This is a genomic window from Billgrantia zhangzhouensis, from assembly GCF_021404465.1.
Taxonomy (GTDB): domain Bacteria; phylum Pseudomonadota; class Gammaproteobacteria; order Pseudomonadales; family Halomonadaceae; genus Halomonas; species Halomonas zhangzhouensis.
Genome location: NZ_JABFTT010000005.1, coordinates 54767 through 168958 on the forward strand (window position 1 = coordinate 54767; position 114192 = coordinate 168958).

Annotated in this window: 107 protein-coding genes (2 of these 107 only partly in view); 41 read left to right on the plus strand and 66 right to left on the minus strand. The window is 63.7% G+C overall.

Annotated features, from left to right (window positions below; genetic code table 11):
* Together HOP51_RS07540 and HOP51_RS07545 are read left to right on the plus strand one after the other, a co-directional pair.
* Window positions 1-432: the final stretch of a C45 family autoproteolytic acyltransferase/hydolase gene (locus HOP51_RS07540; protein ID WP_234273333.1), read on the plus strand. The gene continues 624 nt to the left of window position 1, outside the view; 432 of the gene's 1056 nt are visible here — the last part of the coding sequence; its start codon lies off the left edge, out of view; the stop codon is at window positions 430-432.
* A complete protein-coding gene (locus HOP51_RS07545; RefSeq protein ID WP_234273334.1) occupies window positions 401-1321 on the plus strand; it encodes a MurR/RpiR family transcriptional regulator in 921 nt (306 codons plus the stop codon). The genes HOP51_RS07540 and HOP51_RS07545 overlap by 32 nt, the downstream gene beginning before the upstream one ends.
* Before the next feature lie 43 nt (window positions 1322-1364).
* Here the strand turns inward: HOP51_RS07545 and HOP51_RS07550 are convergent, their stop codons facing one another.
* The 4 genes from HOP51_RS07550 to HOP51_RS07565 form a co-directional block, all read right to left on the minus strand.
* Window positions 1365-1562, minus strand: coding sequence for a hypothetical protein (locus HOP51_RS07550; RefSeq protein WP_234273335.1), 198 nt, complete (start codon window positions 1560-1562; stop codon window positions 1365-1367).
* Between the two features lie 40 nt (window positions 1563-1602).
* On the minus strand, window positions 1603-2814 hold the full coding sequence (locus tag HOP51_RS07555) for a methyltransferase (protein ID WP_234273336.1): 1212 nt from the start codon (window positions 2812-2814) through the stop codon (window positions 1603-1605).
* The gene (locus tag HOP51_RS07560; protein WP_234273337.1) at window positions 2786-3322 is read right to left on the minus strand and encodes a hypothetical protein; all 537 of its coding nucleotides are present in this window, start codon (window positions 3320-3322) and stop codon (window positions 2786-2788) included. Before HOP51_RS07560 ends, HOP51_RS07555 begins: the two co-directional genes overlap by 29 nt.
* A gap of 67 nt (window positions 3323-3389) precedes the next feature.
* Complete coding sequence (locus HOP51_RS07565) at window positions 3390-3860, minus strand: GFA family protein (protein WP_234273338.1); 471 nt, start codon at window positions 3858-3860, stop codon at window positions 3390-3392.
* A gap of 180 nt (window positions 3861-4040) precedes the next feature.
* Here HOP51_RS07565 and HOP51_RS07570 point away from each other — a divergent pair, with 180 nt between their 5' ends.
* From HOP51_RS07570 to yejK, 8 genes are all read left to right on the plus strand, one after another.
* Window positions 4041-4208, plus strand: a complete 168-nt coding sequence (locus tag HOP51_RS07570; protein ID WP_407061785.1) for a glutathione S-transferase N-terminal domain-containing protein — start codon at window positions 4041-4043, stop codon at window positions 4206-4208.
* Entirely contained in the window at window positions 4205-5089 is an 885-nt protein-coding gene (locus HOP51_RS07575) for an SDR family oxidoreductase (protein ID WP_234273339.1), read from the plus strand. Before HOP51_RS07570 ends, HOP51_RS07575 begins: the two co-directional genes overlap by 4 nt.
* Before the next feature lie 30 nt (window positions 5090-5119).
* Window positions 5120-5440, plus strand: a complete 321-nt coding sequence (locus tag HOP51_RS07580; protein ID WP_234273340.1) for a hypothetical protein — start codon at window positions 5120-5122, stop codon at window positions 5438-5440.
* 82 nt (window positions 5441-5522) lie between these two features.
* Entirely contained in the window at window positions 5523-5801 is a 279-nt protein-coding gene (locus HOP51_RS07585; protein WP_234273341.1) for a peptidylprolyl isomerase, read from the plus strand.
* Between the two features lie 219 nt (window positions 5802-6020).
* Window positions 6021-6944: an ABC transporter ATP-binding protein gene (locus HOP51_RS07590; RefSeq protein ID WP_407061789.1), complete on the plus strand. Its 924-nt coding sequence runs from the start codon at window positions 6021-6023 to the stop codon at window positions 6942-6944.
* Window positions 6941-7702, plus strand: a complete 762-nt coding sequence (locus HOP51_RS07595) for an ABC transporter permease (RefSeq protein WP_234273342.1) — start codon at window positions 6941-6943, stop codon at window positions 7700-7702. The genes HOP51_RS07590 and HOP51_RS07595 overlap by 4 nt, the downstream gene beginning before the upstream one ends.
* A gap of 346 nt (window positions 7703-8048) precedes the next feature.
* Complete coding sequence (locus HOP51_RS07600; RefSeq protein ID WP_234273343.1) at window positions 8049-9275, plus strand: GGDEF domain-containing protein; 1227 nt, start codon at window positions 8049-8051, stop codon at window positions 9273-9275.
* Between the two features lie 135 nt (window positions 9276-9410).
* Window positions 9411-10427 carry a nucleoid-associated protein YejK gene (gene yejK / locus HOP51_RS07605; protein WP_234273344.1) on the plus strand — a complete coding sequence of 339 codons (1017 nt, stop codon included), beginning with the start codon at window positions 9411-9413 and terminating at the stop codon, window positions 10425-10427.
* A gap of 27 nt (window positions 10428-10454) precedes the next feature.
* Here the strand turns inward: yejK and HOP51_RS07610 are convergent, their stop codons facing one another.
* Entirely contained in the window at window positions 10455-11180 is a 726-nt protein-coding gene (locus HOP51_RS07610; RefSeq protein WP_234273345.1) for a glutamine amidotransferase, read from the minus strand.
* Between the two features lie 194 nt (window positions 11181-11374).
* Between HOP51_RS07610 and HOP51_RS07615 the strand changes: the two genes are divergently transcribed.
* The 4 genes from HOP51_RS07615 (at window position 11375) to HOP51_RS07630 (ending at window position 17858) form a co-directional block, all read left to right on the plus strand.
* Complete coding sequence (locus HOP51_RS07615) at window positions 11375-13849, plus strand: NAD-dependent epimerase/dehydratase family protein (protein ID WP_234273346.1); 2475 nt, start codon at window positions 11375-11377, stop codon at window positions 13847-13849.
* Between the two features lie 123 nt (window positions 13850-13972).
* A complete protein-coding gene (locus HOP51_RS07620) occupies window positions 13973-15748 on the plus strand; it encodes an ABC transporter transmembrane domain-containing protein (RefSeq protein WP_234273561.1) in 1776 nt (591 codons plus the stop codon).
* A gap of 411 nt (window positions 15749-16159) precedes the next feature.
* Window positions 16160-16585 carry a con-10 family general stress protein gene (locus HOP51_RS07625; protein WP_234273347.1) on the plus strand — a complete coding sequence of 142 codons (426 nt, stop codon included), beginning with the start codon at window positions 16160-16162 and terminating at the stop codon, window positions 16583-16585.
* A gap of 796 nt (window positions 16586-17381) precedes the next feature.
* On the plus strand, window positions 17382-17858 hold the full coding sequence (locus HOP51_RS07630; protein WP_234273348.1) for a phosphatidylglycerophosphatase A family protein: 477 nt from the start codon (window positions 17382-17384) through the stop codon (window positions 17856-17858).
* Between the two features lie 2 nt (window positions 17859-17860).
* Here the strand turns inward: HOP51_RS07630 and HOP51_RS07635 are convergent, their stop codons facing one another.
* Window positions 17861-18622 (minus strand): metallophosphoesterase, encoded by a 762-nt coding sequence (locus HOP51_RS07635; protein WP_234273349.1) that lies wholly within the window; start codon window positions 18620-18622, stop codon window positions 17861-17863.
* 168 nt (window positions 18623-18790) lie between these two features.
* On the opposite strand from HOP51_RS07635, the gene HOP51_RS07640 reads away from it, so the two are divergent.
* Window positions 18791-19366, plus strand: coding sequence for a hemerythrin domain-containing protein (locus HOP51_RS07640; protein WP_234273350.1), 576 nt, complete (start codon window positions 18791-18793; stop codon window positions 19364-19366).
* Between the two features lie 102 nt (window positions 19367-19468).
* On the opposite strand, the gene HOP51_RS07645 is transcribed toward HOP51_RS07640, so the two are convergent.
* Window positions 19469-19888 carry a VOC family protein gene (locus HOP51_RS07645; protein ID WP_234273351.1) on the minus strand — a complete coding sequence of 140 codons (420 nt, stop codon included), beginning with the start codon at window positions 19886-19888 and terminating at the stop codon, window positions 19469-19471.
* Window positions 19889-20044: 156 nt separating this feature from the next.
* Here HOP51_RS07645 and HOP51_RS07650 point away from each other — a divergent pair, with 156 nt between their 5' ends.
* A complete protein-coding gene (locus HOP51_RS07650; protein ID WP_234273352.1) occupies window positions 20045-20929 on the plus strand; it encodes an NAD(P)-dependent oxidoreductase in 885 nt (294 codons plus the stop codon).
* Here HOP51_RS07650 and HOP51_RS07655 read toward each other — a convergent pair.
* Window positions 20926-21771, minus strand: a complete 846-nt coding sequence (locus HOP51_RS07655) for a sterol desaturase family protein (RefSeq protein WP_234273353.1) — start codon at window positions 21769-21771, stop codon at window positions 20926-20928. The two genes, HOP51_RS07650 and HOP51_RS07655, sit on opposite strands and share 4 nt — an antisense overlap.
* A 123-nt stretch (window positions 21772-21894) precedes the next feature.
* Between HOP51_RS07655 and HOP51_RS07660 the strand changes: the two genes are divergently transcribed.
* The 5 genes from HOP51_RS07660 (at window position 21895) to HOP51_RS07680 (ending at window position 26528) form a co-directional block, all read left to right on the plus strand.
* Window positions 21895-22749: an AAA family ATPase gene (locus tag HOP51_RS07660; RefSeq protein ID WP_234273354.1), complete on the plus strand. Its 855-nt coding sequence runs from the start codon at window positions 21895-21897 to the stop codon at window positions 22747-22749.
* A gap of 3 nt (window positions 22750-22752) precedes the next feature.
* Window positions 22753-23931, plus strand: a complete 1179-nt coding sequence (locus tag HOP51_RS07665) for a vWA domain-containing protein (protein ID WP_234273355.1) — start codon at window positions 22753-22755, stop codon at window positions 23929-23931.
* Window positions 23932-24202: 271 nt separating this feature from the next.
* On the plus strand, window positions 24203-24844 hold the full coding sequence (locus tag HOP51_RS07670) for a helix-turn-helix domain-containing protein (RefSeq protein ID WP_234273356.1): 642 nt from the start codon (window positions 24203-24205) through the stop codon (window positions 24842-24844).
* Window positions 24841-25599 (plus strand): DUF3307 domain-containing protein, encoded by a 759-nt coding sequence (locus tag HOP51_RS07675; RefSeq protein ID WP_234273357.1) that lies wholly within the window; start codon window positions 24841-24843, stop codon window positions 25597-25599. Before HOP51_RS07670 ends, HOP51_RS07675 begins: the two co-directional genes overlap by 4 nt.
* A 2-nt stretch (window positions 25600-25601) precedes the next feature.
* Window positions 25602-26528 (plus strand): N-acetylmuramoyl-L-alanine amidase, encoded by a 927-nt coding sequence (locus HOP51_RS07680; protein WP_234273358.1) that lies wholly within the window; start codon window positions 25602-25604, stop codon window positions 26526-26528.
* A 54-nt stretch (window positions 26529-26582) separates the two neighbouring features.
* Here HOP51_RS07680 and HOP51_RS07685 read toward each other — a convergent pair whose 3' ends face one another.
* Entirely contained in the window at window positions 26583-27020 is a 438-nt protein-coding gene (locus HOP51_RS07685) for a hypothetical protein (protein ID WP_234273359.1), read from the minus strand.
* A gap of 132 nt (window positions 27021-27152) precedes the next feature.
* Here HOP51_RS07685 and HOP51_RS07690 point away from each other — a divergent pair, with 132 nt between their 5' ends.
* Together HOP51_RS07690 and HOP51_RS07695 are read left to right on the plus strand one after the other, a co-directional pair.
* A complete protein-coding gene (locus HOP51_RS07690; RefSeq protein ID WP_234273360.1) occupies window positions 27153-27746 on the plus strand; it encodes a GNAT family N-acetyltransferase in 594 nt (197 codons plus the stop codon).
* A 268-nt stretch (window positions 27747-28014) separates the two neighbouring features.
* A complete protein-coding gene (locus tag HOP51_RS07695) occupies window positions 28015-29736 on the plus strand; it encodes a proline--tRNA ligase (protein WP_234273361.1) in 1722 nt (573 codons plus the stop codon).
* A gap of 130 nt (window positions 29737-29866) precedes the next feature.
* Here HOP51_RS07695 and HOP51_RS07700 read toward each other — a convergent pair whose 3' ends face one another.
* From HOP51_RS07700 to rfaH, 7 genes are all read right to left on the minus strand, one after another.
* Entirely contained in the window at window positions 29867-30298 is a 432-nt protein-coding gene (locus HOP51_RS07700; protein WP_234273362.1) for a hypothetical protein, read from the minus strand.
* Window positions 30295-31251, minus strand: coding sequence for an alpha/beta fold hydrolase (locus tag HOP51_RS07705; RefSeq protein ID WP_234273363.1), 957 nt, complete (start codon window positions 31249-31251; stop codon window positions 30295-30297). The genes HOP51_RS07700 and HOP51_RS07705 overlap by 4 nt, the downstream gene beginning before the upstream one ends.
* Window positions 31252-31349: 98 nt before the next feature.
* Window positions 31350-32459, minus strand: a complete 1110-nt coding sequence (locus tag HOP51_RS07710) for a GGDEF domain-containing protein (RefSeq protein WP_234273364.1) — start codon at window positions 32457-32459, stop codon at window positions 31350-31352.
* A 14-nt stretch (window positions 32460-32473) separates the two neighbouring features.
* A complete protein-coding gene (locus HOP51_RS07715) occupies window positions 32474-32926 on the minus strand; it encodes a hypothetical protein (RefSeq protein WP_407061791.1) in 453 nt (150 codons plus the stop codon).
* 172 nt (window positions 32927-33098) lie between these two features.
* Entirely contained in the window at window positions 33099-33215 is a 117-nt protein-coding gene (gene ccoM, locus HOP51_RS20960; protein ID WP_276574346.1) for a cytochrome c oxidase subunit CcoM, read from the minus strand.
* Window positions 33216-33372: 157 nt separating this feature from the next.
* Window positions 33373-33879 (minus strand): FKBP-type peptidyl-prolyl cis-trans isomerase, encoded by a 507-nt coding sequence (locus tag HOP51_RS07720; RefSeq protein WP_234273366.1) that lies wholly within the window; start codon window positions 33877-33879, stop codon window positions 33373-33375.
* Between the two features lie 36 nt (window positions 33880-33915).
* Window positions 33916-34458 carry a transcription/translation regulatory transformer protein RfaH gene (rfaH, locus tag HOP51_RS07725; RefSeq protein WP_234273367.1) on the minus strand — a complete coding sequence of 181 codons (543 nt, stop codon included), beginning with the start codon at window positions 34456-34458 and terminating at the stop codon, window positions 33916-33918.
* Window positions 34459-34636: 178 nt separating this feature from the next.
* Between rfaH and HOP51_RS07730 the strand changes: the two genes are divergently transcribed.
* Window positions 34637-36004 (plus strand): AmpG family muropeptide MFS transporter, encoded by a 1368-nt coding sequence (locus HOP51_RS07730; protein ID WP_234273368.1) that lies wholly within the window; start codon window positions 34637-34639, stop codon window positions 36002-36004.
* A gap of 26 nt (window positions 36005-36030) precedes the next feature.
* Here HOP51_RS07730 and HOP51_RS07735 read toward each other — a convergent pair whose 3' ends face one another.
* Together HOP51_RS07735 and HOP51_RS07740 are read right to left on the minus strand one after the other, a co-directional pair.
* On the minus strand, window positions 36031-37845 hold the full coding sequence (locus HOP51_RS07735) for an SEC-C domain-containing protein (protein WP_234273369.1): 1815 nt from the start codon (window positions 37843-37845) through the stop codon (window positions 36031-36033).
* A gap of 91 nt (window positions 37846-37936) precedes the next feature.
* Window positions 37937-39181 carry an ABC1 kinase family protein gene (locus HOP51_RS07740; RefSeq protein WP_234273370.1) on the minus strand — a complete coding sequence of 415 codons (1245 nt, stop codon included), beginning with the start codon at window positions 39179-39181 and terminating at the stop codon, window positions 37937-37939.
* 143 nt (window positions 39182-39324) lie between these two features.
* Between HOP51_RS07740 and HOP51_RS07745 the strand changes: the two genes are divergently transcribed.
* From HOP51_RS07745 to HOP51_RS07760, 4 genes are all read left to right on the plus strand, one after another.
* Window positions 39325-41253 (plus strand): DNA topoisomerase III, encoded by a 1929-nt coding sequence (locus HOP51_RS07745; RefSeq protein ID WP_234273371.1) that lies wholly within the window; start codon window positions 39325-39327, stop codon window positions 41251-41253.
* Window positions 41254-41316: 63 nt separating this feature from the next.
* Window positions 41317-42222: a ketopantoate reductase family protein gene (locus tag HOP51_RS07750; RefSeq protein WP_234273372.1), complete on the plus strand. Its 906-nt coding sequence runs from the start codon at window positions 41317-41319 to the stop codon at window positions 42220-42222.
* Between the two features lie 152 nt (window positions 42223-42374).
* Window positions 42375-43001 (plus strand): hypothetical protein, encoded by a 627-nt coding sequence (locus HOP51_RS07755; RefSeq protein WP_234273373.1) that lies wholly within the window; start codon window positions 42375-42377, stop codon window positions 42999-43001.
* 139 nt (window positions 43002-43140) lie between these two features.
* Entirely contained in the window at window positions 43141-43800 is a 660-nt protein-coding gene (locus HOP51_RS07760) for a peroxiredoxin (RefSeq protein ID WP_234273374.1), read from the plus strand.
* 86 nt (window positions 43801-43886) lie between these two features.
* On the opposite strand, the gene ppc is transcribed toward HOP51_RS07760, so the two are convergent.
* From ppc to cysM, 5 genes are read right to left on the minus strand one after another with little or no spacing between them, the layout of a single operon-like run.
* Window positions 43887-46535, minus strand: coding sequence for a phosphoenolpyruvate carboxylase (gene ppc / locus HOP51_RS07765; protein ID WP_234273375.1), 2649 nt, complete (start codon window positions 46533-46535; stop codon window positions 43887-43889).
* The gene (gene mazG / locus HOP51_RS07770) at window positions 46532-47419 is read right to left on the minus strand and encodes a nucleoside triphosphate pyrophosphohydrolase (protein WP_234273376.1); all 888 of its coding nucleotides are present in this window, start codon (window positions 47417-47419) and stop codon (window positions 46532-46534) included. The genes ppc and mazG overlap by 4 nt, the downstream gene beginning before the upstream one ends.
* Window positions 47416-49692, minus strand: a complete 2277-nt coding sequence (gene relA / locus HOP51_RS07775; RefSeq protein WP_234273377.1) for a GTP diphosphokinase — start codon at window positions 49690-49692, stop codon at window positions 47416-47418. The genes mazG and relA overlap by 4 nt, the downstream gene beginning before the upstream one ends.
* A 4-nt stretch (window positions 49693-49696) precedes the next feature.
* Window positions 49697-51130 (minus strand): TRAM domain-containing protein, encoded by a 1434-nt coding sequence (locus HOP51_RS07780; protein ID WP_234273378.1) that lies wholly within the window; start codon window positions 51128-51130, stop codon window positions 49697-49699.
* Window position 51131: 1 nt separating this feature from the next.
* The gene (cysM, locus tag HOP51_RS07785) at window positions 51132-52028 is read right to left on the minus strand and encodes a cysteine synthase CysM (RefSeq protein ID WP_234273379.1); all 897 of its coding nucleotides are present in this window, start codon (window positions 52026-52028) and stop codon (window positions 51132-51134) included.
* A 116-nt stretch (window positions 52029-52144) separates the two neighbouring features.
* Between cysM and HOP51_RS07790 the strand changes: the two genes are divergently transcribed.
* Complete coding sequence (locus HOP51_RS07790; RefSeq protein WP_234273380.1) at window positions 52145-54874, plus strand: ATP-binding protein; 2730 nt, start codon at window positions 52145-52147, stop codon at window positions 54872-54874.
* A gap of 58 nt (window positions 54875-54932) precedes the next feature.
* On the opposite strand, the gene pdxJ is transcribed toward HOP51_RS07790, so the two are convergent.
* The 10 genes from pdxJ to rpoE all read right to left on the minus strand — a co-directional run bounded on the left by pdxJ (window position 54933) and on the right by rpoE (window position 64966).
* Complete coding sequence (pdxJ, locus tag HOP51_RS07795) at window positions 54933-55724, minus strand: pyridoxine 5'-phosphate synthase (protein ID WP_234273381.1); 792 nt, start codon at window positions 55722-55724, stop codon at window positions 54933-54935.
* Between the two features lie 34 nt (window positions 55725-55758).
* Window positions 55759-56460, minus strand: a complete 702-nt coding sequence (gene recO, locus HOP51_RS07800; RefSeq protein WP_234273382.1) for a DNA repair protein RecO — start codon at window positions 56458-56460, stop codon at window positions 55759-55761.
* Between the two features lie 31 nt (window positions 56461-56491).
* The gene (era, locus tag HOP51_RS07805; protein ID WP_234273383.1) at window positions 56492-57391 is read right to left on the minus strand and encodes a GTPase Era; all 900 of its coding nucleotides are present in this window, start codon (window positions 57389-57391) and stop codon (window positions 56492-56494) included.
* Window positions 57388-58080 carry a ribonuclease III gene (gene rnc, locus HOP51_RS07810; protein WP_234273384.1) on the minus strand — a complete coding sequence of 231 codons (693 nt, stop codon included), beginning with the start codon at window positions 58078-58080 and terminating at the stop codon, window positions 57388-57390. The genes era and rnc overlap by 4 nt, the downstream gene beginning before the upstream one ends.
* Before the next feature lie 24 nt (window positions 58081-58104).
* Window positions 58105-58908 (minus strand): signal peptidase I, encoded by an 804-nt coding sequence (gene lepB / locus HOP51_RS07815; protein ID WP_234273385.1) that lies wholly within the window; start codon window positions 58906-58908, stop codon window positions 58105-58107.
* A 14-nt stretch (window positions 58909-58922) separates the two neighbouring features.
* Window positions 58923-60740 carry a translation elongation factor 4 gene (lepA, locus tag HOP51_RS07820; RefSeq protein WP_234273386.1) on the minus strand — a complete coding sequence of 606 codons (1818 nt, stop codon included), beginning with the start codon at window positions 60738-60740 and terminating at the stop codon, window positions 58923-58925.
* A gap of 195 nt (window positions 60741-60935) precedes the next feature.
* A complete protein-coding gene (locus tag HOP51_RS07825; RefSeq protein WP_234273387.1) occupies window positions 60936-62363 on the minus strand; it encodes a DegQ family serine endoprotease in 1428 nt (475 codons plus the stop codon).
* A gap of 125 nt (window positions 62364-62488) precedes the next feature.
* Window positions 62489-63469: a MucB/RseB C-terminal domain-containing protein gene (locus tag HOP51_RS07830; RefSeq protein WP_234273388.1), complete on the minus strand. Its 981-nt coding sequence runs from the start codon at window positions 63467-63469 to the stop codon at window positions 62489-62491.
* The gene (locus HOP51_RS07835) at window positions 63469-64179 is read right to left on the minus strand and encodes a sigma-E factor negative regulatory protein (protein ID WP_234273389.1); all 711 of its coding nucleotides are present in this window, start codon (window positions 64177-64179) and stop codon (window positions 63469-63471) included. Before HOP51_RS07835 ends, HOP51_RS07830 begins: the two co-directional genes overlap by 1 nt.
* Before the next feature lie 181 nt (window positions 64180-64360).
* Entirely contained in the window at window positions 64361-64966 is a 606-nt protein-coding gene (gene rpoE / locus HOP51_RS07840) for an RNA polymerase sigma factor RpoE (RefSeq protein WP_234273390.1), read from the minus strand.
* 297 nt (window positions 64967-65263) lie between these two features.
* Here rpoE and HOP51_RS07845 point away from each other — a divergent pair, with 297 nt between their 5' ends.
* Window positions 65264-66340, plus strand: a complete 1077-nt coding sequence (locus HOP51_RS07845; protein ID WP_234273391.1) for a 3-deoxy-7-phosphoheptulonate synthase — start codon at window positions 65264-65266, stop codon at window positions 66338-66340.
* Window positions 66341-66406: 66 nt separating this feature from the next.
* On the opposite strand, the gene dinG is transcribed toward HOP51_RS07845, so the two are convergent.
* Together dinG and rhlB are read right to left on the minus strand one after the other, a co-directional pair.
* Window positions 66407-68542: an ATP-dependent DNA helicase DinG gene (dinG, locus tag HOP51_RS07850; RefSeq protein WP_234273392.1), complete on the minus strand. Its 2136-nt coding sequence runs from the start codon at window positions 68540-68542 to the stop codon at window positions 66407-66409.
* 209 nt (window positions 68543-68751) lie between these two features.
* Window positions 68752-70026 carry an ATP-dependent RNA helicase RhlB gene (rhlB, locus tag HOP51_RS07855; protein ID WP_234273393.1) on the minus strand — a complete coding sequence of 425 codons (1275 nt, stop codon included), beginning with the start codon at window positions 70024-70026 and terminating at the stop codon, window positions 68752-68754.
* Window positions 70027-70217: 191 nt separating this feature from the next.
* On the opposite strand from rhlB, the gene HOP51_RS07860 reads away from it, so the two are divergent.
* Together HOP51_RS07860 and xthA are read left to right on the plus strand one after the other, a co-directional pair.
* Window positions 70218-70466, plus strand: coding sequence for a hypothetical protein (locus HOP51_RS07860; protein WP_159551215.1), 249 nt, complete (start codon window positions 70218-70220; stop codon window positions 70464-70466).
* A complete protein-coding gene (xthA, locus tag HOP51_RS07865) occupies window positions 70466-71296 on the plus strand; it encodes an exodeoxyribonuclease III (RefSeq protein ID WP_234273562.1) in 831 nt (276 codons plus the stop codon). The genes HOP51_RS07860 and xthA overlap by 1 nt, the downstream gene beginning before the upstream one ends.
* Before the next feature lie 34 nt (window positions 71297-71330).
* Here xthA and HOP51_RS07870 read toward each other — a convergent pair whose 3' ends face one another.
* From HOP51_RS07870 to HOP51_RS07895, 6 genes are read right to left on the minus strand one after another with little or no spacing between them, the layout of a single operon-like run.
* The gene (locus tag HOP51_RS07870; RefSeq protein ID WP_234273394.1) at window positions 71331-72419 is read right to left on the minus strand and encodes a tetratricopeptide repeat protein; all 1089 of its coding nucleotides are present in this window, start codon (window positions 72417-72419) and stop codon (window positions 71331-71333) included.
* Window positions 72420-72428: 9 nt separating this feature from the next.
* Entirely contained in the window at window positions 72429-73169 is a 741-nt protein-coding gene (locus HOP51_RS07875) for an energy transducer TonB (RefSeq protein ID WP_234273395.1), read from the minus strand.
* Window positions 73166-73573: an ExbD/TolR family protein gene (locus HOP51_RS07880; protein WP_159551211.1), complete on the minus strand. Its 408-nt coding sequence runs from the start codon at window positions 73571-73573 to the stop codon at window positions 73166-73168. The genes HOP51_RS07875 and HOP51_RS07880 overlap by 4 nt, the downstream gene beginning before the upstream one ends.
* Complete coding sequence (locus HOP51_RS07885) at window positions 73566-74099, minus strand: MotA/TolQ/ExbB proton channel family protein (RefSeq protein ID WP_234273396.1); 534 nt, start codon at window positions 74097-74099, stop codon at window positions 73566-73568. The genes HOP51_RS07880 and HOP51_RS07885 overlap by 8 nt, the downstream gene beginning before the upstream one ends.
* Window positions 74083-75411, minus strand: coding sequence for a MotA/TolQ/ExbB proton channel family protein (locus tag HOP51_RS07890; protein WP_234273397.1), 1329 nt, complete (start codon window positions 75409-75411; stop codon window positions 74083-74085). Before HOP51_RS07890 ends, HOP51_RS07885 begins: the two co-directional genes overlap by 17 nt.
* A 47-nt stretch (window positions 75412-75458) precedes the next feature.
* Window positions 75459-76232 carry a DUF3450 domain-containing protein gene (locus HOP51_RS07895; protein WP_234273398.1) on the minus strand — a complete coding sequence of 258 codons (774 nt, stop codon included), beginning with the start codon at window positions 76230-76232 and terminating at the stop codon, window positions 75459-75461.
* Window positions 76233-76536: 304 nt separating this feature from the next.
* Here HOP51_RS07895 and HOP51_RS07900 point away from each other — a divergent pair, with 304 nt between their 5' ends.
* Window positions 76537-77472, plus strand: coding sequence for a helix-turn-helix transcriptional regulator (locus HOP51_RS07900; RefSeq protein WP_234273399.1), 936 nt, complete (start codon window positions 76537-76539; stop codon window positions 77470-77472).
* Window positions 77473-77573: 101 nt separating this feature from the next.
* The gene (locus HOP51_RS07905; RefSeq protein ID WP_234273400.1) at window positions 77574-79673 is read left to right on the plus strand and encodes a TonB-dependent siderophore receptor; all 2100 of its coding nucleotides are present in this window, start codon (window positions 77574-77576) and stop codon (window positions 79671-79673) included.
* A 72-nt stretch (window positions 79674-79745) separates the two neighbouring features.
* Here HOP51_RS07905 and HOP51_RS07910 read toward each other — a convergent pair whose 3' ends face one another.
* Entirely contained in the window at window positions 79746-81818 is a 2073-nt protein-coding gene (locus HOP51_RS07910) for a TonB-dependent siderophore receptor (protein WP_407061786.1), read from the minus strand.
* 224 nt (window positions 81819-82042) lie between these two features.
* Between HOP51_RS07910 and HOP51_RS07915 the strand changes: the two genes are divergently transcribed.
* Window positions 82043-84187 carry a TonB-dependent receptor gene (locus HOP51_RS07915; RefSeq protein WP_234273401.1) on the plus strand — a complete coding sequence of 715 codons (2145 nt, stop codon included), beginning with the start codon at window positions 82043-82045 and terminating at the stop codon, window positions 84185-84187.
* Window positions 84188-84262: 75 nt separating this feature from the next.
* On the opposite strand, the gene HOP51_RS07920 is transcribed toward HOP51_RS07915, so the two are convergent.
* From HOP51_RS07920 to HOP51_RS07935, 4 genes are read right to left on the minus strand one after another with little or no spacing between them, the layout of a single operon-like run.
* Window positions 84263-84886, minus strand: a complete 624-nt coding sequence (locus HOP51_RS07920; RefSeq protein WP_234273402.1) for an RraA family protein — start codon at window positions 84884-84886, stop codon at window positions 84263-84265.
* 32 nt (window positions 84887-84918) lie between these two features.
* Entirely contained in the window at window positions 84919-85953 is a 1035-nt protein-coding gene (locus HOP51_RS07925) for a FecCD family ABC transporter permease (protein ID WP_234273403.1), read from the minus strand.
* Complete coding sequence (locus HOP51_RS07930; protein ID WP_234273404.1) at window positions 85950-86954, minus strand: FecCD family ABC transporter permease; 1005 nt, start codon at window positions 86952-86954, stop codon at window positions 85950-85952. The genes HOP51_RS07925 and HOP51_RS07930 overlap by 4 nt, the downstream gene beginning before the upstream one ends.
* Window positions 86948-87871, minus strand: a complete 924-nt coding sequence (locus tag HOP51_RS07935; protein WP_234273405.1) for an ABC transporter substrate-binding protein — start codon at window positions 87869-87871, stop codon at window positions 86948-86950. The genes HOP51_RS07930 and HOP51_RS07935 overlap by 7 nt, the downstream gene beginning before the upstream one ends.
* A 93-nt stretch (window positions 87872-87964) precedes the next feature.
* Here HOP51_RS07935 and HOP51_RS07940 point away from each other — a divergent pair, with 93 nt between their 5' ends.
* From HOP51_RS07940 to HOP51_RS07950, 3 genes are read left to right on the plus strand one after another with little or no spacing between them, the layout of a single operon-like run.
* Window positions 87965-88795 (plus strand): ABC transporter ATP-binding protein, encoded by an 831-nt coding sequence (locus HOP51_RS07940; protein ID WP_234273406.1) that lies wholly within the window; start codon window positions 87965-87967, stop codon window positions 88793-88795.
* Window positions 88792-89730, plus strand: a complete 939-nt coding sequence (locus HOP51_RS07945) for a sucrase ferredoxin (protein WP_234273407.1) — start codon at window positions 88792-88794, stop codon at window positions 89728-89730. The genes HOP51_RS07940 and HOP51_RS07945 overlap by 4 nt, the downstream gene beginning before the upstream one ends.
* Before the next feature lie 17 nt (window positions 89731-89747).
* The gene (locus HOP51_RS07950; protein WP_234273408.1) at window positions 89748-90626 is read left to right on the plus strand and encodes an ABC transporter substrate-binding protein; all 879 of its coding nucleotides are present in this window, start codon (window positions 89748-89750) and stop codon (window positions 90624-90626) included.
* Between the two features lie 34 nt (window positions 90627-90660).
* Here HOP51_RS07950 and HOP51_RS07955 read toward each other — a convergent pair whose 3' ends face one another.
* Genes HOP51_RS07955 through fhuB form a run of 3 tightly spaced genes read right to left on the minus strand, consistent with a single transcriptional unit; the run spans window position 90661 to window position 95171 of the window.
* Window positions 90661-92331 (minus strand): multidrug ABC transporter permease/ATP-binding protein, encoded by a 1671-nt coding sequence (locus HOP51_RS07955; RefSeq protein WP_234273409.1) that lies wholly within the window; start codon window positions 92329-92331, stop codon window positions 90661-90663.
* 30 nt (window positions 92332-92361) lie between these two features.
* Window positions 92362-93141: a siderophore-iron reductase FhuF gene (fhuF, locus tag HOP51_RS07960; RefSeq protein ID WP_234273410.1), complete on the minus strand. Its 780-nt coding sequence runs from the start codon at window positions 93139-93141 to the stop codon at window positions 92362-92364.
* Window positions 93142-93185: 44 nt separating this feature from the next.
* Complete coding sequence (gene fhuB, locus HOP51_RS07965; RefSeq protein ID WP_234273411.1) at window positions 93186-95171, minus strand: Fe(3+)-hydroxamate ABC transporter permease FhuB; 1986 nt, start codon at window positions 95169-95171, stop codon at window positions 93186-93188.
* 211 nt (window positions 95172-95382) lie between these two features.
* On the opposite strand from fhuB, the gene HOP51_RS07970 reads away from it, so the two are divergent.
* The gene (locus HOP51_RS07970; protein WP_234273412.1) at window positions 95383-95787 is read left to right on the plus strand and encodes a hypothetical protein; all 405 of its coding nucleotides are present in this window, start codon (window positions 95383-95385) and stop codon (window positions 95785-95787) included.
* 78 nt (window positions 95788-95865) lie between these two features.
* Window positions 95866-96633, plus strand: coding sequence for an ATP-binding cassette domain-containing protein (locus HOP51_RS07975; RefSeq protein WP_234273413.1), 768 nt, complete (start codon window positions 95866-95868; stop codon window positions 96631-96633).
* A 129-nt stretch (window positions 96634-96762) separates the two neighbouring features.
* Here HOP51_RS07975 and HOP51_RS07980 read toward each other — a convergent pair whose 3' ends face one another.
* The 3 genes from HOP51_RS07980 to HOP51_RS07990 all read right to left on the minus strand — a co-directional run bounded on the left by HOP51_RS07980 (window position 96763) and on the right by HOP51_RS07990 (window position 99285).
* Window positions 96763-97374 carry a superoxide dismutase gene (locus tag HOP51_RS07980; RefSeq protein ID WP_234273414.1) on the minus strand — a complete coding sequence of 204 codons (612 nt, stop codon included), beginning with the start codon at window positions 97372-97374 and terminating at the stop codon, window positions 96763-96765.
* Between the two features lie 208 nt (window positions 97375-97582).
* Window positions 97583-98521 (minus strand): electron transfer flavoprotein subunit alpha/FixB family protein, encoded by a 939-nt coding sequence (locus tag HOP51_RS07985; protein ID WP_234273415.1) that lies wholly within the window; start codon window positions 98519-98521, stop codon window positions 97583-97585.
* A 14-nt stretch (window positions 98522-98535) separates the two neighbouring features.
* The gene (locus HOP51_RS07990; RefSeq protein ID WP_234273416.1) at window positions 98536-99285 is read right to left on the minus strand and encodes an electron transfer flavoprotein subunit beta/FixA family protein; all 750 of its coding nucleotides are present in this window, start codon (window positions 99283-99285) and stop codon (window positions 98536-98538) included.
* 347 nt (window positions 99286-99632) lie between these two features.
* On the opposite strand from HOP51_RS07990, the gene HOP51_RS07995 reads away from it, so the two are divergent.
* The gene (locus HOP51_RS07995; protein WP_234273417.1) at window positions 99633-101303 is read left to right on the plus strand and encodes an electron transfer flavoprotein-ubiquinone oxidoreductase; all 1671 of its coding nucleotides are present in this window, start codon (window positions 99633-99635) and stop codon (window positions 101301-101303) included.
* A gap of 49 nt (window positions 101304-101352) precedes the next feature.
* Here HOP51_RS07995 and HOP51_RS08000 read toward each other — a convergent pair whose 3' ends face one another.
* The 14 genes from HOP51_RS08000 to fabG all read right to left on the minus strand — a co-directional run.
* A complete protein-coding gene (locus HOP51_RS08000) occupies window positions 101353-102450 on the minus strand; it encodes a DegT/DnrJ/EryC1/StrS family aminotransferase (RefSeq protein WP_234273418.1) in 1098 nt (365 codons plus the stop codon).
* A gap of 13 nt (window positions 102451-102463) precedes the next feature.
* A complete protein-coding gene (locus HOP51_RS08005; RefSeq protein ID WP_234273419.1) occupies window positions 102464-103441 on the minus strand; it encodes a Gfo/Idh/MocA family oxidoreductase in 978 nt (325 codons plus the stop codon).
* A 78-nt stretch (window positions 103442-103519) separates the two neighbouring features.
* Window positions 103520-104353, minus strand: coding sequence for a sulfurtransferase (locus HOP51_RS08010; protein ID WP_234273420.1), 834 nt, complete (start codon window positions 104351-104353; stop codon window positions 103520-103522).
* On the minus strand, window positions 104350-106575 hold the full coding sequence (locus tag HOP51_RS08015) for an ATP-dependent helicase (protein ID WP_234273421.1): 2226 nt from the start codon (window positions 106573-106575) through the stop codon (window positions 104350-104352). Before HOP51_RS08015 ends, HOP51_RS08010 begins: the two co-directional genes overlap by 4 nt.
* Window positions 106572-107129, minus strand: a complete 558-nt coding sequence (locus HOP51_RS08020) for a DUF1285 domain-containing protein (protein ID WP_234273422.1) — start codon at window positions 107127-107129, stop codon at window positions 106572-106574. Before HOP51_RS08020 ends, HOP51_RS08015 begins: the two co-directional genes overlap by 4 nt.
* Before the next feature lie 34 nt (window positions 107130-107163).
* On the minus strand, window positions 107164-108009 hold the full coding sequence (locus HOP51_RS08025; RefSeq protein ID WP_234273423.1) for a TatD family hydrolase: 846 nt from the start codon (window positions 108007-108009) through the stop codon (window positions 107164-107166).
* A gap of 51 nt (window positions 108010-108060) precedes the next feature.
* Window positions 108061-108396 carry a PilZ domain-containing protein gene (locus HOP51_RS08030; protein WP_234273424.1) on the minus strand — a complete coding sequence of 112 codons (336 nt, stop codon included), beginning with the start codon at window positions 108394-108396 and terminating at the stop codon, window positions 108061-108063.
* A 24-nt stretch (window positions 108397-108420) separates the two neighbouring features.
* Window positions 108421-109422, minus strand: a complete 1002-nt coding sequence (locus tag HOP51_RS08035; protein ID WP_234273425.1) for a DNA polymerase III subunit delta' — start codon at window positions 109420-109422, stop codon at window positions 108421-108423.
* Complete coding sequence (gene tmk / locus HOP51_RS08040) at window positions 109413-110066, minus strand: dTMP kinase (RefSeq protein WP_234273426.1); 654 nt, start codon at window positions 110064-110066, stop codon at window positions 109413-109415. Before tmk ends, HOP51_RS08035 begins: the two co-directional genes overlap by 10 nt.
* Before the next feature lie 59 nt (window positions 110067-110125).
* Window positions 110126-111130, minus strand: a complete 1005-nt coding sequence (gene mltG, locus HOP51_RS08045) for an endolytic transglycosylase MltG (protein ID WP_234273427.1) — start codon at window positions 111128-111130, stop codon at window positions 110126-110128.
* A 38-nt stretch (window positions 111131-111168) separates the two neighbouring features.
* Window positions 111169-111990 carry an aminodeoxychorismate lyase gene (pabC, locus tag HOP51_RS08050; protein ID WP_234273428.1) on the minus strand — a complete coding sequence of 274 codons (822 nt, stop codon included), beginning with the start codon at window positions 111988-111990 and terminating at the stop codon, window positions 111169-111171.
* Between the two features lie 24 nt (window positions 111991-112014).
* Window positions 112015-113256: a beta-ketoacyl-ACP synthase II gene (gene fabF, locus HOP51_RS08055; protein WP_407061792.1), complete on the minus strand. Its 1242-nt coding sequence runs from the start codon at window positions 113254-113256 to the stop codon at window positions 112015-112017.
* Between the two features lie 189 nt (window positions 113257-113445).
* Complete coding sequence (gene acpP, locus HOP51_RS08060) at window positions 113446-113679, minus strand: acyl carrier protein (RefSeq protein WP_008956801.1); 234 nt, start codon at window positions 113677-113679, stop codon at window positions 113446-113448.
* A gap of 122 nt (window positions 113680-113801) precedes the next feature.
* On the minus strand, window positions 113802-114192 hold the 3' portion of the coding sequence (gene fabG / locus HOP51_RS08065; RefSeq protein ID WP_234273430.1) for a 3-oxoacyl-ACP reductase FabG. The gene runs 353 nt beyond the window's last position; 391 of the gene's 744 nt are visible here — the last part of the coding sequence; its start codon lies beyond the right edge, outside the window — the gene reads right to left on this strand; the stop codon is at window positions 113802-113804.

A 114192-nucleotide genomic window follows, 5' to 3' on the forward strand; every position in this document is an offset into this window, starting at 1 on the left:
GCCCAGGCGCCGGCCAGCGGTGGATTTCATTTCACCCTGGCCCAGCAGGGCGAAGCCAGGCTTTACAGCGTGGAGATAGGAAGCGGCCAGGTCTCCATCGAAACCATCGACAGCTCCTTTGTGCATGCCAACCATGCGTTACATCATCCTCGTGCACAGGACGGCCAGACGATCACCCGTTCCTCTCGCGATCGCCAACGACGAGGTAACGAGCTGATCGCATCGGCGCACAGAGACCCTCTACGCGTGCTGCGCGATACCGGGGGCAGCGGACTGCCCATCTATCGTCGCGCCCCCGACGATCCCGACCATGAAAACACCCTTGCGACAGGCGTGTTCCGCCTGCTTGATGATGGTGTTCAATGGGAGATCCACATCCCAGGCCATAGTGAGCCCATTCATGGCAACAGACACACCCTCTTTGACAGATAACGAACACGCTCCGTCCGATCTCGAATCGCTCCGTGCCCTCTCCCTGGCCATTGCCCGAGGCGAAAGCGATCGGCACTTGGGACCCAAGGCGCAGGAGGTACTTTCTCAGCTGATCGAGCTGCGCGGCGACCCGGCTCTGCTCTCCATCTCCGCCCTGGCCGCGAAGCTCGAGGTCAACCCCTCGACGATCTCACGCCTGGTCAGGTCACTTGGTTATGCGCGCTTTGGTGAGCTACAGCGCATCCTGCTTAGCGAGACTTTGACCCACTCCTTCTATCGCCAGCACGCCAGCACCGCACTGTCTGCAAACAGGAGCGATCTGCTGAACCAGGCGCGTCAATTGGCCGGCGAACAGTGCCGCAACATCGAGCGCTTTTTGGACAACCTGCGTAGCGATGAGCTGGAAGCCTTTGCCAATGCGGTAATGAATGCAGGCCGTGTTCGCCTGTGCGGCGTGCGTCAGTTTCATTCCTTCGCCAGCTTTCTCGCTTATGGCCTGGGAATGCTGCGCTCCGATGTCAGCCTGCTCAGCGACAGCGGCCACGGCATCGCCGAGGGTCTGGCCGGCATGGGCGTCGACGACGTGCTGATAGCCGCCAGTTGCAAGCCCTACACACGGGAGGTGGTAGACATCTGCAAGGCAGCCCGCAACCATGGTATCCGCGTGCTGACGGTCACGGACATGTCCAGCTCCCCCCTCGTGCGACATTCCGAGCAGGCACTGCTGGTACCACACGAAACCAGCTTCATCTCTAATAGCATGGTGGCGTTCCTGAGCGCGGTGGAATGTCTGGTCAATGCGTGCGCCACGGTATCGGGGGAAACGGCGGGCGAGGCGCTTTCGCGCCGAGACAGGTTCATCGACGAACTGGGAATCGAGATGCGCTGATCACACTGGCCACGATCATGGCTATCCCCTGCGCGGGCCAGAGCTACCGGGCCTTGGGCTGCTCGGTAGCATTCTCAGCCGACTCGGCCATGCAGACTCGGTTGCGTCCCTCGCCTTTGGCCCGGTAGAGCGCTTCGTCGAGGCGCCTGTTGCACTGGGATTCCGACTCGTCAGGCCCCAGTTCGGCGACGCCGAAACTGCTGCCGGCACGCCCACAGCGGATGCGCCGCGGCCAACGCATCCGGCAGCGCCTCGAGCAAGGCGCCGATCAGCTCCGCAGACTAAGTTTTCCTGGCATGGATGAACAGATTTCTCGGCGTCAATTCCGCATTGCAGAAAGTGCCGAATACGACGGTAAATCCGGCCTCTTTCATCAGTGAAACCCGATCCAATGCCAGCCACACTTCGAGCGGCCGACGGAATAGATGGCGTACCAGCTCCAGCCGTTTCACCCTTGCCTGGCGCTTCCAGCCTGCCCGCTCATAGGGTGCCAGATCGAGGGAGCCCGGCAGCTCGAGTCCTTTGCTGTGCGCCGCCCAGCGACAGAACGCATCGAAGCGTTCGGGCAAGCGGCCATAGGCCAGGCTGGGCACCGGCAGGTAGCTGTCCTCGCCGCGCAACTCGCGCTGCAGCTCGTCGAAGCCCAGCCGCCAGGCATTGGCCTGCTCGCGACGGCGACGCACTCCCAGTGGCGCGGTGACGGTTTCCTGAACGGCCAGAGCCAGGTCGTGGCGGTCGAGCCCCAAGCCGTGGCGTTGACATAATTCACGGCCCCGCTTCGATACGGGACGATAGCGCTCACCCCGCGTACGGTGGTAGCAGCAGGGCGCCAGGCTGACCGCACTACCCGATGCCGCCGCCAGCTCGAGTAACCGTAGATGCAGATCGCCACAGGCATGTAGAGAGACGGCGTGAGTCCTGGGAGAGAGAAAACGACTCGCGTCGGGGGCCAGTACGTCCTGTTCTTGAATTCTCACCGATACCTGCTGCCGTGCCGCCAGGCGCCGCCCCTCCTCGCATAGCGGAGCCTGCCACTCCAGGGCGGTGACCTCCGCGGCGTAACAATGGGCCAAGGCACGAGCCAGATGCCCCTTGCCTGCACACCAGTCAAGCAAAAGATCGTGCGGCGCCACACACAGATGCTGGAGGAACGTTTCGATCTGCTGCCATTTACGGCCGCTCACGTGGCTGCCCCATGCGTCAGGTAACGTCAACGCAGCGGCATCGAGCGGTGTCAGGCGTACCAGCTCGGCCAATTCATCGACCGGCAGCCAGCCGCGCAGCGGCGACTGCTGCCAGGGATCGGCCTGCAGCCGGGCCACCTGTTCGTCATCCAGCTCCAGTAACGCCTCGATCCGCGCGGCGAATTTGGCCGGCCATGGCGGTAGGCGATAGGTGAACGGTGTCGGCCGCCACCATGGCTGCCACTCGGCCAGCAACGCGGTGAGACGAGAAAAGCGCCGTTCAGTATTCCAGGCGGGATGCTTCGGCATCGAACTCCACCGAGATGCCAATACCCTCGTCCACGCTGGGTGCCTCCTCCAACGCTTTCTGCAACGCCAGAATGCCCTGCACCCTGCCTGAAACGCGCGCTCTAACGCCTTCCACGTTAAAGGTATCGAGAGTCAGATTGAGCGCGGCATGGTCGGAAGTGAATACCGGCGGCATGGCAGTTGCGCCAATCGCATGCAGCACGTCGAACTGTGTGACCTCTCCATCTTCCAGGGTGATACTGAGGGATAGCGAGTCTCTCACTCGCCAGTCGTCCGGCTCGACGAAGCCGACGAGATCGATCTTGATGTGATCGCCAAGCTCGGTGAAGGTGGCATTGGAGTCGGCTCCCTGGCGCACGATGAACCACTCGCGTTCCTGACCGTCCAGCAACCCCATCATGCTACCTGCGATCTCGGGTTCCTCCGGCGAACTCGCTGCCACAGGGCCGGCCACGGCCAGCAGCGCCAACGCCGCCAGCCACGTCCTCTGCACGTGTTCTCGCTTCATGATTCCCCCTTGCCATCGCTGCGGCTCGCCTGAAAGCCGCTCGGCGGCCATTCTCAAGGGCTCCCGCCTACCTGGCAAGCCCCAGACGCTCGTGCCATTCCGCCAGGCTCTCCTCCGGGTAGCGATCGAAACGTTTGTCGCGTGGCTTCACATCCGGCTCCACCCAGCTGGCCTTGCTGTCCAGCAGCAGGTGGACCCGTTCTGGCGGTACCGGCAAAGGCGTATCGATGGCCGAGGCGAAAGGATGTACCAGCTCCGGCCAGCTCGGGTCGAAGACCCACAGGGCACTGCCGCAGAGGGAACAGAAGTGCCGCTCACCCGAACTCGGCTGGCCATCGATCAGCGCATGATAGACGGAGACGACCTCCTCTCCCGCTACCCGCAGCGTGTCGTACCTGCCACCGAGATTGATGGCATATCCGCCGCCTCCCGCGGTCTTGCGGCAGATCGAGCAGTAACAGCGCTGGTAGGGATACGGGTGTGGCGACTCGAGCTCGAACGTTACCGCTCCGCAGTGGCAGGACCCTTGCAGATGCATGGCAGGCCTCGCAGGTTCGGTGAATGTTCCTTCAGCGTAGCTGCTGGCTTGGCTCTGGCGAGGACGACCGGGCCGTTACGCCGAGCCCAACTGGAGTGGTATGGTCTTGGCAGACTTCGCAGTTGCACCTCATGAAAGCCTACTTCGTGAAAGTTTCCCCTCAGGCGCAAGGACACCGCAATGATCGACCTCTGGACCTGGACCACTCCCAACGGGCACAAGGCTTCCATCCTGCTCGAGGAACTGGGCCTGCCCTACCGCACCCACGCCGTGGACATCACCCAGGGCGAGCAGCATGAGCCGGCCTTCCTCGTGGTCAGCCCCAACAACAAGATTCCCCTGCCATGAGTCGCCGTTCCCCCCTCCCCAGCGGTGCTACGCCGCCCAGCGTATTGGTAACCGGCGGCTCCAGCGGCATCGGCCATGGCGCGGCACATGCCTTGGCGCAACGCGGCTGGCGCGTCTTCACCACCGCTCGCCGCGAGGAGGATCTTGCACGGCTTCAGGCAGAGGGGCTCGAAGCCCTGCCTCTGGAGCTGGCCTCCAGCGAATCGATCGAAAGCTGTATTACGCAGGTGCTGGAGCGCACCGGTGGGCGGCTCGACGCACTGTTCAACAACGCCGCCTACGGTCAGCCGGGCGCGGTGGAGGATCTTTCCCGGGAGGTGCTGCGCGCTCAGTTGGAAGCCAACCTGCTCGGCACACACGAACTCACCACGCGGATCATTCCGGTGATGCGCGAGCAAGGCAGCGGGCGCATCGTGCAGAACAGTTCGGTGCTCGGATTCGCCGCACTGCCCTATCGTGGCGCCTACGTGTGCTCCAAGTTCGCCCTGGAGGGCTTGACCGATACCCTGCGCCAGGAGCTTCACGGCAGCGGCATCCATGTCAGCCTGATCGAGCCCGGCCCTATCGCCAGCCGCTTCCGCGAGAATGCCTATCGCGCCTTCAAGGCCAACATCGATGCCGATCATAGCTACCACCGCGATACCTATCGCGCCGTGGAAGCCCGGCTGGCGGGCAACAAAGGCTCTTCCGGCGGTGCCTTCACCCTGGGTCCCGATGCCGTGGTTGACAAGCTGATCCACGCACTGGAGAGCCGGCGCCCCAAACCGCGTTATCATGTGACCCTGCCCACCCACCTGTTCGGCGTGCTGAAGCGGCTGCTCACCACGCGCGGCATGGACCGGGTGCTGCTGGCCTCGACACGCGACGAGCGCAGAACCTAGCCGATTCAACGCCACAAAAAGGAGACACGCTTGGGCCGACTCATCTCACTCATCTTCATCGCTGCCCTGGCCTATGGCGGCCTCTATGTTTATTACGGCCATGTCGTCAAGCAGGCCATCGACGAGCAGCTCGATGCACGAGGACTGACCGCCCTGGAGGTACAGCGCATCGAATACGACCCGTTGGCGCCTCTCAGCCCCCAGGCCACCATCCGCGCGGAAGTCAGCTATCGCGGCGCCGATGCCACGGTCACCATTCGCCTGCATGGCCACCCGGTATTCTCGGATGAAGTGCGCATGGAGCTCGACGGCCTGCAGAACCTGCGACTCAGGTTCGGCGTGGGAGGATGATCGCAAGGGGATGAGTACGCGAGGCGTAGCTCCCATGCTATGCTCGCCGCACTGACACCAATCAACCTCACGGGAGCACGGCATGGCCAGGGCAACTGCACGGCATATTCTGGTAAACGACGAAGCGAAGTGCGAGGCCCTCAAGGCCGAGATCGAGGGCGGCCGCGACTTCGCCGAAGTAGCGCGCGAGTACTCCACCTGCCCTTCGGGCCGCCAGGGCGGCGATCTGGGCAGCTTCGGCCCGGGCCAGATGGTGCGTGAGTTCGACGAGATAGTGTTCTCCGGCGAGCTGAACAAGGTCCATGGCCCGGTGAAGACCCAGTTCGGCTATCATCTGCTGGAAATCACCAGCCGCAGCTGAAGCACGACTCAACTGGCGGTGCCCTCACCGTCTCCAAAGCCGCCCTCGCCGGCGGCTTTTCCTTTCATAGGCCTGTGCTGGGGGCCTCGACACGCTAGGATAGGGCATGTCGACTCGCTCTTTCGCCAACAGGGACGCCGCATGACCCTTTCAGCCAACCCGACCACGATGCCGAAACAGAGCAGCACCGCCAACGGTAACGCCGAAGGCACGACGCCGATGATCCAGGTCGAGCGGCTCTCGAAGACCTACCGCGACGGCTTTCAGGCCTTGAAGGAAGTCGATCTGACCATTCGCCGCGGTGAGATCTTCGCCCTGCTCGGTCCCAACGGGGCCGGCAAGACGACCCTGATCAGCGTGATCTGCGGACTGGTCAATGCCAGCAGCGGCAGCGTCAAGGTCGACGGCTTCGACAACGCGACCCAGTATCGCGAGGCGCGCGAGCGCATCGGCCTGGTGCCTCAGGAATTGACTAATGAAGCCTTCACCACGGTATGGGATACGGTCAGCTTCAGCCGTGGGCTGTTCGGCAAGCCCAAGGACCCGGGACACATCGAGAACGTACTGCGCGCCCTGACCTTGTGGGACAAGCGCGACAATCGCCTGCTGGAACTCTCCGGCGGCATGAAACGCCGGGTGCTGATCGCCAAGGCGCTATCGCACAAGCCACAGGTGCTGTTTCTCGACGAGCCCACCGCCGGTGTCGACGTGGAGCTCAGGCGCGAGATGTGGGAAGTCGTGCGTGGCCTGCGCGACCAGGGCGTGACCATCATCCTCACCACTCACTATATCGAGGAAGCCGAGGAGATGGCCGATCGTATCGGCGTGATCCGTCGCGGCGAGCTGGTGCTGGTGAAAGAGAAGGCAACGCTGATGCGCCAGTTGGGGCGCAAGGAGCTGACGCTGCACCTTGCCGTGCCGCTCGAGGCCGTGCCCGCCGCTCTCGCCGGCCACGATCTCGTGCTGGCCGACGAGGGTCATGCACTGGTCTACACCTATGACGTCACCCATCAGGACGAAGGCACCGGCATCGCTGGATTGCTGGCCGACCTCGAGGCTACCGGCGTGCGCGTCAAGGATCTGCATACGCGGCAGAGTTCGCTGGAAGAGATCTTCGTCAACCTGGTTCGGGAGAACGCATGAATCTGCAATCGGTGAAGACCATCTACCTGGCCGAGATGGCCCGCAGCCTGCGCACCGTGCTGCAGAGCATCGTTTCTCCGGTGGTATCCACTTCACTCTACTTCGTGGTATTCGGCGCCGCCATCGGCTCGCGCATCAGCGAGGTGGACGGCGTGAGCTACGGCGCCTTCATCGTGCCCGGGCTGATCATGCTGATGCTGCTGACCCAGAGCGTCTCGACCGCCTCGTTCGGCATCTTCTTCCCGCGCTTCTCGGGCACCATCTACGAGATCCTCTCGGCACCGATCTCTTATTTCGAGGTCGTGCTTGGCTATGTCGGCGCGGCGGCCACCAAGTCGGTAATCCTGGGCTTGATCGTACTCGGCACGGCGCGCCTGTTCGTACCCTTCTCGATTCAGCATCCGCTGGTGATGCTGCTGTTCCTGATTCTCACCGCGCTGACCTTCAGCCTGCTCGGCTTCATCATCGGCATCTGGGCCGACGGCTTCGAAAAGCTCCAACTGGTGCCGCTGCTGATCGTCACGCCACTGACCTTCCTTGGCGGCACCTTCTACTCCATCGACATGCTGCCACCCTTCTGGCAAGCCGTGACCCTGCTCAATCCGGTAGTTTATCTGGTCAGCGGGTTTCGCTGGAGCTTCTATGGCTCCGGTGATGTCAGCATCTGGGCCAGCCTGGCCATCATCGTGCTGTTCCTCGGTGTTGCACTGGCGGTGATCAGCTGGATCTTCCGTACTGGCTATCGCCTCAAGCCGTGACGGAGCACGGTTATCGTGCATACAGCGTGAAATCTCTGGAGCGAAGCATACTTGGCTTCTTCGGCTTCGCCCCGGCTCGCGAGCCCATGATCGCCCGATCAAATCAAGGAGCGACATGTATCGCAATATCTCGTTGAAAAACAGATATTTTCCCACTTTTAAGCCAAAAAATCCGATACTCACTCCTGCCACGCACGCGCCATTATTTTTCCTACCACAGCGTTTTAGCATAGTCGCGGCTGGCACCCTCCGGCTTTATTGGCCATTCTTCAAGGACTGACTCTACATAACAAAAATTAATACAGGGCGTCACGCACCTTGACGCCTCCTTTCACGGGAACATTACATGACTGCTGGCAAGAACGAGGCTGGGCAAGGGGCTTCGCTCGACTGGCGTGACGAGTTCCAGGACTCGGCACTGGAAGCCCTGTATCGACGCACCATGCAACTACAGGACGCACAGCAGTTGCGGTATGCCTTGTGGATCATTGCAGGCATCTTTCTGCTGTTCGGTGCGGCGGACTACATTCTTTTCGGTGCAAGCCTCCAACTGCTGATCCTGCTGTTGATCCGCCTTGTCGTGGCATTCAGTTGTCTGGCGCTGGCACACTTGGTTGGCCGCCAGCCGGCCCAGGCACATCGTCCCAGGCCGCTCAACCTGGTGTATTTCATCGCTATTTCCGGCATGCTGCTATCCATCCTGCTGCATCCCGGTAGTGAGGGTCTGCACATCTCGAGCGTGGCGGTATCGAGCTTGGCCATTTATCTCCTGGTGCCCAACCGCTTGCCGTGGATATTGGCCTGGAATGGCTATCTGGCGAGTGTCTTTATTCTGGTGGCAGCGCTGTGGAAGCCCCTCTCTCCCGGCATGTTGGTCAGCAGTACCCTGATTCTCTCCTTTGCCAATCTGATGGGCTGGCTGACCTATAGCCGTCTCAATCGGCTCCAGCGCAAGCAGTTCGCTCTGCTGGTGGCGGAACGCGAGGTCAACCGCAAGCTGCAAAAGGAGATCGAAGAACGCCAGTTGCTCGAGGCTCAGCTGCGTCACATGGCCAGTACCGACCCACTGACCGGCATTGCCAACCGGCGCCACTTCTTCGAGCTGGCGGAGCACGAATTCCGCCGGGCACAACGTGAAGGCACGCCTCTGACCATCTGCATGGTCGACATCGATCTATTCAAGACGCTCAATGACCACCATGGTCACGCCACCGGCGACCTTGTGCTGACCACCGTCGCCTCATGCTGCGCCTCGATGCTGCGCGAGACGGACATCATCGGTCGCTACGGTGGCGAAGAGTTCGTCATCGCCCTGCCCCAGGCCGATCTCGAAACCGCGACCTTCATCGCCGAACGCTTGCGCCACAAGGTGACATCGCTGCGTCTGCCGATGCTCGATGAAGGCCAACACCTCTCCGTAACGGTGGGCATCAGCCAGGTCGAACCCAGTGAGGCGAGACTCGAGTTGGCGCTGCAACGCGCCGATGATGCGCTCTACGCAGGCAAGGCCCGTGGACGCAACTGCGTGGTAGTTGCAGGTGAAGCTCCTTCCTCTATCGTCGCCAGGGTCTGAGTCGCCCGTCCGGCCTTGGGATGAGCCGCCCTTGGGTTGAACTGGCCCACGAGCCCGGTATGATTCGCCCTTCTGCTTGCCGGCACAGTCCTGTGCCCTCTCGCAGCCTCCCTTCGCTTCGCAGGATCCCAGGGCATGCCGATACAGCATTGCATCGTTCACGACATCGACAAGGCGGGAAGCGACCAGCCCGCCAGCCTGAGGCCGGCTACCGCGGAGCTGACGACCACGGCACTGCTAGAGGAACTGCTTTCGCGCTTCCACGATGCCTACCATGCCAAGACCAAGGCCTGGGGACACTTCGTGACTGCAATCGACGACCAGGCCGAGGTGCCTGCCGGTCTCGCCATCCTCCTGGCCGACTATCTCGACGGCAAGCGCGATTTCACTGGCTTCACCCGCGAGACCGCCGAGCGGCTGCTGCCCGTGGTCGATGCCCACCTCTCGGTCTCGGGCCACCTACTGTGCATCGATTACCACCAGGGTGAGACGCACTATTTCACCCTGGCGCTGCTGCATCAGCGCGAAGGGTTCGGTGTCACCGACTCGCTGCAAGTCGTACCCGCCACACAGCTCAATCTGGCGCGCATGAGCCTGGGTCTGCGCATCAACCTGACCCAGTGGCGCGACGGCGCCGCTTCCCGGCACTACCTCTCGTGGATTCACGACCGCGGGGGCAAGAAGCTCTCCGAGGATCTGGCCAGCGCGCTCGGCGCCACCGAGGGCATCGACGCCACCGGCGAGACCCGCGCGCTGCTCAAGGCCTTCAGCGACTATGTGGAGCAGGAGGACATGCCCGAGGAGCAGAGCCGGGAGAAGACCGAAGCGCTGATCGACTACGCCAACGAGCAGGCCGGCCGCGGCGAACCGATCACCCTGGAGGAACTCTCCGAGCTACTCGACGAGCAGCAGCCCAAGGCCTTTTACGACCATATTCGCAACGCCGACTACGGCCTCTCCCCCGAGATTCCTCCCGACAAGCGCACCCTGCGGCAGTTCCGCCGCTTCACCGGGCGCGCCGGCGGCATGTCGATCAGCTTCGACTCCCATCTGCTCGGTTCCAGTATCGAGTACGACGAGAGCCAGGATCGCCTGATCATCAAGCAGGTGCCCAAGCAATTGAAGGAGCAGTTGAAGAAACGCCAGGGCTGACCCCAGCGCCATTTCATGGAGTGGTTGCTACTCGATGCCGTGAGCCGCTTCCGTCGCCGCCAGCCACTCGCGCAGGACCTGCTGCCCACGCTGCTTGAGCCCAGGGCCGTAGCGCACGGCCTGCTCGCGCAGCGCTACCGGATCGATTTCTGCCGTTGCCAGCTCGGCGGCGTGCCCGATCAGCCAAGGTTCAATCCTGGCGGGGTCCACCTCGAGGTGAAACTGCAGACCAAGCACCTGCCCGCCCACGGCAAAGGCCTGGTGGGAGCAGGTGTGGCTGTACGCCAGGCGCGTGGCGCCGGGCGGGGTCTCGAACATATCGCCATGCCAGTGCAGCACGACGTCTGGGTTACCGACATGGCGCAGCGGCCCTTCCTGGCCGTCGCGGGTCAACGAGACATCGGCGAAGCCAATCTCCTTCTGCGGCATGCGAAACACCCTGCCGCCCATCGCTCGGGCAATCATTTGGGCACCGAGGCAGATGCCGAGCAGCGGACGTCCCGAATCGAGACGATGGCGAATGGCGTCCAGCTCCGCGGACAAGAAAGGATAGAGCGCATCGTCGTTGGCTCCGATGGGTGCGCCAAGCACCACCATCAGCTCGGGGCTGTCGACGTCCAGCGCCTCGAGGGCATCCGGCCCCAGCAGCCCCGGGTCGAGGTAGCGAATCCGATAGCCGAACTCCTCGAGGATCGGTTCGAAAATGCCGAGATCCTCGAAGGCAACGTGGCGAATGGCAACGACACTCTTCATGAGCAAGAAACTCCTTTTCCCCTTCCTGACGATACGACAAGCAGCCATAACGACCAGCGCATACTTCTCTTTCTTGTACTGAGAAACGCGCGAGGCGACAAGTCGCGTTTGCCGTGACGGCTCAAACCCGACTAGCTTGAATGTGCAGTAGCGCGAAGGCGCTTCAATGCAGCAGCGAGGAGGGAACCCTGGCCATGCAGGACAAGGAAGTGGCAACCCGAAGGAAACCGCTGGTCATCATCACCGGAGCCTCAGGAGGTGTGGGGACCGCCCTGACCCATAGCCTCAAGGACGACTACCGGATCATCGCCCTGGACCGGAGTGAAGCGGAAGAGGCAGACGAAAGCTACGAATTCGACCTGACCGACGTCGCCTCCATCCGTGAGGCAATGGACAAGATCGTCGAGCGAAACGGCCGCGACATCGCCGCAGTGGTGCATCTGGCCGCCTACTTCGATTTTACCGGCGAGGAGTCGCCACTCTACGAGAAGGTCAACGAGCAAGGCACCAGAAACCTGCTGGACGCCCTCGAAGGCATGAACGTCGAGCGCTTCGTCTACTCCAGCACCATGCTGGTGCACGAACCGCAGGTGCCAGGCCATCGGGTCAGCGAAGAGACCCCTATTGGCCCCACCTGGGCCTATCCGCGGTCCAAGGCGCGCACTGAAGAAGTGATAAGGGAGCATGCCAGCATGCCCTATACCCTGCTGCGGCTCGCCGGCATGTACGACGAGAAGACCAGCGTGCCCACCCTTTCACACCAGATCGCGCGAATCTACGAGCATACTTTCAAGAGCCACTTCTATTCTGGCAACACCAACGCCGGCCAGGCCTGCGTGCACAAGGAAGACATGATCGATGCCTTCCGCCGCACCATCGACCGCCGTCGCGAGCTGCCCGAGCGCAACAAAATTCTCATCGGCGAGGAACACGTCGTCAGCTACGAGGCGCTGCAGAACCGTCTCGGTGAGCTGATCCACGGCAAGAAGACATGGAAGACAGTAGTAATGCCTAAGCCACTGGCCAAGACCGGCGCATTACTCGAGGAGAAAAGCGAACCGCTGGTACCGGACGATTTCGACAAGGGTGAGAAACCCTTCATCCGGCCGTTCATGATCGACATGGCCGACGACCACTACGAACTCGATATCCGCCGTGCTCGGGAGCAATTGGGTTGGGAGCCGCACCATGAGGTCTTCGACACGCTCGAGGCTATGGTCGACAACCTGCTCGCCGATCCCTACGACTGGTACCAGGCCAACGGCATCACCCCGCCCGACTGGATCGAGGAGGCTGAGGAGAAGGGCGTCAATCCGGAGCGGGTGCTCGAAGACTATCAGGCCCACGCCCAGCGTGAGCACTACCGCTTCCTGTGGGCGCACTTCTTCAACATCGCCCTGGGCGCCTGGCTGGTAGTCTCCCCCGCCACGCTCGGCTATGGCGGCGGCATGGCCGTGAGCGATATGGCCTCGGGCCTATTGCTGGCACTGTTCGGTGCCCTTTCTCTGTCGTTGAAGCTAAGCTGGGCGCGTTGGGCATGCGCCGCAATCGGGCTGTGGGTGCTGTTCGCCCCGCTGGTGTTCTGGAGCGAGAGTGCCGCCGCCTACCTCAACGGCACCATCGTCGGCACTCTTGCCATCGGCTTTGCCGCGATGGTGCGACCAGCGCCGGGAATATCGCCCGCCGCGGCGATGACCGGCCCCACCACGCCGCCCGGCTGGAACAACAACCCCTCGAGCTGGTTCCAGCGCATGCCGATTATCGTTCTGGCCTTCGTCGGTTTCTTTGTCTCGCGCTATCTCGCCGCCTACCAGCTCGGCCATATCGATGCCGTATGGGACCCGTTCTTCGACGGTACCCACAGTGGACTCAACGGCACCGAGGACATCATCACCTCCGAGGCCTCCGAGGCGTGGCCGGTACCCGATGCCGGATTGGGCGGCATCGTCTACATGCTGGAGATCCTGCTCGGCTTCATCGGTGCGGCCAATCGCTGGCGCACCATGCCCTGGATCGTCGCCTCGTTCGGTGTGCTGATCGTGCCGCTGGGCGTGGTCTCGGTGACCTTCATCATCATCCAGCCGATCCTGATCGGCACCTGGTGCACCCTGTGCCTGATCCAGGCCGGCGCGATGCTGTTGCAGATCGCCTACGCCTTCAACGAGTTCGTCGCCACCGGCGAGTTCCTCAAGCGGCGCCACAAGGCCGGTGCTCCAGTGCTCAAGATCTTCTTCACCGGCGACACTGACGAAGGACCCAACGAATCGGTGGACGAGGATTTCCAGCGCAAGCCCACTACCATCATCGGCGACGCGCTCTCCACCGGCGTGAACCTGCCCTGGAACCTGGCCCTGTGTATCCTGATCGGCGCCTGGCTGATGTTCACGAGGGTGACCTTCGGTGCCGAAGACACCTTGGCCAATTGGGATCACCTGATCGGTGCGCTGATCATCACTGTAGGCGTGATCGCCATGGCCGAATCGGCCCGCCCCATACGCTGGTTACTGATCCCGCTGGGCACCATGCTGTTTTTCGTTCCCTTCCTGCATAGCGCCGACCTGCTGGCGACCGCCAATAGCCTGGCCTGCGGCGTGACGGTGATCGCACTGAGCCTGCGGCGGGGAGCGATCCGCGGCGAGTACGGCAGTTGGAGCCGACTGCTGGCCTAAACGTCACGACGAGGCGCACAGGTCTCGACCTTGCGACGAGCCGCCGCTGGCGCCTCGTCGCTTTTGGCGATCCCAGGCCACTGGTATCGTGTCTGCATGCCTGCCACGAGCGACGTACCCACCATGACCTCTCGCCCCGACCCCCGCATCCTGCTGCGCCTGATTGCGTTGCTGGCGCCCTATCGTACCCGGCTGGCCATCGCTGCCCTGGCGCTGCTGCTGGCCTCCACCAGCGTTCTGCTGCTGGGTCAGGGGCTGCGTCTGGTGATCGACCAGGGCTTTCTTGCTGAGGACAGCACCCGCCTCAACCAGACGCTGGCCGCCATGCTCGGTGTGGTCAGCGTGCTGGCCGGGGCTTCCGCACTGCGCTACTACCAGGTGAGCTGGATCGGCGAGCGGCTGGCCGCCGACCTGCGCCGACAAGTATACGACCACCTGCTCGACCTTGAGCCGGCCTTCTTCGAGAGTGCGGCCCACCGCGACCGCGGCCCTGCCGAGATCGCCTCAAGGCTGACCACCGATACCAGCGTGCTGCAGACCCTGTTCGGCTCGTCGATCTCGCTGGCTCTGCGCAACCTGGTGATGCTGCTGGGCGCGGTGGCACTGATGCTGGTTACTCAACCCTGGCTCTCGGCACTGGTGCTGATCGGCATTCCCGTCACGGTGCTACCGATCCTGTGGTTCGGCCGCCGTGTGCGCCGTCTCTCTCGCTACAGCCAGGACCGGGTGGCAGAACTTGGCCGCTACGCCAGCGAGACCCTTGATGGAATCCGCACCGTGCAGGCTTTCACCCACGAAGCCATCGACCGCCATGACTACGGCAAGCGCGTCGAACAGGCCTTCGCCACTGCCGTGGTGCGCACCCGCCAGCGCGCCTGGCTCACCGGAGCAGCCATGCTGGCGGTGTTCGCCGCGGTGGGCCTGATGCTGTGGCAAGGCGGCCAGGCGGTGCTGGCCGGCGAGATGAGCGCGGGCGAGCTTTCCGCCTTTGTCTTCTATGCCGTGCTGGCCGCCGGGGCGGTGGCGACCCTGGCCGAGGTCGCCGGCGACGTGCAGCGGGCCGCCGGCGCAGCCGAACGCTTGCTCGAACTGCTCGACGCCGAGCCGGGCATTCACCCACCGGCGCAGCCGACGCCCCTGCCCCAGCCGCTGCGCGGCGAGATCCGCCTGGAAAATGTGAGCTTTGCTTACCCGGGTCGCACGATACCGGCGCTCGATTCCCTCGACCTGTGGATTCGACCCGGCGAGCGCATCGCCCTGGTGGGGCCTTCCGGGGCCGGCAAGAGCACCTTGCTCGGGCTATTGTTGCGCTTCCACGACCCCGACCGGGGTCGCGTGACTCTCGACGGGATCGATCTGCGTGCGCTGGACCCACGCGAACTGCGCACCGCCATGGGCCTGGTCGCCCAGGAGCCGGTGCTGTTCACCGGCTCGGTGGCCGACAATCTGCGTTATGGCAAACCCGACGCCAGCCTCGACGAGCTTCGCAGCGCCGCGCTTGATGCCAACGCACTGGGTTTCGTGGATGCCCTGCCCTACGGCTTCGATACTCAGCTCGGTCCGGGCGGCGTGCAGCTCTCCGGCGGCCAGCGCCAGCGCCTGGCAATTGCCCGCGCGCTGCTCAAGAATCCCCGCGTGCTGCTGCTCGACGAAGCCACCAGCGCGTTGGACGCCGAGAGCGAACGCCTGGTGCAACAGGCGCTGGACAGGCTGATGACCGGACGCACCAGTCTGGTGATCGCCCACCGGCTGGCGACTGTCATCGCGGCCGACCGCCTGCTGGTGTTCGACGAGGGGGAACTCGTCGCCGCTGGCCGTCACGCCGAACTCCTCGAACAGAGCCCGCTCTATCGCCACCTGGCGGAGCTACAGTTCGACCGCCACCGGGCAGAGGCATGATCTCGCCCGGCCCCTATCAATTCAGCCCTGTCCAAATAGTATTTCGTAAGCTCAGCTCTTAGGGGTGCGGATCGAGGTAAGTCTGCTGGCGGATGTACGCCGAGCCGTGGCGCTTCCCTCGCCTCCCGCTGGATATCTGTCGATACCCTAGCTCAAAAGCCGGCACTTCATCGCTTCACACCGCTCTTCGACAATAAAATGGCGCTGCGTAAAGTGAATTGCCGCTGTGAGCAATCTTTCGTTAGACATGCAAACTTTTCTTTGCATTGCGAAACCCGACTTGCCTTGATGCACCGGTTAGCCGTTCCTACGTTTAAGCGTGATGGCAGACGCCAGCAGTGCCGGAAAGCCGGTAAATGGACGTACGATCTCGCCTGTGATGCACAGGCAAACTTAGGAAGGAGATCTGACATGGCACAGCGCAACCAGAATCCGGGTAACTTTGCCAACGATCCGCAAAAAGCCTCTCAGGCCGGCCAGAAAGGTGGTCAGCACAGCGGTGGCAACTTTGCCAATGATCCACAACGCGCTTCCGAAGCCGGCCACAAGGGCGGCCAGCAAAGCGGTGGCAACTTCGCCAACGACCCGCAGCGCGCCTCCGAAGCCGGCCACAAGGGCGGCCAGCAAAGCGGTGGCAACTTCGCCAACGACCCGCAGCGCGCCTCCGAAGCCGGCCAAAAAGGCGGCCAGCACAGCGGTGGCAACTTCGCCAACGACCCGCAGCGCGCCTCCGAAGCCGGCCAGAAAGGCGGTCAGCACAGCGGTGGCAACTTTGCTAACGACCCGCAAAAGGCTTCAGAAGCCGGCCGCAAGGGTGGTAAGAACCAGGGCCGCTAAGCGCTGGCTGCCGTTCCACCTCACGGATCGAGGCACGAAGCAGGAAGCTTCGAAGAACGACTAGCCTCTATAGGCTGTCAGGGTGTGCCCTGGCAGCTTTTTCTGTGCGTACGCTTTTTTGCACACGACCAAGGTCGGGTTGCGGCAAAGTTGCCAAGCGCTCACCCTAGCCAAAAATAAAAAAGACCCCCCGAAGGGGGTCAGGTGGAGCACGCCAGCTCACATCGGTACATCGCCCTGGTCCTTAACCGTTGGCGACGTTGCCGAGGAAGGTGAAGCCGACCTTCCTGCAGCGTTGATCGGTTAGCTAACAAACACAATGCGATTACTGCGCCAACAATTACAAAATTTCTTACAAAACATAGGCCTGAAAGAAAAATAGCTACGCAGGCTTTATGCCATATGCCGCCAGCTCACTCCTTGCTGCACCACCGAAGCTCACCAAGAGCTGTCTTGCTGCATTATAACGCAATGCAAAATTAGCCAATGCCGTATTCGACGAACTTGCCTCGTCGCTCAGACCTACAGCAGCTCCCGAGAAAACTCCTGGCGACCCCCTGCTCAGCAGGCGGCATCGAGCCAACCTTCCTCCTGACCATGTCGCCCAGGAAAAATGGCTGCACCCGCCTTCGGCTGGGTGAATTTCGCTCTCGCCAGGGTGAGGACGATCGGGCTGGGGCCGCACGGCCAAGCCACGTACCGCACGTACCGCTCGGTACGCAACTCCTTTATGCCAGCGATTCAGCAAAATTGGTATATTGACCCGCTTGCATGACAAGGATGAGACCGACCGCCAATGACCATGGACGATGCAGTACTTCTCTTTGCCACCGGCTTCGGGCTGGGCTGGTTGCCCTGGTCGCCCGGCACCTTCGGCTCACTGCTGGGGATACCGCTGGCCTGGTGGATGTCGGGTTTCACTCGTGGCTCGCAGCTCGGCATCATGACGTTTCTACTGATCGTGGCCGTGCCGATCTGCCATGTGGCCTCACTGGCCCTGGGCAGCGGCGATGCACCCCAGATCGTTGCCGACGAATTCATGGCCTTCCCGATAGCCCTGCTGGGGCTCTCCGTCGCCCGCCAGCCCTGGGTCATGGCACTGGCTTTCATCCTGTTTCGCCTGTTCGATGCCACCAAACCGCCCCCCATCGATCATATCGAAGCGATTGGCGGCGGGCTCAGCATCGCGCTTGACGATGTGATGGCCGCGATCTACGCCTGGCTGGTGCTGGTAGCAATACTAAGCCTGTGGCGGCGGCATGGCCGCCGCTGATGTCAAACTTCGACGATCAGATCCGGCACGAATAGGGGCGGCTCGAACTCCCCGGGGTAACCACCCGGGTTGGCCAGCACCCGCGTGCCATTGACTTCGCTATCCACCGGCTCGTGCACATGACCGTGAATCCACAGATCCATGCGTCCCATCATGGCCGGCAGATGCGAGGCAAAAGCCGGCGACAACGCATCGCCCCGGTAGCGCGACGGAATGCAATCCGCCAACGGCGCGTGATGGCTGATCACCACCCGAGGCCCGTCGCAGGGCATGGCCAGCTCCACCGCCAGCCAAGCCAGGGCTTCAGTATGCAACCGCTGGCTTTCGGCCGGACTGAACCTCTCCCCTTCCGGCTGTTCGATGATGCTGAAATCCGGCATCAACCAGCGCGCCTTCTCTTCGGACAGCGCCGGGTCAAAGCCCGGGTCATCGGCATAAAGCGCGAAGTCGGTCCAAAGGGTGGTGCCATGGAAGCGCACGCCACCCAGCGTGAGTGAACGGTTGTCGAGCAGATGAATGCCCAGCCGCTCGGCCTCCGCGGCCAGCGCCTGACGCAGCAACGGCATGCAGCTGCCATAGAACTCGTGGTTGCCCGGCACGTAGAGGATCGGCAGCCCGGCGAAACGCGCCGCGGCCCAGGCAAGCCCCTCCGCATGGCGGTGGATGTCACCGGCAAGAATGACGACGTCCGCCGCCACGTCCGGCAACTCGCGTCCTTCATCGAAATGTTCCAGATGCAGGTCCGACAGCACCCTGAGTCGCATGGCTACCTCCTCGTTTGCCGGCGCACCGGCAAGTGCACCGCTCCAATCGGATTGGCCCAGCATAAGCGGGCAGCGAGAGGCTTCGCCAGGTTTGGCTGATGCCGGCGCTTGCGACTATGTTGAGATGGCCCCTAGCAAAGGGCACAACGACTCAATGGAGGGAGTCTCATGACCGTGCAGAACACTACCACGTCCGCCCAGGATGTCGTCGACATTCTCACTATCGATCATCGCGAAATGGAGGATCTGCTCGACCAGATCCAGCGCTCGCCTGATTCCGTACAGCGCCGTGACCTGACCGATACGCTAATTGCCGAGGTGATGCGTCACTCCGTTGCCGAGGAGATGTATGTCTACCCGGCCATGGAGAAGCGTATTCCAGGCGGGAAAGAGGAAGCCGAGCACGACAGGGAGGAACACGACGAGATCGTGCAGGTAATGAAGCAGCTGGAAGATGCCGATGCCGCCGAGCCGGCCTTCATGGATCGCGTGCACAAGCTGGACGACCTGCTACGCCACCACGCCAAGGACGAGGAAGCCGACCAGTTTCCCAAGATGCGCGAGCGCATCCCCGGCGAAGACCTTGTCGAACTAGGCAGGGAGGTGGAAAAAGCCAAGCAACTGGCACCGACCCGCCCCCACCCCAGTGCGCCCCACGCCGAGCTGTTCCACAAGACCGTGGGCGCCGGCGTCGGCATGGTCGACCGCCTGCGCGACCAGCTCAGCGGTAGAATGACAGGCTAAACGTCAAGCCTTCAGCCGAGCCTTCGCTTCACCCGGGCGCCTGAAAAGAGGCGCCCGGGCCTCATTGGCACTTTCATGTCTCCTGAACTGCCTTATCGGGCCTTACCAAGGGTCGTAGGTGCCGAAGTTCCATAAATGGCCCTCCGGGTCGCGGCAGCTGAAACCCCGCCCGCCGTAATCCTCGTCCTTGATTTCGATGGCGATCTGGGCACCGGCTGCTTTGGCTCTGGTATAGATGGCATCGGCGTCCGAAACGATGAGATAGGCACACTGCGTCTCGGCGCCACCGATTTCATCCGGCTGTTTCATCAGATGCCCGAATTCGCTGTCCGTGGCCGATCCCAACATGATCATCCCGTTGCCGAATGTCAGTTGAGCATGGGCAATACTGCCATCCTCGTTGGCAGCAACGAACTGCTTCTCGAAGCCGAAAGCCTGGCAGAGCCATTCAATGGCCGCTGGCGCATTTCGGTAACGCAGGCATGGGATCACCGTGACCCGTGTGTTTTTTGCATCACTCATGATCGGCTCCATTTCAATGACTGCCTTGAAGCGTAGCCCGGCACGGATCGATTCACTGAACTTTGCGCTACGATATGTAGCCCCCCTTCTTGATGGAAAATACTTCCATCGCGCATGCTAGGGGTCCGCTTCCCTGCCTCATTCTGGAGAGACGACATGACACAGCCCCGCCTCGGCTTCATCGGCATCGGTCTGATGGGCGACCCCATGACGCGTCGCCTGCTGGAAGCCGGCTTTGCCGTCACGGTATGGAACCGCACCGCGGCCAAGGCCGAGCCCCTGCACGAGGCCGGCGCTACGCTCGCCGGCTCCATCGGCGAGTTGGTGGCGGGCGTGGAGGTGGTGATGCTGTGCCTGGCCAACACCGCCGTGGTGGAAGAGGTGGTATTCGGAGAAGGCGGCGTGGCGGCGCATGGCCGCAGGGGGCAGCGCCTGGTCGATCTCTCCAGCAGCGACCCGACGGCAACACGCGCTTTTGCCGAGCGGTTGGAAGAAGAGTGCGGCATGCGCTGGGTGGATGCACCGGTCTCCGGTGGCGTGGCGGGGGCCGAGGCCGGCAGTCTGGCGGTCATGTGCGGCGGTGCGGAGGCGGACGTCGCAGCCGTACGACCCCTGCTCGCCCCGCTCTCGGCGCGGGTGACCCACATGGGCCCGGTGGGAGCCGGTCAGGTCACCAAGGTATGCAATCAGATGATCGTCGGCTGCCAGGCGGCGGCGATCGCCGAGATGGTGGCCCTGGCCGAGGCCAGCGGTGTAGACGCCAGCCGCCTGACCGAAGCGCTGGCCGGTGGCTTCGCCGATTCCAAGCCGTTCCAGATCCTCACTCCGCGCATGGCGGCGAGCAAGTTCGACAGCCCGGCCTGGCACCTGCGTACCCTGCTCAAGGATCTCGACCTGGCACTGGCCCAGAGCCAGCGGGCCGGTAGCGCCACGCCTATGAGCGGTCTTGCGGCTCAGTTGATGCGCGCTCATGTCAATCATGGCCACGCCGAGCACGACCCGGCGACGCTGGTGGAGGCGTATCGCCGTATAAAAGACTAACCCTGCGGCTCCGGCCCTCCGCTCTGTACGGCAGACGGCTTGGGATTCAGCAGGGGCTGGATCAGCATGCGGTCCAGCCTAAGCTCGCGGGGGTCGCGGAACGCTTCGATGCCGAGCGTCATGCCGAGGTGCCCGGCGCCGGGCTGGTCGCGGTAGGTACCGAACAGCCGGTCCCACCAGGGCAGGTTGAAGCCGAAGTTGCTGTCGGTTTCGTGGCGCACGATGGAGTGATGAACTCGATGCATGTCCGGGGTCACCACGATGAGGCGCAGCCGGCGGTCGACCCGCTCGGGCAGGCGCACGTTGCCGTGATTGAACATGGAAGTGGCATTGAGCAGGACCTCGAAGAGCAGCACCGCCACGGCCGGCGCCCCCAATAGCATTACCGCGGCGATCTTGATGCCCATTGAGATAAGGATCTCCAGCGGATGGAATCGCAGGCCGGTGGTCACGTCGAACTCGAGATCCGCGTGGTGCATACGGTGCAGGCGCCACAGCCAGGGCACGGCATGGAACAGTCGATGCTGGAAATAAATTGCTGCGTCCAGCAGCAGCACCGAGAGCGGCAACGCCAGCCACAGCGGCGCCGAGAGCAGATGGAACAGCCCCCAGCCGTGCTCGGCGGCCACCAGGGCAGCCCCTACCGCCGCCAGGGGAAAGAGCAGACGCACGGCCAGCGTATCCAGCACCAGGATCGACAGGTTGCCGGGCCAGCGCTGCCAGCGCCGTATCCGCTGCTCACGGCGCACGGCGCGGAATTCCCACAGCGCCATCGCCGCGAGCACCAGCAGGAAAATGCCAAGGCGGATGAGCGGTTCGTGAAGCAGTAGTATCTCGCTCATGTTCATGGCTCCGGCGAATCCCTGCTCTGATGGTATCGCTTTCGAGCGGGATTTGTCCCTAGCCCCGCCCTTCCGTACACTTGTTTGACTCTCCCCTACACGATGCTACGCCGAGGCATGACCATGGCTTTCGATTCGACCTCTACCTACGTGGCTACCGATGCCTTGAAGCAGGCGGTGAACGCCGCCGTGACCCTGGAGCGGCCGCTGCTGATCAAGGGCGAGCCGGGCACAGGCAAGACCCTGCTGGCCGAGGAACTGGCGAACTCGTTGGGCACTCAGCTGATCACCTGGCACATCAAGTCCACCACCAAGGCCGCCCAAGGACTCTACGAGTATGATGCAGTGAGCCGCCTTCGCGACTCTCAGCTTGGCGTCGAAGGTGTGGAGAACGTCGAGAACTACATCAAGCCCGGCAAGCTGTGGGAAGCCTTCACCGCCGATGGGCGCGTGGTGTTGCTGATCGACGAGATCGACAAGGCCGACATCGAATTCCCCAACGACCTGCTCCAGGAGCTGGATCGCATGGAGTTCCATGTCTACGAGACCGGCGAAACCGTGCGTGCCCGCCACCGGCCGATCATCGTGATCACCTCGAACAACGAGAAGGAGCTGCCCGACGCCTTCCTGCGCCGCTGCTTCTTCCACTACATCGAATTTCCCGACCGCGAGACCATGCAGGCCATCGTCGATGTGCACTTCCCCGACATTGCGCCGAAGCTGGTCAGCCAGGCGCTCGAGGTGTTCTTCGACTTGCGCCAGGCGCCGGGGCTGAAGAAGAAGCCTTCCACTTCCGAGCTGGTGGACTGGCTCAAGCTACTGATGGCCGACGAACTAGCCCGCGAAGCGCTTTACCATCACGATCCCGTAAAAGCGATTCCGCCGCTGGCCGGCGCCCTGGTGAAGAACGAGCAGGATACCCAACTGCTCGAACGGCTGGCGTTCATGATGCGTCGCCAAGGCAACCAGAGGCGCTGAGTCATGTTCATCGGCCTGTTCGAAACCCTCAAGCGCGCCGGCGTGCCGGTGTCGCTGCGCGAATTGCTCGACCTGCATGCAGTGGTCGAGCGCGGCGTGGTATTCGCCGACATGGAGGCGTTCTACCAGGTCGCGCGCACCGTGATGGTCAAGGACGAGCGCCATTTCGACCGCTTCGATCGCGCTTTTGCCGCCTGGTTCGACGGCCTGGAAAATCTCGATGCCGCCATCGAGGCGCTGATTCCCGACGACTGGCTGCGCCGTGAATTCAAGAAGCAGCTCTCCGAGGAGGAGAAGGCGCAGATCGAGTCGCTGGGCGGGCTGGAAAAACTGATCGAAACCTTCAAGCAGCGCCTGGAGGAGCAGAAGGAGCGCCACACCGGCGGCAACAAGTGGATCGGCACCGGCGGCACCAGCCCCTTCGGCGCCTACGGCTACAACCCCGAAGGCATTCGCGTTGGCCAGGAGGGCTCGCGCCACCGCCGAGCGGTAAAGGTATGGGACGAGCGCCGCTTCCGCGACTATGACGACTCCCTCGAACTCGGCACACGCAACATCAAGATGGCGCTGCGCCGGCTGCGCAAGTTCGCCCGCCAGGGCGCAGCCGAGGAATTCGACGTCGATGCTACCATCCGCGACACCGCCCGCGACGCCGGTCTGCTCAACGTGCGCATGCGCCCGGAGCGCCACAACACGGTGAAGGTGCTGCTGTTCCTCGATGTGGGCGGCTCCATGGACGATCACATTCGCGTCTGCGAGGAACTGTTCTCCGCCGCCCGCTCGGAGTTCAAGCACCTGGAGCACTACTATTTTCACAACTGTTTGTACGAAGGTGTCTGGCGCAACAACTACCGGCGCACCAGCGAGCGCATCCCCACCATGGATGTGCTGCATACCTACGGCCGCGACTATCAGGTGGTTATCGTCGGCGATGCCGCCATGTCGCCCTACGAGGTGACCCACCCCGGCGGTAGCGTGGAGCACTTCAACGAGGAGGCCGGTGCCGTATGGCTCCAGCGCCTGGCCGACAAGTTCCCCCGCCTGGCCTGGCTCAACCCCATGCCACCGCGAGCCTGGGAGTACACCCACTCCACCCAGTTGATCCGTCAGTTGATCGACGACCGCATGTATCCCATGACCCTGGAAGGGCTCGAGAATGCCATGCGCGACCTGGCGCGCTAGCCCAAGCGCCACGAGCGAATGCGATCCGGCTCAGGATCGCTTGCCCCATTCCAAGCCCACCCCTATACTGTATATTCATACACATTCCGTATGACAGGCATGCTATCGGCCAGTCCGAGATAAGAGGCAGGCGATAGCGCAGAGACAGCGAAGAGGACGATAGCGAAGAAAACGAGAGCGGATAGACTCGCTATAGCCTTTTTTGGTTATTAATTTGAAAAATAGCCTTTAAGGGCTATTATCCAGACATCACCGACGCGTAGAACATCCTATGGCGCAGCGCATTGCCGTACTCACGGGCGACCTGGTCGATTCACGCAAGGCCAGCGACCCCAAGCGGCTCTTCAAGGTACTCGATACCGTCCTCGAGACGATCACCGAGCGCTACGGTGGGCAAAGCGAGCGGTATCGTGGCGACGGGTTCCAGGTCGCCCTACCCGACCCGGCGGCGGCCTTGCCCGCTGCGGTACTGCTGCGTGCGGCCCTGATTCGCCATTCGGAGGAACGCCAGCGCTGGGATGCGCGCATCGCAGTCGCCATCGGCAAGGATAGCTGGCAACCCGAACAGCGGGTAACCGAAGCCAGCGGTGAGGTGTTCGTGCGCTCCGGTCAGACGCTGGACGCCATGAGCGAAGGCGCCTCGCACCTGAGTCTCAGCCTGGTCGAGGAGGACGGCAGCGAGTGCCTGGCGCTGTTGACCCGTTTCGTCGACGATCTGATCGACGGCTGGTCGCGCTACGCCGCCGAGGCCGTCTACCTCAGCCTGTGGCACGAGGAATCCCAACAGGCGCTCGCCAAGCGGCTCGGTATCAGCCAGCCCAGCGTGCACAAGCGGCTACGAGCCGCTCGCTGGGCGCTGCTCGAGGACTACCTTCGCTACCTCGACCAACGCTTCAAGGATGACTCACGATGAATGCCGATCTCTCGCTACTGCTGGGACTGGTGCTGGTCCATTTGCTCGGTGACTTCGCCTTGCAGCCAAGCCGCTGGGTCGAGGCTCGCCTGGTGCGCAAGGTGCGCTCCCCCCAGCTCTACCTGCATGCTGCACTACATGGCGGTTTGGCCCTGACGGTACTGAGCGCGGCCACCCTGAGCCGTTCAACCGGCGCGTCCTGGGGCGCGGTCCTGGGTGGGGCGGCGATGATCGCCGTGAGCCATGCCGTCATCGATCTCGGCAAGGCCTACCTATCGCCGACAAAGCTACGCTGGTTCATGCTCGACCAGGCGCTGCATCTGCTGGTGCTGCTGGGTGTGTGGCTGGCCTGGCTGGGCCACTGGCAGCCGCTGATTGCGTTCTGGCAATGGCTGTTCACGCCCCCGGTGCTCGGCATCGTCGTTGCCTACGTGCTCGTCACTCGCCCTCTATCGATCGTCATTGCCCTGGTGATACAACGCTGGAGTGCACAGATCGACAATCCGGGCACACTCATCGCCGCCGGAGCACGCATCGGTATGGCCGAGCGCGTACTGGTACTGACCCTGGTATTGCTCGATCAGTTGACCGCCATCGGCTTTCTGCTGGCTGCCAAGTCGGTACTGCGCTTCGGAGAACTGCGCGGCGCACAGGATCGCAAGCTGACCGAATACGTGCTGATGGGTACCTTACTCAGTGTCTCGACCGCCATGGTACTCGGCTTGTTGATACGGCTGGTGGTACAGGGGAGCTGAGCATGCCGAAGCGCTGGACCACCCTGTTGGGCATCACCATGGTGGGCGTTTGGCTCGCCGGTTGCACCGCACCGGAACACCTCGAACGGCGCGGTGGCTACGTGGTAGACCATACCTACGTCTCGCCCTCACACACCAGCCGCGTGCGCCACTTGGTGATCCACTACACCGACGTCGACGAGGCCGAATCGCTGGCCGTGCTTACCGGCCCCCATGTCAGCGCTCACTACGTGCTGCCGTTACCGCCGCGAGAACACCGCGGCCAGCCACTGGCCTATCAACTGGTCGACGAGGAGCGCCGCGCCTGGCACGCCGGCGCCAGCGCCTGGAAGGGCCGCACCAACATCAACGACACCTCGATCGGCATCGAGATCGTCAATACCGGACCCGACCGCCCCTATGCCGAGGTGGAACGGCTGTTGGAAGAGAATCCGGAGGCGTCGGTGGAGATCCCATGGGCTCCCTACCCCGAGGCACAGATCGAGGCGTTGATCGCTCTCTCCCGCGACATCATCGAACGCCACGACATCCACCCCACCAACGTGGTGGCGCATTCCGACATCGCGCCGACGCGCAAGATCGATCCCGGCCCCCGGTTTCCCTGGCGCGAGCTTTTTGATGCAGGCATTGGCGTATGGCCTGAGGCTCAAGTCGTATCGCGCTGGCAGGCTCGCTTCGAAGCAGAGGAGCTACCACTCGTCACTCTGCAGGAGGCGCTGCGCGCCTGGGGCTATCCACTGGAAGCAACGGGTGAGCTGGACCGCCAGACCCGCGCCGTACTACGCGCCTTCCAGATGCGCTTCCGCCCGGTCGACTACCGCGGGCGGCCGGATGCCGAGACGGCTGCCATTCTCTGGGCACTGTTGGAAGCATATCGCCCCCTCGAACTGGAGCGGCTCGAGGGGGCGATGGCACAACCTGAAAGCTAGCGATTCTCTTCGCTTCTCACCCCCAGGCTCGACGAGCCGTCAAGCCTGGGCGGGTTACATGGCCGCCAGACGCTCCTGGTCGTTGATGCCAGCCATACGCACCAATGCCAGGGCTTCATCGAGACTTTCCACCTCTTCGACCCTTACCAGCTCGTTGTCGAGGCTGACCGTCTTGCCGGTCTTCTCGGAAAGCAGCCGTTCCAGGGTCGGCACATCCATGTCCTCGTCCATCTTCAGGGTATCGACGCTCGCGCTGTCGTGGGTACCAGGCAGGTAGATGGTGCCATTGGAGAAATCCACGGCGTAGGCGATCACACCTGGAACGATGAAGAACAGCAATCCCACGCCATTGGCAATGGCAACCACCGGGTCGATACGGCCGCTCATCTGACCCTTGCGTTCAGGATGGAAGACGGTGCCGCAACCCACCAGGGCGGTGATGGAAACACCAAGCACCAACCCGGTCAGGACACGACGGATCTGGATCCTCATGAAAGGAATACTCCGCAAAAGATCGGATTACCGACGCCGGACGTTGCCGCCCCTGGCGCCGCCATGGAGAATGGCGGGAGATTACCATAACGGCAACTAATACGAGCGTTTACTTTTTTCACGGAGGCCCACATGAGCGAAACCGCATTGCATACCTGCCAAGGCAGCGCCATCGAGCCACGGCTGGAGGAAATGGCTCATCTGCGCATCACCGTGTTCCGTGATTTTCCCTATCTCTATGATGGCAGCTTCAATTATGAGGCCAACTACCTGCGCCGCTATGCCGAGTGTCCCGAAAGCCTGTTCGTGCTGGCCGAGGATGGCGATGCCTTGGTAGGTGCCGCCACGGGCATGCCGCTGGCCCAGGATGTCGAAGAGTTCCGCACACCGTTCGAACGGGCCGGCTTCGATATCGGCAGCGTGTTCTACTACGGCGAATCGGTACTGCTGACGAGCTACCGCGGCCGGGGTATCGGCAAGGCCTTCCTCGCCGAGCGCGAGCGTCATGCGGCCAAGCGGGGCTTTTCCACCGTAGCGTTCTGTGCCGTGGAGCGCCCTGACGACCATCCGCTGAAGCCGGCAGACTACGTGCCGCTGCATGGTTTCTGGCGCGCCCAGGGTTACGAGCGCCATCCGGAACTCGCCACCACCTTTCGCTGGAAGGATATCGGCGAGCCGGAGGAGACCGACAAGCCGATGGTGTTCTGGCTGAAGTCGCTGCAGTAACCTGCACAAAAAGCTGAGCCACCGCGGACTAGGGGCGCCGGGGACAGGGCGCAGAGGAGGTCTTTTGCCATGGATGGCAAAAGTAGCGCCCAGGGATGGGTTCACAGCGCCTCCTCGGAGCCCTGTCGACGGATAAGCCCCGAGCGGCCATACCAGCATTTGGCAACGCTTTTGCCGCCGTTCCCCGTTGGCCTTACAATGCCTCGAACGCCGCCCGCCGCGGTATCTCGACTCATGTCAGCCCATGCTGGAAGGAAATGCCGGACCCATGCGCGCCACTCAACTGTTGATCGCCACCCTCAAGGAAACGCCTGCCGACGCCGAGGTCATCAGCCATCAGCTGATGCTGCGTGCCGGCATGATCCGCCGCCTTACCTCGGGCCTGTACACCTGGCTGCCGGTCGGCCTGCGCACCTTGCGCAAGGTGGAACGTATCGTGCGCGAGGAGATGGATCGTGCCGGGGCCCAGGAAGTACTGATGCCGGCGGTGCAACCCGCCGAGCTGTGGCAGGAGTCCGGCCGCTGGGAGCAGTACGGCTCCGAGCTGCTGCGCCTGAAGGACCGTCACGAGCGTGACTACTGCGTCGGCCCCACCCATGAAGAGGTGATCACCGACCTGATGCGCCGCGAGCTCTCCAGCTACAAGCAGCTGCCGGCCAACTTCTACCAGATCCAGACCAAGTTCCGTGACGAGATCCGGCCCCGCTTCGGCGTGATGCGCTCTCGCGAGTTCATCATGAAGGACGCCTACTCCTTTCACATCGACCAGGCCTCTCTCAAGGAAACCTACCAGGGGATGTACGACGCCTACGTGCGGATCTTCACCCGCCTGGGCCTGGATTTCCGCCCCGTATTGGCCGACACCGGCGCCATCGGCGGTACCGATTCCCATGAGTTCCACGTGCTGGCCGACTCCGGCGAGGACGCCATCATCTTCTCCACCGAATCGGACTACGCCGCCAACATCGAAAAGGCCGAAGCGCTACCCGCACCGCTCGGCACCACACCCGAGCGCGCCGCACCGAGCGAGGAACTGCGCCTGGTCGACACACCCAATGCCAAGACCATCGCCGCCCTGGTGGAACAGCATGGCCTGCCCATCGAGAAGACCATCAAGACGCTGATGGTGCACGCCGCCGAAGGCGGCTTGATTGCCCTGCTGGTTCGCGGCGACCACGAGCTCAACGCGATCAAGGCCGAAAACCTGCCCGAGGTGGCCGAACCGCTGACCATGGCCAGCGAGGAAGAGATCCGCGCGGTGGTCGGCGCCGGCCCCGGGTCGCTGGGCCCGGTGAATCTGAACATGCCGATCATCATCGATCGCAGCGTGGCACTGATGAGCGATTTCGGCGCCGGTGCCAACATCGACGGCAAGCACTACTTCGGCATCAACTGGGAACGCGACGTGGCGCTGCCCAAGGTCGCCGACATTCGCAACGTGGTCGAGGGCGATCCCTCACCGGACGGCAAGGGCACGCTCTCGATCAAGCGCGGCATCGAGGTCGGCCACGTGTTCCAGTTAGGCAAGAAATACTCCGAGGCGATGAATGCCACGGTACTCGACGACAACGGCAAGGCCGCCCACCCCTGGATGGGCTGCTACGGCATCGGCGTGACACGCGTGGTAGCCGCCGCCATCGAGCAGAACCACGACGAGAACGGCATCATCTGGCCCAACGCCATCGCTCCCTTCCAGGTTGCCCTGGTACCGATGAACGCGCACAAGTCGCAGCGTGTACGTGAAGAGTCCGAACGACTCTACCAGGCGCTGACGGCAGCCGGCATCGATGTACTGCTGGACGACCGCGACCTGCGCCCCGGGGTGAAGTTCGCCGACCAGGAGCTGATCGGCATTCCCCATCGCCTGGTGGTCGGCGACCGCGGATTGGACAACGGCGAGCTGGAGTACAAGGGGCGGCGTGACAGCGAAGCCACCATGGTGCCTGCCGATACGATCGTCGAGCTCCTGCGCGAGCGGGTCGGCGTCTGATCGGCGGCTGGCCGCGACGCTGCTCGTCGCGGCCAGCCTTGGGTAGCATCATTCCCGCTCGCAATACTCCCGCTCACGGCACTCCTCGCCCACGGTCTCAGCGTGACACGAGGCGACCCTACCCGCGCCCTCACCGGGCACCTGCTCGCCGCTCCCATAACAGATGCAAAGCCAACGGCACCAATGCGACCGCTGGCGCCAGCAAGGTGAAGCCAACCCGGGTCTGGTACAGGGGCGAAAGCACGTTCTGCTCGATAGCCACCACACTGCTGGCGATACCGACGACCACCGCCGCCAGCAGCAGCACGAACCAGGCCGCGTGAGCTCGGCACAGGCCGCTGCCACCGAAGCGCAGAAAGCCCACGGCAAGCCGCCACGCCGCCAGGATGCCCAACAGCTTGATCAACATGCCTAGGTCGAATGCCAGCAGTGTCGCCTGAAGCTCGGGGATGGGATAGGCAACGTATGTGAGCGGCACGAGCAGCGCCATCAGCAGCGTTAGGGGCAGCAACAGGATCAGTACTTCGGCTAGCACGATGCGCTTTCTGGCAGTCAATGTCATGCGCTCTCCTCCATGAAGGCGCGAGTGGCATCGGCCAGTGCCAGTGGCGCAGTAAACACCAGGGTATGGGCCACATCCGGCAGGATGAGAAGCTCCCCATGCGGCAGACGTCGAGCCAGCATCTCAGCGAAAGCCTGATGCGTGATGGGGTCGTGCTCGCCCCGTATCACCAGAGTTGGCGCCTCTACCTTGCGCACCTTCTCTTCGACAGGATCGGTTACCTGAAAGACATAGGAGCGAATCATGCGCCAAAGGCCCGCCTTGCCATACTCGGGAGCCGTCACCTCTCCCAGCATCTCGGGATTATAGGGCTCGTTCTGGCGCCAACGGATGAATTGCCAGAAGGTCGAGCGCTCGTCCGGCGGCGTGGTGGGCCCCTGCAGAATCAGGCGGTCCACCCGCTCGGGATAACGCATCGCCAAATCGACGATGACCTGGCAGCCGAAGGAATTACCGAGAAAGGAAGCGCGCTCCAGGCCGATGGCCTCCATCCAGGCCACTAGCCAGTTCGACATCTGGGGAATGTTGAGTACCTTGCCGGGATCGTCGCTGTCGCCGTAACCGGGAATATCGGGAACGTAGACGGGGAAATCCCTCGCCAGCTCACGCGCGGTGGGAATCATGTAGCGACCGGAGAGGCCCGAGCCATGGATCAGTACCAACGGGGGCGCATTGGCCGGCGCAGCCCCGGTCGCGACCAAGGCATGTAGCGACACGCCACGCACCAAGGTTCGCTGCGGCTCGAGCGGCCCACGGTCCAGCCACTCATCGAATGGCGGAAAATCCGGTGCGAGAAGTCCCGCATCGTTATCACCACAACCGGTCAGGGACAACGTCATGCCTCCCACACCGACTAGCCACAGGAAGCGGCGCCGGCTCTTGCTGGCGAGGCCAACCCGACCGGTGACGGCGTCATCCCGAGAGGTTTCCCTGTCGTCGTTAGGGGTCGTCATCCTGGCTCCCCTCTATGCTGCGCACTCCCCACACTCTCTTGACGTGCGACATGCGCACCGCGTGGCTGGTGTGACTGACCTGCATCGTACCCAGGACACTAGCCACTCATCTCGCTGGTGTCCAACGCGGCGACCGCCCAGCCGTCGCGCCCTCGCGCCTTGACCTGATAGAGCGCCGTGTCGGCGGCGGCATAGCCGGCTTCCAGCTCGGCGTGACTGGCATTGAAGCGTACCGCCCCGACGCTGAAGGTCACATGGTCGGAATGCGGATGCGAGGGGTGCGGAAGATTGGCGGCACGCAGCGATTCGACGAGATTGCGACAGGTTGCGCTCAGGATCTCGTCATCGTGGCAAACGAACAGTACGGCGAATTCATCTCCCCCCAGCCGGTAGAGCCTCGCTTCACGCTCCAGGTTGTCCTCGATCAGTTGAACCAGACGACGCAGCAACCGATCGCCATCGGGATGGCCCAGGCTATCGTTGTACTGCTTGAAATAATCGATATCGACCAGCAGCAGCCCCATCGGAGCCCCTCCGGCAGCCGTGACGTCGTCATGCATGGCACTTCGATTGCCAACCCCAGTCAGTGGGTCGCACAGGGCTTTCGCCATCCACTCCAGGCTCTCGCGAGCGGACCTGGCGGCACGTCGACGCTGCAGCTCGTGCATCAGCCAGAAGCCCAGCCCCGACACGAAGATCACCAGGCTGCCGAACAGCACCTGCCCCTGATGGCGCCGGGTCTGCTCGACGAATTCCGCCGTCACGGCACTACGTCGGTCGAGCTGGTGCATCTCGATCTGGGTGAGGCAATGCATCGGCTTCAACAGGTTTTCCCGCAGATGATCGGTCTCCAGGGCATCGCTTCCCTGCAGGCGAGTCAGCAGATCGTCCATGGCCGCCAAGCTCGGCTCCGTGCAAGGGTAATCGCGCCGATAAAGGCCAATGTCAAACAGGCTGTAGGCAAGCTTGATCTGGAAATGAGCACGCTCGCGGGTATCGCTGTCTCGAGGTAGTGACAGCAATAGATCGAGACCCTGCTGCAGGTAGACCCGGGCGCGGGTGGCCAATTGTTGGCCGGTGAGGTTGCCTGCCTGGCTGAAATAGGCATGGATCTCGGGGTAGACCCAGCGTGTCTGGTAAGCAATGAGCAGCATCAGGGTGGTGAAGCTCATCACGCTGAGCCATAGCCAGCGAACGTGGCGCCTCAAGGGCTGGCTCGGTTCTACCATACCGCCTCGATACGCCGAATCATCCAGATCCAGTCATTGAAGTTGCGCAGGTTAGCGGGATCACGGTCCCCATAGTCACGCTCGACCAGACGCAGCGGACCGCGATGGCGCAGAGTGAGTGGCTCGCCGTTCTGGTGGGTCACGAGAATCCAGTCGGGATCGTCCCAGCCTGCCAGGGTCACGTCATAGTCGTCCCAGGCCTCGAAGTGCAGCCGCGACGGCACCTCGCCGAAGTGCTTAACCAACAGCTCACGGAAGACCAGGCCACGTATGTCGGCCTCCTCGGCCAGATAGGGGTCGAAGAAGCGGAACTCGACATCAGCGCGCGCGCGCAGTTCGTCAACGGAGAGCGCGATTTCACGCTCGCCGTCGCGCAACAACAATCGATTGGAATCGGCCAAAACGGGCATGGCAAACAGCAGGGTGAAAGCTGCCAACAGCCGCACCATGCAACGATCAGGATGAAATAGCGACATGCTCCCCCCGTTTATTCTTCTGCCGATACGCCTTTGGCATATTTTTTCGAGGAGTCTATCACGAAAAAAAAATGCCGGCCCAATTGGGCCGGCTACTGGGGGGAAATCCCCCCTCCCCTGACGACTTGCTGAGCAGGCTGACTCAGTGCTTGCGCTTGCGACGGTGGTCACGAATCACGAAGCCGATCCAGCCTCCCATGAAAGCGATCATCATCGCGACGGTTACCAGCCCGAACACTACTGCATCATCCCAGTACATGGTGGTTCTCCCCGTCACCTGATGTGATGGCTTCACTCTAGCCTGGCGGCGGCAGGGGAAAACTGACCTGTATCAAATTTCGCCCCAGACTCGACGAACACCGCGCAGCGAATTGATACAGGTCAGTTTTTTGGGGAGGATCGAAGGTGTTGCCGACTCAAAGAACCTTGCGATCCTCGACCTGAGACGGCTCCACATCGGCGGGAAGCGGGTGCCCCTTGGCCAGCTCGGCGCGATTTGCCTCGCGCACGTCGAGAATCTCCACGGCGTACACGAGGGTACGTCCGGACAAGGGATGGTTGGTGTCGATCAACACCGTATCGTCACGCACCTCGAGCACGGTCACGATCTGCGGACCGTCGTCGCCCGGCGTCTGGAAACGCATGCCGGGAGCCAGATCGTCCTGCGCGAAGGCGCTGCGGCCAACCTCCTGCACCAGGGTTTCGCTGCGCCTGCCATAGGCGTCTGCGGGTGGCAGCGTGACATTCAGCCTGTCGCCGGCCTGATGGCCGGCGAGCGCCTGCTCGAGGCCGGCGACGATGTTGTCGTGCCCATGAAGGTACTCAAGGGGCTTGGCGCGTGCCCGTGAATCGTCAAGCACCTGCCCCTGTTCGTCGCTGAGCACGTAATGAAAGGTCACGACCCGCTGCGGGGCGATGTTCATGGCAATCTCCTGTGAGCGCAAGCCGGCGGGCAGGCATCAGCCTCGGGGGCGTAGCTGCGAAACCGGCATCTCCAGTTGTTGCTGACGATTGAGCAGGTTGAGCAGCACGATGGCCCGCTCATCACCCTTGTGGCTGGCGAATACCGCCTGCAGGTCCTTGAACGGGCCTTCGGTGATCTCCACCTTCTCGCCGGCGCGAAAATAGACGTTGGTAGCATTTTCCTGTCCCTGGGCGCCCTGCTCGCGGAGCATCGTGATCAGAGCATCGTCGACCGGCAATGGGCGATGGCCGAAGGTAACGATCCTGAGCACGCCCCGAGTCGAGCGGATCGGCCGCCAGTTGCTGGCAACGCGGTCGAGACGAATGAACAGGTAATGGGGAAACAGCGGCTCATTGAGCCACACCAGCTTACCGCCGCGTTTCTTCTGGACCTGGAGAATGGGATGAAAGATTTCGTACCCCTGGTTGCTCAGGTGCTCCGCAGCGCGAAAGGATTCTCCGCCCTTGCATTGGATGACATACCAGCGCGGCAGGCTGTCGTCCTCGTCGTCGATCGGCTGACGTTCACCATGGCTCATGAAGGCCTCCTGATCGGGATATCCTGCTGGCATCGATGCCGGGGCTCTGCAACAATCGAGCGGCCGGACGAAGCGTCCTCCTGGACCGGCCATTCCCGCCCAGGGTGGGCCATTCTAGCATCGTTGTCGGTAACGGGCCGCCCCCCAGGCATCGATCCATCGAGGAGTATTGCCACGCATGACCATCCCTACCGCTCATCGCAGCTGGGGAGCTGCCCTGGCCATCTATCTGCGAGCCCCCGTGCTCACCATGCTGTTCCTGGGCTTCTCGGCCGGACTGCCGTTCCTGCTGGTCTTCTCGACCCTTTCCGCCTGGCTGCGCAGCGATGGCGTCCAGGTGGCAGCCATCGGGTTCTTCTCCTGGATTGGCATGCTTTATTCGATCAAGTTCTTCTGGGCACCCGTGGTGGACCGCCTCGCCCTACCCGTGCTGACGCGTACCTTCGGTCAGCGGCGAGGCTGGATGCTGCTGGCCCAGGCCATGATCGCCGGCGGGCTGGTAGGTCTGGCCAACCTCGAACCACAGCAGAACCTGACGCTGGTGGCCGTCTTCGCCCTGCTGGTGGCCTTCGGCTCGGCCACCCAGGACATTGCCATCGACGCCTTCCGCATCGAGTCGGCCCCCGACGACATCCAGGCGGCCATGGCGTCGACCTACATCATCGGCTATCGCGGCGGCCTGCTGGCCGCCGGCGCCGGCGCCCTCTACGTGGCATCGTGGCTCTCCTGGCAGGCTGCCTACCTGACCATGGCCTTACTCGTCGGCGTGGGCATGATCACCGTACTGCTGCGCCCCGAACCCAAGCGGCTGTCGCTAACCACTCAGTTGATTCACGAGCCCCGCGTGCGCGCCTTCATTCGCATCAGCCGCGGCAAGCCTCGAGTGCTGCGCCGCCTGGGGGCCTGGCTGATCGGTGCGGTAGTCTGTCCATTCACCGATTTCATTTCCCGCCATCGGCTCAAGGCGCTGTGGCTGCTGGTGTTCGTAGCGGTGTTCCGTATCAGCGACCTGGCCATGGCCTCGATGGCCAACCCTCTTTACATTGACCTGGGCTTTTCTCTGGCGACCATCGCCAACGTCACCAATGTGTTCGGCATCGCCATGAGCATCAGCGGCGGGATACTGGGCGGGCTGCTGGTGGCGCGCTACGGTATCGGCCCGGTCCTGGTGCTTGGCGCGGCGGCCGCCACCCTGACCAACCTGCTGTTCGCCGCCCTGGCGCTGGCCGGCCAGAGCCTGCCGATGCTGGTGATGGCCATCGTCGGCGACAACCTGGCCAACGGCCTGGCCAGTGCGGTGTTCATCGCCTTCCTGTCGAGCCTGACCTCACGCGCCTACACCGCCACCCAGTACGCCTTGTTCTCATCGCTGATGACCCTGCCGGGCAAGTTCCTGAGCGGCTTTGGCGGGATGGTGGTGGCAGCGGAAGGCTATGCGACTTTTTTCGTCATCGCCACGGCGCTGGGACTACCGGCCATCGCCCTGGCGATCTGGATAAGCCGCGACAAGGAGTTGGTGCCACCGCCCGCGCCACGCGTGGCCTGAACGACCTTGGGCGGAACGCTGATCGGTCAGCGGTCGATCTGCTCCTGCAGCCAGGCCAACGCCCCTGGTGTCGTTCGCCACTGGTCGCGCATCAGCGTACGGTACTGCCACGCCTCGGCGCGAGTGCCGGGCTCGGCGATGCTGTCCGGCCCTACCGTCACGGGACGCGTCTGTTCGGCACACAACATGGCCAGAGCATGCGGATTGTGACGGCGCACTTCACGCAAGGCCTCGTCGGCCTCTTCAAAGCGCTCAAGGCGAAACAGCGCCAGTGCCCGGCCCATGAGAAGGCCTAACACCGGCTCTTCGCGGCGGGTCTCGGTCACGGCCAGCGCCTCGCGGTCGCGCCCTTCCCGCAAAAGCTGGTCGAGCACCAGCTCCTGCAGCCCCAGGCTGTCCTGATCGTCGAGCGAAAGCAGCCGTTCGGCCAGGCGCCGCGAGCGCGCCCGGGCTCCTCTCTCCATGCCCACCACTAGCGCCAGGCCGGTACGCAGCAGCACGGCATTGTCAGCGCTATCCCACAGGAAGGCGCCCTCCCCCTCGCCCCGAATCCGCTCGAGCCAACGTTCCAGGCGGTCGGCCAGCGGCTCGAACAGGCTCGGCGACATCCACGGCAGGCTGCCGAAACGGCTAGTCAGGGCCAGTGCCAACGACTGCACCACTCGTGGGGAGTCGAGCCACTCGGGATGGGCACAGAGTTCACGCAGCCAGTCGCCGGCCTGAATCCAGGGGTCGCCCTTCAGGCCCAGTGCGCTGTCATCCTCCACTTCGACCTGGAAGTGCTTCTGCCAGGCGGCGAACAGTGTGTCTTCCCGCGCACTGCTGTGATACTCCAGCTCACCCGACGCGGTACGCCGGATGTCCAGCCCCGGCGCCGGAGGAAGCTCGGCCAGCAACGCCTGCAGCGAAGCCAGCGGCTCGGCGAGGTCCTCTTCGGCATTGAGCAGTTGATCGGCCAGGGTGGCACCGGGGTTCTCCGCCAGGTCGGCGAGGAACTGCAGCTGCTCGGGCTCCAGCTCGCCCTTGCGCGCCAGGCGCCGGAACCAGAACCGGGCGCGCTCGGCGGCCTCCTGTTCATGGCCCTCGTGGAGCAGCAGCATGGCCTCGATGTAGGCCAGGGTCGGCGAATCGGGCAGTGCCTGCTGGGCACGCACGAAGGCGGAACGGGCGCTATCCAGATCGTCATTGTCCAGGTGCATCAGACACAGCCGCTCCAGGGCCACGCCACGCAGGAACAGCGGACCGCGGTCGAGCACTTCGTCGAGCAGCTCGGCCCGCTTGCGAATGAAGCCGCGCTCCTGATAGAGATCGATCAACAGCTCGAAGGCAGGCTCAGCCTGCACCGGCAGGCGCGACCAGTCGGCGCGTTGGAACAATGACTCCAGGATCTGCTGGGCACGCCCGCGCTGCCCCGATTCGGCGGCGATCAATCCAGCCTCGAGCAGCGCCTGAGCGGGGGCGTTGCCGCTATCGAGTGCCGCCTTGAGCGTAGGGCCCTTCCAGTCACGCAGCGAAAGCATCCACATCAGATGGTCCGGCACTTCGGCCGGCATCGCAACGGCGCCACAGCAGTGCTTGGTCTTGCGCCCGGAATCGCACCAGCAGGGTTCGTTGCGGCCGGGCCGCGCCAAGGGCTCGCAGGTGAAGCCGGCACGCTCGAGCGGGGTCTGGCTCCATAGGATGGGCGCCAACGCCTGAGCCATGGCCAGGTCACCCCCCATCAGCTCGGCGCCCTCCTCACGGGCCCAGGCCATCAGCGCCGGATAGCGCTCCTCCTCACGGATGGCTGCCAGGGCACCGGAAGCGTAGCCCAGCAGCTGCTCCACCCATACTGCCAGCATCGCACTCTCCGCCAGTTCAAAAGGCGCATATAGTAACAGGGAAGCGTGGCTCGGTGTTGCGCGCAAGGATCGTGGCCATCATGCCATTGGCTCAACGACGCGCCCACGCCAGCAGCGGACGCGTGCGGGCATGCATGTCCAGGCGGGCCCCCAGCCGTACCAGGTTCCAGTAGTGCCCATTGAGCGTACGCGAGAGCAGCAGCACGCCCACCGGCGGCTGCAGCCGATCCATGGTCGCCCATACCTTGGGCGTGAGATCGCGCAGACGGCGATGCACCCGCACGTCGGAAAAGTCTTGCTCACCGGGCTCGAACAGCGGCGCCACCGCCTCGGCGGATTCACGATACAGCGCCAAGGGGGCACCCTGCCCCTGGCGTCCGCCCAGCCGGCGCAGGGCGCCATCCATGGCCATGGAGTCCGCTGCCAGGGTGGCATCGAGCAACTGCATCATGGCCTTGAGATGCCCCTCTGGCACCGGGATCACCGCTCCCAGGTCGTAGATCACCAGCCGGCCTTCGCCATCGGCTGCGAAGTTTCCCGCGTGTGGGTCGGCATGCAGCTCGCCGTGGGTGAACAGTTCCTCGGTGAGCCAGTCGGCCAACGTCGTGGCGATGCGCTGGCGCAGGGCATCGTCCGCGCCCTCCAGTTCGCGCAGCGGTGTTCCGGCCACATAGTGCATGGCCAGCACTCGCGGCCCGGATAGTTCGGGCAAGGGCTCAGGAATCACCAGCCCCTCCAGGTGCGCATAGCGCTCACGATAACGTACCAGAGCACAGGCTTCGGCATGGTAGTCGAGCTCGCTGCGCAGGCTGGCGGCAAGCTCCTCGAACAAGGCATCGAGGCGCACCTGCGGTACCTTGAACCACCGCCCCAGGCGCATGATCCGCCTGAGCTGGGCGAGATCGCCCTCCAATACTTCGGCCAGGCCCGGGTACTGCACCTTGAGTACCAGCGTTTCCCCTTCATGGGTGACCGCCCGATGCACCTGCCCCATGGAGGCACTGGCGAACGGCTGTGGTTCGATCTTGCTGAAGCGGGATTCCAGCTCGCCATATTGCTCGACCAGCGTACGCCGTATGCCCTCCCATGGCATCGGTTCAGCCTGGCGCTGCAGCCTCGCCAGCTCGTCGGTCAGGTCCGGCGGCAGCAGGTCGTCCCACTGGGCCATGATCTGGGCCAGCTTCATCGCCGGCCCCTTCAGTTCGGAAAGCCCCTCGAACAGGGCTTCGCCAAGCGCACGCCAGTCGGCCTCGCCGCCGAATCGCCTGCGCAGCAGAGTGCCGCCGGTGCGCGCCCCGAGCCCCAGCAGGCGTCGTGTCCTTCCTCGTTCACGCATGCGTTGCACTCCTCATGGCCGTCGCTTTATAGCCGCCCCACCAATGCAATAGGTTTGGTATAAGCTGGGTCTCGTCGCACGACTGGAAATGCCAGCCGCCAACTGTAAGAATATCCATATCCCAACTCTGCTGGATAGCTGCCGTGCGCTTGATCATCGCCGAAAAACCCAGCCTGGCCCGGGCCATCGCCGATGCCTTGCCGGGCGGAGTGCGCCGTGAGGATGGCGCCCTGTACGCCGGCGACAGCGTGGTGACCTGGTGTCTCGGCCATCTGTTGGAACAGGCGCCTCCCGATGCCTACGACCCAGTCTACAAGCAGTGGCGGCTGGATCATCTACCGATCTTGCCGAGCCGCTGGCAGCTCATCCCGCGACCCAAGGCCAGGGGGCAGCTCGCCACCATTCGCAAGCTGCTCAAGCAGGCCCGCGAAGTCGTGCATGCCGGCGATCCGGATCGCGAGGGGCAACTGCTGGTTCAGGAGGTGATCGAGCACCTTGGCTGGAAAGGGCCTGTAGCGCGACTGCTGATCAGCGATCTCAACCGGCCCGCCGTTCAACGCGCCCTGGCACGACTGGAAGACAACGCCCGCTACCAACCGCTCTACCGCGCCGCCGAATCCCGCGCGCGCGCCGATTGGCTGTATGGTATCAACCTGACTCGCGCCTGGACGTTGACCGGCCGTCAGGCCGGCCATGACGGCGTGCTCTCGGTGGGCCGGGTGCAGACCCCGGTACTTGGGCTGGTAGTACGTCGCGACGCCGAGATCCGCGACTTCAGGCCCTACCCCTTTTACGTCTTGTGGGCCGACCTGGCGGTCGCCAACGGCCAACTGCGCGCCTGGTGGCAACCCGCTGAAAACCACCGCCTCGATGACCAGGGCCGCCTGCTCCAGCGAGCGCCGGCCGAGGCCTTGGCCACACGCCTGCCCGGCGCCGAGGGACGACTGACGACGCTCGAAACCCGCCAGAAACGCCAGGCCGCACCGTTGCCTTACTCACTTTCGGCCCTGCAGGTGGACGCCGCGAGACGCTTCGGGCTTTCGGCCCAGGCAGTACTGGATATCTGCCAGCGGCTCTACGAGCGGCACAAGCTGATCACCTACCCACGCTCGGACTGCCGCTACCTGCCCGAGGAGCACCTGGCCCAGGCGCACGCGACCCTGAGTAACGTCTGCGGCCAGGACGAGACCCTGCGCAAATGGTTTGCCGGTGCCGACTTCACCCTGCGCTCCAAGGCCTGGGATGACAGGAAAGTTGGCGCTCACCATGCGCTCGCCCCCACGGGGAAGCCGGCCGAACTCGAGCGCCTGGAACGCGCCGAAGCCGACGTGTTCCGCCTGATCGTGCGCAACGTGCTGGCCCAGTTCTATCCGCCATTGATCGCTCGTGAAGTGAAGGCGGAGTTCACCATTCTCGACGAGTGCTTCCGCGCCAGCGGCCAGGAGCTGCTCCAGCCCGGTTGGAAGCCGCTGTTCACCACACGTGAGGAGGCACCGCCGCTACCGGCCATGCGCGAGGGCGAGACTTGCCGAGTCGAGGCCTGTAGCGCCGAGGACCGCGAGACGCGCCCACCGGAGCCGTTCACCGACGCCAGCCTGATCAAGGCGATGATGAACATTGCCCGCTACGTGGACGACCCGGAGGTCAAGCGCACCTTGCGCGAGCACGACGGGCTGGGCACCGAGGCGACCCGTGCCGGGATCATCGAGACGCTGATCGAACGCGGCTACCTGATACGCCAGAACAAGACCCTGCGTGCCACCCGCCTGGGCAGCGGTCTGATCGCCTCATTGCCCGAGGCCGCCTCCCGCCCCGAGCGCACCGCGCTATGGGAACAACGACTGGCAGGCATTGCCGAACGCAATGACGACCCGGCTCCCTTTCTTACCGCGTTGATCGAGGATTTGCGCCAGTTGCTGGGCAATGCCGATGCGGGCCGCCTGCGTCAGGCCATGGCCACGGCACAGGGCGAAGCCGCTAGTGCAGCGAAGCGACGAGCAGCGCCCGGCAAGGGTCGGCGTGGGCGCAGCGCTCCCAGCCGGGCGCGGCGCAGGCCCAAGCGAAGCGCCTGATCGAACTGGCAACGGGTAACCGGATGTCGGTATGCTGCTTGTGTCTTTCCTCCAAGGCGACTCATGAACGACCCGACTCACCTGATCGTCGGCCCCGGCGCCCTGGGCCGGCTATTGGCCCTGCACCTGGTCGATACCGCACCGGTGGTGCTGGCCGGACGCCGGACGCTGCCCCCCGAGCAGACCCTGACCACGCCGGAAGGCACGCAACGCCCCCGGCGCCTGGTCACCACCGAGGTCGCAACGCTGCCGCCGATGGCGCCGGCCTACCTGCACCTGACCACCAAGGCCTACGCCGCCGAAGCCGCTTATAGCACCGCCATGGCCCGACTGAGCGGGACGCCGACACTGGTGCTGTGGCAGAACGGCTACCAGATTCAGCCCGAACTCACCCACCGGCACCCGGGCCCCGTGCTGTGCGCCTCCACCACCGAGGGAGCCTGGCTCGCAGGTAACGAAGGCGTCGTACATGCCGGCCGCGGAGTGACCTATATCGGCGACCTTGCCAAGCGCCACGCCCCACTCTGCCAGGAGCTGGCAGCGCTACTCGTCCAAGCGGGCCTGACCGCCGAGGCGGTGGAGGACATCGACGTGCGGTTATGGCACAAGCTGGCGGTGAATGCCGCGATCAATCCGCTGGTGGCCCGTTTCCGCATCCGCAACGGGCAGTTACGCGACCGTCCTTTCCGCCTCATGGTGGAGCGTGTCGTCGATGAAGTGGCAGCGATCATGGCGGCCGAGGACATCACTCCTCCGGCGGCGGGCTGGCATGCGCTGGTATGGCAAGTCGTATCAGGCACCGCCAACAACCGCGCCTCCATGCTACAGGACATATTGGCCGGCAGGGCCACCGAGCGTGAAGCCATACTGGGACCCTTGATCGCCACCGCACGCCGCCATGGCATCGCCGCTCCCAGCCTGAGCGAACTCGACGAGCAGATGTCACGTCTCGCGCTGCCCTCACGTTGAAGGTAACCTTGGCGATGACTTAGCCAGCCTGCTAAGCTTTACGAATGATTATGTGTGCCCTGTAAGGGCATCGGGACATGACATCAACGAGCCACACCGCACAGGGAAATGGGTCAGGGCACATGAGAACGTGTTGCAGAGGTGCCATTGCAATGGTTGCCGGCCTGACGCTGTTGCCACTCTTGGCCATGGCCGATGAGCCCGCGCCGCTGCAAGGCATGCCAGCCGCCTACACCGAGGCTTCGCACGACCTGCTGGCCGCCTTGACCATGACCCGACTCCAGGCGCCCTCGTACGCCGGCAAGACCAGCGACCTGATGTACCTCGACAACGGCCTGGTACTGGAGGGAGGCGACCTACAGACTCCCGATGGCTATACGTCCGGTTTTCGCATCACGGCGGGCTTCTCGCCAGCCAACCTGCCACGGCTCGACCTCGGTGCCGAATTCACCTATCGCGAAAGCGACGAAGTCCCGACCCGCCACGCTGACCAGGCGCTGCTGTTGAACACCACGACGCTGGGCGGCAGCCTGGTGGCTGGCGTGCGCCTGGGGCAGTTCGGCCTTTATGCGAAATCCGGCTTCGCCGAATGGGAAGGCGACCCGGTGACCCAGAGCGAGCCGCTATACATGGCAACGACCGGCACCGCCCGTATCCAGGGCTTCGGCGCTCGCCTGCAGCACAACCGCCTGGTGAGCCGCTTGGAGTTCGAGGAGATCGACGCCCCCAGCATGACCCATCTGAATCTGATTACCGCCTCGCTCCACTACGCCTTCTGATTCGCCTTCCCGGCTCTTCCCAAGGCGACGCTTTGCAACCTTATTCCCTGCAACTCTGACAGGCGTGTTCTATATTCAAGCAGCGTCTGCATGCGGCCATGCAACGCCTACCTTGAACCCATGATCCTGGAGCACGACGATGAGTCTCAGAATCGGCGATACCGCGCCCGATTTCACGGCCCAAACCACCCAGGGCACCGTGAATTTCCATGAATGGATCGGCGATAGCTGGTGCATTCTGTTCTCGCATCCGAAGGACTTCACTCCGGTCTGCACCACCGAGTTGGGCTACATGGCCAGGCTCAAGCCCGAGTTCGACAAGCGCAACACCAAGATCATCGGTCTCTCGGTGGATCCGGTCGACAACCACGCCGCCTGGGCCAAGGATATCGAGGAAACCCAAGGCACCGCACCCAATTATCCGATGATCGGCGACGACAAGCTAGAAGTGGCCAAACTCTACGACATGCTCCCCGCCGAGGAGCCGGGCAGTGCCGAAGGCCGCACGCCGGCCGACAACGCCACGGTACGCTCGGTGTTCATCATCGGGCCGGACAAGAAGATCAAGGCCATGCTGGTCTACCCGATGACCTCGGGCCGCGACTTCAACGAGGTGATGCGTCTGCTCGACTCGATCCAGCTGAACGCCAGGCATACCGTGGCCACGCCGGTGAACTGGCGGCCCGGGGACGATGTGATCATCCCTCCCTCGGTCAGCGACGAAGAGGCGAAGAAGAAGTACCCCGAGGGGTTCACCACCCTCAAGCCCTACCTGCGTACGGTGAAGCAACCTCAGTAGGACACGTCTGAGTTGACCGCACACGACTGCCCCGGCCAAGGCCGGGGCGTTTCACTCTGACAAGGTGTGGCCAAGCGCAGTGACTGTTAGCCTGTGTTGCGCAGGCCTGCGGCGATGCCCGCCATGGTCACCATCAGCGCACGCGAGAGTTCGCCGCTGATCGCGCCGTCGGCGTCGCGGTTACGCTGCAGCAGCTCGGCCTGCAGGCCATGCAGCGGATCAATGTAGGGGTTGCGCACCTCGATGGCCTGGCGGATCAGCGGTGTCTGCTCCAACAGTTGCGGCTGGTCGAGAATCTCCAGCACCACCGACTGCAGTTGAGTGAAGCGCTGACGCAGCTCGGCACCCAGTTCCTTGAGGGCCGGTTCGTCGACCAGACGCTGCTCGTAGTAGGAGGCGATGCCTACGTCGGCCTTGGCCAGCAGCATCTCCAGCATGTCCAGGTAGGTACCGAAGAAGGGCCAGCGATCGCGCATCTCTCGCAGCACCTCGAGACCACCCTCCTCCTCAATGCGCGCCGAGAAGGCTTCGCCGCTGCCCAGCCAGGCCGGCAGCATGAGACGGATCTGGGTCCAGGCAAAGATCCAGGGGATCGCACGCAGCGTTTCCACCCCACCATCCTGGCGACGCTTGGTCGGGCGTGAGCCCAGCGGCAGATGCCCCAGCACGCCCTCCGGTGTCACTGCGCGGAAATAAGGCACGAAATCGGGATCTTCGCGCACCACGCCGACATAGGCGCAATGGGCGGTCTCGGCCAGCCGATCCATCTCCGCACGCCAATGCGGTTCAGGCGCCGGAGGCGGCAGCAGGGTCGCCTCCAGTACCGCACAGGCATAGATCTCCATCGAGCGCAGGGCAATATCGGGCTGACCGAACTTGAAGCGAATCATCTCGCCCTGCTCGGTGACGCGCAGGCTGCCGTTCACCGAACCCGGCGGCTGCGAGAGGATGGCCGCATAGGCCGGACCGCCACCGCGCCCCACTGCTCCGCCGCGACCGTGGAACAGAGTCAAGGCAACGCCGTGGTCACGGCACACCTCGACCAGACGCTCCTGGGCCCGATATTGCGCCCAGGCCGCTGCCAGTTGGCCGGCATCCTTGGCCGAATCGGAGTAGCCGATCATCACCTCCTGGCGCTCGCCGGCCAGCGCCCGGTAGCCCGGCAGCGCCAGCAGCCGACCGATCACGTCGCCGGCTCGGTTGAGGTCGTCGAGGGTTTCGAACAACGGCGCGATAGGTAGCGAGACGACACCCCCCACCTCCTTCATCAGCAGGGCGACGGTGAGCACGTCGGAAGGCTGCCCGGCCATGGAAATGATATAGGTACCCAGCGCTTCGGACTGCTCGTTGGCAATGACCAGGAAGGTATCCAGCACCTCGCGTGTCTCGGCCGAGCACTCCCAGCGCCTTGGAATCAGCGGCCGGCGCGACTCGAGCTCGGCCAGCAGGAAGGCCTGGCGCTGCTCCTCGCTCCAGTCGCGGTAGTGACCGAGGCCCAGGGTCTGGGTCAGCTCTTCCATGACCATGGCGTGACGGCTCGCTTCCTGGCGGATGTCGAGCTTGGTCAGGGTTACGCCGAATACTGCCACCCGACGCAACGTGTCGAGCAGTGCGCCGTTGGCGATGGTGTCGAGGCCGACATCGCACAGCGAGCGATAACAGGTGAGCAGCGGCGCATAGAGCTGATCGCTGTTCTCGATGATCGGACCACCCTCGTAACTGCGTCCGTCGAGCTGGGCCTTGGCCCAGTCGCGAGTCGCCTCGACCCTCTGCAGCAGACGCTTGAGCAGCTCGCGGTAGGGCTCGGCGACGTTACCCACCTCGGCGCGCAGCGCGCTGTTGCATTTCCACATGGAGAGCTCGGCCTTGAGCTGTTCCAGGTCACGCAGGTAGAGATCCGCCGCCATCCAGCGTCCCAGCAGCAGCACCTCGCGGGTGACCCGCGAGGTGACATTGGGATTGCCGTCGCGGTCGCCGCCCATCCACGAGGCGAAGACGAGCGGTGCGGCATCCAGCGGCAACCGTTCGCCGGCACACTCGAGCAGCAGGCTGTCGAGATCGCGGTGGAACGCAGGGACCGCCTGCCACAGCGAGTTTTCGATCACAGCAAAGCCCCACTTGGCCTCGTCCACCGGCGTAGGCCGCTCATGACGGATCTCGTCGGTGTGCCAGGCCTGACTGATCAGCTCTTCGAGACGGCCACGGGCGCGGCTGGCCCGCTCGGGGTAGTCGAGTGAGGACTCGATGATGGTGAGGCACTCGTCGATGGCGTCGTACTTCTGGATCAGGGTGCGCCGGATGACCTCGGTGGGGTGCGCGGTCAGCACCAGTTCGACGCGCATGCTGGCCAGGCTCTCGACCAGCTTGCGTGGCGCATGGCCGGCATCGCGGGCACGCTGGAGCAGATCGGAAAGCACCGGTTGCGAACCGGGCTTGTAGTCTTCCACGCGACGAAAGCGCGCCCGGTAGTGCTGCTCGGCGATGTTGGCCAGGTTGAGGAACTGGTTGAAGGCACGCGTCACCGGCAGCAGGTCGCGATCGGGCAGCTTGCGCAGATATTCGATCAGCTCGCGGCTGCTCTGCACGTCTCCCTGCCGGCCGCTCTTGGCCAGGCCGCGGATGGTCTCGATGCGGTCGACGAAGCTCTTGCCCAGATCATCGGCGATGGTGCGGCCCAGGCTGTCGCCGAGGATGCGTACGTTGTCACGTAGGGATTCGTGCAGATCGCCACTCATGGCCGATCTCCTCCTGAAGTCGATTCGGAATGTCCTGACGTATCGGTCGTTGCTGCCTCGAGCCGCTTGGCCTGCTGCCAGTAACCCTCCATGGTGTCGAGGTCGACGTCGCGCGTGGTCATGCCGCGCTCGGCCAGTGCCGCCTCGACATGGCGAAAGCGCCGCTCGAACTTGGCATTGGTCTCGCGCAGGCACTGCTCGGGATCGGCCTTGAGAGTGCGCGCCAGGTTGGTCACGGCGAACAGCAGGTCCCCCACTTCTTCCGCTGCATGTCGGTGGTCGCCCTCAGCCAGGGCCTGCTCGACCTCGTCGAGCTCTTCGCGAATCTTGTCGATCACTCCCGTGGCGTCGGGCCAGTCGAAGCCCACTCGGGCCGCGCGCTTGGAGAGCTTGGCGGCACGCGACAGTGCCGGTAGCGTGCGTGGCACATCGTCGAGCACCGAGACGCTGGCCTCGGTCCGCCCGGCTCGCTCCTCCGCCTTGAGCGACTCCCAGCGGCTATTGACTTGCCGGGTCTCCACTTGCTCGGCACTGACGCCCGCGGGGCGGCGCGACGCCAGGGTGCCATCGGGAAACACATGCGGATGGCGGCGAACCATCTTGGCCGTCAGGGTATGCACCACATCGTGAAAATCGAAGCGCTTCTCCTCACGAGCGAACTGACTGTAGTAGACCACCTGGAACAGCAGGTCGCCGAGTTCACCCGGCAGCTCGTCGAAGGCCCGACGCTCGATGGCATCGGCCACCTCATAGGCCTCTTCCAGGGTATGCGGCACGATGCTATCCCAGTCCTGCTTGAGATCCCATGGGCAACCCTGCTCGGGATCACGCAGCACGGCCATCAGCATCAGCAGGTCGTCGATGCCATGTCGGGCTTCACTCATGTGCCACTCCCCTTGCGTTTCATCGCCTTGGCTCCGGTGCGCAGGCGCTGGACCTCGATCACGTTGGACAGCTGCTGGATGCGTGAAAAGAGCCTACCCAGCATCTCCAGTCCATCGACTTCCACGGTAATGCGCATCCGGGCGATGCCATCGCTGGTATCGGTCAGGGTATTGACCGACAGCACGTTGACCTTTTCATTGCCGAGAATGCCCGTCACGTCACGCAGCAGGCCGGAGCGGTCCCAGGCCTGGATCTCGATGTCCACGGGGTATTGGGTGCGGGCGCGCTGGCCCCACTCCACTTCGATGACCCGCTGCGGCTCGTCGATGCGCAGCTGCAGGATATTGGGGCAATCCTGGCGATGCACGGTGACGCCGCGCCCCTGGGTGATGAAGCCTACAATCGGCTCGCCAGGCACCGGATGGCAGCAGTTGGCCATGCTGGTCTTGAGGTTGCCCACGCCCAGCACGGTAATATCGCTTGTCGCACCTTTCCCCGTATCGCGTCGCGGCTTGGCCAGCAGACGGTCGAGCTGCTCCTGGTCGTCGGTCTCGCCGAACAGCTGCTGGGCCTGGTGCAGCACCTGCCCGATGCGCAGGTCACCGGCTCCGAGCGCGGCGTACATGTCCTCGGGGCTCTGATAGTTGACCTTGTGCGCCAGGGTATCGAGATCCATGTCCTCCACGTCGAGGCGACGCATCTCGCGCTCGAACAGCACCTTGCCCTCTTCCATGTTCTGCTCGCGGGCCTGGTGCTTGAACCAAGACTGAATCTTGGTTCGCGCCCGCGAGGTGCGCACGTAACCGAGGCTGGGATTGAGCCAGTCGCGGCTGGGTCCACCCTTGCTGGCGGTGAGAATCTCGACCTGCTGGCCGGTCTTCAGCTTATAGGTGAGCGGCACGATGCGGCCGTCGACCTTGGCCCCGCGGCAGCGATGACCGACCTCGGTATGCACTCGATAGGCGAAATCGATAGGCGTGGCGATACGCGGCAGGTCGATGACGTGGCCGTCCGGCGTGAAGACGTAGATACGGTCTGGGGCTACGTCGCTGGACAACCCTTCGCGCAGATCGCCGAAATCACCGACCTCATCCTGCCATTCGAGTACCTGGCGCAGCCAGGCGATCTTCTCTTCGTAACTGGAACTCTTGCCGCCGGTATCGTGCCCCTTGTAGCGCCAGTGAGCGCAAACGCCCAGTTCCGCCTCGTCGTGCATGGCAAAGGTGCGGATCTGAATTTCGAGTACCTTGTTCTCCGGCCCCAACACGGCGGTGTGCAGCGACTGATAGCCGTTCTTCTTGGGGTTAGCGATGTAGTCGTCGAACTCGTTGGGCACATGGTGCCAACGCGAGTGGACCAGCCCCAACACGGTGTAGCAGTCGGCCACCTCCGGCACCAGAATACGTACGGCGCGCACGTCGTTGACCTGGGCGAAGTCGATACGCTTGCGCTTCATCTTGCGCCAGATCGAGTAGATATGCTTGGCGCGGCCATTGACCTCGTACTCGGTGATGCCCTGGGTCTCGAGCATGCCTTTGAGGGTTTCGACCACATCATGGATATAGCGATCGCGATCCAGCCGCTTCTCGGCCAGTTGGCGGGCAATCGCCTTGTAGTCATCCTCGTGCAGGTAGCGGAAGGAGAGATCCTCGAGTTCCCACTTGACCTGACCGATGCCCAGGCGATGGGCCAACGGGGCGTAGATGTCGAACACCTCTCGAGCCACCTGCAGGCGTTTCTCACGCGGGGCATCCTTGACTTGGCGCAGAGCACAGGTGCGTTCGGCGATCTTGATCAGCGCCACACGCACGTCGTCGATCATGGTGACCAACATCTTGCGCAAGTTGTCCTGCTGGTCGTGCTGCACCAGCCCCTGGCTGGGAACCTGGGCGTTGCTAATGGCTGCCATCTGCAGCACACCCTCGATCAGGTGTGCCACTTCCTTGCCGAACCGCCGCGCCACGGACTCGACCGAAATCAGGCCCTCGCGCACAGCACGGTAGAGCACCGCCGCCTCGAGGGCCGTCTGATCGAGCTTGAGCAGGGCCAGAATGTCCGCCATCTCGAGGCCCATGCGGTAGGTGGTGTCCTGGGGCAGCCAGGCCTTGTGCGGACGGTCGGCTTCCTGCGACAGGTGCTTGGCCAGCTCGCAAGCTTCGCGCATCTCACCGGGATCGCGCAGCTTGACGTCTTCCTGGAGACGCTCCAGCCAGTGGCCGATATCGACATCCCCATCGTCGGTCATCGGCTGGTCGTCGCGGACTTTCACCATTTTTCTAGACTCCTTGCGATAGCGGCTGGCCTGCACCGTGCTCGAGCAACAGCAACGATTCCAAGTGCGAGGTGTGCACGAACATATCGGCCACCGCCACCCGCACGATGCGATAACCGCCATGCACGAGTCGTGCCGCATCGCGTGCCAGCGTGGCAGGATCACAGGCTATGTAGACCAGCCGCGGCACGGGTCGTTCGGCCAGTGCCCGGCATACCGCATCGGCTCCGTCACGCGGTGGGTCGAGCACGACCGTCGCGGGTGAAAGGCGTGCCACGAGCTGCGCCACAGCCGCCTCGTCGTTGAGATCGAGCTGTAGCGCCTCGATGTCGAGTCCATTCCTGCCGGCATTGCCATGCAGCCGGTCCACCATATCGGGATTGCCTTCCACCGCCGTTACCGCGGCTCCGTCGGCCGCAAGCGGCAGGCTGAAGTTGCCGATACCGGCGAACAGATCCAAGAGGCGTTGACCCAAGGGATGTTGGCCAGAGCGCGGCGCCAGCCACTCGCGCACCGTAGCGACCATGGCACGATTGACCGACTCGTTGACCTGCACGAAATCGCCCGGCGCGAAACCCAGCTCTAGCTCCCCTTCGCCTCCCCACAGCCGATAAGTGAGCGACGGCGCTTCGCCCAGCCACTCCAGGGTCGGAGTTTCGCGCCCCAGCAGCCAGGCTACGGCAATGCCATGGGCTTCACCGAACGCACGCCAACGTTGCAGGTCGGCTTGTCTGTCCCGCAATTGACGCACCACCACGACGCGGGCCGCATCGGCGGCGATCAGCTCCAGGTGCCCTACCAAGCGCGGCGCGTCGAGTTCGCAGAGCAACGCCCGCAGCGGCCCGATCAGCGCCGACAGCTCCGGCTGCAGTATCTCGCAGGTTTGGATATCGACCAGACGACTGGCGTGACGTGCACGAAAGCCGAGATGCACGCCGCCTTCGGCATCCACCTTGACGCCAAGGCGGGCGCGACGGCGATAACCAAGCGGCTCCGCCGCCAGCAACCCGGGAGACGTCGGTAATTCGATACCCTCCCGCTCCAGCAGGTCGACGAGTACCCGACGCTTGTGCTCACGCTGGGCCTCGACGGCAAGGTGCTGCAGGTCGCAGCCACCGCACTGGCCGTAGTGGTTACAGGGGGGCACGACTCTCTCGCCAGCCGGTTCGAGCAACTCGCGGACATGTGCCTCGTCGTAGCGCTTGCGAGTGCGATGTACCGCCACCTCGACACGCTCGCCGGGCAGCGCCCCCTCGACGAACAGGGTCTTGCCGTTGGTCGAACGGGCCACGCCCCGGCCGTCATGGGCAAGACGCTCGATGGCGACGGCGTCATCCTCGGCCCTTGTCGCTATGGGCGTCGCTTCGTTCGTGCGCTTGTGTAGCCCGGAAACGCCGGAGCGTTGGCGCGCCGGACGTCGCTTGCCAAGCATTGCCACCTCAAGCCTCCGGGGCGAACAGCCCGGTCGAGAGATAGCGGTCGCCACGGTCACAGACGATGAACACGATCGCGGCGTTTTCGACCTCCTCGGCGATGCGCAACGCCCCGGCAAGGGCCCCCCCGGAAGAAACACCCGCAAGGATACCCTCCTCCCGCGCCAGACGACGCATGTGCTCCTCGGCTTCATGCTGGCCGATGTCGAGCACGCGATCGACCCGGGTGGCATCGAAGATACTGGGCAGGTACTCCTTGGGCCAGCGACGGATACCGGCAATGCTGGCGCCATCCTCCGGCTGCAGACCGATGATCTGGACAGCGGGATTGCGCTCCTTGAGGTACGCCGATACCCCCATGATAGTGCCGGTGGTACCCATGGAGCTGACGAAGTGGGTAATCGTCCCGCCGGTCTGCTCCCAGAGCTCGGGACCGGTACTGCGATAGTGCGCCAGCGGATTGTCGGGGTTGGCGAACTGGTTGAGCGGCTTGCCTTCGCCACGCGCGATCATCGTCTCGGCCAGATCACGCGCCTCCTCCATGCCGCCCTCCTTGCTGACCGTGATCAGCTTGGCACCATAGGCCGCCATGGCCTGCTTGCGCTCGCTCGAGGCGCTCTCCGGCATGATCAGGATCATGCGGTAATCCTTGATCGTCGCAGCCATGGCCAAGGCAATGCCAGTGTTGCCCGACGTCGCCTCGATCAGGGTATCGCCTGGCGAGATGTCGCCGCGTGCTTCGGCCTGCTCCAGCATCGACAACGCTGGGCGATCCTTGACCGAGCCGGCAGGGTTGTTGCCCTCCAGCTTGGCGAGCAGAGTGTTGTTGCGACCCGCCGTAATGCGCTTGAGGCGGATCAACGGCGTATGCCCAACGATATCCTCAATGGTAGGAAACTGCATGTAACCGTCCTTAGAGTAAGGTCTTTTCGTTAGTATATCCGTGCCGCCATTCACTGGACAGGCAGGCTCCGCCAATGTGGCATACTGAATACAGGGCTCGTAACCAAGGAAAGTCGATGTCGCTCGGAAATCGCCTGACACTGTGGATACTGTGTCTCCCTCTGCTGGTACTGCTGGTCGTGGCGGTTTTCGCGCTGCACCTGGATACCGAATGGCGCAAATCGGCCTTGCGCGATCGAGTCATCACTGCCGTCGAGCAGCAAGCCCCCGAGATGGCCATGGCCATATACGCCAATGAATCCTCACGACTGGACGGCATGGCCAGGCGCCTGCTGAACATTGACGAGGCACGTGGTGTGGGGATCTATTCCGACAGCGACACGATCCAACTCGAACTGGGCCGCAGTCGTGCCCAGATTGCGATCACCCCGCCACAAGCACGACATCTCGATACCAGCAGCGACCTGTGGCAGTTGCTGATGCCGCTCGAGCCAGACGAGCTGGCAGGCAGCGTGGTCAGCAGGGCCTGGCTGGAACTCGACATCGACAGTCGCGCTCTTACCCTCGACTACTATCGGCGCCTCGCCACCACCGGGCTGGGACTGCTGATCCTCGGGCTGCTGCTGTTCGTGATCGCCTCGGCGCTCGGCCGTCGGGTGGATACCAGCCTGGACGATGCTGCCGAGGTACTCAGACGCCTGCGCGGTGGCGATCTCGAGACTCACCTACCCGAGGAAGGCCCGCCCGAACTGCGCCGCCTGGCCCGCCATGTGAATGCGCTGGGCGACGAAATGAGGCAGTCACGCGAGAACATGCAGCGCCAGATCGAGCAGACCACCGCCGAGTTGGAAGAGTCGATGGAAACCATCGAGATCAAGAACATCGAACTCGACCTGGCTCACCGCAGGGCGCTCGAAGCCAACCGCATCAAATCCGAATTCCTTGCCAGCATGAGCCACGAGATCCGCACGCCGCTCAACGGCATCGTCGGCTTCTGCCGCCTGCTGGGACGTTCGCGCCTGGAACCGCGCCAGCGCGAATGGCTCGATCAAGTGCAGATCGCCTGCGACAATCTGCTCGCCCTGGTCAATGACGTGCTCGACTTCTCGCGCATGGAAGCTGGCCGACTCGAGCTGGATCGCGCTGAATTGGACATGGTGTCGCTGGTCGACGAGGCGCTTGGGCTACAAGCGCCCTTGGCCCACCAAAAGGGACTGCACCTGCTAGGCCTGGTCTACGACGACGTCCCCTCTCCATTGCGTGGCGATCCGCTGCGCATCCGCCAGGTCCTCACCAACCTGACCCACAATGCGCTCAAGTTCACCGAACAGGGCGAAGTCATCGTACGGGTCATGGTCGAAGAGCAGAACACCCAGGGTCGCGTTCTCCTTCGCGTCAGCATCAGCGATACCGGCATCGGACTCACCCCGCAGGAGCAGCACAACCTGTTCCAGGCCTTCCGACAGGCGGCAGCCAGCCACTCGCGCCATTACGGTGGTTCGGGGCTGGGCCTGGCCATCAGTCGACAGTTGGTCGAGCAGATGGGTGGGCAGATCACCGTGGAGAGCGAACCCTCACGGGGCTCGACCTTCTCTTTCACACTACCCTTGGATGTGGTCGGCAGTAGCGAGATAGAACCCGAGGCCATCCTCGACCACGACCGGGTCGCGCTGCATGAACCTCACGCCCCGACCCGACATGCCCTCAATCATCTACTCACGCTCTGGGGTGGCAAGGTTGAAGAACTTCGCCAGCCGGAGCTGACGCCTCCCTACCCGTCCCTGCTGGTAGCCGCCCTGCCCAGCGAACTCAATGAAACGCGGCTCGATGAGTGGCGAAGAAGGCTTCAGGCCAGCCCCTGTCCGGTGCTGCTGCTGGTCAACATGGCACCGCTGGACCTGCCCGACCTGCATCTGCCGAGCGGCTGCGAGATTCTCTGCAAGCCGGTCTCACGTCAGGCGCTGGCCGATGCCCTGCGTCGATGCAGTGCGGTGCAACGGCTCCCCAACGCCCAGGAAAGGGATCAGCCCCGGGTCCTGATTGTCGACGACAACACTATCAATCGCCGCCTACTGCGGGAATTGCTGCAACGCCCCGGCCTCGAGCTGGTCGAAGCCGGCAGTGGCGAGGAAGCCCTGGCACTGGCCGAAGGTCCTGCCTTTCATCTGGTGTTGATGGACATTCGCATGCCAGGCATGGACGGCATCGAAACCACTCGCGCACTGCGCAGGCTGGGAGGACACTGGACTCACTGCCCGATCATTGCCGTCACGGCACATGCTCACGACAGCGAACGCGAGCGGCTGCGGGAAGCGGGCATGCCGGAAGTGCTGGCCAAGCCGGTGGACTCCAACCGGCTGGAGGCTCTTCTCCAGCGTTACATCGGTCACGTGCCAGCGCCCGCCGCAGCTGCCAAGTCGCCTGCGGCGCAGGAAACCGCCCCCTCGCTGGCCAGTGAGCTGGCAGTGGTCGACATGGACCTAGGTACGCGCTTGGCGAACGGCAACGAGAGCCTGGCATACGAGCTGCTGGACGAACTGGTCGCTTCACTGCCGGATACCGTGAGCGACATGCAGAGCGCACTCTCCGCCGGAGACCCCGAGGCACTGCTGGATGCCGTGCATGCGCTCAACGGCGCTTGCCGGTACTGCGGTGCCCCCGCCCTCGCGCTGGTGGCAGAAACCCTGGAGACCCGATTGCGCTCACGCGGCATGGCTGACATCGAGCCATTGACCGAAGACCTGTTCCAGGCCATCGGACGCCTGCGCGAATGGCACGCCACGCATCGAAAAACGCCATCCGACACGACCATTGCCAGCTCGGCCACACCACTCAAGGACAGATGAAGGACGGCGGCTTCGAAGCGCACCATCCTGGCATGCTCAGTGCCGATGACGGTAATGGTCAGTGATCGTGTTCATCGTGGTCGTGGTCGTGCTCCTCCAGCGAGGCGATGAAGCCTGCCTCCTGACCGGCGATCATCAGCCGCTTCATCTCGGCCACGGCCTCCTTGAGCCCGACGAACAACGCGCGGGCGATGATGGCATGGCCGATATTAAGTTCGTGCAGCCCCGGGATCGCCGCGATGGCCTCGACATTGTGGTAATGCAGGCCATGCCCGGCATTGACCGTGAGCCCCAGTTCCAGCGCCATCTCGGTTGCCGCTGACAGACGTGCATGCTCCTCGCGGGCCGCCTGCCCCGTACATTCGGCATAGGCCCCTGTGTGCAGCTCGATTACCGGCGCCCCGGCACGCCTGGAGGCCTCGATCTGGCTCGGCTCGGGATCGATGAACAGCGACACCTCGCAGCCTGCCGCCGCCAGACGCCGACAGGCATCCGCAATCGCATCGAAATTGCCCACCACATCCAGACCGCCCTCGGTGGTCAATTCCTCGCGCTTCTCCGGCACCAGACATACATGCGCCGGACGGACCTCCTCGGCCAGCGCCAGCATCTCTTCGGTGACGGCCATCTCCAGGTTCATGCGGGTATTGAGCACCTCGGCCAGCAGGCGCACGTCGCGTTCCTGAATGTGCCGCCGATCCTCACGCAGATGAATGGTGATGCCATCGGCTCCCGCCTCTTCAGCCAATAGCGCCGCCTGGACAGGGTCGGGATAGCGCGTGCCGCGTGCCTGACGCAACGTGGCAATGTGGTCGATATTGACGCCAAGCAGAATGCGCGGGGGATGCATGAGACTCTCCAGCTACGGGTCGAGGAAGTGGCAATCAGTGTGAGGGGGAACGGCGCCGTTCGGCAAGTTGACGCATCAGCTCGCGCGAGCGCAACGGCCGCGAGCCGAGCAAAGGGGCTAGCGCCGCACGCGCAATTGCCTTGGCCGGACCGGCCAGGCCCGGCGCCGTCCAGTCGCCCCCGGCCAACAAACGCAGGGTGCGACCGTCGAGCCCCGGCTCACCAGGCACGAAGGCCCGTGAGGACGCATCGAAGCGATAACGGCCGTGAGGGTCGAGTTCGCCGCCCTCCGGTGTGGTAAAGCGTGGCGCGGCATCCAGCATGTCGAGCAGAGAGAACTCCAGGCGCCGCAGCGCCACGGCACGGCCATCAGGACGCGGCAGCGCCTCGAGCAGCGCCGTATAGAAGGCGAAGACCTCCGCCGCCGGTAGCTCGACTGGCAGCGTCCGCGTCAACAGCTCGTTGGCATAGAGCCCGCATAGCAGGCCTTCACCGGCAAGCAACGCCGCCGCTCCACGGCTCTCCATCAACCTCAGGCGTTTTAGTTCCCCTTCCCCCACCCAGGTGACATGCAACGGAGCGAAGGGCTGCAGCCGACCGCGGGAGCGCGAGCCCGGGCGCTGCACGCCCTGGGCCACCGCTCGCACGCGGCCATGCTCAAGGGTAAGCAGCTCGACCAGCGCGCTGGTCTCGCGATAGGGACGCTTATGCAGGAGGAAGGCCGGCTGCGGCTGCATGAGATCGGGCGCTTGCCAGTTAGGGGCGAGTTCAGTCGAGGTCGTAGCCCAGACTCTTCAGGGCTCTCTCATCGTCCGACCAGCCACGCTTCACCTTGACCCACAGGTTGAGCATGACCTTGGCGTCCAGCGCGCGTTCCATGTCGAGCCGTGCCTCGCGGCCAATGCTCTTGATCCGTTCGCCCTTGTCGCCGATGAGAATCTTTTTCTGTCCGGGACGCTCCACCAGGATCAGAGCACTGATGTGGATCACCTTGCCCTCGTCGCGGAACTCCTCGATCTCTACCGTGACCTGGTAGGGCAGTTCGTCGCCGAGCTGGCGCATGATTTTCTCGCGCACCAGTTCCGCCGCGAGGAAGCGCTGGCTCTTGTCGGTGATCTGGTCGTCGGGAAAGTAATGAATACTCTCGGGCAGGTGCTTGGCCACCTCCGCCTCGAGCTCGGGCACGTTGGTGCCATGCTTGGCGGAAATGGGGATGATGGCGGCGAACTCGCGCCGTGCCCCCACCTCGGCGAGCCAGGGCAGCAGCGTGCTCTTGTCCTCGAGTCTGTCGACCTTGTTGACGGCGAGAATCACCGGCGCCTCGACGTGCTCCAGGCGCGAGAGGACCACCTGGTCCTCGTCGGTCCAGCGCGTGCGGTCGATGATGAATACCACGCAGTTCACGTCGCGCAGGGCTTGGGTGGCCGCCTGGTTCATGAAGCGGTTGATCGCCTTGTTGCGGTCACGCCCGAGGATGTGGATGCCCGGAGTGTCGACGTAGACGAACTGTGCTTCCCCCTCAGTCTTGATGCCCATGACCTGGTGTCGGGTAGTCTGGGGCCGACGCGAGGTGATCGAGATCTTTTGCCCGAGGATGCGATTCATCAGGGTCGACTTGCCGACATTGGGACGACCGACGATGGCCACGAAGCCACAGGTCTCGCTCATGAGCTGGCCCCTTTCTGGTTTTCGAGCTGAAGCAAGGCAAGTTCGGCGGCTTGCTGCTCGGCATGGCGACGGCTGGAACCGGTGCCCAAGGTGTGCGAGTCGAGCAGCTCGATGTGGCACTCCACGGTGAAGGTCTGGTCATGAGCTTCGCCCTCCACCGACACCACTTCATAGCGCGGTAGAGGCGACTGACGCGACTGCAGGAACTCCTGCAACCGTGTCTTGGGGTCCTTCTGGGTATCCTGCAGATCGATCGATTCCAGACGCTCGGCATACCAAGCCAGCACACGGGCACGCGCCACGTCCATGCCGGCATCGAGGTAAATCGCGCCCAGTACGGCTTCGACCGCATCGGCCAGGATCGAGTCGCGCCGATGCCCGCCACTCTTCATCTCGCCGGAGCCCAGGCGCAAGCATTCACCGAAGGACATCTCACGGGCCAGCTCGGCCAAGGTCTGGCCACGCACCAGGCGGGCACGGAGCCGCGACAACTGCCCTTCGCGGGCCTGAGGAAAACGCGCGTAGAGCGCCTCTGCGATGACGAAATTGACGATGGAGTCGCCGAGGAACTCCAGCCGTTCGTTGTTCTGGCCCCCGAAGCTGCGATGGGTCATGGCCAGTTCCAGCAAGGCGATGTCGCGAAAGGTATAACCGATGCGTCGGCTAAAGGCGGAAAAGGATTTGCTCACGAAATTCCTGTTATTTCTGATCCATCAATGGATGCGGCGAACCTGGGTGAAGCTCGGTAGACCACCATCCCAGTGCATCCACACGGCAAACGCCCGCCCGACGACGTTCTCCTCGGGCACGAAGCCCCAGTAGCGGCTGTCGTTGGAGTGGTCGCGGTTGTCACCCATGGTGAAGTAGTGTCCGTCGGGCACGACGATTTCACGCACGCGGGGGCCCGGGTCACGTGGATTATTGTAGATATGATGGCTGACCTCGCCCAGTCGCTCTTCCAACAGCCATTCGCCAGGCGCCGAGACAGGCGCTTCGTCCAGCAGGCGCTTAGGCACGGGCTCGCCATTGACGAACAGTTGCTTGTCCTCGTAACGCACGGTATCGCCGGGCAAGCCCACCACACGCTTGATGAAATTCACCGAGGGTTCGCTGGGAAAGCGAAACACCATGACATCGCCACGCTGCGGCTCGCCCACCTCGACGATGCGGGTGTGGGTCACCGGCAGACGCAAGCCGTAGGCGTACTTGTTGACCAGAATGAAATCGCCCACCTCCAGCGTGGGGCGCATGGAACCGGAAGGAATCTGGAAGGGCTCTACCAGAAAGCTTCTCAGCAGCAGCACCACCAGCAACACCGGGAAGAAGGAGCGCGCATAGTCGACCGGCCATGGCTCCTTCATGGCGCGCTCGCGGGCGGTCTGGTCGAGCCCCTCGGTGGTACCCGCCTCGACGGCGGCCAGACGCTGTTGACGCACCGGACGCCACCAGACCATATCGAGCAGCCAGATCAGCCCTGTGATGGCCACGGCCACCACCAGAAGAAGTGAAAAATCCATAATTATCGCCGGTCCTAATCGTTCACCTTGAGTACGGCCAGGAAAGCGTCCTGAGGAATCTCTACCCGACCGACCTGTTTCATGCGCTTCTTGCCTGCCTTCTGTTTCTCGAGCAGTTTCTTCTTGCGCGTCACATCGCCGCCATAACATTTGGCAGTCACGTTCTTGCGCAGCGCCTTGACCGTGGAGCGTGCCACCACCTGTCCACCAATGGCGGCCTGGATCGCCACGTCGAACATCTGACGCGGGATCAGCTCCTTCATTTTTTCCACCAGCACCCGACCACGCGAATGCGCATGATCACGATGGATGATCACCGCCAGCGCATCGACCCGGTCGCCGTTGATCAGCACGTCCAGGCGCACCAGCCTGGCCGCCTCGAAGCGCTCGAAATTGTAGTCCAGTGAAGCATACCCTTTGGAAATCGACTTGAGGCGGTCGAAGAAGTCCATCACGACTTCGGACATGGGCAGCTCGTAGGTGAGCTGGATCTGGTTGCCAAGGAACTGCATGTCCTTCTGGGTACCGCGGCGATTCTCGCATTCGGCGATAACGTTGCCGACGAACTCCTGCGGCACCAGGATACTGGCACGCACGATCGGCTCGCGCATCTCATCCACGTCGGCCATATCGGGCAGCTTAGAGGGGTTGGAAACGTACCTGACGTCACCATTCTTCATCGCCAGTTCGTAGACCACGGTCGGCGCCGTAGTGAGCAGGTCCAGGTCGTACTCGCGCTCGAGCCGCTCCTGGATGATCTCCATATGCAGCGTGCCGAGGAAGCCGACACGGAAGCCGAAGCCCAGGGCGTCGGAATTCTCGGGCTCGTACTCCAGCGAAGCATCATTGAGCGCCAGCTTCTCCAGCGCATCGCGGAAGTCCTCGTAGTCGTCAGCGCTGACCGGGAACATGCCGGCATAGACCTGCGGCTTGACCTTCTGGAAGCCGGGTAGGCGCGGCACGTCCGGCGTCTTGGCGTGGGTGATGGTGTCACCCACCGGCGCACCGTGGATGTCCTTGATGCCGGCCACCACGAAGCCCACCTCTCCGGCACGCAGGATATTGGTTTCCTTGCGCAGGGGTGTGAAGATGCCCACCTCGTTGGCCTGCCAGTCACGGCCGGTCGACTTGATGCGAATCTTTTCGCCTTTCTTCAGGGTGCCGTCGAAGATGCGCACCAGCGACACCACGCCAAGGTAGTTGTCGAACCAGGAGTCGATGATCAGCGCCTGCAACGGCGCGTCGGGATCGCCCTTGGGAGGTGGAATGTCGCGCACCAGGCGTTCGAGCAGCGCATCGATGCCGAGCCCGCTCTTGGCCGACACCTGGCAGGCATCGGTGGCGTCCAGGCCGATGATCTCCTCGATCTCGTGGGCCACCTTGTCGGGATCGGCCTGGGGCAGATCCATTTTGTTGAGCACCGGCAGGACCTCGAGCCCCTGCTCGATGGCGGTATAGCAGTTGGCCACCGATTGGGCCTCGACCCCCTGGGCGGCATCCACCACCAGCAGCGCGCCCTCGCAGGCGTAGAGCGAGCGCGACACCTCGTAGGAGAAGTCGACGTGCCCCGGGGTGTCGATGAAGTTGAGCTGGTAGGTGTTGCCGTCCTGGGCCCGGTAATCCAGCGTGACGGACTGGGCCTTGATGGTGATGCCACGTTCGCGCTCGAGATCCATCGAATCGAGCACCTGTTCCTTGAGTTCGCGCTCGGTCAGGCCACCGCAATTCTGGATCAGACGATCGGCCAGGGTCGACTTGCCGTGATCGATATGGGCAATGATCGAGAAATTCCGAATGTGCTTCAGTTTTTCGTTGCTTGCTTCGTTGCTCATCTAGCCCAATCCGGTGTTCGACACGAGCGCGGCAGCGGCGGAGTCATCGGCGCCCGTTCACGTCATATGAATTCGATGGCCGGTATTGTACCGGCATGGCCAAGGGTTGGACAGCACAGCCATCCATGAGCCACAAAAACGAAGGCACCTCCTGACATGCCAGGAGGTGCCTGTGACTCGATTCCCAGCGAAGAATCAGCCGCGACCGAGCCTCAGCGCCACGAACAGCGAACGGCCGTCGCGATAGAGGCGCACGGGCACGGCGCGATCGGTGGGCAGCGCCTGAGCCAGCTCACGCAGTTGGGCGGCGCTCTCCACCGCATGATGGTCAATACTGACGATCACGTCGCCCGGCATGATGCCGGCATCACTGGCCGCACCACCGGGGGCAACGTCACGCACCAGCACACCGCTATCGATGCCCAGGCGCTGGCGCTCGGCATCTTCCAGCTCGGCGATGGCGAGCCCCAGACGCGCCTGGGCGTCGGAATCGCCAGGGCGCGCCTGCGCCGTCTGCTCGCTGTCGGGCCAGTCGCCAATGGTCACCGTGACGCCCTGGCGCTCGCCATCGCGCATGATGCTCAGCTCAGCCTCGTTGCCCGGCGCAACCCTGCCGATGAGGCGAGGCAGGTTGCGTGAGCGTTCGACCTCTTCGCCATCAACCTCGAGTACGATATCGCCTGCCTGCAAGCCGGCCTGGGCGGCGGGCCCTTCGGGGTCGAGATCGGCGATCAAGGCACCGCTGGCGCTATCCATGCCGAACGACTCGGCCAGATCGCGGGATACCGGCTGAATCATCACACCAAGCCAGCCGCGACGGACGCGACCGTCCTCGCGCAGCTGGCTGGCCACGTCCATAGCCACGTTGATGGGAATCGCGAACGACAAGCCCATGAAACCGCCGCTACGGGTGAATATCTGTGAATTGATGCCGACCACTTCGCCGTCGAGGTTGAACAGCGGACCGCCCGAATTGCCTGGGTTGATGGCCACGTCGGTCTGGATGAACGGCACGTAGGCATCACGCGGCAACGTGCGATTGATGGCACTGACGATGCCGGCGGTCACCGAATGGTCGAAGCCGAATGGCGAGCCGATGGCAGCTACCCACTCACCTACGCGCAGCTCATCGGAATCGCCCATATTCAGTGTCGGCAGATCCGAGGCATCCACCTTGAGCAGAGCCACGTCGGTCTGGGTATCGGCGCCCACCAGCTCGGCCTCGAGTTCACGGCGATCGTTGAGGCGCACGAGGATCTCGTCGGCTCCTTCGACCACATGGGCATTGGTCAGAATGTAGCCGTTTTCGCTGATGATGAACCCCGACCCCAGCGACTGCCGCTCGCCGCCGCGTCCAGGGCCTTCGCCACCTCCCGGAGGGACTGGGAAACGATCGCCGAAGAAGTGCCGGAAGATGTCGGGAATCTCCTGGCCACCGAAGCCTTCGAACGGCTGGGGACGGTTGGGCATGGCCCGGGTGGTGGAAATATTGACTACCCCGGGCGCCGCCTGCTCGACCAGCTCGGTGAAATCGGGCAGGTCACGGGCGAAGACAGGCTGCCACGACATCAGCACGACCAGCATCAGCGCCCCGAGAAAGAATTGTCGCGTCAATGACTTCATATAAGCTCCTGCATCAGCTTGCTTGCACCAGGTTTCAAACCCTTTCATTTCAAAGATCGCGTTTCAAACCCTTATGTCTCGAACCCTTGCACTATCGTTTATGCCGCTTCGTTGCCTGGCGGCACTCATTCCCGGGAAGGCACTTCGCGCCACGTCAGGTTTTCTGCCACCTGCACCAGTACTCGGGGAGGCAGCTCCCCCATGACCACCACTTGCATGGGGTACTCATCCCCCACCACATGGCGAACCACTGCAAGCGAGATGCCCAGCCGATGCAGCCCGGGAATCAGCCGTTCCTGCCCCTCCTCTATGGGCTCGACGAACAGGCTGAGAGTCGATAGGCCATCGCTGTAGAGGCGATGCCCTATCGCCCGGTCACGCTGTTCATCATGGGTATCGATCGGCTGGTCGATGAAGCCCTCCGGCAGCCACCCGGGACGCCACGGATGCTCCGGCGGCGGCCGCTGGGCATCCAGCACCACCCCGCCGTCATGCAGTTCAGGTGGCTGCAGTTCGGTCAGTTGGAAAGTCTCGACTACACGACCGCGGTCGTCGATCAGCTCGCGCTTCAACGGCAAGGCCGTCTGCAAGTCGAGCCAGAGACGCTGGCCGAAACGCATGCCATCGAGCGGCTCGATATCCAGGCGCACCGCGCTACGGTTGGCGATGCGCTCGTCGCTGCCCATGCCGAGCCGATAGTATTGCTCGATATGCCGGGCGATACCGGCCGGAGAAGCCGGCACTTCCTCGTCGCCGCCCGACCATGTCATGCGACCGATGAGCCCACGCCGCTCGAAGAACACCGATGGACCGTCGAGGAAACGCGCCACTTCCCGCTCGATGCCATCCTGGATCTCCCTCGAGAGCGCCAGGGTACGTACGCCATCGATGCCGATGCGTACGGCACGCGCTTGAAAGGTATGACAATGACTGGCCCATAGGCTGCGCTCGAACCATTCCAGCGGCGAGCCAGGCCGCTCCCACTCAGCCAGTTGCCGGCAGTCGAACCGTTCGGCCTGCGTTTCGGCAATAGCGGGAGTGAGAGGGAACAGCAGCGCGGCACTGCTGAGGAAGGCCAGGCGCCTTGCGATACGCCTGCCCACCATCAGCGCTGCCCCAATGTCTCGTTACCCGAAGCCCGTAGCAAAGGCATCCAGACATCGCCACTGCCGTAGGCGGCCCCTTCGGCATGCCGATCGAGATAGGACTGCAGCAGGCGCGCCTGCTCCTGGTCGTTGCGCTGCGACTGACGGGGGTTGGGCGTCATGAACAAAGGGGAGTCGAAACCAGCCCCTACCGGCATCAGGCCGGACTGCGCGCCTGAGGAAGCCGGAGAGAACAACGGCATACCGACGGGTACGGCCTGGCTGCCACCGCTAGCCTGAGCGGCCAGGCTGCGCTGTGGCTGAGTCGAGGAGGAGCGCGTCTCGCCATCAGCCAGTTGGGCGTCTCCCCCGGTGCTGGTGAAATCGCTTCCTTGGTAGAATTGTACCCCGGTGATCACCATCAGGGTGACAGCGGCGGCAATCCCCGCGCTACGGCCCAAGGAGTGAGAAGAGCGACGCGGTGCGAGACGAGGCTCCTCGATCGCCGGCGCAGGTTCGGCGTCCAGACGGGCCATGATGCCTGCCGAAAGATCCGTGCTGACATCGATGTCATGATCCCGCCTCAGCAGGCTGCGCATCAGATGGTAGCGCCGCCATGCCTCTGCTGCATCCGGCTCGCTCTCGAGTGTTTTCAGCACCCGGCGCAGCTCGAGATCATCACCTTCATTGTCCATCAGGGCAGAAAGCGATTCCCGTGCATTCTGACTCATTCCTAACACCCCCACATTGGCAAGGCACCCTGCCTCGCTATCAATGATTCCCGGCATTCCCGACCGCACCCAACCGGAATACCGACAGCCCATGAATTGCCGCTGTCATACCGCGGTCAATGCTTCAGACGTCATCGACGCGAGACAGTTCAGCGCCGAAACAAAAACATTGCCGAAAACTTCACTCCGTCAACGATTCGCGAGTCCGCGCCGTGGTCATCAGCGGTTGGATATGCTGATCCACCGCCTCCCGTGCACGAAAGATTCGCGACCGCACCGTACCCACCGGGCACTGCATGATATTGGCGATATCCTCGTAGGAAAGCCCATCGAGTTCGCGCAGGGTAATGGCCGTGCGCAGGTCGTCGGGCAGATTCTCGATCGCTTCGAATACTGCGGCCTCGAGCTGGTCTCGGGCCAGCGACGACTCCGGTGTCTCGATGTCGGAGAGCCGGCCGCTATGGTCGAGGATCTCGGCATCGACGATGTCGAGATCGCTGCCCGGCGGACGCCGCCCCCTCGAAACGAGGTGGTTCTTGGCCGTGTTGATGGCGATGCGGTACATCCAGGTATAGAAGGCACTCTCGGCGCGAAACTTGCCAAGTGCACGATAGGCCTTGATGAAAGCCTCCTGGGCCACGTCCTGCACTTCGGCATGGTCCTGTATATAGCGTCCGATCAATCCGATGATCTTGTGCTGATACTTCTTGACCAGCAGATCGAAGGCTCGCGTATCGCCTTTCTGCGCACGCTCCACGAGCTGTTGATCGCTTTCCCGATTACCCATTCACGCTCCCCCCGGCAGGGCGAGACCCTGAAGCGGGATGAGCCGTAAAAGCATCGTTAGGTAGTCTGCATGCATGGTATCAACCTGGAGCCCGTTGGCCGCTGAAAATCCCTGGACGTTTTCGTCCGTCCCGACAAGTGTTCCTGTTTCTTGGCCGCGCATCAAGCCAGCCGCCATGCCGCCGGGCTGTGACAATCCCGCGGCCGTAGGGTTCCGTTGTGATTGCCGCTTTTTCCCTCGGCGGGTGTATAGTAGTTCATCTTCTCGCCATCAACGCATCACGACACAGGTAGCAACATGTCAGATCAGCAGGTCAGCAACCTCAACGTCCTGTCCCAGGACGTACTGATCACTCCCAAAGCCCTCAAGAACGAGATCCCCCTCAGCGAAACCGCCGAGAGAACGGTGATCGAGGGTCGCCGGACGATCCAGAACATTCTCGATGGTACCGACCCACGACTGCTGGTGGTGATCGGCCCCTGCTCGATTCATGATGTCGACGCGGCCCTGGACTACGCACGCCGCCTGCGCCATCTGGCCGACGAAGTGAAGGACAGCCTCTACATCGTGATGCGCGTCTACTTCGAAAAGCCACGCACCACGGTCGGCTGGAAGGGTTTGATCAACGACCCACACCTCAACGGCTCGTTCGAGATCGAAGAAGGCCTGCATATTGCCCGCCGGCTGTTGGTCGAGCTTTCCGAGCTCGGTCTGCCGCTGGCCACCGAGGCACTGGACCCGATCTCTCCGCAGTATCTGCAGGATTGCATCAGTTGGTCGGCGATCGGTGCCCGCACCACTGAATCCCAGACCCACCGCGAGATGTCGTCGGGCCTCTCCAGCCCGGTGGGCTTCAAGAACGGCACCGACGGCAGCCTGGACGTGGCCATCAACGCCCTGCAGTCGGTATCCCACCCGCACAATTTCCTCGGCATCAACCAGAGCGGCCAAGTGGCGATCATCCGCACCCGCGGCAACGCCTACGCCCACGTGGTGCTACGTGGCGGCAACGGCAAGCCCAACTATGACAGCGTGAGCGTGGCACTGGCCGAGCAGGAGCTGAAAAAGGCCGAGATCAAGCCCAACATCATGATCGACTGCTCCCACGCCAATTCCAACAAGGATCCGGCGCTGCAGCCGCTGGTGATGGATAACGTCACCAACCAGATCCTCGAGGGCAATCGCTCGATCATGGGGCTGATGGTCGAATCGCACATCGGCTGGGGCAACCAGAAGATCCTCGACGATCACAGCCAGATGCAGTACGGCGTTTCCGTCACCGATGCCTGTATCGACTGGCCGACCACCCAGGAGGCCATCACCAGGATGGCGCAGAAACTCGCGCCGGTGCTGGCCGAGCGTCGCCAGGACTGATCTCGCCACGCCAAGGCCCGCATCGATGGATGCGGGCTTTTTTACCTGGTGCACTCCCGCTAGCGGCTAGACACTTTCTATTTCGCGCCTGAACGGCGGCAAGGCGTCGAGTAGCGCCTGGCCATAACGTCGCGTGAGCACGCGCCGGTCGAGCAGTGTGATGCGTCCCTGGTCGGCCTCCTTGCGAATCAGCCGACCACAGGCCTGCACCAGCTTGATCGAGGCATCGGGCACGCTGATGCGCATGAAGGGGTTGCCGCCCCGACTCTCGATCCATTCGGCCAGGGTCGCCCCCACCGGATCGTCGGGCACGGCAAACGGCAGCCGGGTGATCACCACATGGGTCAGGTAGTCGCCGGGCAGGTCGATGCCTTCGGCAAAGCTCGCCAGGCCGAAGATCACGCTACCCTCTCCGGCATCCACCCTCGCCCGATGGCGTTCGATCAGCTCGCGCTTGGGCAGCCTATCCTGAGCCAGCACTCGCTCGCGCCACTTCGCCGGCAGCGCCTTTTCCACTGCACGCAGTTGCGCCCGCGACGAAAACAGCATTAACACCGCTTCCTTATTGCCCAGCCCGCTGACGAAATCGACGATAGCCCGCTCGTGGGCGTCGCGGTCGCCAGGGTCCACGGCCTCGCGCGGTACGCTGAGCACCGCGCGGGAATAGTCAAAGGGGCTTGGCAGGCGCTGGTAGCGGTAGCGATTGGCCAGTCCAGCACGCTCCTGCAGGCGCTCGAAGCGGCCAAGCGCGGTAAGCGTGGCCGAGGTCACCACGGCACCGAAACAGCTTCCCCACAGGCTCTTGGCCAGGGTCGGCGCCGCCGACACGGGGCTTGCAGAGAACACCAGCTCGGGATCGCCGCCGAAACGCTCCAGCGTCAGCCAGCGCGCTCTCGGCGCCTCGCCTTCCATGTCGGTTTCAGCGTAGGCCTCCCACAGTCCGTGCGCCTCCAGCGCACGGCCGTGCAGCAACGCCAGCAGCGGCAGCCACGCCTCGGCTTGCTCCCGCTCGAGCCCGGTGTGCTTGTCGGGGTCGAGGCTCTCACGCAGGATGTCGCTCATGGTTTCCAGCGTGCGTGAAAGCTCGGCGAAACCCACCAGCAGGTTGCCGGCATGCTGGCGCAGGGCATCGGGAACACGCCCCATCTCGAAGCGGTGTTGATGGCTCTCCTCGCCCTCCTCCAATCCATGCTGACGCCCGGCCAACTGGTGGCCGAACGAAAAGGCCTCGCCCAGGCGCGGCTCCAGTGCGGCGATGGTCTCCGGCAGCCCGGCCAGCAGCCGCGCCAGGGCCGGCTGTATCGCCAGCGCCTGGTTGAGCTCGGTCAGCGACTTCTTCAGGTTGCCCAGCCAGCGCAGCGTACCGTTGATGCCCACGCGGTGGGCGAAGTGATTCAGCGCCTTGTCCGGCAGGTGGTGGCCTTCATCGAAGACGTAGATGCAGTCGCCGGGAGGCGGCAGCACCACGCCGCCACCCAGCGACAGGTCGGCCAGCACCAGGTCGTGGTTGGCAACGATGATGTCGGCACTTTCCAGGTCGCGGCGGGCACGGAAGAAGGCACAGGCGCCGAAATGGCCGCAGCGGCGGTTGGTGCACTGGCGGTGATCGATGGTCAGGCGCCGCCAATCGGTGTCTTCGATGGCTTCCGGCCAGCTCTCGCGATCCCCTTCCCAGCGGCCGCTGCCATAGGCCTCGGCCATCTCCTGCACCAGCGCCTGGAAATGATCGCCGGCGCCCTGGGCCAGACTCTGCTCGAACAGCGATAGGGTGGGGTTGTCCTCGACACCATCGAGCGCCTGCTCCAGGCGGGTCAGACAGACGTAGCGACCACGCCCCTTGGCCAGGGCATAGTCGAAGTCGAGGCCGCTGTGGGCCTTGAGGGTAGGCAGATCCTGCAGCAGCACCTGCTCCTGCAGGGCGATGGTGGCGGTGGCCACCACCAGGCGCTTGCCCCTAGCCTTGGCCACCGGCAGCGCCGCCAGCAGGTAGGCCAGCGTCTTGCCGGTACCGGTGCCCGCCTCGAGCACGCAGACGTGCTCGTCGGAGAGCCGCCGGCCGGCGTCGTCGGCCTCGATGGCGCTGAGTGTGCGGGCGATCTCGGCAATCATCAGCCGCTGGCCGTAGCGTGGCGTCAACCCCTGGGCTTCCAGCACGCGGCGGTAGGCCCCCTGTATCTCGCCCTTTAGGACGTCATCCAGCATGAGCGCTCCCTTTCGAGGCCGAAGGGACTTGCCCGGCATGTGCGAGGCCGGGGACAGGTCGAAGAGGAGGTCTTTTGCCATGGATGGCAAAAGTAGCGCCCAAGGATGGGTTCACAGCGCCTCCTCGAAGACCTTGTCGACGGCCTCCCTGCCACGGTGGCACTGGCCAGGCAAGCACATCAGCGCTCAACTCAGCGAAACACGATAGTTTAAAGCAGCCCCTCGGGCGGATGCTCGCAGGGCAGCTTGTCCTGGATGTAGCGCTCGATCTCAGGCAGCGAGAAGGCGTCCTCCTCGCCGACGAAGCTGATCGACACCCCGGTGGCCCCGGCACGGCCGGTACGGCCGATACGATGAACGTAGTCCTCCGGATCCTCGGGCAGGGTGTAATTGATCACGTGGCTGACATCCTCGATATGGATGCCGCGGCCGGCCACATCGGTGGCCACCAACACCTGCACCTCACCCTCACGGAAGCGTTCCAGGGTCTTGATGCGCTGATTCTGCGGCACGTCGCCGGAGAGCATCGCCACGTTGACGTCGGCCTTCTTGAGCAGACTCTCGAGTTTGCGCACCAGGTCGCGGCGGTTACCGAACACCATCACCCTGTCGAAGCTTTCCTGCTTGAGCAGGTTGATCAGCAGCTTCGGCTTGTCGTCGTCGCTGACCATGTAAACACGCTGATCGATGTTGGCCTTGTTGTCGACCGTGACTTCGATCTCGACGTGGGTCGGCTGGTGCGTCCACTGGCTGGCCAGGTTGAGGATGTCCTGGGAGAAAGTGGCCGAGAACAGGAAGGTCTGACGCTCCTCCTTCTTCGGCGTGTGGCGGATGATGCGCTTGACGTCGGGAATGAAACCCATCGACAGCATGCGATCGGCCTCGTCGAGCACCAGGATCTCGACCTGGGTCAGGTCGACGTCGCGCTTCTCATGGAAGTCGAGCAGGCGCCCGGGAGTGGCCACCAGAATGTCGAGCTTCTTGCCCAGGTTGTCGCGCTGCTTCTGGTAGTCCATGCCGCCAACCACGCTGGCCACATTGAGGTCGGTGAAACGCGCCAGCGCCTTGGCGTCCTTCTCGATCTGCAGCGCCAGTTCACGGGTCGGCGCCACGATCAGAGCCCGCGGCGCACCCGACTTCTGCCCGTCCGGCGCCTCTTCCTCAAGGAAATAGGCCAGGATAGAGATCAGGAAGGCGGCGGTCTTGCCGGTGCCGGTCTGGGCCTTACCGACCACATCGCCGCCCAGCAGCGTGTGGGCCAGCGCCTCGGCCTGTATCGGCGTGCAGTACTCGAAGCCCAGCGCATGGATGGCACGCATCAGCGGCAAGGGCAGATCGAAGTCGTGAAAGCGCCACTTGCCCGCCACGGCAGGCACCTGAAACTGGCGCAGATCCCAGTTCGACTGGCGGCGGCGCGGCTTGCGACGACGACGCTTGGGCTTGCGGTTCTCGGCCGGGGCTGTGGTCTGTTCCGACTCGCTCATAGGCTGTGTGTCTTGTCCGTTGCAATGGGTGAAGGAAACGCTGCGTCGACTCGCTCGTCGATTCGTTCAGCACTTCCTGAACTTCGTACAGCCGCATATTGTACCAGCCTATGGCGATGAGGGCGCGCCTCTTGCATCGGACTGGTAGAATGCACGCTCAGCAGCCACTCAACACCATGGAGCCAGGCCCGATGACACGCCGCAAGAAGACTCGCTCGCTGGCCGACAAGGTGACCATCCGCACCGGCAAACGCAAGGATTACAAGAAGTGGCGCCACGAGAATCCCGATCAGGTGACCTCGTCGCGCCGCTTCACCCAGAAGAAGCGCCAGCAGCGTAAGCTGCAGGCGGCGCGCAAGCTGGCCCGCCAGGAGCAGGGCGCCAGCATCGCCATCCATCCCGAACCTACATCGACATCTAGTGAGGAGCGCGACGAGTGATACGCCTGGTCTCGTTCAACATCAACGGGCTGCGCGCCCGCATGCACCAGCTCGAGGCGCTGATCGCCACTCACCAGCCGTTGGTGATCGGGCTGCAGGAAACCAAGGTCCACGACGACGAGTTTCCCCGCGAGGCGGTCGAGGCCATGGGCTACCACGTCCATTACCATGGCCAGAAAGGCCACTACGGTGTCGCACTGATGTGTCACAAGGCGCTCTGCCCCAGCGGGCCAGAGGAGGTCTTCTTCGGCCTGCCGGGCGACGGCGAAGAGTCCCAGCGCCGCTTGATCGGGGCACGGCTGCGCACCGCCGACGGCGAGACGCTGACCGTGTGGAACGGCTACTTCCCGCAGGGCGAGAACGTCGCCCACCCGACCAAATTTCCCAACAAGCGTGAGTTCTACGCCCAACTGATCCAACTGCTGCGCGAACGGCACCGCCCCGACGAGCGGCTGGCGGTGATGGGAGATTTCAACATCTCCCCCGAGGATATCGACATCGGCATCGGCGAGGATAACCGCAAGCGCTGGCTGCGCGAAGGCAAGACCAGCTTCCAGCCCATCGAACGGGAGTGGCTCGGCACGCTCAAGGCGTGGGGGCTAACCGACAGCTATCGCGTTCGCTACCCCCAGGTGGACGACCGCTTCAGTTGGTTCGACTACCGCTCCCGCGGTTTCGAACGCGAGCCCAGGCGCGGGCTGCGCATCGATTACATCCTGGTCACCGACCCCTTGGCCAAGCAGGTGCGCGACGCCGGCATCGACTACGACCTGCGCGGCATGGAGCGACCTTCGGATCACGCCCCGGTGTGGACCGACTTCGACATCTGAAACCAGACGTCTCGGCCCGCAGGGAAAGCCTCCCCTAACGGGTCGAGAGCCAGCGCGGGTCGACTTCGGCTCCAAGACGCTGCGCTTGCTGCATGGCCTGCTGTGCCAGCTCGAGTCGACCCCAGGTATGGGCCAGCAGGCCCAGGCGCCGCCAATCTTGGCCTTCTCCACTGCGCCGCGCCAGCTCGCGCCAGGCCTCGAGCGCGCGCTCGCGATCGCGGGCCGCTTCCCAGGCACGGGCCAACAGGCGCCGATGTTCCAGACTATCGGGTAGCGCTTCTTCTTCCAGCGCCACTTGTAGATATTCGGCGGCCCGGGCCGGAGTGCCGGAGGCCAGGTGCAGCTCGATGCGCTGGCGCAGGTCGTCCTCCCCTGCCAGCACCCCGAGCCGCCAGCCAGCCTCCCAGATCGCCGCAGCCCGCTGCGCATCGCCAAGCCCCTGAGCCAACGCCGCCGCCCGGCGCCACGCGGCGGGCTCGGCCTGTGCGTTCAGCGAAGCCTCCAATCTTGCCAGCGCCTGCTCGCCGCGCCCGGCACGCTGGAATACGGTAGCCGCCAGCACCTGGCGGCGCTCACCCGGCGCCGGGTCATCGGCCAACGCACGCTCGACCCACTGCGCCGCTTCCTCCCAGCGCTCCAGTTCCGCCAAAGCACGCGCCAGCCGCCAATGGTCGTCGGGGCTGCCGTCATGTCGCTGATTCCAGTCGAGCCACAGCATCACTGCCGCTTCCGTCTGGCCGGCAGCCAAGCGCAGCCGGGCCTCCTCTCGCAACCAGCGGTCACGCTGCACCTGCGGTGCCTCCTGGGTGCGGCGAGCTTGGCGCAGCTGCTCGGCAGCCGCTTCATGCTGTCCCACTTCGGTCGCGGCACCCGCAGCCAGTTGGCGATACAGGGCGCTGGCCCAGCGGTCGGCGGCATTGCCTCCCTCGAAACGCTGCGCCTGAGCACGAGCGCGCTCGGCCACCCCCTCGTGCTCGCCTTGCCGTAGCGCCTGCTGAAGCTGCTCCAGGTCGGCGATGATATCGCCGGAGAGAGCCGGTGCCTGGGCCGCCGCCGAAGCCGCTGCCAGCAGCCCGACATAAATGACGAGACCACAGACCACGAGATATCGTACGGCACGCATTGCCATGGCTCACCTCAACTGGAATTCCAGGCGCTGCCGTGCACGGCGCACGCCGTTGGCCGGTTCGAACTGCCAGCGCGCCACTGCCTGTTCGGCGGCCGAATCGAAGACGTTGCGCGGCTGCGACTCGACCACCCGGATGGAGGAGCGATCGACGCTGCCGTCGGGACGAATCAGGAACTGCAGCTCCACGTGCCCCTCCAGGCCACGCCGCTGGGCACGCGAGGGGTACTCAGGCGGCACGCGGTTGGTTGGCGTGATCTCGCCAACATCCACCGGCCCTTGCTCGGCGGGCGCAGGCTCGGCCGGGGCCGCACTCGGTGCCGGCGACGGGCTCGGCTGGGGAGACGGCGCCGGTGCCGGCTCGGGCTCTGGCCGAGGTTGCGGAGCAGGCTCCGGCGGCGGCTCAGGCCGAGCCTCGGCGAGTTCCGGCAGGCTGGCATCGAATTCCAGCGGCTCCATCGGCTCTGGCGGCAATTCCGGCTCGGGCATGGCGATCGCACTTTCCACCGGTGGCAGCGGTTCCGGCTGGGGCGGCGGTGTCGCTTCGGCCTGGGGAGGCGGCGGTTCGGCGCTGGGCTCGACCACTTCCTCCTGCACCGGCTCGGGAGCCTCGACCATGCTCAGTGTCAGGCTCGCGTCAATGACGTCGAACTTCTCTTCCGGCGGCGCCACCAGCAGTGCCAGCAGCCAGAACAGCAACAGTGCGAGAGCCACCCCGCCCAGCGATGAGAACGGTATGCGCGTCACGGCCTGCTCCGGCTGGCGGCCACGGCCACCTGCTCCACGCCGGCCTCACGGATGCGATCCATCACTTCGATCAACAGACCGGTCGTCGAGTCGCGATCGGCCTGGATCACCACCGAGCCGTCATCACTCACCAGCGAGGCCACTTCACCTCCGACACGGTGCAGGTCCACTGCGCGACCGTCGACCCATACCGCGCCTTCCGGGGTAATGGCGACCATCACCTGGGCATCGGGCCGAGGTGAGGCGGCACTGGATTCGGGACGCTCGATCTCTACCCCGCTCTCCTTGATGAAGCTGGTAGTCACGATGAAGAAAATCAGCATGATGAAGACGACGTCCAGCATCGGGGTCAGGTTGACCTCGCTGGCTTCACCGTCGTCGGCGCCTAGGCGGCGTCTACGCATCGGTATCCTCCACGGCGCGGGCCAGGCGGTCGTGCAACCGCTGGTCTTCGCGTCGAATGATCTGCTCGAGGCGGCTGGTGAACAGCAACCCCACCACTGCCACCGCCATGCCGGTCAAGGTCGGCAGGGTGGCACGGGCAACGCCATCGGCCATGGCGCGGGCCTGGCTGGTATCGGTCATAGCCAGGCTGTCGAAAACGGCGATCATGCCGGTCACGGTACCCAGCAGCCCCAGCAGCGGGCACAGCGCCACCAGCAGCTTGAGCCAAGGCAGCGGGCGGCGCAGCCGCCCGATCAGCTCACGCGCCCAAGCCTCGCGCAGGGTCAGCGCGCTCCAGCTCAAGTGGTCCTGGCGCGCCGCCCAGCGCTCGATCAGCGCCCGTCGTGCGCGACGATAGGTGATGCGGAAGTACCACACGCGCTCCAGCGCCAGGCTGAACAGCACCATCGCCACCAGGGCGATCATCACCAGGACCGAACCGCCCGCCTCGACCAGGCGTTCCAGCGGTTCAAACCAGAGCGGCATTGCGGCGTGCGCTCCCGGTCGCGGCATCGGGCCCGTGCGGGCGATGTTCGAGCTGCTCGGCCAGAGCGGCGCTGGCCTGGCCCTCGACCAACCCTGCCAGGCAGCGGCTGCGTCCGGCCAAAGCCGTATGCGCGAACAGCAGTGGTACGGCCGTGATCAGGCCCAGCACCGTGGTCACCAGCGCCTGGCTGATGCCGCCCGCCATCAGTTGCGGATCGCCGGTACCGAATACGGTGATCGCCTGGAAGGTGACAATCATCCCAGTCACGGTACCCAGCAAGCCCAGCAGCGGCGCCACGGCGGCCAGCAGCTTGACCAGCGGCTGGCCACGCTCCAGGCGCGGTAGCTCCGCCAGCACCGCTTCGTCGAGGCGAGCCTCCAGCGCCTCCGGCACCGGATCGTCCTGCAGCGCGCGGAAGCGCAGCAGCACGCGCCCGAGCGGATTGTCCTCGCGCAATGTGGTGAGATCGCGCAACTGGCGTCGCATGGCCAGGCTGACGCGCAGCAGATAGGCATATTGCAGTAGGGCAACCAGCAGGCCGATGCCCCCCAGTCCCACCACCACATAGCCGACCGCCCCCCCCTGGTGGAAGCGTTCGAGCAGGCTCGGCCGCTGGGCCAGGGCCGCCATGACCTGGCCGCGAGTCGGATCGAACGTCAGCGAGCGCGACTCGCCGGCATGGAACGCCGCCAGGCTCGCGGCGACTTCACGCGGGGTACGCTCAACTACCGACAGGGCCCGGTCGTCGGCGCCGCGACGCAGCAGATGACCATCAGTGAAGGCGGTGAAATCGCCGACGCGGATCACGTCTCGCGCCGCAATCTCGCCATCGGCCGCAGCCACAGGCGCCTCGAAGCGAACCACCCGCGCAGTATCGGCGGTCAGCGCTACCAGGCTGTCTGCGAAGGCTTCTAGATGCTCGAGTTCGAGCACTTCGGCATCGTCGAGTCGCGGCGGCAGCTCAGCGCCCTGCACTACCAACCAGCTGTCGGCCAGACCATCGCGCAACTCGCCACTGTGCTGGGCGAGTGAGGCCAGGATCGCTTCGAGGTCGTCACCCTGTTCCTGTTGACGCGCTTCGAGTTCGGCCTGTCGCTCGTTCAGCGCCAGGGCCTCGGCCTGCAATTCGGTGTTGCGCACCTCGGCCTGCCGATGGGCGGTGCGAGCCTCCTCGAGAGCGGCTTCCAGAGCATCGCGATCCTCCACGAGTTCGGCCAGCCGCGCCCGGTCACGAGCCTCGGCAGCCTCACGCTCGGCACGCAGGGTGGTCAGCGGTTCCGATTGTGCCTGGAGGCTCGCCGAGACACTCATGAGGCCTATCACTATCAACAGGAGGCCTGGAGCAAAACGCGACAGTCTCATGCGCCGCCCTCCTCGGTGCGTTCGAGCGGCTGCGAAATGGGTAGCTCGAGAAGTTCGGGGGCGCGGCGATCGCGTGCGATACGCAGGCCATCGCGCACATCGCGACGCTGGGCTTCGTCGAGCGGTGCCCAACTGCCGGTATCGGCCTGCCACACGCGCCCGGCGCGGCCGTCTGGGGTCAGATAATAGAAGCCCACGCGCCCAAGCCTCAGGTAGTCCACCTCCCGTCGCGAATCTCCCTCTCCGAGGTAGCCGCGCCAGGCATCGACTTCGCGGCCGTAATCCAGCTCGGCGCGCCACGCTGCGACGATCCGCTCCCAGCGCTCGGCGCTGGTCAGTTCATCGGCCTGGGAACGCAGACTGGCAACCCGTGCCTGACGCTCCTCGCGCAGGAACGGCATGTCGTCGTCGACCCACTGCTCGAGCCGCTCGATCAGGCGCTCCTGCAGTACCGGCAAGGCTTCACGGGTTTCCGCCAAAGTATCGAGCGCCGCCTCGCGGCGATCCAGCATGGCAGCCTGGTGCTCGAGCCGCGGCGCCAGCTCGGTGTTCTCGCGTGCCAGCCTGCGCTCGGCACGCTCCAGCTCGCGTAGTTCCTCGAGCATGGCTCGCGCCTCGTCGTCGGCAGCGTCGATACTGGCCTGCAGTGCGGCCTGGCTACGCTGAGCCTCTCTCGCCTCCTGCTGTAGCGCGGGGTCGGCGGACGCCGAGGCGGCCAGACTCAGCCAGAGAATTGCCCCCCAGAGGCATGGATGGCGAAACGATCTCACGTGCGAACTCCTGGCAGAAACACTCTATGAACAAACGATGCCGCCCATGTGGGCAGGGCAAGACGATGCCATAAATGATAACCGTTATCAATGATAATTAGCGCATCGCTACCCTTCGGCACAGATCATAATCATAATCCTTATCATTGAGATTGTAAGGACAAACGCTATACTACCTTCCATCGTCCCACATCAAGATCGACACTGTTGCTCCCATGCCATTGCATACTCATGCCGCTATCGCTGCCTCAACTTGCCATGGCAACCACACTGCTATTCTCTGCACCACATGCGGAGCAATGGCATGACGATGGCCACCGCCGCTTGCCAGCATACCTCCCGCGACCTGAGGACCTATGGGGAGCGCTACGGCATCGACTACCGCTTCCCCCAGCAGCCTCCCGGAGCGGCTGGGCAGGCCATTCTTCGCGGGCGCATTCTCGAACTCTCCCCGGCAGCCGGCATGCAACTGGTCGCTTCTGACATTGAGGTATTACAGCGCTACGACTCCCGTTCACACCGCCCTGCCCCGCTGGCGATCATCGTCATGCTGGAGGGACATGCGGAGATTGGCCTGGGTGAAAAGCGCCTTGCGCTCACCTCCGGCATGGCGCTGAGCGTCCGACTGGACGAGCGCGAAGGCCTGCAGGCCATGCAGCTCCCCAACCAACGCATACGCGCCCTGACCCTGGCGCTGGACACGCCACGCCTGACCGATGCGCTTGGCGGCAGACGGCAACCGCCAGGCTCGAGCCTGCATGCCTGGACACTACCTACCGGCTTACAGCAACTGCTGGACCAGGCCCTGAATTCCCCTCTGGCCGGCATGGCATCGCGCCTGCAATGGGAAGGACTGGCGCTGCAGCTGTTGGCTCATGGCCTGCCACCAGAGCTGGACATATCCTCCGCCCGGCTTTCCCCCGGGGAGTGGCAGCGCCTGGAGCGTGTCCGCGAACAGCTGCAACGCTGCCCGGCACACTCGCACCGCTTGTCAGCGCTGGCCGAACTGGCCGCCATGAGCCCCGCTACCCTACGCCGTAAGTTCCAGGCGGCATACGGTAGCTCCATCTTCGATTTTCTGCGCGAACGGCGCCTCGAACACGCTCGCGAGCTGCTGCTGCAAGGTCACGGTATCGAACGCGCCGCTCAGTGCGCCGGCTATCGGCATGCCAACAACTTCACCACGGCCTTCCGCCAGCGCTACGGCTATCCGCCAAGTTTCCTGCGCCGGGCAGACTGAGCACTGCGCAGAGAAAGCTGAGCAGGCGGCAGAGGACGGCAACGCCCAACAAAGGAATAATTCTCATTACCGATGAGATACCATTCCGCAGAGGAACCGTCATGCCGACACCCCGCCCACTGGCACTGAGCATCTCGCTCGTGTCTGCCCTCGTTTCCATCCAGACCCAGGCTCAACAACCTGTGGAGGCACAGGCCGAAACCCTGGAGGCGCTGACCATTACCGGGCAGGCCGCGACCAAGACCGACACGCCGTTCGTCGAAACGCCACAATCGACTTCCACCATCGAGCGTGAAGAGTGGGAACGCCGCGGAGCACACACGGTGCAGCGCGCCCTGGATTATAGTCCCGGCGTCTTCACCAACCAGATCGGCGCCTCCAACCGCTTCGACTATCTGGTGTTACGCGGCTTCTCCGACGGCAGCCTGAGCAATACCTTCCTCGACGGCCTCAAGCTGATGGGCGATACCAATTCGCACAGCTCGATGACCGTCGACCCTTGGTTCCTCGACAGCATCGAGGTGGTACGCGGGCCGGCCTCGGTGCTCTATGGCCAGGCCTCACCAGGCGGCGTCGTCGCCCTCACCAGCAAGCGTCCGCAGTTCCAGCAGGGTGGCGAGCTGCGCCTTTCCACGGGCAACAATGCCCAGCGCAGCGTCGCCTTCGACCTTACCGGTCCGCTGGGCGAGCAACAGCGCGTCGCCTACCGACTCGTTGGCCTGGCCAGGGCCGCCGACACCCAGTTCGGCCCGGTGGAGGAAGAGCGCTACGCCCTTGCCCCTTCGCTGACCTGGGACGTGAGCGATACCACCAGTCTGACGCTCAAGGCCTACCTGCAGCAGGACCCGCAAGGTGGCTATCATGCCGGGCTACCCTATGAAGGCACCGTGGTGGACCGCAACGGCCGGCGTATATCCAACGATTTCTTCGAAGGCGAGGACGAGTACGACCGCTACGAACGCACCCAGCGCATGCTGGGCTACGAGCTGGAGCATCGATTCAGCGAGGCCTGGACGGGGCGTCAGCGTCTGAGCTATCTCAATTCCGACGTGGTGCTGAATCAGGTATATGCCTACGGCTGGAACGCCGATGGCAGCGAACTTGTGCGCGGCTACTCCGGCGCCGACGAGTCCTTGAGCGCCTGGACTCTCGACAACCAGCTCGAGGCCAATCTGTCCACCGGTTTCATCGACCATACCGTGCTGGTCGGCGCCGACTATCAGCGCCGCGACAATCGCGTAACATGGCCCTCAGGCCTGTTTCCCAATATCGATGCCTTCGATCCGCAGTACGGCGCCGGACCAGTCGATATGTACGCCCCCCTGCGTGAGGACCACGAACTCCGCCAAACCGGCATCTACCTGCAGGATCAAATGGCCCTGGGCAACTGGCGGCTGACGCTGGGCGGACGCTACGACTGGGTGGACATCACCAGCACCGACCGGGACAGCGGTGACACCAGCGAACTCGACGACACCCAATTCAGCGGGCGCGCCGGCCTGCTCTACCTGTTCGACAACGGTGTCGCGCCCTACCTCAGCTACTCCACCGCGTTCACGCCGACCAGCTTCGTCGATGCCGAGGGCGACCTGCTCCCGCCGATGGAAGGCAGGCAGATCGAGACCGGCCTGAAGTATCAGCCGGCGGGAACCCGGGATCGTTACAGCGTAGCGCTGTTCCAGATCAACCAGGAGAACGTGGGCACCAAGGAACAGCCCACCGACCCCTATCGTGCCGTGGGCGAGATCGAATCCAAGGGGCTCGAGCTCGAGGCATACACCCACCTGACCGACAGCCTGAGACTGCAAGCGGCCTATAGCTATACCGACATCACCTACAAGCGTGACGATGAGGGCAACCAGGGCAACCGTGCCGTCTACGCACCGCGCCACCAGGCCAGCCTGTGGGGTCATTACGCCTTTCAGAACGGTGCGCTGGCCGGGCTCGATACGGGGCTGGGGATACGCCATTACGCCGATATCCAGGCCGATCGCGCCAACACCGCTGCGGTGCCGGCGTATACCCTGGTCGACGCCACCCTGGGCTACGACCTCGGCCAACTCGGCCTCGACGGCATGAGCGCGCGCCTCAACGTCACCAACCTCACCGACGAAGAGTACGTGGCCTCGTGCAACTCGCTCGAGTTCTGCTACTTCGGCGCCGAGCGCGGCGTGCTCGGCACGCTGAGCTACACTTTCTAACGTTGCGATGGAATTCCAGTACAATGCAAACACCCGGCCGAGGGCCGGGTGTCTTGCGTAACGCCTGGAGAATCACCAGCGATAGCTGAGGCTGCCGATCACACTGCGCGACTCACCGTAATAGCACCAGAAGTCGACCTCGCAGGAGGCGACATAGGTTTCATCCGTCAGGTTGTTGACGTTGAGCTGTGCCCGCCAGTTGTCATCGAAGTCGTAGGCGACCATGGCATCGACCAAGGTGTAATCGGACACCTCGAGCTCACCTCCCACGCTGGAACCCACATGACGGACGCCGCCTCCCAGTTGCAGGCCGCCGAGCGCCCCCTGGGTGAAAGCGTAATCGATCCACGTGGAGGCCTGGTGGCGCGGAATGAGATCCTTGCGTTGGTCACCCTCGGTACGCGCATCGGTGTAGGTATAGGCGGCAGTGAGGCGCAGTTCGTCGCTCAACTGGATACGCCCCTCCAGTTCGAAACCTTGCGAGCGCTGTTCTCCCTCTTGCACTTGGAAGCCACCCGGCGAAGGCACGAGACCGTTACTTTCCTTGAGGTCGAAGATGGCCGCAGTGACATAACCGTCCCATTGCGGCGGGGCGATCTTCACACCCAGTTCCCACTGCTCTCCCTCGCGGGGCTCGTAAAGCTCGCCGGCATCGTCCACGCGCCCTAGAGGATCGAAGGACTCCGTGTAACTCAGATAGGGATGAATGCCATGCTCACCCAGATACATCACGCCGCCACTCCAGGAGAGATGATTGTCATCTGAGCGCTCCGTCACCCCGGTAGTACGGTCGGCGTTCTCGGTTTCCGCCTGGTCATAGCGCACTCCACCCAGCAGTACCCAACGGTCAGCCAAGCGCAGTTGATTCTGTAGATAGACCCCGGTTTGCTGCTTGCCGATATGACGCTCGACACGCTGATCTAGATCGATGGGCGTGAAATTGCCGTACACGGGATCGAAGACATCGATGGTACCGAAGGCAAAACTATCGGCTTCATGGCCGTTCAGCTTGAGATCCTGATAGTCGACGCCAAACAGCAGCGTATTCTCGTAGCCGTCGCCGGACCAGATGCCGATCGTGCGGTTGTCGATCGTCCAGCTATTGATAGTACCGTCGCGATGGGTATGGCCCTGCCCTGCCTCGCGCGGCCCCTGCATGCCCAGCACATAGCTGCTGCGCAGCAGCAAGTCCAGTTCGCTGTAGCGCAGGTTCTGCTCAAAGCGCCAAGCGTCGTTGAACCAATGCTCCAGCTCGTAGCCCAGTGCCCACTGGGTACGTTCATTCGTATCGTAGCCGGGTTGGCTGAGGTTGGTCTGGCGATCGATCCTGCCGTGGGGAGTGTCCTGAACGGTACCATAGGGCGGCTTGAAGGGATTGACGGGTACGCCGTCATCCTTTTGCAGGCTGGCCAGTAGCGTCACGGTGGTATCCTCGCTCAAATCCACCGCCAGGCTGGGAGCGAAGTAGTAACGCTCGTTGTTCGTGTGATCGAGATCACCGTCGCGCTCCTTCCAGGTACCGACCAGCCGATAGCGCACGTCACCGGAGTCGGTAAGCGGCCCTGAACTGTCGACGCCGATCTGGCGATGATCGCGATTTCCGAGCTGCAGGTCGACCCTCCCTTGCCGCTCACGGGTAGGACGCTTGCTGACGACATTGACCAACCCTCCGGGCGGTGCCTCGCCGTAAAGGATCGACGAGGGCCCCTTGAAGACCTCGACACGTTCCATGCCATAGAGCTCGGGCAGCCACTGGTAGAAGCCCTCGCGGTAGATACGCAAGCCGTCCTGATAGGTGGAGTGATTGAAGCCACGTACCTGAAGCCAATCGGTGTCGTTGTCCGATCCGTAATGGCCGGAAAGAACACCGGCCCGGTAGCGAAAGGTCTCATCGAGCTGCTGCACGTTGCGTGTCTCGAGTTCCTCCCTATCGACCAGGGAAACGGGGCGCGGTGTCTCGACCAGCGGCGAAGCCACTTTCAACGCCGTGCCGACCACCACGAGAGTGTCCGTCTCGAGCATTTCCTCTTCAGCCAATGCCTGTGGCGTCATGCCGAGCAGCACGCCCCCTATCGTAAGGCCAAGTGCGAGGCGTACCGCCTGCGCTAGTGCGTTCGGCTGAGAAGGAGGACAAGCGTGGGACATGGTGTGCGACCTCTACAAAAGGGCTATAGCGGAGTGGGAGTCAGCAGTGATGCGTTCACCACGCGACAACAATCAGTATCGAATGGTAATTGCAATCATACAGCATACCTAGTCGTTTGATAAATAAAATGCAAACCATTATCGTTACATGCTCTACAGGTAGATTCGCACTGTCGCTACTGAGCGACTCGATAGCTCAACTGCAAGCAAGGGAACGACGTACCATGCCCTCAAAAACACCTATCGCCTGGCTGGCACCGATAATGTTCGGCTCCGCTCTGCCAGGATTGGCCTTCGCCCAAGCCAATGACGAAGCTGCCGCCTCATCCGACCTTTCTCCGCTGGTAGTGACCGCAACCCGGAACCGTAGCCAAGCTGGTGAAACACCCCAGAAGGTGACCGTCATCACCCGCGAGCAGATCGAACAGCAGCTTGCCGTCACCCGCGACCGCGGCCAGATCCTGGGCAACCTGATTCCCGGCTACTCACCCAGCCGCCAGAAGATGACCAACTCCGGCGAAACGTTTCGTGGCCGCGCTCCGCTCTACATGATCGACGGCGTGCCGCAGTCAACGCCCATACGCGACAGCTCCCGCGAGAGCTATACCATCGATCTCGACATGGTCGAGCGCATCGAGGTGATACATGGCGCCAGCGCCGAGCACGGCCTGGGCGCTACCGGCGGCATCATCAATTTCGTGACAAAGCGCGCAGAAGGTGATGGCATCAACCACCATGTCTCGAGCCAGATCACCTTCGACGACAAGCTCGACTCGGAAGGCCTCGGCCATCGGCTGGGCTACCGCCTCAGCGCCCAGCAAGGCGATTGGGATTTTCTTGGCGGCATGACCCGGCAGGAGCAAGGCATCTTCCGTGATGGCAGCGGACAGAATATTGGCATTGATCCCATCCAGGGTGAGATTCAGGATTCGACCAGCTACGACCTCTTCGCCAAACTCGGCTACTGGATCGACGACGACCAGAGCCTGGAATTCTCCCTCAACCGCTTCGAGCTGGAGGGCAATAACGACTACGTGCCGGTAGTGGGGAACAGAGCCAACGGGGTCCCGACCAGCGCCGAGCGTGGCACACCGGACGGCGAAGCTTCCTACAACGAATCCACTACCGCGCAGCTCACCTATCGGCACGGTGACTGGTTCGGTAACCAACTGGATGCCAAGGTCTATCACCAGCGCTTTCGCGCCCAGTTCGGCCCCCACCCCAGCGCCTTTCCCTACCAGGACGCTCAGGGCAACGCCCGGCTCGACCAAAGCCGCAATGAATCCGATAAATTGGGCGCGAAGTTCACCCTGAGCCGCAGCGGCCTGTTCGATGACCGCGTATCGCTGGCCACCGGCATCGACCTGCTGCAGGACGAGACCCAGCAGCGTCTGGTACAGACCAACCGCAGCTACGTACCCGAGACCCAGTTCCGCAATGCCGCGGCCTTCCTGCAGGGTTCGCTGCAAGTGGTCCAGCCACTGACGCTACATGCTGGCGTTCGCTACGAGCACGCTCAGCTCGATGTCGATACCTACCAGACCCTTTCCCGCAGCGATGTCAGGCAGGATGGGGTGACGGTGGAAGGCGGCAAGCCGAGCTTCGACGAGACGCTGTACAACTTCGGGCTGGTCTACCAGGTCACCGACTGGGCACAGCTGTTCGCCAACTACTCCGAAGGCTTCGGCATGCCTGACGTGGGTCGGGTACTGCGGGCCGTCAACAGCGAAGGTCAGTCCATCGATACGCTGCTGGAGCTGAGCCCGATCATCACTGACAACCGCGAGGTCGGCACCCGCTTCGATTGGGGCCGTGCCCGACTGGAGCTGAGCTACTACGAGTCAGACTCCGACCTAGGCGAACGACTTGTCCAGGACAACAGTGGGGTGTTCGTGGGCAATCGAGAAAAGACCGAGATCCGTGGCGTTGAACTGGCGGGCGAACTCGACATGACCGGCGCCCATGGCCTGCGCGTCTCTTACGCTCGTAACCGGGGCAAGTCCGACACCACGGGCGATGGTCGGGTCGATACCGAGCTGACCGGCCTCAATATCGCTCCTGAGCGATTGACGGTTGGCTGGAACGCTAGTTGGAGCGACGATCTCTCGACCCACCTGCAGGCAAGCCACTTCTTCAATCGAGACTTCAACGACCAGGACGAACCCGACCTGCGCCGCTTCGACGGCTACACCTTGGTCGATGCCTCGCTCGGTTATCGTCTGCCCGTGGGCCAGCTCTCCTTCGGCGTCGAGAACCTCACCGACGAGCAGTACATCACCTACTATTCACAGACCGCCCGCCCTGGCGACGACCAGTATTTCGCCGGTCGCGGTCGTACCTTTACTATCGGTTATCAACTGGACTTCTGATTCCTCGCCCCTCGGGGGCCTGGCTTACTGTTTGGCGACGCCTCTGGCGTCGCTTTTTTCATCCTACCCGTGCCTTCAGCGCCACCACTCGGGATGTGCTGCCCGAAACTCCTGTCGACGGGACGCTTCCTGCGCCTGCTTGTTGAGCGCTGGCGCCAGCAGTGCCTCGGCACGCGTGGGAGAAAGGATGAACAGGCCATCGTCGTCGCCCACGATCAGATCACCCGGGGCAATTGCCACACCGGCAATGGCCACCGGTATGTTGACCTCGTCCTCGAGCTGCATTGCACGGGTGGTGAGCGGACTCGCCCCGCGCGAGAAGATCGGCAGGTTGAGCCGCGCCAGCTCGGCCGTATCGGTGACCCGACCAGAGGTCACCACCCCGGCAAGGCCCTTGCGCAGGGCCGCATAGCTGCGCAGCTCGCCCCAGCAGGCGCGGCTCTCGTCGCCGGAAACCTCGATCACCAGCACGTCCCCCGGTTCGGCCACTTCCAGCGCCTGGCGAATTACGCTGCCGTCGAGATGCGGAATGCGCACCGTCAGGGCACGACCCAACAGCCTGACGGGGCGGCACACCGGCTCGAGGCCGGCAATAGCGCCGAAATCGGTGAAATGGCCGAGGGTAGACGTGGCAATGCTGCGATACTGCGCCAGCAACGCCGACGCAACGCCCGACACGCGGGGATGGACGTCGAACATCGCGGTCTCTCCTTGTTGCCTGTGGCTGACGCTCAGCTACGCCAGCGGTGGAGTAGATAGATAAAGAACGGTGCGCCGATACCGGCAATAAAAATGCCCGCCGGCAAATCCCGCGGCAGGAAAGCGATTCGGCCCAGCAGGTCGGCATACAACACAATCAGTGCGCCGATCATCGCACTGGCTGGTACCAGTCCGGTGTGACGGCATGCCACCAACCGGCGGGCAATGTGCGGCGCGAGCAAGCCGACGAAGCTCAGCCCACCGGCAAACGCCACCGCTGCTCCGGCCAGCGCCACAGCCAGCAGCAACAGGGCCATGCGACTGCCCTGCAGCGCCGTACCGAGCCCGACGGCCAACTCGTCGCCGAGTGCCAGGGCATCCAGGCGTCGCGCAAACACCAGCGCCAGAGGCAACCCCACCAGCGCCCAGGGAGCCAGCCCTGCCACCTCCCGCCACTGGGCGCCGTAGAGGCTGCCAGTCAGCCAGACATAGGCCTGCATGGCCGTGGTATCGGGACTCAACACCAATACCAACATGGTACCCGCACCGAGTGCGGCGGCCATGCCGATACCGATCAATACCAAGCGTGCCGGGGTCACACCACGCCCGGTCAGGGCGATGATGGCCATCGCCACGAGCAGTGCGCCGCTCAACGCCGCCATCGGCAGCCAGGCCTCGCCCAACGCCGCTCCACCCAGGGCCAGGAAACTCACTGCTGCCAACGAGGCACCACCAGTAATGCCTATCACATCTGGCGAGGCCAGGGGGTTGCGCACCAGCCCCTGCAACAGCAACCCGGCTACTCCCAAGCAGGCGCCGACGAGGATCGCCAGCACCACCCGGGGCAGGCGGATCTCGTGAACGATCAAGGCAATGTCACTGCGCTGGGGTACCACCAACGCCTCCAGCACCGCCTCGGGTGAGGTCATCTGGCTGCCCAGGCTGAGCGAGGCCAGGGCACTGGCAGCGAGGGCCACGGCGAGTACTAGGGTCACCGCAAAGGCGCGACGCTCGAAGCGTAGCGACAGCCGACCACCGGCGAGACGTACCACGACAGCGGAACTCATGGTGTGAAACTCCGACGCCGGGCGAGGTGGAGGAAGAACGGGGTACCAAGCAGTGCCGTCATCACCCCTACCGGCACCTCCTGAGGGGGCATAAGCAGCCGCGCCAAAGTATCGGCAGCGAGCAGCAAGCCGGCGCCGAGCAAGGCGCAGCCGGGCAGCACCCAACGGTGGTCACGGCCGAACAGCGCACGCACCATATGCGGCACGATCAAGCCCACGAAACCAATCAGACCGGCCAGCGCCACCGAACCACCGGCCAACACGATCACCGCCACGCCAGCCAGCAGCTTGACCCGGGCGGTACGTTGTCCCAAGCCTTTGACCACCTCATCGTCGAGCACTAGCAGGTTGAGCTGGCGTACCAGCATCAGGCAGACGCCCGCGGCGACCAGGAAGAACGGCAGCAGAGACAGCAGCATGTCCAGGCCACGCCCCGCCACCGAGCCGGCAAGCCACAGCAACAGACTTTCGAAGCCCTCCTGGTCGATGACCAACAGCCCCTGGGCCAGCGAGACGAACAATGCGGTCACCGCAACTCCGCCCAGCACCACCCGCACCGGCGAGAAACCGCCATCGCGCCCACGCCCCAGCAGAGCGACCAGCAGTGCCGCCACAAAGGCGCCGAGGAAGGCCGCCCAGGCCAGCGCCAAGGGTGAGCGCAGAGCGAAGATACTGCTAGCCACCACCACGAAGCACATGGCGCCGGCATTGATACCGAGGATGCTCGGCGCCGCCAGGGCGTTGCGTGTGAGGGTCTGCATCAGAGCACCGGCCACCGCCAGACTAGCCCCTACCACGGCGGCGATCAGCGCACGCGGCAAACGCTCGGTGCGCAGGATCAGGTGCTGTACTGAACTCGGATCGGGCGCGAGAAGGGCCTCTACCAATGTGGCCGGGGCGATCGCGGTGGCACCTAACGTCAGGCTGGCAAGACCAGCGGCAAGCGCCAATAGTGCTCCCATTACCAACCCCATCAGCCGGGCCTCAGGAGTGGTCAACATTTCCCGCCCTCCCCTCGGTGCACGACGTCGTGTAGTTCGTAGTGTTCGTAGAGTTCCTCCAGTAGCTGATGGGCGGCCAGAATACCGGCCCCCATGCTCCAGATCACCGGATCGACGTAGTAGACACGCCCCTGCTCCACCGCATCGAGACTTTGCCACAACGGATGCGCCGTCCATTCGCGGTGAAGTTCGGCCACCGCCGCATCGTCACGCATGAAGATGAAGATCGCGTCGGCATCCAGGGCCGGCAGGGTCTCGCGACTGACCAGCTTGATACCCCAGCCGCTGCCCCGTTGCCCAGCCGGTCGCAGAAACCCCAGTTGGTCGAGAACGCTTCGGGCAAAGCCGTCGTAGTAGAGGCGTACATGATCGCCACGGAAACTGACCACAGAGACCCGCTGTGGCCAGGCGTCGCCCAGCCGGGCCTCGGCACGACAGCGGAAGTCGGCTACGCGTGCCCGCCACTCGGCGAGCAGCGCCTGGGCCTCGACTTCGCGGCCGGTTGCCTCGCCCATCATCTCGAGCATGGCCTCGACGTCGTGGGCGGTATCGGCAATCACCGTCGGTGCGATGCGCGAGAGCAATGGATACACGGCGGCATGGCGATAGCGGGTTCCCACGACCAGGTCGGGCACGAGCCCCGCCACCGCCTCCAGGTCCGGCTGGGTCTCCAGCCCCAGGTAGCGTACGCCTGCGGGCAGCTTGTCGCGCAGGTAGCGATACATGGGGCGCTCGAGCCATGACTCGACCACCCCGACCGGCTCTAGCCCCAACGCCAGCGCAGTATCGGTGGCGCCCTGGTAGAGCGTTACGATGCGTACAGGGCGCTCGTCATGCGACTCCTGAGCACTGACACCTGCAGTTGACTGAAGGGCCAATACACCCAACAGCAAAAAGACACCAACAGATGGCCTCATGGTTAGCACTCGAAGCTGAATAGACACGAAGGCGGCGAAGGTGACACACTTACGCATTTTAATGCAAACCATTATCGTAAAGGATAAGATTCCTTGACACCCGCCCACCGCCTATGCAGCGAGAACCTATCCGCCGGCTACGAGGATCGTCGGGTCCTCGAGGACGTCGACTTTCGCGTCGCCGAGGGTCGCCTCACGGTACTGTTGGGTCCCAACGGCAGCGGCAAGTCCACGCTACTGAAGACGCTGGCCCGTACGCTGACGCCTCAGCGCGGCCGCGTGCTGCTCGACGGACACGACATTCATCGCCACCGCACCCGCGACGTAGCCCAACAGCTGGGCATCCTGCCCCAGAGCCCCACGGCGCCGGAAGGAATAACGGTGCGCGAGCTGGTCGGCATGGGGCGTTTCCCCCATCAGCGCCTATGGCGGCAGTGGTCGACGGAGGACGAAGAGGCAGTCATGGAAGCCATGACCGTGGCACGGGTTGCCGAGTTTGCCGAGCGCCCGGTAGATGCCCTTTCCGGCGGCCAGCGCCAGCGTTGTTGGATCGCCATGGTACTGGCCCAGAACACCGACCTCATCCTGCTCGACGAGCCGACCACCTTTCTCGACCTCAAGGTTCAGGTCGATCTGTTGGAACTATTGGTGCAGCTGGCCCATGAGCGTGGCCGAACCCTGCTGGTGGTGCTGCACGATCTCAACTTGGCCGCCGCTCATGCCGACATATTGGTGATGATGCGCAACGGTCGCATCGAACATAGCGGCCCCCCCAAGGCAGTCTTTACCAGCGCCAACCTGAAGCGGGTCTTCGATCTCGACGCTGAAGTGATCAATGCCCCTAATACCGGCCGACCGGTCTGCATCCCGGCCCTGGGCAACGCTTCTGCCCTTGGCAGACGCAAGGAGGAGTCGTTCGTATGAGCGCCACCCAGCGTTTCTGTGCCCAAGAAAGCCTCGCACTGGGCGACCCTTTGGCAGGCAGCGCCGCTCACGCCGAGTGCAATCTGCTGTTGAGCTGGCCCCGTGCCAAGTGGCGGCGCAGCCTGCGACAGGCCAGCGACATGTCCGAAGAGGTATCGACTCGGCTCGAGGCCATCGCTGAGGAGGGACGGCGCGTCAACCTGATTCATCGACGAAGTCAGCCCGAAGAATGCCACCGGCTCTACCTGATGCCGGAGAATCGCCGCTACGAAGTGTCGCGCAACGAACTGTCGACTTTTTTGGTGGCACTCCAGCGGGGCGCGCCGCTTGCACAATGGGAAATAGACCCGCCCGCCGGCTCGCTATTGCTGTGCTGCACCCATGGCAAGAAGGACAAATGCTGTGCCAAGTTCGGCTATGCCGCCTACAAAGCACTAGCCACTGCGGTCGACTTGTATGAGCTGCCTTTCGAGGTGTGGGAAAGCACCCATCTGGGCGGCTGCCGACTGGCAGCCAGCGCCGTGGTCTTTCCCACACTACGCAAGTACGGCCGCATCAATGACGAGGACGTGCTGTCGCTACTCGAAAGCGAGATGGCAAACCGCCCTTATCTACCCTGCTACCGCGGTGACTCACGGCTCAGTCCGATACAGCAATGCGCCCAGGTCGCGGCGCTGGAGTGGCTAGCCGCACGAGGGATTCATGGAGAGGTGTCAGTGGCCCAGCCGAGCAATGAACAGGAATCAAGCCGATGGTGGTTAGCCGTACATTGGCAGAGCGGAAGCGACACAGGACGACTCGCGGTGTATTGCGAGCCTAGGATGATCCAGCGCTACGACACCTGTGCCGACCTGGCCGCGGGTCCGCCCGCAGCAAGCCAAGTGTGGGTGGCCACTCAGGTCATGGACACCGGGAAAGCCTCATTGTACTCATGAACAAGTCTTCGAAAGTTATGTCCGTACTGATTCCCAGCTTCCGGCACTTCGCCCTGATTCTCGGCTCGCTATGGCTGGCGGCCAGCCCAACAGCGGCCAGCGACAGCTTGGCCACGCTCGACTGGACCCTGGCCGAGACACTGGTCGCCCTAGGAGAGTCACCCGACGGGGTTGCCCAGGTCGGCGATTATCACAGTTGGGTCGGCGAGCCGAGACTGCCGAGCCGCGTGACCGATATCGGCCTGCGTACGCAGCCCAACGTTGAATTACTGGCTCGGATGGCTCCGGAGCACATCCTGCTCACGCCCATGTTCGCTCATTTAACGCCTCGGCTGAGCCGCATCGGCACCGTCGACAGCATGGCGCTCTACACACCGGGAGACGACACCTGGGAGCAGATACTTGGCCTGACCCGAGAACTGGGCGAACTGAATGGAGACAGGGAGTCGGCCGAAGCGCTGATCTCTTCCACCGAAGCGCGCATGGCGGAGCTTGCAGCTCAACTGCCAGCAACAGTGCCGCCATTGCTGATCGTCCAGTTCATGGACGAACGGCACGTACGCGTCTTCGGCGAAAACGGCCTGTTTCAGGCCGTCATGGATCGGCTGGGCCTGGAGAACGCCTGGCAGGGAGAGACTAACTCCTGGGGGTTCTCACTGGTTGCCCTAGAGGCACTGCTCGAACTGGAGGCTCGCCTGGTGGTGGTGGAACCCTACCCGGCCGGCGTCGAGGCCAAGCTAGCCGAAAGCGCTCTTTGGCAGCATCACCCCAGCGTACGCGACGACAGTCTGATCACCCTGCCACCGACATGGAGTTTCGGCGCCCTCCCCTCGGCACAACGCTTCGCCGAGCTTCTGGTGAATGCGCTGGTACGGCCGATGCTTGGTAATCTCTGAACGGCATGTGAAGCCTCAGGTCAGGGAATCGGTCTCAGGCGGGCGTCTGCCGCCCCACCCTCGCCACCGCATCACGGCTGGCGGCGACACGCTCCTCACCGACCAGTTCGTGAAGCTGCCCACCACGCATCTCCAGCAGGCGATCGGCCTGATCGAAATAGTGGTCATCGTGGCTGATCACCACCAGCGTCTTACCCAGCGCGCGCAGACGCGGTAACAGTTGGCGATAGAAGACTCGCCGAAATTGGGGGTCCTGGTCGGCCGCCCATTCGTCGAGCAGTACCAGATCACGCTGCTCGGCGACCGTCAGCAGCATTGCCAGCCGCTTGCGCTGCCCCTGAGAGAGGTTGACGTTGGTGACACGATCACCGTCGAAATCCAGCTTGTGCTGCATTTCCAGTTCGCTGAGCCATTCCTCCACCAGGGCGACATCCGGCGACTCTCCGCCGGGGCCGATCAATCGATCGAAGAGATGAAAATCGGTATAAATGGCCGAGAAGTGCTGGCGATACGTCGTCCAGTCCGCCTGCCGCAAAGGCCTGCCATCGACCCGGATACTTCCCGCCTGGGGATGGTAGAGCCCGGTGAGCAGGCGTGCCAGCGTCGACTTGCCGCTACCGTTGCCGCCAATCAGAAACACCACCTCACCGCGCCGCAGGCATAAATCGAGAGGTCCTATCGCAAAACCTGGCCGCGCCTCCTCATCGGGGTAACGATAAGATACCCCCTCCAGGGCGATCTCCTGCCAGTCGTGACGTCTCGAGTCGCTATCGAACGTTTCTCGATAATCGGCCAGCGTCAGGGTGCTCAGCTTGTCGAAGGCCACGCGCGCGTTGATCAATGTCGGCACGGCCCCCACCGCCTGAATCAAGGGGGCACGAAGGAATAGCAGGGTGAGCGAGAAAGTGGTCGCCACCTGGGCCGACGCCCAGCCCAAGCCATTGGCCAGAAAGAACACCACGCCGATGGCGCCCAGCATCATGATATTGAACCAGTTGATCGCACTGAGGTGGTAGGTATCACTGCGCACGATATGGTGGCGATAGGCATCGGCATTGGACGTGTAGACGTCTCGGTAGAGCCACTCAGCCCGGTGGCGGTTGAGCGCCAGTTCCTTGCGCCCCTCGATGACCGACTGATAATCCGCATAGAGCCGATCCTCGACTTCACGCAGCTTGGCCATATGCTGGTAGACCCAGGTGACCAAGCGCATACCAATGATGATGGTGACCGCGGTCCATATCACCATCACCGCCAGTATCGAGGGCGACAGCCAGCCCAGGTAGAGGCAGGCGCCTACGGTCAGCACCCCACCCTGCACCAGCTCCGGCAAGCGCACGAATGCCACCGTGATATAGCGCACATCGGTGGACAGGCTTGCGAGCAGGCGCGCACTGCCGATCTGCTCGACGCGCTCGATATCGGTATCCATGATGCGCTTGATCAGCTGTCCACGCAGACGGTAAACGAAGTAATGCCCCAGGGTGGTCAACGCCAACTGCGAGGCGAGCGTGACCACCAGCAGAAGCACGATCAAGCCGAGGAACAGGGGCAATATCCGCCAGGGATCGGCAAAGGCATCGAGCAGCCGCTGGTTGATGAAGGCGATCACGCCGATGCCCAGACCGGCACTCGCCAGGCTGAGCGCGATCACGCCGATGAAAGCCCAGCGGTAATCCCGCCATACGATTCTGAACAGCTCCATATGCTCTCTCTTTTGAGACGTGTCCGACACTCAGCGCGATGGCTTGGCGGGACGATTCTCGGGCTTCAACGGACAGCCGCCACATAGCGGCTCATCGGGCAGGCGATACTTGACGCAGCAGAGCCGCCGCACCCGGGTGGGGGCCTCACCGCCCAGTTCGAGATAGCGCACCGGCAGGTAGAGCGGATTGCGACGCCCATCCGGCAGCGTGCGCGCCTCTAGATAGCGCAGCAGCGGCTCCCCAGCCCCCTCGAACAGTGGATGCTGCGAGCAGGTTTTTCCCACGAACTCCACGTAGTGCCCGAGATTACTCCAAAACACCTTGGGCGAAAGCCCGGAGATCGCTGCCAGCGCCTCGACCACCGGCGCGCAATGATCGTCGAAGAGATAATCGAAGCGTACCAAGGGATCCTGTGAGAGCAGCGGCTCAGCACCTTCAGGAAGCCAGATATGCGCTGGCCGCCCGTCCTTTGCTAGTTCGAGGCGCATCTGCGACAGCCCTACCGGCAGCGCCTGCTTCAACAGCAGATTGGCCACTAGTGTCGGGATCGAGACGCTACTGAAATGGAACTTCGACCAGATCGAAACAGCGGCCTTGCGGTCGGCTCCTTCGCCGAAGGTGGCCATGAACCGGCCCAGCACCGCCTCCAGCTCCTCATGGTCGAGCAACGCGGAGGCCACAATGGTGGGTACATCAGGCACCCCGAAGCGGGGTGCCTTGAGCTTGTCGAGGGGTGGCTGACGATAGAGCGCCAGCAGCGCCTCGGCCGGGTCCTCCAGACGAGCAGCGACCTCCGCCATTTCCGTCATGCGTACCTCCTGCCTAGACGACGAAGCCTCCGCCACACGGCCCATCACAGTCGCCTCAGCCTCCACATGAAGTAGGCGCCACCGATCAGCGAGGCGACCAACCCGGCCGGAATCTCGTACGGGAAAATGATCTGGCGACCCACCCAGTCGGCCAGCACCATCAGCAGCATGCCCATCAGTGCCGCCCCCAGCAGATGCTGGTGGGCCCGCGACAGCCCCAGCAGCCTGGCCATATGCGGCGCCAGTAGCCCGATAAAGGAGAGCGGCCCCACCACCAGGGTGGCGCAGGCAGTCAACAGGGCCACCAGCAGCAGCAACACCAAGCGCGCACGATTGAGGGCGATACCCAACGCCTGGGTAGTCGGGGCGCCCAGCGGCAGGATATCCAGCCAGCGGGTGAGCGGCAGGGTACACAGCGCGAGCAGTGCAGCCAACGTGCCCACCACCAGGGCACTGGTGAGATCGACGTAGTAGGTGGAACCGGCCAGCCAGGCGATGACCTGCTGCCCACGCGGGTCCCCTCCCGCCAGCATCACGCTGCGCACTGCATCGAACAGCGCCGTTACTGCCACCCCGGTCAGCAGCAAACGCTCGGGCACGAAACCGCTGCGGCGATTGAGCGCCACCAGGATCAGCAGCGTGGCAAAGGCCCCCAGGGTACCGACGCCGACCAGCATGCCGCTGGTCGGCGCAGGCAGCAGGAAGATCCCCAGGATCAAGGCAATCGCACAGCCACCGCTGATACCCAGCACCTCGGGGCTGGCCATCGGGTTGGCGGAGAGGCGCTGCAGCAAGGTACCGGCCACGGCCAGCATCAAGCCGCTGGCCGCCGCCGCCAGCACCCGGGGCATACGCCACTGCATCACGTTCCAGTTATCCGGCGACAGCCAGTACCAGCCATTTACCCCCTGCCCAAGCAACAACCCTAATCCGATGGCCAGCAGTAAGCCGATGGCCAAGCGCGTGGCGAGACGCCTTGGAGCAGGATGTCGATTCGCCAGCACGGCAGCCGGCTGGGGCGCTCGATTGCCCTGCAGCTTCAGGCGCGGGATCAGCCACATCAGCAATGGCGCACCCAAGGCACCGGTCACCGCCCCGGTAGGAATCAATGTCGGCAGCACGCCGGTAAAATTCTGTAATAGCAGGTCGGTGGTGGCCAGCAGCACCGCCCCCAGCAGCGTGCCCCACAGCAGGCGCTCACCAAGACGCCGCGCTCCAGCCAGACGCACGATATTGGGCGCCGCCAGGCCAATGAAACCGATGATGCCCACCACGCTGACGATGCTGCCAGTGATGAAGACCGCCAGCCCCATACCGGCGAAACGCAGGTAGGTGAGCGACACCCCCAGGCTCTTGGCGCTGGCGTCGTCCAGCTCCAGCACCGCCAGGGGGCGCAGCAGGAACCAGGCCGCCACCGCAGCGATGGCTAACCGCGGCCAGAGGATCGCCACACCGTCCCAGCCGTTCTGGGCCAGCGATCCAGCGCCCCAGATCAGCAGCCCCGATAGGACCTCATGATTGAACAGCAGCAGCGCCGTAGCCAGCGCACCCAGGTAGAGATTGACCACCAACCCTGCCAGTACCACCACAATCGGTGCCAAGCCCCGCCGCCAAGCCAGCATGAACACCAGCCCCACCGCCAGCCCGCCGCCAGCCAATGCCACCCATTCGCGGCCAATGGCCAACACACCAGGCGCCAGCAGGGTCGCCGTCATCAGTGCAAGATTGGCCCCGGAAGCCACGCCCAGCGTAGTGGGCGATGCCAAGGGGTTACGCAGCACCTGCTGCATCAGCACCCCGGCCAGCGCCAACCCACCGCCGGCCAGCAGCGCAACCGAGAGTCGCGGCCACCAGGCGTAGTGCAGCAACAACTGGTCGATATCCTCGAACGAGGGCGACAACAATGCCTTGAAGCCCAGCGCCATACCGCCCTGAGCCTCGAGACCGAGCCAGAACAGCACCAGCAGGGGCAAGCTCAGCAGCCAGCAGGCAAGTGCTGGCGTGCCTCTGCGCATTGCCTGTCCCATCATGTACGCCTCCCCCGAACCCCTTGCGTTGCCATGTCCTGTAGCACCCTGTCGTCAGTCAATTCTTCTACCTTGCACAGTCGTCTGATGCGGGAGCAGATTTTAAATGAAAAATATTATCAATGTAATTGCTGTCACGTCTCGCCTATTTGACATGGCAAGAGTCATCGATCAAAATGCAAATCAATCTCATTTATATTTTTCATGGTGCCCTATGAACGCGGAACGCTCCCAGCTTTACTACACATGCGTCTTCCTGCACGTTTCCTTCCAGGCCGTTCATAACTCGGTGGCCACCTCGCCGCGACGGGATGACACGCCCTGCTGGCTGGATGCACAGATGCTGAGCATGCTGCTCAGCGAGCTGCAGCGCTGCCGCAGAGAGGCAGCGCCTTTCAGGGAGGCCCGTCAGCCGCTGGATACCGCGGTCTATCACTGCGGCCTGCTGATGGCCCAGTGCCCCGCTGCCCTCGATCGTCAACTCTGCCAACACCACCTCGAGGCCATCATGGCACCGCTCAAGGAAGCCGCGGCGCAACTCTCGGGTAGTGCCAACCGCACCATTGACAGCCGTGCATCATCACCGGGCCAACGCCTACGCAACTGGCTGGGGTGGTAAGGGTCAGAAGTACGGTAGATAAAGCCAACGATTCTCGTTTACTCTATAAGGATCGACTACCCGCGCAAGGAAACCATCATGTTCGAGGTCAAGGGCGCTACCTTCGAAGTCAATGGCAAGTGCCTGCTGCATCCCGTAGAGCACCGTTTCGAGGAAGGCAAGGTCTACGGCTTGATCGGCCATAACGGCTCGGGAAAGTCGACCCTGATCAAGCTGCTCGCGCAACAGCAGCCCGTCAGCCGCGGTGAAATCCTGCTCGATGAGCGCCCATTGAACGACTGGGGCCAGCGCGAGTTCGCCCGCCGGGTGGCTTATCTGCCCCAGCATCTGCCCAGCGCCGAGAATCTCATCGGGCGCGAGTTGATCGGCTTTGGCCGCTACCCATGGCACGGCCTGCTGGGTCGCCATACCACCGAGGATAAAGCCGCCGTAGAGCGCGCCATCGAGCTCAGCCATACCGAGGCCTTCGCCGACCGTCTGGTGGATACCCTCTCCGGCGGCGAACGCCAGCGCGTGTGGCTGGCCATGCTGCTGGCCCAGCAGAGCCGCTTCCTGCTGCTCGACGAACCACTGGCCGCACTGGATATCTCTCACCAGATGGAAGTGCTGGCACTGATCCGCAAGCTGTGCGACGAACTCAAGCTATGCGTGATCATCGTGCTCCACGACATCAACATGGCCTCGCGCTACTGCGACGAGTTGCTCGCGCTGCACAGTGGTCGGGTGCTGGCCCACGGTTCCCCTACGGAGATGATGACCAACGACACCCTGGAAGCGATCTACGGTCTACCGATGCAGGTGATGCCTCACCCCAACGGTGGGCATCGCATCGCCGTTGCCCACTGAGCCTCCTCCTCGCGCCACTCCCCTGCCGGTCGCCCACACCGAAATGCGCCGCACCGACGCAGCAGCCTGACAGACGAAATCGCCGCAGCCTGTTGGCTGCGGCGATTGCTTGAGCGGGCGACGCTGGAATCAGGCAGTCGCCTGCTGATAGCGGCGCTCCACCTCCTCCCAGTCGATCACGTTGAAGAACTCGGCAATGTAGTCCGGGCGCTTGTTCTGGAACTTCAGGTAGTAGGCGTGCTCCCACACGTCCAGACCCAGCACCGGGGTGTTGCCGTTGGAGATGGGGCTATCCTGGTTGAGGCTGTTCTCCACCACCAGCTTCTTCTCCGGGGTAACGCTGAGCCAGGCCCAACCGCTGCCGAAGCGACCCAGGGCCGCCTTGGTGAAGGCATCCTTGAAGGCTTCGAAGCCGCCCAGTTCGCTGTCGATGGCCTCGGCCACCTTGCCCTTGGGCTGGCCACCGCCGTTGGGCGACATCATCTGCCAGAACATGGTGTGGTTGGAGTGACCGCCGCCGTTGTTGATCACCGCCTGACGCTTGTCGGCCGGCACGCGATCGAGATTGGCGAGCAGCTCGTCGACCGGCATGTCCTCCAGACCTGTCCCCTCGAGGGCAGCATTCAGGTTGTTGACATAGGTCTGATGGTGACGCGAGTGGTGGATCTCCATGGTCATGGCATCAATATGGGGCTCAAGCGCATCGTAGGCGTACGGCAGGTCAGGGAGGGTATGTGCCATGTTGGTCATCTCCTTTTGGTGGCTTTGATTGTGCTGCAATCTAACGAGGTGCGGTCGTCGGTTAGCAATTTCAACCGTCCCGAGTTCCTTTTTCTCAAGGTACGGACACCCTACACCAGACAGAGTGCCTTCGCCCAGAACAGAACGACCAATCGGCAAGAAGCCGGCTCCTTGCAGAGCCGGCATCCTTGGACATGACGGAGAGGGATCAGAGCTTGCTTTCCAGCTCCGGCAGCACCTCGAACAGGTCGCCCACCAGGCCGTAGTCGGCAACCTGGAAGATCGGCGCCTCTTCGTCCTTGTTGATCGCCACGATCACCTTGGAGTCCTTCATGCCGGCCAGGTGCTGGATGGCCCCGCTGATACCCACGGCGATGTAGAGCTCCGGCGCAACGATCTTGCCGGTCTGCCCCACCTGCATGTCGTTGGGTACGAAGCCGGCGTCCACCGCCGCCCGCGAGGCGCCGATGGCGGCCCCCAGCTTGTCGGCGATACCGTCGAGCAGCTTGAAGTTCTCGCCGCTGCCCATGCCGCGACCGCCGGAGATGACCACCCGCGCACCGCCCAGCTCGGGGCGATCGCTCTGGGCCAGTTCCTGCTTGATGAAGGTGGACTGGCTATTCTCGGCCACGGCCTCGACGCTCTCGACGCTGGCGCTACCGCCGGCTGACACCGCATCGAACGCCGTGGTGCGCACGGTGATCACCTTGAGGCTGTCGGCGCTCTTCACCGTAGCGATGGCGTTGCCGGCATAGATCGGGCGCTTGAAGGTGTCGGCGTCGACCACTTCGACGATCTCGGAGAGCTGGCTGACGTCCTTCAGTGCGGCAACGCGCGGCAGCACGTTCTTGCCGGTGGTGGAGGCGGCGGCGAGGAGATGGGAATAGTCGCCAGCCAGCTCGACCAACAGCGCGCCCATGGGCTCGGCCAGTTGGTGGGCGTAGGCGGCGTTGTCGGCCACCCGCACCTTGCTCACGCCGTCGAGCTTGGCAGCGGCCTCGGCCACGGCACCGACGTTCTCGCCGGCTACCAGCACGTCGATGTCGCCGCCAATGGTCGCTTTCACTTTCTGGGCCGCAGCAACCACATGGGCGGTGGCGCCGGCAAGCTGGCCGTCGTGATGTTCGGCAAGTACCAGAATGCTCATGAAATCAGCTCCCTTCAAAGCACTTTGGCTTCGTTCTTGAGTTTGTCCACGAGCTCATCGACGGAGCCCACCTTGATGCCGCCCTTGCGCTCGGCCGGCGACTCGACCTTGAGCAGCGTGAGCTTGCTGACCACCTCGACGCCGTAGTCGGCCGGGCTCTTGACGTCCAGCGGCTTCTTCTTGGCCTTCATGATGTCGGGCAGCTTGGCGTAGCGCGGCTCGTTGAGGCGCAGGTCGGTGGTGATCACCGCCGGCAGGGTCAGCTCGACGGTCTGCAGGCCGCCGTCCACCTCGCGGGTCACCTGAACCTTGCCATCGTCCACCTTCACCTCGGAGGCGAAGGTACCCTGGGGCAGGCCAGCCAGGGCGGCGAGCATCTGGCCGGTCTGGTTGTTGTCGGTATCGATGGCCTGCTTGCCGAGAATGACCAGCCCCGGCTGCTCCTCTTCCACCACCTTGGCCAGCAGCTTGGCCGCGGCCAGCGACTCGACGCGTTCTTCGGTCTCGACATGCACGGCACGGTCGGCACCCAGCGCCAGCGCGGTGCGCAGCTGTTCCTGGGCGGCCTTGGGACCGATGGTCACGGCGACCACCTCGGTGGCGACGCCTTTCTCCTTCAACCGTACCGCCTCTTCCACGGCGATCTCGCAGAAGGGGTTCATGGCCATCTTCACATTGATGAGATCGACGTCGGAGTGATCCGGCTTGACCCGGATCTTGACGTTGTAGTCGATGACGCGTTTGACCGCGACGAGTACTTTCATGGTGTCCTCACTTGGTTCAGTGGGTGAACCGTTTGGTTTTGGACTCGCTGACGTCCTGGGCGGAAGGTCAACGAACCCTTAGAACCGTTTGCTATTCCTTTATACGTTTCATGCAAGCGTTTGATAGGCGCCGTATCGAAAAACCCTGCCAATGTGCCACAGCCAAGCCTGTGGCAACAATCCCTCCACCGCTGCGGGTGGAGTCGTCGTACATTGCCATCGTAGGGCTGTCCTGAGTCGTTTATTATGCCTATCATGGAGAATATCGAGAAGCAAACGACCGTTTTATTTTCCTTCGACGTTGGTGGCAGCTGCTCCGACGCCGAAACCGAGGGAGGAGCGAGTGGATGTCTGAGCAAGTAGAACGCGATTCAATGGACTTCGACGTAGTGATCGTCGGTGCCGGTCCTTCCGGGCTTTCGGCCGCCTGCCGCCTGATGCAACAGGCCAACGAGGCCGGTCAGGAGCTGACGGTGTGCGTGGTGGAAAAAGGCTCCGAAGTCGGCGCCCATATTCTCTCGGGCGCCGTGTTCGAACCCCGCGCACTGGCCGAGCTGTTCCCCGACTGGGAAGAGCGTGGCGCTCCGCTGACCACCCCGGCCGCCCGCGATGAGGTCTACCTGCTCAAGGATGCTCAGAAGGCCCAGAAGCTGCCCAACGCCCTGGTACCGAAGAGCATGCACAACACCGGCGGCGACATGAAGCGCTACGTGATCAGCGCCGGCAACCTGTGCCGCTGGTTAGCCGAACAGGCCGAGGAACTCGGCGTCGAGGTATTCCCCGGCTTCGCCGCCCAGGAGGTCATCCACGATGACGACGGCACCGTGCGCGGCATTCTCATCGGCGACATGGGCGTGGCCACCGACGGTACGCCCAAGGACAGCTACATGCCGGGCATGGAACTACGCGCCAAGTACACCCTGTTCGCCGAGGGCGCCCGCGGCCACTTGGGCAAGGAGCTGATCTCGCGCTTCAAGCTCGACGAGGGACGCGACCCCCAACATTACGGTATCGGCCTCAAGGAGCTGTGGGACATCCCCGCCGAGCAGCACGAGCCGGGGCTGGTACTGCACGGCTCGGGCTGGCCGCTGGCCAAGGATACCCACGGCGGCTGGTTCCTCTATCACGCCGAGAACCATCAGGTGGTCGTCGGCCTGATCATGGACCTCTCCTACCAGAACCCCTGGCTCTCGCCGTTCGACGAATTCCAGCGCATGAAGCATCATCCGGTATTGGCCAAGCACCTGGAGGGTGGCAAGCGGGTCGCCTACGGTGCGCGGGCCATCACCAAGGGCGGCCTCAACTGTCTGCCAAAGATGACCTTCCCCGGCGGTCTGTTGATCGGTTGCGATGCCGGCACGCTGAACTTCGCCAAGATCAAGGGTCTACATACAGCGATGAAATCCGGCCTGGTGGCCGCCGAAGCGGTATTCGAGGCCATCGCCGGCGGCGACGAGGGGGGCCAGGAGCTGACTGCCTTCACCCACAAGTGGGAGCAGAGCTGGGCCTATGCCGAACTCAAGGAGAGCGCCAGCTTCGGCCCGGCAATCCACAAATACGGCACCGTGGGCGGCGGGGCCTACAACTTCGTCAACCAGTTGCTGGGCGGCAAGCTGCCCAACGTCCACGATACCACCCCGGATCATGCGGCCCTGAAGCCGGCCAGCGAGTTCGAGAAGATCGACTACCCCAAGCCCGATGGCAAGCTCTCCTTCGACAAGCTCTCCTCGGTGTTCCTGTCGAACACCAATCATGAAGAGGATCAGCCGAGCCACCTGAAGCTGTTGGACCCGGAGCTTCCCATCCGCGAGAACCTGCCGAAATATGCCGAGCCGGCACAGCGCTACTGTCCGGCCGGGGTCTACGAGGTGGTCGAGGACGACGACGGCAAGCCGCATTTCCAGATCAACTTCCAGAACTGCGTGCACTGCAAGACCTGCGACATCAAGGACCCGGCGCAGAACATCCGGTGGGTAGCGCCGGAAGGCGGCGGTGGACCCAACTATCCCAATATGTAAGCTAGGGCTTTGGGCTTCGGGGGCAAGTCTAGCTCACAGCCCGAGGCCCTTAGCTCGCAGCGTGTAGTGCCTCCTGTAGGGCCTCCACCACCCGCCTCTGCTGCGCGGCTTCGAGATAGGGATGCATCGGCAGGCTGAGAATCTCCCGGCAGACCGCCTCGGTGACTGGCAGCTTGCAGGCGGGATCGGCCACGGCGGGCTGATGGTTGAGCGGTAGCGGATAGTGCACCGCCGTGGGGATACCGGCGTCCGCGAGCTTGGCCTGGACCTCGTCGCGCCGCGGTACACGAATGCTGTACTGGGCATGGACGCTGGTATTGCCAGGCGCCACGCGCGGCGCGTTGACGATGCCGGATTCGGCCAGCAGAGCGTCATAGCGCTTGGCCGCCTGCTGCCTGAGCACGACCTCCTCGTCGAACAGCTCGAGCTTGGCCAGCAGGATAGCAGCCTGCAGGGTATCCAATCGGCTGTTCATGCCGACCCGGGTGTGGTGGTAACGCCGCGCTTCGCCGTGACGCGTCACGAGCCGCACCTTTTCAGCCAGCTCGGCATCGTCGGTGAACAGCGCACCGCCATCGCCATAGGCCCCAAGCGGCTTGCTGGGAAAGAAACTGGTGCAGGCGATGCGTGACAGTCCGCAGGAACGGCGCCCATGCCGGGTGGCCCCGAAGCTCTGGGCGGCATCTTCCACGACCTCCAGGTCGTGCTTGCGCGCCAGCGCTTCGATGGCCTCCATGTCGGCACACTGGCCGAACAAGGACACTGGCATGACGGCACGGGTACGTGGCGTGATGGCTGCCTCGACCCGAGTGGGATCGAGCAGGTAGGTGTGGGGATCGATGTCCACATAGACCGGCCTGGCCCCAACCAGCACGATGCTTTCCGCGCTGGCGATGAAGGTGAAGCCGGGCACGATGACCTCATCACCCGGGCCGATGTCGAGTGCCATCAGCGCAATCTGCAACGCATCGGTACCGTTGGCGCAGCCAATGCAGTGGGCAACGCCGACATAGTCGGCCAGGCGTCGCTCCAGTTCGGCCACTTCGGGTCCCATCACGTAGCGGCCATGCGCCAGCACGGTCTGGATGGCAGCATCCAGCCGTGGCTTGATCCGGGCTTGCTGCGCGGCAAGATCGATGAAATGCATACGTCCCTTCCGCTCAACCGCGTCCGGCCACGGCTACCGGGCGTGTCGGCAAAAGCCTCGCCAGTTGGGGATGCGCCTCGCCCTCGCGCGGCGCTTCGGGAGTGGCCAGACCCAGTTGGTAGACGGTCTCGAGGCAGTGGCGCACAGCCTCGATGCCGAAACCACGCCCAGCCAGTACCTCGCGATAGCTGACCGTGTGCAGGTCGGTGAAGCCGCTGGAGAACTCGAACTCCTCGCCGTCGCAGGTAATGCTGCGATAAGTGGAGTGCTGGCCCCGTACCCGCTCGGGCAAATCCTCGGCGTCGATGGAGAGGAACCAGCGCACCCGCGCCTTTTCGTATTCCAGGTAACCGGCAGCCTTGTGCTCATCATGGTAGTGAAGCACCTGAGCCTTCAGCTCACCGAAGATCACGTGCAGCATATCGAAGAAGTGAATCCCTATTTCCGCCATCACACCGAAGGATTTACGGGAATCGCCTTTCCAACTGGCCAGATACCAGGGACCACGCGCGGTGATGTAGGTCAGCTCGACGTCGTACTGGCCCTCCCGCCGCTCGGCCAATACCTTGTCGCGCAGTTCATGAATGGCTGGATGGTGACGCAGTTGCATGATGCTGTAGACACGCCGACCGGTCTCCTTCTCGACGCTGCGCAGCTCATCGAGCTGCTCTGGCGTCGATACCAGCGGCTTCTCGCAGATCACATCGCAACCAAGATGCAGACCGGCGGTGATATGGGCGCTATGCAGATGATTGGGAGAACAGACCACCCAATAGTCGATCGCTCCTTCCTTCTGCCGCCTGAGCCGCCAAGCGTGCTCCATGAAGTATTCGAACTCGGTGAAGAAGGCGCAATCCGTCGAGATCGAGTCGATGATGCCCACCGAATCGTTGATGTCGTAGGCGGCTACCAGGGTATGGCCAGTGTCCTTGATGGCCTGCATGTGTCGCGGTGCGATATACCCGGCAGCCCCGATGAGCGCAAAGTTCATATCCCGATGCCCCTCCGTTCCCTTTTATGACGTTTCCGTGTCCCATCCCTTGACGGTACCTGTCGCGCAGTGTCGGGTTCAAGAGCGATTCGTCGAGCGCGCCACCGGCCTTGACGGATCGCGTACCCATTCGCTCCAGGAGCCGGGATAGAGCCGGGGCAGGGGCCGACCGGCAATGGCATAGGCCAGGATGTTGTGGCAAGCAGTCACTCCGGAACCACAGTAAGCCACGATGGCATCGTCCCGGGGCAGTTCGGCTTCGAGTGTCTCGGCCCCCTTGAAGCGCCCCGCTTCGTTCAGGTTGGCGGCACTGGGACGGCACACTGCACCGGGGATGTGGCCGGCCACCGGGTCAATGGGCTCGGCTTCGCCGCGAAAGCGCTCCTCGCTGCGGGCATCGACCTTGAGTTCCCTCCCGGAGAAGACCCGATCGGCATCCAGACACGCACCGGTATCGAAAATCGGCTGCCATTGGCTGGGCCCGGGTGACGCCTCCTGCTCCAGTACCAGCTCGCCGCCCGCCTCCTGCCAGGCGTGCAATCCACCATCGAGCACTCGGACGTCGGGATGCCCCGCCCACACGGCCAGCATCCACCAGGCCCGCGCCGCGGCCAACTGCCCTCCCATGTCGTCCAGCACCACCACGGGACGGTCAGGCGATACCCCAAGGCGCTGCAATGTGGCGGTAAAGGCTTCGGGAGTCGGCAGCGGATGACGACCGCCCTCACCGGGAGCGGCCGCCAGATCACGGTCGAGATCGAGATGCAGACTACCAGGCACGTGCCCGGCCTCCCACAGGCGCCGGCCGGCATCGCCATCGCCCAAGCGTGCACGGCAGTCGAGAACCAGCGGCGGCACTCTATTATGCAGCGACTCAGCCAATTCATTGGCGGTGATTAGCACCTGTCTCATGCGCGTTCTCCTTGGGCACGTTCGGTCTTCGCTTCGCCAGTGAGCAGCTCGATGGGGGCTCGACAGGCCAGCAAGCGCCGCCGGCCGGCCTGAGTGAAATCGACCTCGATCACCGGGTCGGCGGGATCACCCTCGACCACGGTCACTTCACCCTCACCGAATACCGCGTGACGTAGCCGCTGCCCCGGTCGATAGGGCTGCGCGGCATAGGCTGCCCGCGTTTCACCGACCTCAGGCTCACTCTGTGTGACGTTTATCCCATCATGGCCCAAGCTAGCCAGATAGCGCGAGACCAGTTGAGGCGAAACCACCGCCAAGCGAACCTCTTCCGCAGGCGCCGCAAGGCGTGCCGCGATACGACGGCAATCCTCCCATGCCGTTTCCGCCAGGAAGCGGCTAGGCCGATGCTCACCGCGATCGTGAAGCAGCAACAGGCGTTCGCGGGCCCGGGTCACGGCGACATAGAACAGCCGCCTCTCCTCTTCCAGGCGCGCGGGGGAAAGCGGGTTGTCGCGACTGTAGTGGGGAAAATCCTCCTCGTTGACGCCGGCCACCACTACCAGCGGCCACTCGAGCCCCTTGGCTCCGTGCACAGTGGTGATCAACAAGCCACCGGCATGATTCTCGACGGGCCGCTCGAGCAGTTCGATGAAGGTGTCGATGTCCTGTGTCTCGCCAGCCTGCTCGACGAGCACATCGAGCAGGCGTACGTCTTCTTCCCCCTTCTCGCGGCGTGCGGCCGCTCGCTTGAGCACCTTTTCGGCATCCAAGGCTTCGACGATATGCGCCAGCAGACGTGCTGGCGGCCAGGCGCCGAGACGCGGCAGCTCGCACAGCAGCGTCCAGCGCCGCTTGAGATTGCGCCGCTGCATGGGCTTGAGGCCCGCCAACAGCGGGTCGTCGCGCTCGGGGTAACGTTGTGTCTGCGCCAGGCGCTGCGCCAAGGCCACCAGGCGCTCGCGTGCAACGAACGGCGTAGGCTGCTCGAACAGGCGCAACAGATGCGCAGGATCGAACAGCAGAGCCGGCGTACGTGCCAGGCGCAGATAGCCGGCCAGGGCCTGTACCAGTGGCAAGCGAAAGACGAAACGATCCTCGCGCGCGAGACGGAACGGGATACCGGCCTGCAGCAGTTGCAACTGCACCGGCACCGACAGCGCCCAGCTACGCACCAGCAAGCAGGCTTCGTCCAACCTTCTCCCCTCACGCAGCCATTGGCCGAGGGAGGCCAGTAGCGCCGCGCCGCCCTGCTCGACGGCAAGGTCGGTATGTGGATTGCCGGGAGCCGCCAGGCACAACTGGTCGGGACGTCGCCGGTTGGCGGCGATGGCATGGTTGGCCAACAGCGCCAGGGCATGACCGTGGCGGAAGGTGGTGGAAAGCGGGTAGTCCTCGGCCTGGCCGAAGGTGGCGGTGAAGTGCTCGCGCATGGTGTCGGGATGCGCGCCACGCCACTCGTAAATGCACTGGTTGGCATCCCCCACCGCCATCACGTCGGCGTCGCGGCCGGCGAGCAGCGCCAACAAGCGCAACTGGGCCTGGTTGATGTCCTGATATTCATCGACGATGGCCTGGTCGAGGTAGCCCTGGACCCGTCGAGCCAGCCCGGCATCTGCCTCCAAGGCACGCAGCGGACGATAGAGCAGATCCGAGTAGGTCATCAGGCCATGCTCGGCAAGCAACGACTCGAGGCGCTCGTAGGCCTCGGCAAAATGCTCGCTACCCTCGCCGTAATCGAGCCGCTCCAGCAGCGTGGCCGCCGGCACCATCTCAGCCTTCACTAGACCGCAGAAGTGCGCCAACGCTTCGAGGGTATCGGCCTCCAGGGCCATCTCGCGCCGATCGCCATCCTCCAGTACCTCGAGGGTGGCTTGGCGCAGCAGCCTCTCGACCTGCCAATCGGCGGCAATCAGGCGGCGCGGTGCCAACACGCCCCAGCGGGTCAGCGTCGCCGTCAGGCGATGTCCCAGGGAGTGAAAGGTACGCACGTCCGGCAGGCGCTGCCCGGCAGGGGCCATCTCGACGAGCCGTCGCTGGAAGTCCTCGCGTGCCGAGCGGTTGAACATCAACACCAGGATCCGGCTCGCCGGTACGCCTCGCTCGAGCAGGTACAGTACGCGGGCAACCAGCGTGGTGGTCTTGCCGGCTCCCGCCACGGCAGCCACCCGCGCATGGCCGGCTCCATGCTCGACGACGGCTCGCTGCTCTTCCGTCAGCCTCACGAGGCCTCGGCGGGCAGTTCGCCCAAGGGTTGCCAACAGCCGGCGCTGGTTAGCCCGAGTTCGACCACGCCCTCCTTCCCACGCCGCTGCTCGGCATGCTCCACCAGGCGGTAAAAGACATTGCGCCCCAGCCGGGCGGCAAGGCCGAAGCGTACCGGAACCTCAGGCACCAGGACGCCATCGGGCGTGGCACTGACGCGAAGCCGGTGCACCTCGTCCAAGCGCAGGCGGTCGCCGGCATGGGTAGTCAGCCACCAGCAGCCGACGGCCTCCTCGTATTCGGCGTCGACCACCACGAACGGATGATCGACCACACGGATACGCTGCTTCTCGACCGGCGTGACTAGATAATAGTGGCCATCCTCCTCACGCCGTAGCAGCGTCGAGAGCAGCCGGACCAGGCGGGGGCGCGTCATTTCGCTGCCTTCATGGAACCAACGACCGTCGGCGGCAATCTCCAGGTCCATTTCGCCTGTCTGTCCCGGCTGCCAGCGATCCAGCGGAGGAATGGCGCCATCGGGCCCGACGTGATTGAGCAGCGGATCCAGGTTCATACGCCCCCCTTCGACATGAAACTCCCTCTTCCTGCTATACCAGCCCGGCTCGGGCCAGGATGTCGCGCGTCTCGGCGCTGGGTTCGGGCGCTGCCCCGCGGAACAGGCGGTAGAAGTTGGCCGTGGTCTGCATGGCGACCTCATCGACGCTGATACTTCGCGCTTCAGCGATGCACTCGGCAACCTCCACCACCCAGGCCGGTTCGTTGGGCTTGCCGCGATACGGCACCGGCGCCAGGTAGGGACTATCGGTCTCGATAAGCAGCCGGTCGAGCGGCACCCGGCGCGCCACCTCGCGCAGCGACTCGGCGTTGCGGAAGGTGACGATACCCGACAGCGAGATGTAGAAGCCGTGACGCACCGCCTCTCGCGCCATCTCGAGATCCTCCGTGAAACAGTGCAGTACCCCTCCGGTGGCAGGGTCGCTATGCTCGCGAATCAGCGTCAACGTATCCTCACGCGCATCACGGGTGTGCACGATCACTGGCAATTCCAGCTCGGTGGCGGCAACCAGTTGGCGCCGGAAGCGTTCGCACTGGACCTCCCGCGACGGCACGCGATCGGGTGTCTTGTCGAGGTAATGATAGTCCAGGCCACATTCGCCGATGGCCACGGCTCCGAAGCGCTCGGCCGCCTCCTTGATGCTCTCGATCTCGGGTTCGCGCTCGAGAAGTTGCAGCGGATGCACGCCGGCGGTGATCGCCACGTCATCGTGTTCACGCCCGATCCGGGCCAGGACCGGCACGTCGTCGAGGGTTACCGCGATGGCAAGGAACTGGCGGACGTCACGCGCCCTGGCCGCTTCCAGGGTGGCGGCAAGATTTCCCCCGTGAGTGGTGGAAGCGAGACGGTCGAGATGGCAGTGCGAATCGACAAACATGCAGATTGAAGCTCGTTCGGTGAATGGCGTTGAATGGCGCTACGTTCCGACTCAGAAGGTATGGGTCGGGGTGTCCTCGTTCAGTTGGCCTGCCAGGAGGGCTTCGATACGGTCGCGCACGCCCAGGTCCTCGGTGCTGAAGTGGATCCCGATGCCCGGCACCCGCTGCCCCGTTACGCCATCGGGGGAAACCCAGACGACCTGACCGGTGACCGGCACCCGCTCGCTCTCGCCGGGCAGGGTCAGCAACAAATAGACCTCCTGCCCCAGCTCGTAGTGCTCGCGCGTGGGCACGAAGATACCACCCCGTTCCAGCAACGGCATGAAGGCGGAGAGCAGCGTCTGCTCGTCCTGGATCGTCAACGACAATGCCTCTTGCGATGCCATCCCTTCTCCTCCCTGAGTCCTGCCTCAAGAACGCAGCAGGGTCGACCAGCGTACCAGCCAGGCCTCGAGGACCAACTGAGGGTTGGGATTGCCGCCCGAGGCCAGCAAGCGGCGCTGTTCGCGAGCGAAATCCAGCAGCCGGAACCAATCCTGCACCCGGGCATTCTTGACCGCCTGTCGATAAAGCGGAAGCAGGTCGGGATTGCGCAGTTGCGCCGACTCCCCCGACAAGCCCAGGCGAATCAGATCCTCGAGCCAGGCAATACCGTACCATAGGATCGACTCCAGGGACTGACGGTCGAGACGAGCCGCTTCCGCCACCGGCTCGGCACCACGCACCAAGGCATCGAAGGTTTCGTGCAACTGCTTGCGCAACGCCCGGGACTCCGGCGTGGCTAGCTCGGTCGCCAACAGCGGCAGGTTGCCCGAAACCCGGTACCAGAAGTCGGCCTCCTCCCGACTGCCCAGTTGCTGCGTCAGCCATGCCTGGCTCTGCTCGAGTCCCGGCACCGGCAGGCTCCAATGCTGGCAACGCGAGCGAATGGTGGCTAGCATCCTCGACGGAACATCCGCCAGCAGCAGGAACAGGGTGTGCTGGCCAGGTTCTTCCAGACTTTTGAGCAGCGCATTGGCAGCTGCGACATTCATCGCCTCGGCCGGCGACAGCACGATCACACGGTGCCCGCCCTGTTGGGCGGTCTGGGCAACGAAAGCGTTGACCTCACGAATTGGATCGATGCGAATCTGTCGCTTGCCCTCTTCCGGTGAAACACGCAGCAGGTCGGGATGATAGCCGGAGGCCAACATGTGGCAGCCATGACACTGACCGCAGGCCACGTCGCCCGGCGAAGCACACAACAGGTAGCCAAGCAGCGCCTCGGCGAAGCGCTGCTTGCCCACGCCATGCGGCCCCGAGAGCAACAGCGCATGAGGCAACCGTCCACTGCGATACAGTTCCAGGAAGCGCTGCCACAGGGGTTGCTGCCATGGCAGCGGCGTCGGCAGTGCGCTTGTGCTCATAGCCATGCACCCACCCGGCTCTCCAGACACTCCGTCAGGCGCGCCTGTACTGCGGCGAGCGGTGCATCGGCGTCGATCACCGCTACTCGCTGGGGCGCGGCCTCGGCGCGCGCCAGATACGCCTGCCGCACGGCCTCGAAGAAGGCCCGATGCTCCTGCTCGAAGCGGTCGCGCGCGTGACCGTTGGCTGTCAAACGCCCCTGCAGACGTCGCTGAGCGGCCTCGACCGGCATGTCGAGCAGCAGCGTCAGGTCGGGCTCGAGCCCGCGCTGCACGAAACGCTCCAGTTGGGCGATGCGCTCGGGTTCGATACCGCGCCCCCCGCCCTGATAGGCGAAAGTGGCATCGGTGAAACGATCGCACAGCACCCAGGCGCCCCGCTCCAGTGCCGGACGAATGCGCTGTGCCAAGTGCTGGGCGCGAGCGGCGAACATCAGCAGGAGTTCGGCATCGACATCGAGAGGTTCATCGAACTCGGCCGAGAGCAGCAGTTCGCGAATGGCTTCGGCCCGCGGCGTGCCGCCCGGCTCCCGAGTGCGTACCACCTCGACGCCATGCGCCGTCAGCCACTGCGCCACCCACTCCAGATTGGTCGACTTGCCGACCCCTTCCCCGCCTTCCAGGGTGATAAAGCGTCCACGCTGTTGCATCGGGGCTCCTGTAGGTCCGTCCGACCGCATTTCCGGCAAAACGCTCAGAGAGTGTGTCCTCAGCGGTTGCGGATGTAGCGGTTCACGGCATTGTTGTGTTCGCGCAGCGTGCGCGAGAAGTGGTGCGTGCCGTCGCCGCGTGAGACGAAGTAGAGAGTGTCGCCGGGCAGCGGATCCACTGCCGCCTCGAGCGAGGCGCGCCCGGGCATGGCGATCGGCGTCGGCGGCATGCCGGCAATGACATAGGTATTGTAGGGCGTGGCTTCCTGCAGGTCCGCACGCGTGATACGACCCGCGTAGCGCTCCCCCATGCCATAGATGACGGTGGGGTCGGTCTGCAAGCGCATGCCACGCTCCATGCGGCGCTTGAACACACCGGCAATCTCGCGACGCTCCTCAGGGGCACCGGTCTCGCGCTCGATCAGCGAAGCCATGATCAGTGCTTCATAGGGCGTTTCGATGGTCAGATCGTCGCTGCGAGCCTCCCATACCTCGTCGAGAACCTGCTCCATGCGCGCCAGGGCCTGGCGCAGGATATCGAGATCGCTCATGCCCTTGTGGTAGCGATAGGTATCGGGAAAGAACCAACCCTCGGGGTGACGTCCCTCACGCTCCAGCAGCGCCATCACCTCCTCGTCGCTGAGTCCCTGGGTCAGGTTCTCGAGCTTGGGAGCGGCATCGAGCCGGGCACGCATCTGGCGGAAGGTCCACCCCTCGGGAATGGTCAGCGGGTAGGTGACCACCCGATCGCTGCCGAGCAACTCGATCAACTCGCGCCCACTCATGCCCGGCTCGAGCATGTACTCACCGGCCCGTAGCTGCGGGATCGCTTCGGGCTCGAGCCGTGTCAACAGACGAAATGCCCACTCGTCCCCGATCACGCCACGTGCCGTCAGGTCCGTCACCACTCGGTTGTAGCCCGCCCCGCGCGGCACCTCGTAGAGAGTCTCCTCCTCCACCGCAATGGGCACCTCGAGCCGGCTCTCCCAATAGCGATAAGCGGCGAAGACCGACACGGCTGCCACGATGATCAACACGACAAGAAACTTCACCAATCGCAGCATGTGCTTCCTCGTTACCCGCTTCTCTTCTTCTATGCGCTTCAGCGCGCGAAAGTGGCCGGATAGCCCAGCAGCTCATGAGCCTTGCCCTGCAAGGTCCGGTGCACGGAGCCAAGCGTCCAGTTCAGTTGGCGGGAGCCATCAGCGTCATCCAGACGCACCACGGGCCAGAGGCCCTGGACCGAGTTGCCGAGCCACACGGCCTCGGCTTCGACCAGCGCCTCCGGCCCCATGGCAACTTCATTGATATCCAAGCGTTCCATCAGGGCAGCACGCAACGTCCCGGCCACGCCGCTGCCGTCCAGTCGAGGCGTCTCCAGGCATCCCCGGCGCTGCCAGAACAGGTTCATGCAGGTGGCCTCGACCAAGTGTCCCTGGGTGTCACAAAGCACTCCCTCGGCCACATCCGGATCGTCCCACTCACTGCGCGCCAGCACGTTCTCGAGCCGATTGAGGTGCTTGAGTCCGGCAAGCAATGGCTGAATGCTCAACTGCAACCGGCAATGGCGCACCCGCACACCCAACTGCCAACACTGTGGCCGGGGCGCGAAATCGAACGCCTGCCACAGCAACCGGGGCTTGGCGACCGACGGGGGCAGGTAGCCGCGCCCACCGCTGCCCCGAGTGAGGATCAGCTTGAGCACCCTGAGTCCCGACCCCGCCAGGGCGGGCAAGCCGTCGAGTTCGGCAGCGGCAGGCATGGGGATGCCCAGCCTCCGGCAGCCCCTACCCAGCCGGGCCATGTGCTGTGGCCACAGCAGAGGCTCACCGTCGCGGACCAGCACGGTCTCGAACAACCCGTCGCCATAGGCCACGCCACGATCGTCGGCCGGCACCCAGGGCTCTGCTTGCGGCCGCGTCATGTCATACGCTCGCGACGTCCCGGCTCAGCGCAGCCGGGAGAAGACCAGTGTACCGTTGGTACCACCGAAGCCGAACGAGTTGGACAGCGCCACGTCGACCTTCATTTCACGCGCGGTATGTGGCACGTAGTCCAGGTCGCAGCCTTCCTGGGGGTTGTCCAGGTTGATCGTCGGGGGCGCCACTTGGTCGCGGATGGCCAGGATGCAGAAAATCGCCTCGACGGCACCGGCTGCACCCAGCAGGTGGCCGATCATCGACTTGGTGGAGCTCACGGCCACGCTGTGCGCGCTCTCACCCATTACCTTCTTGACGGCCCGGCTCTCGGCCAGGTCGCCTGCCGGGGTAGAGGTGCCGTGCGCATTGATATAATGCACCGCCGAAGGGTCGAGCTTGGCATCGCGAATCGCATTGCTCATCGACAGCGCCGCTCCGCTGCCGTCTTCGGGCGGTGCGGTCATGTGGTAGGCGTCGTCGCTCATGCCGAAGCCGGTCAGCTCGGCGTAGATGCGCGCCCCGCGCGCCTTGGCGTGCTCGTACTCCTCGAGCACCAGGACGCCGGCACCGTCCGAAAGCACGAAACCATCACGGTCGCGGTCCCAGGGGCGGCTGGCAGCCTGTGGATCGTCGTTGCGGGTCGACAGCGCCCGGGCGGCGGAGAACCCGCCCAGCCCCAGCGGTGTCGTGGCCATCTCAGCCCCCCCGCAGATCATCACGTCGGCATCGCCGTAGGCGATGGTGCGAGCGCTGTAACCGATGTTGTGAGTGCCGGTGGTACAGGCCGTGGTGATGGCAATGTTGGGGCCTCGGAAGCCATGCTGGATGGCCAGGTTGCCGGAGATCATGTTGATGATCGAGCCGGGAACGAAGAAGGGCGAGATACGACGCGCACCGCCCTTGTTGAGGGCATTGTGGTTCTGTTCGATCATCGGCAGCCCGCCGATGCCGGAGCCGATGGCCACGCCGATGCGTTCGGCGTTCTCCTCGGTGCACTCGAGCCCTGCGTCGCTGATGGCCTGGGCGCCCGCCGCTACCCCGTACTGGATGAACAGGTCCATCTTGCGCGCATCCTTGGGGTTCAGGTACGGGCTGATGTCGAAGTTCTTGACCGAGCCTCCGAAGCGAGTGTTGAAGCCGGTGGCGTCGAAATGCTCGATGGGGGCGATGCCGCTCTTGCCGGCCAGGATGCTCTCCCAGCTCTCCTTGACGGTGTTGCCCACCGGCGTGACCAGTCCCAGCCCGGTCACCACAACTCTACGAGCCATCAGTAATCCTCCAGACAACCTTGATGACACGGCCCATCTCCCAGGCCGTCATTGCGCGCATTATACCGGACATGCTCCTCGCTTGGGCAGCCATGGCCCCGACACAAAGCAAAAAGCCGTCCTGTGTCTCAGGACGGCTTTCCCGGCATCATGCGATGCCCTTCACCTCAGCAAGCGGTGACGACCGCGCCCTTACTGATGGGCATTGACGTAATCGATGGCTTCCTGAACGGTGGTGATCTTCTCGGCTTCTTCATCGGGAATTTCAGTATCGAATTCCTCTTCGAGCGCCATGACCAGCTCGACGGTATCCAGGGAATCAGCGCCAAGGTCCTCGGTGAAGGAGGAGCTGTTCTGGATGTCTTCTTCCTTGACGTTCAGGCGCTCGGCCACAACCTTCTTCACGCGCTCTTCGATGGTGCTCATTATACGTACTCCAGTCGTTCAAGTTAGCCGTTCAGATGACCAGCCGTTTGGTCCGCAAACTCAAGCTGCGGGGTAGTTTATAGACGCCCCCCCGTCGGCGCAACCGCCGACCCGAGGGAGCTTCAACGCATGTTCATGCCACCGTTGACCTGCAGCGTCTCGCCGGTGATATAACCGGCACTCTCGCTGGTCAGGAAACCGACGGCAGCGGCAATCTCCTCAGGCTCGCCAAGGCGCGCCAGCGGAATCTGGGTCAGCAATGCCTTATGCTGCTCCTCGGGTAATGCGTGCGTCATGTCGGTGGCGATGAAGCCCGGCGCCACCGCGTTGACGGTGATCGCCCGGGAAGCCACCTCCCGCGCCAGGGCACGGGTGAAGCCTTCCATGCCCGCCTTGGCGGCAGCATAGTTGGTCTGGCCGAGATTGCCCATGGTCGCCACCACCGAGCTGATGTTGACGATCCGACCGAAGCGAGCCTTGGTCATGCCGCGCAGACACGCCTTGGTGACGCGA

Bases quoted from the DNA above. Each gene is read 5' to 3' on its own strand.
- HOP51_RS07545 (WP_234273334.1), top strand. From the start codon at position 401: ATGGCAACAGACACACCCTCTTTGACAGATAACGAACACGCTCCGTCC.
- HOP51_RS07550 (WP_234273335.1), bottom strand. From the start codon at position 1,562: ATGCGTTGGCCGCGGCGCATCCGCTGTGGGCGTGCCGGCAGCAGTTTC.
- HOP51_RS07555 (WP_234273336.1), bottom strand. From the start codon at position 2,814: ATGCCGAAGCATCCCGCCTGGAATACTGAACGGCGCTTTTCTCGTCTC.
- HOP51_RS07560 (WP_234273337.1), bottom strand. From the start codon at position 3,322: ATGAAGCGAGAACACGTGCAGAGGACGTGGCTGGCGGCGTTGGCGCTG.
- HOP51_RS07565 (WP_234273338.1), bottom strand. From the start codon at position 3,860: ATGCATCTGCAAGGGTCCTGCCACTGCGGAGCGGTAACGTTCGAGCTC.
- HOP51_RS07570 (WP_407061785.1), top strand. From the start codon at position 4,041: ATGATCGACCTCTGGACCTGGACCACTCCCAACGGGCACAAGGCTTCC.
- HOP51_RS07575 (WP_234273339.1), top strand. From the start codon at position 4,205: ATGAGTCGCCGTTCCCCCCTCCCCAGCGGTGCTACGCCGCCCAGCGTA.
- HOP51_RS07585 (WP_234273341.1), top strand. From the start codon at position 5,523: ATGGCCAGGGCAACTGCACGGCATATTCTGGTAAACGACGAAGCGAAG.
- HOP51_RS07590 (WP_407061789.1), top strand. From the start codon at position 6,021: ATGATCCAGGTCGAGCGGCTCTCGAAGACCTACCGCGACGGCTTTCAG.
- HOP51_RS07595 (WP_234273342.1), top strand. From the start codon at position 6,941: ATGAATCTGCAATCGGTGAAGACCATCTACCTGGCCGAGATGGCCCGC.
- HOP51_RS07600 (WP_234273343.1), top strand. From the start codon at position 8,049: ATGACTGCTGGCAAGAACGAGGCTGGGCAAGGGGCTTCGCTCGACTGG.
- yejK (WP_234273344.1), top strand. From the start codon at position 9,411: ATGCCGATACAGCATTGCATCGTTCACGACATCGACAAGGCGGGAAGC.
- HOP51_RS07610 (WP_234273345.1), bottom strand. From the start codon at position 11,180: ATGAAGAGTGTCGTTGCCATTCGCCACGTTGCCTTCGAGGATCTCGGC.
- HOP51_RS07615 (WP_234273346.1), top strand. From the start codon at position 11,375: ATGCAGGACAAGGAAGTGGCAACCCGAAGGAAACCGCTGGTCATCATC.
- HOP51_RS07620 (WP_234273561.1), top strand. From the start codon at position 13,973: ATGACCTCTCGCCCCGACCCCCGCATCCTGCTGCGCCTGATTGCGTTG.
- HOP51_RS07625 (WP_234273347.1), top strand. From the start codon at position 16,160: ATGGCACAGCGCAACCAGAATCCGGGTAACTTTGCCAACGATCCGCAA.
- HOP51_RS07630 (WP_234273348.1), top strand. From the start codon at position 17,382: ATGACCATGGACGATGCAGTACTTCTCTTTGCCACCGGCTTCGGGCTG.
- HOP51_RS07635 (WP_234273349.1), bottom strand. From the start codon at position 18,622: ATGCGACTCAGGGTGCTGTCGGACCTGCATCTGGAACATTTCGATGAA.
- HOP51_RS07640 (WP_234273350.1), top strand. From the start codon at position 18,791: ATGACCGTGCAGAACACTACCACGTCCGCCCAGGATGTCGTCGACATT.
- HOP51_RS07645 (WP_234273351.1), bottom strand. From the start codon at position 19,888: ATGAGTGATGCAAAAAACACACGGGTCACGGTGATCCCATGCCTGCGT.
- HOP51_RS07650 (WP_234273352.1), top strand. From the start codon at position 20,045: ATGACACAGCCCCGCCTCGGCTTCATCGGCATCGGTCTGATGGGCGAC.
- HOP51_RS07655 (WP_234273353.1), bottom strand. From the start codon at position 21,771: ATGAGCGAGATACTACTGCTTCACGAACCGCTCATCCGCCTTGGCATT.
- HOP51_RS07660 (WP_234273354.1), top strand. From the start codon at position 21,895: ATGGCTTTCGATTCGACCTCTACCTACGTGGCTACCGATGCCTTGAAG.
- HOP51_RS07665 (WP_234273355.1), top strand. From the start codon at position 22,753: ATGTTCATCGGCCTGTTCGAAACCCTCAAGCGCGCCGGCGTGCCGGTG.
- HOP51_RS07670 (WP_234273356.1), top strand. From the start codon at position 24,203: ATGGCGCAGCGCATTGCCGTACTCACGGGCGACCTGGTCGATTCACGC.
- HOP51_RS07675 (WP_234273357.1), top strand. From the start codon at position 24,841: ATGAATGCCGATCTCTCGCTACTGCTGGGACTGGTGCTGGTCCATTTG.
- HOP51_RS07680 (WP_234273358.1), top strand. From the start codon at position 25,602: ATGCCGAAGCGCTGGACCACCCTGTTGGGCATCACCATGGTGGGCGTT.
- HOP51_RS07685 (WP_234273359.1), bottom strand. From the start codon at position 27,020: ATGAGGATCCAGATCCGTCGTGTCCTGACCGGGTTGGTGCTTGGTGTT.
- HOP51_RS07690 (WP_234273360.1), top strand. From the start codon at position 27,153: ATGAGCGAAACCGCATTGCATACCTGCCAAGGCAGCGCCATCGAGCCA.
- HOP51_RS07695 (WP_234273361.1), top strand. From the start codon at position 28,015: ATGCGCGCCACTCAACTGTTGATCGCCACCCTCAAGGAAACGCCTGCC.
- HOP51_RS07700 (WP_234273362.1), bottom strand. From the start codon at position 30,298: ATGACATTGACTGCCAGAAAGCGCATCGTGCTAGCCGAAGTACTGATC.
- HOP51_RS07705 (WP_234273363.1), bottom strand. From the start codon at position 31,251: ATGACGACCCCTAACGACGACAGGGAAACCTCTCGGGATGACGCCGTC.
- ccoM (WP_276574346.1), bottom strand. From the start codon at position 33,215: ATGTACTGGGATGATGCAGTAGTGTTCGGGCTGGTAACCGTCGCGATG.
- HOP51_RS07720 (WP_234273366.1), bottom strand. From the start codon at position 33,879: ATGAACATCGCCCCGCAGCGGGTCGTGACCTTTCATTACGTGCTCAGC.
- rfaH (WP_234273367.1), bottom strand. From the start codon at position 34,458: ATGAGCCATGGTGAACGTCAGCCGATCGACGACGAGGACGACAGCCTG.
- HOP51_RS07730 (WP_234273368.1), top strand. From the start codon at position 34,637: ATGACCATCCCTACCGCTCATCGCAGCTGGGGAGCTGCCCTGGCCATC.
- HOP51_RS07735 (WP_234273369.1), bottom strand. From the start codon at position 37,845: ATGCTGGCAGTATGGGTGGAGCAGCTGCTGGGCTACGCTTCCGGTGCC.
- HOP51_RS07740 (WP_234273370.1), bottom strand. From the start codon at position 39,181: ATGCGTGAACGAGGAAGGACACGACGCCTGCTGGGGCTCGGGGCGCGC.
- HOP51_RS07750 (WP_234273372.1), top strand. From the start codon at position 41,317: ATGAACGACCCGACTCACCTGATCGTCGGCCCCGGCGCCCTGGGCCGG.
- HOP51_RS07755 (WP_234273373.1), top strand. From the start codon at position 42,375: ATGGTTGCCGGCCTGACGCTGTTGCCACTCTTGGCCATGGCCGATGAG.
- HOP51_RS07760 (WP_234273374.1), top strand. From the start codon at position 43,141: ATGAGTCTCAGAATCGGCGATACCGCGCCCGATTTCACGGCCCAAACC.
- ppc (WP_234273375.1), bottom strand. From the start codon at position 46,535: ATGAGTGGCGATCTGCACGAATCCCTACGTGACAACGTACGCATCCTC.
- mazG (WP_234273376.1), bottom strand. From the start codon at position 47,419: ATGAGTGAAGCCCGACATGGCATCGACGACCTGCTGATGCTGATGGCC.
- relA (WP_234273377.1), bottom strand. From the start codon at position 49,692: ATGGTGAAAGTCCGCGACGACCAGCCGATGACCGACGATGGGGATGTC.
- cysM (WP_234273379.1), bottom strand. From the start codon at position 52,028: ATGCAGTTTCCTACCATTGAGGATATCGTTGGGCATACGCCGTTGATC.
- HOP51_RS07790 (WP_234273380.1), top strand. From the start codon at position 52,145: ATGTCGCTCGGAAATCGCCTGACACTGTGGATACTGTGTCTCCCTCTG.
- pdxJ (WP_234273381.1), bottom strand. From the start codon at position 55,724: ATGCATCCCCCGCGCATTCTGCTTGGCGTCAATATCGACCACATTGCC.
- recO (WP_234273382.1), bottom strand. From the start codon at position 56,460: ATGCAGCCGCAGCCGGCCTTCCTCCTGCATAAGCGTCCCTATCGCGAG.
- era (WP_234273383.1), bottom strand. From the start codon at position 57,391: ATGAGCGAGACCTGTGGCTTCGTGGCCATCGTCGGTCGTCCCAATGTC.
- lepB (WP_234273385.1), bottom strand. From the start codon at position 58,908: ATGGATTTTTCACTTCTTCTGGTGGTGGCCGTGGCCATCACAGGGCTG.
- lepA (WP_234273386.1), bottom strand. From the start codon at position 60,740: ATGAGCAACGAAGCAAGCAACGAAAAACTGAAGCACATTCGGAATTTC.
- HOP51_RS07825 (WP_234273387.1), bottom strand. From the start codon at position 62,363: ATGAAGTCATTGACGCGACAATTCTTTCTCGGGGCGCTGATGCTGGTC.
- HOP51_RS07830 (WP_234273388.1), bottom strand. From the start codon at position 63,469: ATGGTGGGCAGGCGTATCGCAAGGCGCCTGGCCTTCCTCAGCAGTGCC.
- HOP51_RS07835 (WP_234273389.1), bottom strand. From the start codon at position 64,179: ATGAGTCAGAATGCACGGGAATCGCTTTCTGCCCTGATGGACAATGAA.
- rpoE (WP_234273390.1), bottom strand. From the start codon at position 64,966: ATGGGTAATCGGGAAAGCGATCAACAGCTCGTGGAGCGTGCGCAGAAA.
- HOP51_RS07845 (WP_234273391.1), top strand. From the start codon at position 65,264: ATGTCAGATCAGCAGGTCAGCAACCTCAACGTCCTGTCCCAGGACGTA.
- dinG (WP_234273392.1), bottom strand. From the start codon at position 68,542: ATGCTGGATGACGTCCTAAAGGGCGAGATACAGGGGGCCTACCGCCGC.
- rhlB (WP_234273393.1), bottom strand. From the start codon at position 70,026: ATGAGCGAGTCGGAACAGACCACAGCCCCGGCCGAGAACCGCAAGCCC.
- HOP51_RS07860 (WP_159551215.1), top strand. From the start codon at position 70,218: ATGACACGCCGCAAGAAGACTCGCTCGCTGGCCGACAAGGTGACCATC.
- HOP51_RS07870 (WP_234273394.1), bottom strand. From the start codon at position 72,419: ATGCGTGCCGTACGATATCTCGTGGTCTGTGGTCTCGTCATTTATGTC.
- HOP51_RS07880 (WP_159551211.1), bottom strand. From the start codon at position 73,573: ATGCGTAGACGCCGCCTAGGCGCCGACGACGGTGAAGCCAGCGAGGTC.
- HOP51_RS07885 (WP_234273396.1), bottom strand. From the start codon at position 74,099: ATGCCGCTCTGGTTTGAACCGCTGGAACGCCTGGTCGAGGCGGGCGGT.
- HOP51_RS07890 (WP_234273397.1), bottom strand. From the start codon at position 75,411: ATGAGTGTCTCGGCGAGCCTCCAGGCACAATCGGAACCGCTGACCACC.
- HOP51_RS07900 (WP_234273399.1), top strand. From the start codon at position 76,537: ATGACGATGGCCACCGCCGCTTGCCAGCATACCTCCCGCGACCTGAGG.
- HOP51_RS07905 (WP_234273400.1), top strand. From the start codon at position 77,574: ATGCCGACACCCCGCCCACTGGCACTGAGCATCTCGCTCGTGTCTGCC.
- HOP51_RS07910 (WP_407061786.1), bottom strand. From the start codon at position 81,818: ATGTCCCACGCTTGTCCTCCTTCTCAGCCGAACGCACTAGCGCAGGCG.
- HOP51_RS07915 (WP_234273401.1), top strand. From the start codon at position 82,043: ATGCCCTCAAAAACACCTATCGCCTGGCTGGCACCGATAATGTTCGGC.
- HOP51_RS07920 (WP_234273402.1), bottom strand. From the start codon at position 84,886: ATGTTCGACGTCCATCCCCGCGTGTCGGGCGTTGCGTCGGCGTTGCTG.
- HOP51_RS07925 (WP_234273403.1), bottom strand. From the start codon at position 85,953: ATGAGTTCCGCTGTCGTGGTACGTCTCGCCGGTGGTCGGCTGTCGCTA.
- HOP51_RS07930 (WP_234273404.1), bottom strand. From the start codon at position 86,954: ATGTTGACCACTCCTGAGGCCCGGCTGATGGGGTTGGTAATGGGAGCA.
- HOP51_RS07935 (WP_234273405.1), bottom strand. From the start codon at position 87,871: ATGAGGCCATCTGTTGGTGTCTTTTTGCTGTTGGGTGTATTGGCCCTT.
- HOP51_RS07945 (WP_234273407.1), top strand. From the start codon at position 88,792: ATGAGCGCCACCCAGCGTTTCTGTGCCCAAGAAAGCCTCGCACTGGGC.
- HOP51_RS07950 (WP_234273408.1), top strand. From the start codon at position 89,748: ATGTCCGTACTGATTCCCAGCTTCCGGCACTTCGCCCTGATTCTCGGC.
- HOP51_RS07955 (WP_234273409.1), bottom strand. From the start codon at position 92,331: ATGGAGCTGTTCAGAATCGTATGGCGGGATTACCGCTGGGCTTTCATC.
- fhuF (WP_234273410.1), bottom strand. From the start codon at position 93,141: ATGACGGAAATGGCGGAGGTCGCTGCTCGTCTGGAGGACCCGGCCGAG.
- fhuB (WP_234273411.1), bottom strand. From the start codon at position 95,171: ATGATGGGACAGGCAATGCGCAGAGGCACGCCAGCACTTGCCTGCTGG.
- HOP51_RS07970 (WP_234273412.1), top strand. From the start codon at position 95,383: ATGAACGCGGAACGCTCCCAGCTTTACTACACATGCGTCTTCCTGCAC.
- HOP51_RS07975 (WP_234273413.1), top strand. From the start codon at position 95,866: ATGTTCGAGGTCAAGGGCGCTACCTTCGAAGTCAATGGCAAGTGCCTG.
- HOP51_RS07980 (WP_234273414.1), bottom strand. From the start codon at position 97,374: ATGGCACATACCCTCCCTGACCTGCCGTACGCCTACGATGCGCTTGAG.
- HOP51_RS07985 (WP_234273415.1), bottom strand. From the start codon at position 98,521: ATGAGCATTCTGGTACTTGCCGAACATCACGACGGCCAGCTTGCCGGC.
- HOP51_RS07990 (WP_234273416.1), bottom strand. From the start codon at position 99,285: ATGAAAGTACTCGTCGCGGTCAAACGCGTCATCGACTACAACGTCAAG.
- HOP51_RS07995 (WP_234273417.1), top strand. From the start codon at position 99,633: ATGTCTGAGCAAGTAGAACGCGATTCAATGGACTTCGACGTAGTGATC.
- HOP51_RS08000 (WP_234273418.1), bottom strand. From the start codon at position 102,450: ATGCATTTCATCGATCTTGCCGCGCAGCAAGCCCGGATCAAGCCACGG.
- HOP51_RS08005 (WP_234273419.1), bottom strand. From the start codon at position 103,441: ATGAACTTTGCGCTCATCGGGGCTGCCGGGTATATCGCACCGCGACAC.
- HOP51_RS08010 (WP_234273420.1), bottom strand. From the start codon at position 104,353: ATGAGACAGGTGCTAATCACCGCCAATGAATTGGCTGAGTCGCTGCAT.
- HOP51_RS08020 (WP_234273422.1), bottom strand. From the start codon at position 107,129: ATGAACCTGGATCCGCTGCTCAATCACGTCGGGCCCGATGGCGCCATT.
- HOP51_RS08025 (WP_234273423.1), bottom strand. From the start codon at position 108,009: ATGTTTGTCGATTCGCACTGCCATCTCGACCGTCTCGCTTCCACCACT.
- HOP51_RS08030 (WP_234273424.1), bottom strand. From the start codon at position 108,396: ATGGCATCGCAAGAGGCATTGTCGTTGACGATCCAGGACGAGCAGACG.
- HOP51_RS08035 (WP_234273425.1), bottom strand. From the start codon at position 109,422: ATGGCTATGAGCACAAGCGCACTGCCGACGCCGCTGCCATGGCAGCAA.
- tmk (WP_234273426.1), bottom strand. From the start codon at position 110,066: ATGCAACAGCGTGGACGCTTTATCACCCTGGAAGGCGGGGAAGGGGTC.
- mltG (WP_234273427.1), bottom strand. From the start codon at position 111,130: ATGCTGCGATTGGTGAAGTTTCTTGTCGTGTTGATCATCGTGGCAGCC.
- pabC (WP_234273428.1), bottom strand. From the start codon at position 111,990: ATGACGCGGCCGCAAGCAGAGCCCTGGGTGCCGGCCGACGATCGTGGC.
- acpP (WP_008956801.1), bottom strand. From the start codon at position 113,679: ATGAGCACCATCGAAGAGCGCGTGAAGAAGGTTGTGGCCGAGCGCCTG.